102 protein-coding genes and 2 pseudogenes (1 of these 104 running past the window's edge) are annotated in these 115,343 nt (G+C 65.1%); 62 read left to right on the top strand and 42 right to left on the bottom strand.

Annotated elements, in window-relative coordinates; all coding sequences use genetic code 11:
- Positions 1–113: 113 nt before the first annotated feature.
- The gene (locus DN388_RS01710; RefSeq protein WP_043862619.1) at positions 114–350 is read left to right on the top strand and encodes a hypothetical protein; all 237 of its coding nucleotides are present in this window, start codon (positions 114–116) and stop codon (positions 348–350) included.
- Here DN388_RS01710 and pdxH read toward each other — a convergent pair.
- The 5 genes from pdxH to dinG form a co-directional block, all read right to left on the bottom strand.
- Positions 347–994 (bottom strand): pyridoxamine 5'-phosphate oxidase, encoded by a 648-nt coding sequence (gene pdxH / locus DN388_RS01715; RefSeq protein WP_254996552.1) that lies wholly within the window; start codon positions 992–994, stop codon positions 347–349. The two genes, DN388_RS01710 and pdxH, sit on opposite strands and share 4 nt — an antisense overlap.
- 18 nt (positions 995–1,012) lie before the next feature.
- Positions 1,013–1,990, bottom strand: coding sequence for an OmpA family protein (locus DN388_RS01720; RefSeq protein ID WP_054914729.1), 978 nt, complete (start codon positions 1,988–1,990; stop codon positions 1,013–1,015).
- Between the two features lie 98 nt (positions 1,991–2,088).
- On the bottom strand, positions 2,089–3,234 hold the full coding sequence (locus DN388_RS01725; RefSeq protein ID WP_054914730.1) for a serine hydrolase domain-containing protein: 1,146 nt from the start codon (positions 3,232–3,234) through the stop codon (positions 2,089–2,091).
- 108 nt (positions 3,235–3,342) lie between these two features.
- A complete protein-coding gene (locus DN388_RS01730; protein WP_254996553.1) occupies positions 3,343–5,529 on the bottom strand; it encodes a beta-galactosidase in 2,187 nt (728 codons plus the stop codon).
- An 81-nt stretch (positions 5,530–5,610) separates the two neighbouring features.
- On the bottom strand, positions 5,611–7,755 hold the full coding sequence (gene dinG, locus DN388_RS01735; protein WP_043862624.1) for an ATP-dependent DNA helicase DinG: 2,145 nt from the start codon (positions 7,753–7,755) through the stop codon (positions 5,611–5,613).
- 97 nt (positions 7,756–7,852) lie between these two features.
- Between dinG and DN388_RS01740 the strand changes: the two genes are divergently transcribed.
- Positions 7,853–8,317, top strand: a complete 465-nt coding sequence (locus tag DN388_RS01740) for a CopD family protein (RefSeq protein ID WP_043862625.1) — start codon at positions 7,853–7,855, stop codon at positions 8,315–8,317.
- 87 nt (positions 8,318–8,404) lie between these two features.
- On the opposite strand, the gene DN388_RS01745 is transcribed toward DN388_RS01740, so the two are convergent.
- The 4 genes from DN388_RS01745 to DN388_RS01760 all read right to left on the bottom strand — a co-directional run bounded on the left by DN388_RS01745 (position 8,405) and on the right by DN388_RS01760 (position 11,039).
- Positions 8,405–9,163, bottom strand: a complete 759-nt coding sequence (locus DN388_RS01745) for a collagen-like protein (protein WP_123752787.1) — start codon at positions 9,161–9,163, stop codon at positions 8,405–8,407.
- The gene (locus DN388_RS01750; RefSeq protein WP_043862627.1) at positions 9,156–9,431 is read right to left on the bottom strand and encodes a DUF1145 domain-containing protein; all 276 of its coding nucleotides are present in this window, start codon (positions 9,429–9,431) and stop codon (positions 9,156–9,158) included. Before DN388_RS01750 ends, DN388_RS01745 begins: the two co-directional genes overlap by 8 nt.
- A gap of 111 nt (positions 9,432–9,542) precedes the next feature.
- Positions 9,543–10,256, bottom strand: a complete 714-nt coding sequence (locus DN388_RS01755; RefSeq protein WP_043862628.1) for an OmpA family protein — start codon at positions 10,254–10,256, stop codon at positions 9,543–9,545.
- Positions 10,257–10,346: 90 nt separating this feature from the next.
- Positions 10,347–11,039, bottom strand: coding sequence for an OmpA family protein (locus DN388_RS01760; protein WP_043862629.1), 693 nt, complete (start codon positions 11,037–11,039; stop codon positions 10,347–10,349).
- Positions 11,040–11,198: 159 nt separating this feature from the next.
- On the opposite strand from DN388_RS01760, the gene DN388_RS01765 reads away from it, so the two are divergent.
- The 17 genes and pseudogenes from DN388_RS01765 (at position 11,199) to pdeM (ending at position 29,848) form a co-directional block, all read left to right on the top strand.
- Positions 11,199–11,693, top strand: coding sequence for a DUF6231 family protein (locus DN388_RS01765; protein ID WP_043862630.1), 495 nt, complete (start codon positions 11,199–11,201; stop codon positions 11,691–11,693).
- Between the two features lie 4 nt (positions 11,694–11,697).
- The gene (locus DN388_RS01770) at positions 11,698–12,168 is read left to right on the top strand and encodes a YchJ family protein (RefSeq protein WP_054914735.1); all 471 of its coding nucleotides are present in this window, start codon (positions 11,698–11,700) and stop codon (positions 12,166–12,168) included.
- Positions 12,120–13,274, top strand: a complete 1,155-nt coding sequence (locus tag DN388_RS01775; RefSeq protein WP_082405708.1) for a GTP pyrophosphokinase family protein — start codon at positions 12,120–12,122, stop codon at positions 13,272–13,274. The genes DN388_RS01770 and DN388_RS01775 overlap by 49 nt, the downstream gene beginning before the upstream one ends.
- Positions 13,275–13,360: 86 nt before the next feature.
- Complete coding sequence (locus DN388_RS01780; protein ID WP_123752788.1) at positions 13,361–13,843, top strand: LEA type 2 family protein; 483 nt, start codon at positions 13,361–13,363, stop codon at positions 13,841–13,843.
- Positions 13,844–13,849: 6 nt separating this feature from the next.
- A complete protein-coding gene (locus DN388_RS01785; RefSeq protein WP_078480560.1) occupies positions 13,850–14,056 on the top strand; it encodes an SEC-C metal-binding domain-containing protein in 207 nt (68 codons plus the stop codon).
- 98 nt (positions 14,057–14,154) lie between these two features.
- A pseudogene (locus tag DN388_RS01790) lies at positions 14,155–14,795 on the top strand (glutathione binding-like protein).
- Between the two features lie 116 nt (positions 14,796–14,911).
- A complete protein-coding gene (locus DN388_RS01795; protein ID WP_254996554.1) occupies positions 14,912–17,350 on the top strand; it encodes a penicillin acylase family protein in 2,439 nt (812 codons plus the stop codon).
- A gap of 176 nt (positions 17,351–17,526) precedes the next feature.
- Positions 17,527–19,554, top strand: a complete 2,028-nt coding sequence (locus DN388_RS01800) for a c-type cytochrome (RefSeq protein WP_253086738.1) — start codon at positions 17,527–17,529, stop codon at positions 19,552–19,554.
- 108 nt (positions 19,555–19,662) lie between these two features.
- A complete protein-coding gene (locus DN388_RS01805) occupies positions 19,663–20,679 on the top strand; it encodes a ligase-associated DNA damage response exonuclease (protein WP_078480563.1) in 1,017 nt (338 codons plus the stop codon).
- Positions 20,676–22,313: an ATP-dependent DNA ligase gene (locus tag DN388_RS01810; protein WP_254996555.1), complete on the top strand. Its 1,638-nt coding sequence runs from the start codon at positions 20,676–20,678 to the stop codon at positions 22,311–22,313. Before DN388_RS01805 ends, DN388_RS01810 begins: the two co-directional genes overlap by 4 nt.
- Positions 22,314–22,424: 111 nt before the next feature.
- The gene (locus DN388_RS01815; RefSeq protein ID WP_043861953.1) at positions 22,425–23,207 is read left to right on the top strand and encodes a transporter substrate-binding domain-containing protein; all 783 of its coding nucleotides are present in this window, start codon (positions 22,425–22,427) and stop codon (positions 23,205–23,207) included.
- 103 nt (positions 23,208–23,310) lie between these two features.
- Positions 23,311–24,039 (top strand): ABC transporter permease, encoded by a 729-nt coding sequence (locus DN388_RS01820; protein WP_043861954.1) that lies wholly within the window; start codon positions 23,311–23,313, stop codon positions 24,037–24,039.
- Positions 24,036–24,746 (top strand): ABC transporter permease, encoded by a 711-nt coding sequence (locus DN388_RS01825; protein ID WP_043861955.1) that lies wholly within the window; start codon positions 24,036–24,038, stop codon positions 24,744–24,746. The genes DN388_RS01820 and DN388_RS01825 overlap by 4 nt, the downstream gene beginning before the upstream one ends.
- An 8-nt stretch (positions 24,747–24,754) precedes the next feature.
- On the top strand, positions 24,755–25,870 hold the full coding sequence (locus tag DN388_RS01830) for a succinylglutamate desuccinylase/aspartoacylase family protein (RefSeq protein WP_254996556.1): 1,116 nt from the start codon (positions 24,755–24,757) through the stop codon (positions 25,868–25,870).
- Between the two features lie 10 nt (positions 25,871–25,880).
- Positions 25,881–26,645, top strand: a complete 765-nt coding sequence (locus DN388_RS01835; protein ID WP_254996557.1) for an ABC transporter ATP-binding protein — start codon at positions 25,881–25,883, stop codon at positions 26,643–26,645.
- 83 nt (positions 26,646–26,728) lie between these two features.
- Complete coding sequence (locus tag DN388_RS01840) at positions 26,729–29,188, top strand: ligase-associated DNA damage response DEXH box helicase (RefSeq protein WP_254996558.1); 2,460 nt, start codon at positions 26,729–26,731, stop codon at positions 29,186–29,188.
- Positions 29,189–29,848 (top strand): ligase-associated DNA damage response endonuclease PdeM, encoded by a 660-nt coding sequence (pdeM, locus tag DN388_RS01845; protein ID WP_254996559.1) that lies wholly within the window; start codon positions 29,189–29,191, stop codon positions 29,846–29,848.
- A 2-nt stretch (positions 29,849–29,850) separates the two neighbouring features.
- On the opposite strand, the gene DN388_RS01850 is transcribed toward pdeM, so the two are convergent.
- Together DN388_RS01850 and dcd are read right to left on the bottom strand one after the other, a co-directional pair.
- Entirely contained in the window at positions 29,851–30,078 is a 228-nt protein-coding gene (locus DN388_RS01850) for a hypothetical protein (RefSeq protein ID WP_058540970.1), read from the bottom strand.
- Between the two features lie 100 nt (positions 30,079–30,178).
- A complete protein-coding gene (dcd, locus tag DN388_RS01855; protein ID WP_028943496.1) occupies positions 30,179–30,745 on the bottom strand; it encodes a dCTP deaminase in 567 nt (188 codons plus the stop codon).
- Positions 30,746–31,095: 350 nt separating this feature from the next.
- Here dcd and DN388_RS01860 point away from each other — a divergent pair, with 350 nt between their 5' ends.
- Complete coding sequence (locus tag DN388_RS01860) at positions 31,096–31,305, top strand: cold-shock protein (protein WP_008365925.1); 210 nt, start codon at positions 31,096–31,098, stop codon at positions 31,303–31,305.
- Positions 31,306–31,485: 180 nt separating this feature from the next.
- Here DN388_RS01860 and apbC read toward each other — a convergent pair whose 3' ends face one another.
- Complete coding sequence (gene apbC, locus DN388_RS01865; protein ID WP_058540969.1) at positions 31,486–32,580, bottom strand: iron-sulfur cluster carrier protein ApbC; 1,095 nt, start codon at positions 32,578–32,580, stop codon at positions 31,486–31,488.
- Between the two features lie 151 nt (positions 32,581–32,731).
- Here apbC and metG point away from each other — a divergent pair, with 151 nt between their 5' ends.
- From metG to DN388_RS01905, 8 genes and pseudogenes are all read left to right on the top strand, one after another.
- The gene (metG, locus tag DN388_RS01870) at positions 32,732–34,771 is read left to right on the top strand and encodes a methionine--tRNA ligase (protein ID WP_043861961.1); all 2,040 of its coding nucleotides are present in this window, start codon (positions 32,732–32,734) and stop codon (positions 34,769–34,771) included.
- 91 nt (positions 34,772–34,862) lie between these two features.
- Positions 34,863–35,438, top strand: coding sequence for an Rnf-Nqr domain containing protein (locus DN388_RS01875; RefSeq protein WP_043861962.1), 576 nt, complete (start codon positions 34,863–34,865; stop codon positions 35,436–35,438).
- Positions 35,435–36,250 (top strand): annotated as a pseudogene (locus DN388_RS01880) (RnfABCDGE type electron transport complex subunit B); the annotation flags it as partial. The gene DN388_RS01875 and the pseudogene DN388_RS01880, both read left to right, overlap by 4 nt.
- A 16-nt stretch (positions 36,251–36,266) precedes the next feature.
- Positions 36,267–37,250, top strand: coding sequence for an RnfABCDGE type electron transport complex subunit D (locus DN388_RS01885; RefSeq protein WP_043861964.1), 984 nt, complete (start codon positions 36,267–36,269; stop codon positions 37,248–37,250).
- On the top strand, positions 37,247–37,861 hold the full coding sequence (locus DN388_RS01890; RefSeq protein WP_058540966.1) for an RnfABCDGE type electron transport complex subunit G: 615 nt from the start codon (positions 37,247–37,249) through the stop codon (positions 37,859–37,861). Before DN388_RS01885 ends, DN388_RS01890 begins: the two co-directional genes overlap by 4 nt.
- Positions 37,854–38,375 carry an Rnf-Nqr domain containing protein gene (locus tag DN388_RS01895; RefSeq protein ID WP_063612003.1) on the top strand — a complete coding sequence of 174 codons (522 nt, stop codon included), beginning with the start codon at positions 37,854–37,856 and terminating at the stop codon, positions 38,373–38,375. The genes DN388_RS01890 and DN388_RS01895 overlap by 8 nt, the downstream gene beginning before the upstream one ends.
- 4 nt (positions 38,376–38,379) lie before the next feature.
- Positions 38,380–39,018 (top strand): endonuclease III, encoded by a 639-nt coding sequence (nth, locus tag DN388_RS01900; protein ID WP_254996560.1) that lies wholly within the window; start codon positions 38,380–38,382, stop codon positions 39,016–39,018.
- 104 nt (positions 39,019–39,122) lie between these two features.
- Complete coding sequence (locus tag DN388_RS01905; RefSeq protein ID WP_043861968.1) at positions 39,123–39,302, top strand: PA3496 family putative envelope integrity protein; 180 nt, start codon at positions 39,123–39,125, stop codon at positions 39,300–39,302.
- Between the two features lie 75 nt (positions 39,303–39,377).
- On the opposite strand, the gene DN388_RS01910 is transcribed toward DN388_RS01905, so the two are convergent.
- Positions 39,378–40,004: a response regulator transcription factor gene (locus DN388_RS01910; RefSeq protein ID WP_043861969.1), complete on the bottom strand. Its 627-nt coding sequence runs from the start codon at positions 40,002–40,004 to the stop codon at positions 39,378–39,380.
- Between the two features lie 467 nt (positions 40,005–40,471).
- Here DN388_RS01910 and DN388_RS01915 point away from each other — a divergent pair, with 467 nt between their 5' ends.
- Positions 40,472–40,999 (top strand): hypothetical protein, encoded by a 528-nt coding sequence (locus DN388_RS01915; protein ID WP_043861970.1) that lies wholly within the window; start codon positions 40,472–40,474, stop codon positions 40,997–40,999.
- A 51-nt stretch (positions 41,000–41,050) separates the two neighbouring features.
- Here DN388_RS01915 and DN388_RS01920 read toward each other — a convergent pair whose 3' ends face one another.
- Both DN388_RS01920 and DN388_RS01925 read right to left on the bottom strand, forming a co-directional pair.
- Positions 41,051–42,268, bottom strand: coding sequence for an argininosuccinate synthase (locus DN388_RS01920; RefSeq protein ID WP_043861971.1), 1,218 nt, complete (start codon positions 42,266–42,268; stop codon positions 41,051–41,053).
- A 134-nt stretch (positions 42,269–42,402) separates the two neighbouring features.
- A complete protein-coding gene (locus DN388_RS01925; RefSeq protein WP_043861972.1) occupies positions 42,403–43,371 on the bottom strand; it encodes an OmpA family protein in 969 nt (322 codons plus the stop codon).
- Positions 43,372–43,502: 131 nt separating this feature from the next.
- Between DN388_RS01925 and pyrC the strand changes: the two genes are divergently transcribed.
- Both pyrC and rnt read left to right on the top strand, forming a co-directional pair.
- A complete protein-coding gene (pyrC, locus tag DN388_RS01930; RefSeq protein ID WP_043861973.1) occupies positions 43,503–44,549 on the top strand; it encodes a dihydroorotase in 1,047 nt (348 codons plus the stop codon).
- 53 nt (positions 44,550–44,602) lie between these two features.
- Positions 44,603–45,214, top strand: a complete 612-nt coding sequence (rnt, locus tag DN388_RS01935; protein WP_173925077.1) for a ribonuclease T — start codon at positions 44,603–44,605, stop codon at positions 45,212–45,214.
- 110 nt (positions 45,215–45,324) lie between these two features.
- Here rnt and DN388_RS01940 read toward each other — a convergent pair whose 3' ends face one another.
- Positions 45,325–45,927, bottom strand: coding sequence for a peroxiredoxin (locus DN388_RS01940; RefSeq protein ID WP_043861975.1), 603 nt, complete (start codon positions 45,925–45,927; stop codon positions 45,325–45,327).
- Between the two features lie 236 nt (positions 45,928–46,163).
- Here DN388_RS01940 and DN388_RS01945 point away from each other — a divergent pair, with 236 nt between their 5' ends.
- Entirely contained in the window at positions 46,164–46,382 is a 219-nt protein-coding gene (locus tag DN388_RS01945) for a bacterioferritin-associated ferredoxin (protein WP_043861976.1), read from the top strand.
- Between the two features lie 201 nt (positions 46,383–46,583).
- Positions 46,584–47,054, top strand: coding sequence for a bacterioferritin (bfr, locus tag DN388_RS01950; protein WP_043861977.1), 471 nt, complete (start codon positions 46,584–46,586; stop codon positions 47,052–47,054).
- A 140-nt stretch (positions 47,055–47,194) separates the two neighbouring features.
- Here the strand turns inward: bfr and grxD are convergent, their stop codons facing one another.
- Both grxD and DN388_RS01960 read right to left on the bottom strand, forming a co-directional pair.
- On the bottom strand, positions 47,195–47,530 hold the full coding sequence (grxD, locus tag DN388_RS01955; RefSeq protein ID WP_038999109.1) for a Grx4 family monothiol glutaredoxin: 336 nt from the start codon (positions 47,528–47,530) through the stop codon (positions 47,195–47,197).
- Positions 47,531–47,622: 92 nt separating this feature from the next.
- Positions 47,623–49,731: a molybdopterin oxidoreductase family protein gene (locus DN388_RS01960; protein ID WP_254996561.1), complete on the bottom strand. Its 2,109-nt coding sequence runs from the start codon at positions 49,729–49,731 to the stop codon at positions 47,623–47,625.
- Positions 49,732–50,121: 390 nt separating this feature from the next.
- On the opposite strand from DN388_RS01960, the gene argF reads away from it, so the two are divergent.
- Both argF and DN388_RS01970 read left to right on the top strand, forming a co-directional pair.
- Positions 50,122–51,042 carry an ornithine carbamoyltransferase gene (gene argF, locus DN388_RS01965; RefSeq protein ID WP_254996562.1) on the top strand — a complete coding sequence of 307 codons (921 nt, stop codon included), beginning with the start codon at positions 50,122–50,124 and terminating at the stop codon, positions 51,040–51,042.
- On the top strand, positions 51,039–52,148 hold the full coding sequence (locus DN388_RS01970; RefSeq protein WP_043861980.1) for an ABC transporter ATP-binding protein: 1,110 nt from the start codon (positions 51,039–51,041) through the stop codon (positions 52,146–52,148). Before argF ends, DN388_RS01970 begins: the two co-directional genes overlap by 4 nt.
- Before the next feature lie 82 nt (positions 52,149–52,230).
- On the opposite strand, the gene DN388_RS01975 is transcribed toward DN388_RS01970, so the two are convergent.
- A complete protein-coding gene (locus DN388_RS01975) occupies positions 52,231–53,010 on the bottom strand; it encodes a PhzF family phenazine biosynthesis protein (RefSeq protein ID WP_058540964.1) in 780 nt (259 codons plus the stop codon).
- Between the two features lie 92 nt (positions 53,011–53,102).
- Positions 53,103–53,573, bottom strand: a complete 471-nt coding sequence (gene ybaK, locus DN388_RS01980; protein ID WP_043861982.1) for a Cys-tRNA(Pro) deacylase — start codon at positions 53,571–53,573, stop codon at positions 53,103–53,105.
- A 302-nt stretch (positions 53,574–53,875) separates the two neighbouring features.
- Here ybaK and DN388_RS01985 point away from each other — a divergent pair, with 302 nt between their 5' ends.
- From DN388_RS01985 to DN388_RS02035, 11 genes are all read left to right on the top strand, one after another.
- Positions 53,876–54,727: an MIP/aquaporin family protein gene (locus DN388_RS01985; RefSeq protein ID WP_043861983.1), complete on the top strand. Its 852-nt coding sequence runs from the start codon at positions 53,876–53,878 to the stop codon at positions 54,725–54,727.
- A 66-nt stretch (positions 54,728–54,793) separates the two neighbouring features.
- On the top strand, positions 54,794–56,293 hold the full coding sequence (gene glpK, locus DN388_RS01990; protein WP_043861984.1) for a glycerol kinase GlpK: 1,500 nt from the start codon (positions 54,794–54,796) through the stop codon (positions 56,291–56,293).
- Between the two features lie 162 nt (positions 56,294–56,455).
- Positions 56,456–57,211, top strand: coding sequence for a DeoR/GlpR family transcriptional regulator (locus tag DN388_RS01995; RefSeq protein ID WP_043861985.1), 756 nt, complete (start codon positions 56,456–56,458; stop codon positions 57,209–57,211).
- Positions 57,212–57,383: 172 nt separating this feature from the next.
- Positions 57,384–58,922, top strand: coding sequence for a glycerol-3-phosphate dehydrogenase (gene glpD, locus DN388_RS02000; RefSeq protein ID WP_196933034.1), 1,539 nt, complete (start codon positions 57,384–57,386; stop codon positions 58,920–58,922).
- A gap of 339 nt (positions 58,923–59,261) precedes the next feature.
- Positions 59,262–60,176, top strand: a complete 915-nt coding sequence (locus tag DN388_RS02005; RefSeq protein ID WP_043861987.1) for a glutamate/aspartate ABC transporter substrate-binding protein — start codon at positions 59,262–59,264, stop codon at positions 60,174–60,176.
- Positions 60,177–60,275: 99 nt separating this feature from the next.
- A complete protein-coding gene (locus DN388_RS02010; RefSeq protein WP_043861988.1) occupies positions 60,276–61,022 on the top strand; it encodes an amino acid ABC transporter permease in 747 nt (248 codons plus the stop codon).
- Positions 61,022–61,693 carry an ABC transporter permease subunit gene (locus DN388_RS02015; RefSeq protein ID WP_043861989.1) on the top strand — a complete coding sequence of 224 codons (672 nt, stop codon included), beginning with the start codon at positions 61,022–61,024 and terminating at the stop codon, positions 61,691–61,693. The genes DN388_RS02010 and DN388_RS02015 overlap by 1 nt, the downstream gene beginning before the upstream one ends.
- Positions 61,690–62,424, top strand: a complete 735-nt coding sequence (locus DN388_RS02020; RefSeq protein ID WP_043861990.1) for an amino acid ABC transporter ATP-binding protein — start codon at positions 61,690–61,692, stop codon at positions 62,422–62,424. Before DN388_RS02015 ends, DN388_RS02020 begins: the two co-directional genes overlap by 4 nt.
- Before the next feature lie 66 nt (positions 62,425–62,490).
- A complete protein-coding gene (locus tag DN388_RS02025) occupies positions 62,491–64,398 on the top strand; it encodes an ATP-binding protein (RefSeq protein ID WP_254996563.1) in 1,908 nt (635 codons plus the stop codon).
- Positions 64,395–65,720 carry a sigma-54 dependent transcriptional regulator gene (locus tag DN388_RS02030; RefSeq protein WP_043861992.1) on the top strand — a complete coding sequence of 442 codons (1,326 nt, stop codon included), beginning with the start codon at positions 64,395–64,397 and terminating at the stop codon, positions 65,718–65,720. The genes DN388_RS02025 and DN388_RS02030 overlap by 4 nt, the downstream gene beginning before the upstream one ends.
- 21 nt (positions 65,721–65,741) lie before the next feature.
- Entirely contained in the window at positions 65,742–66,068 is a 327-nt protein-coding gene (locus DN388_RS02035) for a GlpM family protein (RefSeq protein WP_173925076.1), read from the top strand.
- Here DN388_RS02035 and DN388_RS02040 read toward each other — a convergent pair.
- Positions 66,065–67,057, bottom strand: coding sequence for an alpha/beta fold hydrolase (locus tag DN388_RS02040; protein ID WP_254996564.1), 993 nt, complete (start codon positions 67,055–67,057; stop codon positions 66,065–66,067). The genes DN388_RS02035 and DN388_RS02040 overlap by 4 nt on opposite strands.
- Positions 67,058–67,237: 180 nt before the next feature.
- On the opposite strand from DN388_RS02040, the gene metR reads away from it, so the two are divergent.
- Positions 67,238–68,155 carry a transcriptional regulator MetR gene (gene metR, locus DN388_RS02045; RefSeq protein ID WP_043861995.1) on the top strand — a complete coding sequence of 306 codons (918 nt, stop codon included), beginning with the start codon at positions 67,238–67,240 and terminating at the stop codon, positions 68,153–68,155.
- 18 nt (positions 68,156–68,173) lie between these two features.
- Here the strand turns inward: metR and DN388_RS02050 are convergent, their stop codons facing one another.
- Positions 68,174–68,812, bottom strand: a complete 639-nt coding sequence (locus DN388_RS02050; RefSeq protein ID WP_054914755.1) for a LysE family translocator — start codon at positions 68,810–68,812, stop codon at positions 68,174–68,176.
- Positions 68,809–69,216 carry an NUDIX domain-containing protein gene (locus DN388_RS02055; RefSeq protein WP_043861997.1) on the bottom strand — a complete coding sequence of 136 codons (408 nt, stop codon included), beginning with the start codon at positions 69,214–69,216 and terminating at the stop codon, positions 68,809–68,811. The genes DN388_RS02050 and DN388_RS02055 overlap by 4 nt, the downstream gene beginning before the upstream one ends.
- A gap of 202 nt (positions 69,217–69,418) precedes the next feature.
- Between DN388_RS02055 and DN388_RS02060 the strand changes: the two genes are divergently transcribed.
- Positions 69,419–73,687, top strand: a complete 4,269-nt coding sequence (locus tag DN388_RS02060; protein WP_254996565.1) for a DEAD/DEAH box helicase — start codon at positions 69,419–69,421, stop codon at positions 73,685–73,687.
- Between the two features lie 130 nt (positions 73,688–73,817).
- Positions 73,818–75,434, top strand: a complete 1,617-nt coding sequence (locus tag DN388_RS02065; RefSeq protein ID WP_054914757.1) for an FMN-binding glutamate synthase family protein — start codon at positions 73,818–73,820, stop codon at positions 75,432–75,434.
- Between the two features lie 96 nt (positions 75,435–75,530).
- Here DN388_RS02065 and DN388_RS02070 read toward each other — a convergent pair whose 3' ends face one another.
- On the bottom strand, positions 75,531–76,955 hold the full coding sequence (locus DN388_RS02070) for an amino acid permease (RefSeq protein ID WP_043862000.1): 1,425 nt from the start codon (positions 76,953–76,955) through the stop codon (positions 75,531–75,533).
- 439 nt (positions 76,956–77,394) lie between these two features.
- Between DN388_RS02070 and DN388_RS02075 the strand changes: the two genes are divergently transcribed.
- The 3 genes from DN388_RS02075 (at position 77,395) to DN388_RS02085 (ending at position 82,041) form a co-directional block, all read left to right on the top strand.
- Complete coding sequence (locus tag DN388_RS02075) at positions 77,395–80,541, top strand: transglycosylase domain-containing protein (protein WP_254996566.1); 3,147 nt, start codon at positions 77,395–77,397, stop codon at positions 80,539–80,541.
- Positions 80,542–80,707: 166 nt separating this feature from the next.
- Positions 80,708–81,280: a PadR family transcriptional regulator gene (locus DN388_RS02080; RefSeq protein WP_054914759.1), complete on the top strand. Its 573-nt coding sequence runs from the start codon at positions 80,708–80,710 to the stop codon at positions 81,278–81,280.
- On the top strand, positions 81,277–82,041 hold the full coding sequence (locus DN388_RS02085; RefSeq protein ID WP_043862003.1) for a siderophore-interacting protein: 765 nt from the start codon (positions 81,277–81,279) through the stop codon (positions 82,039–82,041). The genes DN388_RS02080 and DN388_RS02085 overlap by 4 nt, the downstream gene beginning before the upstream one ends.
- Before the next feature lie 10 nt (positions 82,042–82,051).
- Here DN388_RS02085 and DN388_RS02090 read toward each other — a convergent pair whose 3' ends face one another.
- Complete coding sequence (locus tag DN388_RS02090) at positions 82,052–82,711, bottom strand: Pr6Pr family membrane protein (protein WP_213606183.1); 660 nt, start codon at positions 82,709–82,711, stop codon at positions 82,052–82,054.
- Between the two features lie 4 nt (positions 82,712–82,715).
- A complete protein-coding gene (locus DN388_RS02095; protein ID WP_043862005.1) occupies positions 82,716–82,937 on the bottom strand; it encodes a VF530 family DNA-binding protein in 222 nt (73 codons plus the stop codon).
- Between the two features lie 197 nt (positions 82,938–83,134).
- On the opposite strand from DN388_RS02095, the gene DN388_RS02100 reads away from it, so the two are divergent.
- From DN388_RS02100 to DN388_RS02120, 5 genes are all read left to right on the top strand, one after another.
- Positions 83,135–85,183 (top strand): TonB-dependent receptor, encoded by a 2,049-nt coding sequence (locus tag DN388_RS02100; RefSeq protein ID WP_058540956.1) that lies wholly within the window; start codon positions 83,135–83,137, stop codon positions 85,181–85,183.
- Positions 85,184–85,383: 200 nt separating this feature from the next.
- Positions 85,384–86,736: a carbohydrate porin gene (locus DN388_RS02105; RefSeq protein ID WP_054914764.1), complete on the top strand. Its 1,353-nt coding sequence runs from the start codon at positions 85,384–85,386 to the stop codon at positions 86,734–86,736.
- A gap of 46 nt (positions 86,737–86,782) precedes the next feature.
- Positions 86,783–89,191: a glucose/quinate/shikimate family membrane-bound PQQ-dependent dehydrogenase gene (locus DN388_RS02110; protein WP_043862008.1), complete on the top strand. Its 2,409-nt coding sequence runs from the start codon at positions 86,783–86,785 to the stop codon at positions 89,189–89,191.
- Between the two features lie 197 nt (positions 89,192–89,388).
- Entirely contained in the window at positions 89,389–91,809 is a 2,421-nt protein-coding gene (gene lon / locus DN388_RS02115) for an endopeptidase La (RefSeq protein ID WP_043862009.1), read from the top strand.
- A 135-nt stretch (positions 91,810–91,944) separates the two neighbouring features.
- A complete protein-coding gene (locus tag DN388_RS02120) occupies positions 91,945–92,343 on the top strand; it encodes a protease inhibitor I42 family protein (RefSeq protein ID WP_043862010.1) in 399 nt (132 codons plus the stop codon).
- A gap of 18 nt (positions 92,344–92,361) precedes the next feature.
- On the opposite strand, the gene DN388_RS02125 is transcribed toward DN388_RS02120, so the two are convergent.
- The 3 genes from DN388_RS02125 to DN388_RS02135 form a co-directional block, all read right to left on the bottom strand.
- Positions 92,362–93,276: a hypothetical protein gene (locus DN388_RS02125; protein WP_254996567.1), complete on the bottom strand. Its 915-nt coding sequence runs from the start codon at positions 93,274–93,276 to the stop codon at positions 92,362–92,364.
- 79 nt (positions 93,277–93,355) lie between these two features.
- A complete protein-coding gene (locus DN388_RS02130; protein WP_254996568.1) occupies positions 93,356–94,360 on the bottom strand; it encodes an alpha-xenorhabdolysin family binary toxin subunit B in 1,005 nt (334 codons plus the stop codon).
- 10 nt (positions 94,361–94,370) lie between these two features.
- Positions 94,371–95,546, bottom strand: coding sequence for an alpha-xenorhabdolysin family binary toxin subunit A (locus DN388_RS02135; protein WP_054914767.1), 1,176 nt, complete (start codon positions 95,544–95,546; stop codon positions 94,371–94,373).
- Between the two features lie 162 nt (positions 95,547–95,708).
- On the opposite strand from DN388_RS02135, the gene cmoA reads away from it, so the two are divergent.
- Positions 95,709–96,488, top strand: coding sequence for a carboxy-S-adenosyl-L-methionine synthase CmoA (cmoA, locus tag DN388_RS02140; protein ID WP_173925038.1), 780 nt, complete (start codon positions 95,709–95,711; stop codon positions 96,486–96,488).
- Positions 96,485–97,441 (top strand): tRNA 5-methoxyuridine(34)/uridine 5-oxyacetic acid(34) synthase CmoB, encoded by a 957-nt coding sequence (cmoB, locus tag DN388_RS02145; protein WP_043862015.1) that lies wholly within the window; start codon positions 96,485–96,487, stop codon positions 97,439–97,441. Before cmoA ends, cmoB begins: the two co-directional genes overlap by 4 nt.
- Positions 97,442–97,512: 71 nt before the next feature.
- Here cmoB and DN388_RS02150 read toward each other — a convergent pair whose 3' ends face one another.
- The 4 genes from DN388_RS02150 to DN388_RS02165 form a co-directional block, all read right to left on the bottom strand.
- The gene (locus DN388_RS02150; RefSeq protein ID WP_058540951.1) at positions 97,513–97,707 is read right to left on the bottom strand and encodes a co-regulatory protein PtrA N-terminal domain-containing protein; all 195 of its coding nucleotides are present in this window, start codon (positions 97,705–97,707) and stop codon (positions 97,513–97,515) included.
- A 70-nt stretch (positions 97,708–97,777) separates the two neighbouring features.
- Positions 97,778–100,930: a CusA/CzcA family heavy metal efflux RND transporter gene (locus DN388_RS02155; RefSeq protein WP_043862017.1), complete on the bottom strand. Its 3,153-nt coding sequence runs from the start codon at positions 100,928–100,930 to the stop codon at positions 97,778–97,780.
- A gap of 19 nt (positions 100,931–100,949) precedes the next feature.
- Entirely contained in the window at positions 100,950–102,170 is a 1,221-nt protein-coding gene (locus tag DN388_RS02160; protein ID WP_043862018.1) for an efflux RND transporter periplasmic adaptor subunit, read from the bottom strand.
- A gap of 27 nt (positions 102,171–102,197) precedes the next feature.
- A complete protein-coding gene (locus DN388_RS02165) occupies positions 102,198–103,448 on the bottom strand; it encodes a TolC family protein (RefSeq protein WP_054914770.1) in 1,251 nt (416 codons plus the stop codon).
- A gap of 191 nt (positions 103,449–103,639) precedes the next feature.
- Between DN388_RS02165 and DN388_RS02170 the strand changes: the two genes are divergently transcribed.
- Together DN388_RS02170 and DN388_RS02175 are read left to right on the top strand one after the other, a co-directional pair.
- The gene (locus DN388_RS02170; RefSeq protein ID WP_043862020.1) at positions 103,640–104,314 is read left to right on the top strand and encodes a heavy metal response regulator transcription factor; all 675 of its coding nucleotides are present in this window, start codon (positions 103,640–103,642) and stop codon (positions 104,312–104,314) included.
- Positions 104,311–105,690, top strand: coding sequence for a heavy metal sensor histidine kinase (locus DN388_RS02175; RefSeq protein WP_043862021.1), 1,380 nt, complete (start codon positions 104,311–104,313; stop codon positions 105,688–105,690). The genes DN388_RS02170 and DN388_RS02175 overlap by 4 nt, the downstream gene beginning before the upstream one ends.
- Before the next feature lie 82 nt (positions 105,691–105,772).
- Here the strand turns inward: DN388_RS02175 and pdxJ are convergent, their stop codons facing one another.
- The 7 genes from pdxJ to lepA form a co-directional block, all read right to left on the bottom strand.
- Positions 105,773–106,516 (bottom strand): pyridoxine 5'-phosphate synthase, encoded by a 744-nt coding sequence (gene pdxJ / locus DN388_RS02180; protein WP_054914771.1) that lies wholly within the window; start codon positions 106,514–106,516, stop codon positions 105,773–105,775.
- 44 nt (positions 106,517–106,560) lie between these two features.
- Positions 106,561–107,244, bottom strand: coding sequence for a DNA repair protein RecO (gene recO / locus DN388_RS02185; protein WP_043862023.1), 684 nt, complete (start codon positions 107,242–107,244; stop codon positions 106,561–106,563).
- A gap of 57 nt (positions 107,245–107,301) precedes the next feature.
- Positions 107,302–108,204, bottom strand: a complete 903-nt coding sequence (gene era / locus DN388_RS02190) for a GTPase Era (RefSeq protein ID WP_043862024.1) — start codon at positions 108,202–108,204, stop codon at positions 107,302–107,304.
- Positions 108,197–108,886 carry a ribonuclease III gene (gene rnc, locus DN388_RS02195; protein ID WP_043862025.1) on the bottom strand — a complete coding sequence of 230 codons (690 nt, stop codon included), beginning with the start codon at positions 108,884–108,886 and terminating at the stop codon, positions 108,197–108,199. Before rnc ends, era begins: the two co-directional genes overlap by 8 nt.
- Positions 108,883–109,023 (bottom strand): hypothetical protein, encoded by a 141-nt coding sequence (locus DN388_RS02200; protein ID WP_156326207.1) that lies wholly within the window; start codon positions 109,021–109,023, stop codon positions 108,883–108,885. Before DN388_RS02200 ends, rnc begins: the two co-directional genes overlap by 4 nt.
- A gap of 96 nt (positions 109,024–109,119) precedes the next feature.
- On the bottom strand, positions 109,120–109,974 hold the full coding sequence (lepB, locus tag DN388_RS02205) for a signal peptidase I (RefSeq protein ID WP_043862027.1): 855 nt from the start codon (positions 109,972–109,974) through the stop codon (positions 109,120–109,122).
- 5 nt (positions 109,975–109,979) lie between these two features.
- On the bottom strand, positions 109,980–111,779 hold the full coding sequence (gene lepA / locus DN388_RS02210) for a translation elongation factor 4 (protein ID WP_043862028.1): 1,800 nt from the start codon (positions 111,777–111,779) through the stop codon (positions 109,980–109,982).
- Between the two features lie 178 nt (positions 111,780–111,957).
- Between lepA and DN388_RS02215 the strand changes: the two genes are divergently transcribed.
- The gene (locus tag DN388_RS02215) at positions 111,958–113,241 is read left to right on the top strand and encodes a hypothetical protein (RefSeq protein ID WP_254996569.1); all 1,284 of its coding nucleotides are present in this window, start codon (positions 111,958–111,960) and stop codon (positions 113,239–113,241) included.
- Between the two features lie 71 nt (positions 113,242–113,312).
- Here DN388_RS02215 and DN388_RS02220 read toward each other — a convergent pair whose 3' ends face one another.
- A complete protein-coding gene (locus DN388_RS02220) occupies positions 113,313–114,743 on the bottom strand; it encodes a DegQ family serine endoprotease (RefSeq protein WP_043862030.1) in 1,431 nt (476 codons plus the stop codon).
- A gap of 249 nt (positions 114,744–114,992) precedes the next feature.
- On the bottom strand, positions 114,993–115,343 hold the 3' end of the coding sequence (locus DN388_RS02225; RefSeq protein WP_100633577.1) for a MucB/RseB C-terminal domain-containing protein. The gene runs 615 nt beyond the window's last position; 351 of the gene's 966 nt are visible here — the last part of the coding sequence; its start codon lies beyond the right edge, outside the window; its stop codon occupies positions 114,993–114,995.

Below are 115,343 nucleotides of genomic sequence, written 5' to 3' on the forward strand. Positions count from 1 at the left end.
TCCGCGCGTTGACCACTGTCACGACACACGGTGTATAAAATTGCTTCCATTCAGCGTCGGTACAGGCACTTGATCCCCGCCATGACCCCAACACTCAACAGGCAAGGATAGACATGGATTACTTCATCATCGCCGTAACCACCCTGGCGGGTCTGTATTTTCACGGGTGGCTGTATGTACGCATCAAGCGCTGGATGGACCGCGACCTGGCCCTGTCGCTGGCCGGGGACGACGAGCACAAACGCGTCTTCATGCTACAACGTCTGGACAGCGCCAGGGCGCAAAAGGTCAAACGCAAGGAATTGGCGGCCTGGCTGGAACGCGCGGCCGCCGAATACCGCGCCGGTTAAGGGGCCAGGCGCTCGCGCAGCCACAGCCCCTGTTTGAGCCGGTAGTTGAGACGATCATGCAGGCGGCTCGGGCGGCCCTGCCAGAACTCGATGCGTTCCGGCAGCAGGCGGTAGCCACCCCAGTGCTCGGGGCAGTGTGGCTGGGTATCGCTGAAGCGCTGCTCGGTGGTCTTGACCAGATCCTGCAGCTCTTCACGGTTGGCGATCACCCGGCTCTGCGGCGATGCCCAGGCGCCCAGGCGGCTACCCAGCGGGCGTACCTGGTAATACGCATCGGATTCCTGCGCCGTGACCTTCACCACCTTGCCTTCGATGCGCACCTGGCGTTCCAGGGTGGGCCAGAAGAAGGTCATGGCGGCGAACGGGTTGGCGCGCAGGTGATGGCCCTTGGCACTTTCGTAGTTGGTGAAGAAGGTGAAGCCCTGCTCATCCAGCCCCTTGAGCAGCAGGATACGGCAATGCGGACGCCCCTCGCCGTCCACCGTTGCCAACGTCATGGCGTTGGCTTCGACGGGCGGCTGCTCGGTCTTGACGGCATCCTCGAACCATTGGTGAAACAACGCGAACGGCTCTGCCGGCGCCTGGGTTTCGGTCAGGCCGTCGCGAGTGTAGTCGCGGCGCATATCGGCCAGGGTCTGGGTCATGCTGCGTTTCCTTGACGATCAGTTGGTCTTCGCAGGGCTGGTGCTGCTGGCAACGACTTTCTTCGCGGCCGGGGCGGCTTTCTTGGCGGCCGGCTTGGCAGCGGCTGCAGCCGGCTTCTTCTTGGCCACTGGCTTGGCGGCCGGGGCTTTTTTCGCAGTGGCTTTCGCCGCTGGTTTGGTGGCGGGCTTGGCAGCGGCCTTGACCGGCGCCTTGACGTCCTGCACGGCAACCAGTTCGGCCGGGCTAGGGGTCGGCTGCTGGTACTTGGCCACCAGCGCCAGCATGGTGTTCTGTGGCGTCAACAGCAGCTCGACGCGGCGGTTCAGGGCGCGGCCCTGCACACTGTCGTTGGCGGCGCGCGGCGCCACCGACCCCATGCCACGCAGCATCAGGCGATCACGCTGCAGGCCGCTGAGGCGGAAAATCGCCGATACCGACTGGGCGCGCTCCTGGCTCAGCTTCTGGTTTGCAGCAGCTGCGCCGCTGCTGTCGGCATGGCCGAGTACCAGCACGGCGGTCTTGGAGTCGGTCTCGATCACCTTGGCCACGCGCGTGATCGGGCCGAGGGTGGCCGGCAACAGCATGGCGGGGCGGTCAGGGTTGTACGAAGAGTCGACCGGCACGGTCACCACCAGCACGTCTTCGCGGCGCTCGAGCTCGAACTTGCTGTCCTTGATCGCTTCGCGCAGCTTGGGCTCGTAGTCGTCGAGCCAGGCCTGGGTGGCCTTGACGTCGATCTTGGGTACCGCCTGGGCCTGGCTCTGGGCCTTGTCGCTGTTTCCGAACGGCCACCACCAGCGGCTGCTGCTTTCGGACTTGGCATCAGCCTGGGCGACCTTCTCGGTGACCACATCCTTCACGTCCTTTTCGGCCACCTTGTCGGAGCCGAAGGGCCACCAGCCATGGCCGCCATCGGCCGAGCCGTTCTGAGGGTGCTGTGCGCAACCGGTCACGGCCAGGCACAGGGCGAGAGCTAAGGTTTTATGTGAAGACATCAGCGATACACCATGAAAATGAAAGAAATTTGACCCGACAGCGCAGGCTGTTGGAATCCAGAATAGACAATGGGTTCCGGTTGCAGGGACTTACCCGATCAAAGGCAGCCGGCCAGCACCCGAACCAGTTTCTGTGCCCGCGGGTCCATCAGGACATACGGGCCCAGGGTATTGGTGACAAAGCCAAAGGCCACGTCGTGTTCCGGATCGGCAAAACCGACCGAGCCGCCGGCCCCCGGGTGTCCGAAAGCCTTGGCGCCCAGCCCGAACGTGGCGTTGGGCACCTGTGGCTGATCAAGCATGCAGCCCAGGCCGAAGCGGGTCTGGGTCAGCAGGGTCATGTCCTGGCCCAGGCTGTGTTCGCGGGTCAGTTCGTCGAGCAGTTCCGATTCCAGCAGGCTGCCGTCCAGCAGCCCGGCATAGAACCCGGCCAGGCTGCGTGCGTTGCCGTGGCCGTTGGCCGCCGGTTGCTGCATGCGTCGCCACTCAGGCTTGTTGGTACTGGTCAGGATGGCTGGCGGGTTGGTGAAGGCGCGGGTGGACAACGCCTCGGGCTCACGCATCGTCACCTGCAGCAGCCGCTTGGCTGCCTCGTCACCCGGGTTGCCTTTGCCCCGGGCGATGTGCGCGACACGGTAGAACTCTTCATCGTCCAGTCCCACATGGAAATCCAGCCCCAGGGGCCTGGCGGTGCGCGCCACGATCGACTCGCCCGGGCCGCGGCCGTCGGCGCGGCGAATCAGCTCGCCCAGCAGCCAGCCGTAGGTGATCGCGGCGTAGCCGTGGGCGGTGCCGGGGGTCCACCAGGGGGCTTCGGCGGCCAGGGTGTCGACCATGGTCTGCCAGTCGTACAGGGCTTCGGCGGGCAGCAACTGGCGGATCGCCGGCAGGCCGGCCTGGTGGCACAGCAGTTGGCGCAGGGTTACCGAGCTCTTGCCGGCCTGGGCAAATTCTGGCCAGTAGCGAGCGACCGGTGCATCCAGCGCCAGCTTGCCTTCGGCCACCAGTTGCAGGGCGGTGACGGCGGTGAAGGTTTTTGTGCAGGAGAACAGGTTGGCGATGGTATCGCTGTGCCAGGCTTGCTGGCCGTCCTTGTCGGCGGTGCCGGCCCACAGGTCGAGGACCGTTTCGCCACCGACCTGGATGCACAGTGCGGCGCCGCGTTCCTGGGGATCATCGAAAAGTGCTGCGAAGGCTTCGCGTACCGCCTCGAACTGGAGTTCGTAATGACCTTGAATCTGCACCCGTAATTACCCCGCCGTACTGCGCCACAAAATGGCTGGCATTGTTCCAGCACTGGAGGTTTTTGGGAACACCGCAAAGCCAGGCGGTCCCCTTGCGCTCTCAGGCGCCTACCGTGCCGGCATCACCAGCGGCTTGTTCAGTTGCTCCACCACCCCAAGATTGCTCTTGCGCACACTCTCCACAAACCCCTGAAACGGCACGTCGGTAATCCCCACCAAGCCGAAATGCCCATTCTCGCCATCGAGCAAACGCCCGCTGGCCGGCTGATCCAGGTACTGGAACCAGTGCACTCCCACAATCGAAGGCTCCTTCAAGGCCGCCTTGACGAAGTTCGCATAGGCCGGCCCACGGTCCTCCTCACGCGCCACTTCCATCGGCCCCGGCCCGAACGGCCCACGATCACGCGAGCCAAACTGGAACTCCGACACCAGCACCGGCTTGTCCAGCGCATTGAGCTGGGCAAAGTCGTAGCCATCCTGCGGCGTGGGTGCATACACATTGAAGCTCACCACATCACAGTACTTGGCACACGCCGCCACCGCTTCAGGCGTACTGACCGCAAACCGCCCACCCAGCAGCAGGTGATTGGGCGCATGCCATTTCAGCGAGTCGGAGATGGTCTTGAAGTAGGTCTCGGCAAACACCCGCTGGAAATACTTGAAGTCGGCCTCGATTTCCGGGTGCGCGGGGTCGGGCAGCGGCGGCTCGAAACCCGGGTCCTCCATCAGTTCCCATGCCGTCAGTTCGATGCCCCACGCCTTGGACAGGCCTTCCTGGTTGCGGTACTTGTCGCGCAGCTGCTTGAGAAAGGCACGCTTGGCCGGCGAGTCGGTGGTCAGGCGCAAGGTGCCGTAGGCCAGCGCATAACGCTGCTTCGGTTCATTACCCGGCACCGCCCAGGCCAGCTCGTTGTCGGCAAAATAGCCAATCAGCCACGGATCGTCGCGATGGTCGCGCGCGGCAATCGCCACAGCACGTTCGGTGGCCATGGCAAAGCGCGGGTCGAACGGGTCGGGCATCGCACCCCACCAGTCCACCCCCGTGCTGATGCTGGTGTAGTCGCCGCCGATGGACAACGGCAGGGTGTAGGCCAGGCGTTGGCTCTGCAGGCCGTTGTCGCTCCAGTTGCCCAGGGTGTTGAAACCCCAGGCCTGCAGGCGATCCAGGCTCTGGCCCTGCCAGCGCGCCTGGTCGAACGTCAGCGTGGCGTGGCCACGGCCCAGGTTGGCGGCGTAGAAGTCGAACCAGCGCCCCTTGCCGAAACCGCGCCCCTGGGAAGAACCGTTGCCGTCCAGGTTGTCGCCCTGGCCGTAGTACTGCGCCAGCGGGGTCTGCGCCTCGGGCAAGGCGGTGAACATCGACTCGCGCCCTTCCACGTAGGTGCGCCCGCCATCGGCCGCCACGGCATTGACCCCCAGCGAGTAGAACGGATGCCCCAGCGGCGTGACCAGAAACCAGCGACCCTCACGCTTTTCGGTGCGAAAGAACCCCTTGGCCTCGAATGCCTCAGCGCCAAGCAGGCCGCCGAACGTGTCCAGCTTGAGCTTGCTGCGCTCGTCCAGCCAGCCCTTGAGCTGCTGCTGCTCGCGCTGGGCAGCCGCCTTGAGCTGGTCGTCACTGCTGATCTTTTCGGGCCAGCGACCACGGGTGGACTGCCCATAACCGTCGATGAGGCCGGCATAGGCGGCCTTTTGCAGCACGTCGTCGTCCTGCACGCCAAAGCGCTCGATCAGCAGGCTCTGCGCCACCTTGGGCCTGGGCATCGACAGCGTGACCGATACCACCTGCTTGAGGTCGGCCTTGCCCTCGCTGCTGGTCAGCAGCACCCGCTGGCCCTGATGACGGAACGGCATCGGCGGGCCGACACGCATGCCCTGGGTCAGCGGCGAGCTGGCGGTCAGCGGTACCATCACGGTCTGTGCCGGGCCGGCCGGCAGGTCGATGCGGCTGGTGAGGGTGCTGCCGTCGCTGCTGAGCACCGTCACGTCGACGCTCAGCGCCCAGTCCATGGCGCTCTGCATGCGCAAGGTCAGCGCGGTAGCGCCCGTCCAGTCCCACACCCCGGTCTGCGGGCTAAGGCGCAGGCTCGGGCGCTCCACGGGGTTGAACACCACGCGCCGCAGTACCTCGCCCTCGGCTGTCTGCTCCGCGTTGTACTGCGGCAGGCTGGCATCTTCGGTCACCACATTGACCACCGCGGCCGGGCGAACGAAGTTGAACAGCGTCTGTTGCCCGGCCAGCAGCGGCGAGCTGAACAACAGTGCAATCACGGCAGGCAGGGTACGGCGCAACATAGGGCTGGAGTTCTCCTTGATGGCCCTTGCGGGCCTTGATCTGTGCAATAGACAACGGGGCACTGCAAAGCGCTGTGCCGCTCAGGAAATTTCCCGGCGAAACGGCGGCAGCGCATTGAGGATAGCCTTGCCGTAGCGCTGGGTGACCACGCGCCGGTCAAGCAGGGTGATGGTGCCGCGGTCCTGTTCGGTACGCAGCAGGCGCCCGCAGGCCTGGATCAGGCGCAGCGAGGCATCCGGCACGGCGATCTCCATGAACGGGTTGCCGCCACGGGCCTCGATCCACTCGGCCAGGGCCGCCTCGACCGGGTCGTCCGGCACCGCGAAGGGAATCTTGGCAATGACCACGTGCTCGCAATACGCACCCGGCAGGTCGACCCCTTCGGCAAAGCTGGCCAGGCCGAACAGCACGCTGGAGTCACCGCCGTCGACGCGCGCCTTGTGCTTGTTGAGGGTTTCCTGCTTGGACAGGTTGCCCTGGATGAACACCTGCTTGCGCCAGTCGCGATCCAGGCCGTCGAACACGTCCTGCATCTGCTTGCGCGACGAGAACAGCACCAGCGAGCCACGCGAGCCTTCCACCAGCTCGGGCAGGTCGCGGATGATCGCGGCGGTATGCGCCGGAGCATCGCGCGGGTCGGCGCGCAGGTCCGGCACGCGCAGCACGCCCGCATCCACGTGGTGGAACGGGCTGGGCACCACCGCCGTGACGGCCAGCTTGGGCAGCCCGGCGCGCATGCGAAAGCGATCGAACTTGCCCAGCGCGGTCAGGGTGGCCGAGGTCACCAGGGCGCCATGGGCGACGTTCCACAGGTTGCGGCGCAGCATCTCGGCCGCCAGGATCGGGCTGGCGTTGACCTCGATATCGAACAGCGCACCGCTTTCGGCCAGGGTCAGCCAGCGCGCCATCGGCGGGCTGTCTTCCGGGTCTTCGGCGGTAAAGGCGGTCCACAGCTCCCAATTGCCCTGGGCACGGGTCTGCAGGCTGCCGAACAACGGGTACCACTCCTCGGCCTGGTGGCTGGGGATGCCGATGCTGACTTCGGCGTCCATGCCTTCCTTGAGCAGGTCGGTGAGTCGGGTGAACAGGTCGGTCAGACGCGAAAAGCCCTTTTTCAGTTCGATGCCCATCTCGCGCATGTGCTCGGGCACCACGCCGCCGACGAAGCGATAGCGCGGGCGTTCGCGGCCTTCCATGTCTTCGCCGGGGCGAAACTCCGCCACCTGCTCGCAGGCGCTGAACATGAACTGCTGCTGGGCCTTGATCTCGCGGGCCAGTTCCGGCACCTGCTCGATGTACTTGCCCAGGTCGCCCGGCAGCGGGTTCTGCGCCAGCAGCTTGGCCAGGTTCTTGGCGGTCTGCTCGAGCCAGTCGGCGGTCGAGCGCAGGCGGGTGTAATGGGCAAAATGGCCGATGGCCTTGTCGGGCAGGTGATGGCCTTCGTCGAACACGTAGATGGTGTCGCGCGGGTCGGGCAGCACGGCGCCGCCGCCCAGGGCCAGGTCGGCCAGCACCATGTCGTGGTTGGTGACGATCACGTCGACCTTGCCCATGCCCTCGCGGGCCTTGTAGAAGGTGCACTGCCCGAAGTTGGGGCAGTGGCGGCCGGTGCACTGGCTGTGGTCGGTGGTCAGGCGCGACCAGTCCTGGTCTTCCAGGGCCTGTGGCCAGCTGTCGCGGTCGCCGTCCCATTTGTTGCCGGCCAGCTTCTCGATCATGCTGGTGAACAGCTTCTGACTGGCCTCGTCCACCTCGATGCGAAAGCCCTCCTCCTCGAACAGCTGCGCGGTGGCGGTCTGGGCGTGGCCTTCCTGCAGCAGCAGGTCGAGCTTGGACAGGCACAGATAGCGCCCACGCCCCTTGGCCAGGGCGAAGCTGAAGTTCAGGCCGCTGTTGCGCATCAGGTCCGGCAGGTCCTTGAACACGATCTGTTCCTGCAGAGCCACGGTGGCGGTGGCGATCACCAGGCGCTTGCCAGCAGCCTTGGCCGCGGGAATCGAGGCCAGGCTGTAGGCCACCGTCTTGCCGGTACCGGTGCCGGCCTCGACCGCGACCACGGCGGGCTCGCCGCTGCGGCGGCCTTCGTCGTCCACGGCGATGTCGCCCAGCACCTTGGCCACTTCGGCGATCATCAGACGCTGGCCGTAGCGGGGCTTGAGGCTCTTGGCTTCGAGAAAACGCGAATAGGCGCCCTGAATCTGGGATTTGAGTTCGTTGCTGATCATGGTGTCGGGGCGCCCGGAGGGCTGGATAAATTTTCAGTGTTTCGAATGGGTCGCTATCATACCCCGCTATTGCCCCTTGCGCCGAATGGAGTTCCCGATGACCGCCTTTGCCATCCCCTACAGCCTGCATTTGCTGGCCGCCCTGATCTGGGTGGGCGGCATGTTCTTCGCCTGGCTGATCCTGCGCCCGGCCATGGTGGCCGCGCTTGACGGCCCTTCACGGCTGACGCTGTGGGTAGAAGTGTTTCAACGTTTTTTCGTGTGGGTCTGGGTGGCGGTCGCGGTGCTGGCGATCACCGGCGTGGGCATGATGCACATGCGCTTCTCGGGGTTCGAGACTGCGCCACGCTATGTGCAGGTGATGATTGGCGCAGGGATTGCGATGTTTGCGCTGTTTCTGAGAATCCAGGCGCTGCTGCTGCCAGAGTTGCGCAAGGCGGTGAAGGCGCAGGACTGGCCCGCCGGGGCCGCAGTGCTCGGGCGCATTCGGCGCCTGGTGGGGATCAACCTGCTGCTGGGTATTGCGGTGGTGCTGGTGGCGTCGAGCCGGCTGCTGGTGTGAGGTGATCGCTTCGCCAGCAAGGCGGGCTCCTGCAAAGGCCACGTTTGCCTGCAGGAGCCGACCTGGCCGGCGAAGCGGCCCTGAAGATCAGAGGCGCTGAAGAATCAGCTCCCCGTCAGCCCCGGCCGCCCCCGGTTGCCCGGGCTGCCCGGGTCTTCCCGTCGCCCCTGCATCGGTGCGGTACACCAGGCAACCCTTGCTGGCCCCGCCTGCGCCCGGCTTGCCCGGCGCACCTGCCAGCCCTGGCGCACCGCCGTCGAGCCTGACCTTGATCTGCTCGGCCGGGAAACTGGCCGGCAGTGCCAGGCGCACCCGGCCTCCGGACGCCCCGTCATGGCCATCGCCACCATTGTCGCCATTGGCGCCACGGCTGGCCTGGCCCCAGGTGCAACCACCCGCCTTGCCGTTGCCGCCATCGAGCCCCACATACCCCGGTGCCCCCGCGCCGCCACGGGCGTCGATGGCCAGTTCTGAAGCCTCCAGCGCCTGAATGCGCAAGCTCAGGTCACGTCCGGGCCTGGCGACCCGCTCATAGGTACCCGGCGCACCGTGGGCAGCAATCTCACTGCCCTGGCCCAACTGCGCCTGGGCCACTTCCATGCTCAGCGCATGCTCGGCCGGCACGATGGCAATGCGCGCCTGGTTGCCCAGGTGCAGCTCATCCACCTTCAATTCCACCAGGCTCGCCGGCAGCACCAGGGTGGCCGAATCCGCCACCTCCAGGCGCTGCAGGTGCACCACGCTGGCCTTGTTCGGCAGGCGCAGCACCGAGTGCGCCGCCACGCTGATTGCATCGGCCAGGGCCAACGGGCTGAACAGTGCTGCCAACAACACGATCTTACGCATGACCAGCCTCCTGGCGCGGGGCCGGTATCGATTGGATATGAAAGATGCCGACCAGCAGAATCTGCAAACGGTCGAACCAGCGATGGCTGCGCTCACGCAACCGTCCGTTGAACATCAGCACCTCGAGCACGTGCAGCACCAGCAGCATGGCCCCCGCGAGGTTGATCAGCTGGTGGAACGGCTTGTCTGCCGGCATCAGCAGATTCACCAGTACCACCCACCAGAACACTACCGTCAGGGCCTTGCCCAGCCCCCACAACGCCTTCATACCCGCGCCCCTTGTTGTTGCGTTTTCTTGTTTGGCGGCCCGCTTACGCGACACAGGCACTGCACGCCACATTACCGGCTGGCACCCTCCGGATGCCAGCCCCGCTGTCGATCAATTGAGGTGCAATTCGACCCGGCGATTCTGCGCGCGGCCCGCATCGGTTTCGTTGTCGGCAATCGGCTCGCGCTCGCCACGCCCCTGGCTGGTGATTTTCTGCGGTGCCAGGCCCTGGCTGATCAGGTACTCGGCCACGCTGCTGGCACGCCGCTCGGACAACGCCTGGTTGTAGGCATCGCTGCCACGGCTGTCGGTGTGTCCGATCACCTTGATGCTGGCCACGCTCGGGTCATTGAGCTTGCCGGTCAGGGTACGCAACTGCTGCTGGGCGGCCGGGGTGAGTTCGGCCGAGTCGTAGGCGAACATCACGCTGCCCTGGTCGTTGAGGGTGATCACCTCGGGCTCAGGCGCCGGGGCCTTCTCGCTCGGAGGGTATTGGGGCAACGGGCAACCGTTGTGGCTCACCGGGGTGTTGGGCGGGGTATCGGGGCACCGGTCGCGGCGGTCGAACACGCCATCGCCGTCTTCGTCACCGTCCTGGGCAAAGCAGATCAGGCCACCGGCGATGGCACCCAGCACCGCGCCGCCACCGGCCCAGGCAGAGCTTTCGATGGCGCCCAGGCCGCCACCCACGGCGCCGCCCAGCAGGCTGCATAGGGGCCAGGTTCGTTGGTTCAACGGGGCGCTGCCATCGCTGTGGGTGGCGCAACCGGACAGCAGGCTGGCGACCACGAGCACGGGCAGCGCAGCCTTGGTGATTACATTCATGGGGAATGCTCCTGTGTCACCGGCCAGTACCGGTCACACAGGAGTAAAGACGCGCCCGCGACACTTCACAAGCCGCGGGGCGCAAGGGCTTCAGCGATCGATGCGAATTTCCACGCGGCGGTTCATCGCGCGTCCGTCGGCGGTGTTGTTGTCTGCCACCGGCTGGGTTTCACCGGCGCCCTGCACCGAAACGAAACTGCTGCGCGCAATGCCGCTCTCGACCAGGTAGTCGGTCACCGAATGGGCGCGGCGCTCCGAGAGTTTCTGGTTGTAGGCATCGCTGCCGCGGCTGTCGGTGTGCCCGGTGACGCTCAGGCGTGCGCTCGGGGCTTCGGCCTTGAGGCGCGTGGCGATCTTGTCCAGGCGCAGTTTGTCGGCCGTGGTGAGCCTGGCCGAGTCGAACTCGAACAGCACATCGCGGATCACGATGACCTCTTCCTTGACCACCACGACTTCCTCGACCACCGCGACCGGCTCCGGCGGGCAGCCGTTGGCATCGACCTGAACGCCACGCGGGGTGCCCGGGCACTTGTCGCGGCTGTCCGGTACGCCATCACCGTCTTCGTCGCCGTCGCCATGGGCCCAACAGTAACCGGCCGCCAGACCGCCGCCGAGCAGCGCGCCCCAGCCGGCCCAGCTGGAGCTTTCGATGGCGCCCAGGGCGGCACCGCCAACGCCCCCGACGGCGGCACACTTCGGCCAGTCGGTTTTTTGCAAACCTGCACAACCAGTCAATACGCTGGTTAGCAGAACCAGAGGCAATGCTGTGCGAACTATGCTCATTTTGTCGCGTCTCCTAGGGGGAATCGGTGCAAAACCGATGCTCTGGGAGTAAAGACCGGTGATTCCATCTGCGCCAGCAATAAGCCATGGCGCTTTGCGCGTGCCTCTATGCCTTGCGTCCCGGGCCGGCTAGTCTTGACGCATTACCGAGGAGCTTCGATGACTGACCGTTTTTCTTCGCGCACGCCCCAGCAGGCCCTCGCCGCCCTGCTGGAGCACCATGCCCCGCAACGCCTGTTGCTGGTGGGCACGTCGTTTCCGGCACTGGAGGCCTTCGCCGCCGCGCACCCGCAGGCGCAGATCGCCGTGGCCCGCCCCGGCGCGCTGCCGGCCGAGCTTGCCGCGCAGCGTTTCGACCTGGCGGTGCTGGTGGACTGCCTGGAACACCTGAGCAACCAGCAGGGCCTGCAACTGCTCGGCGGCATTCGCAACCTCAACGCCAGCCGCGTGGCGGTGCTGGTCGACCTTGCGGCCAGCGGCTGGCGCGACACCGACTTCTACGCACTGGCGCTGCAGGACAGCGAGCGTTTTCAACGTGACGAGCAGGTATTGAACCTGTTCACCTATGATCTACGTGACTACAAACAGGTACCCGACTGGCTCAACGCCAAGTTCTGGGCCAACCCGCAAAATTTTGGAAAGTACTGGTGGTGATGCAATGAGTGTCTCGGTTTGCCCGTGCGGCAGCGGTAACCTGCTCGATGCCTGCTGCGGGCATTATCATGCCGGCCACCCGGCGCCCGATGCACAGACGCTGATGCGCTCGCGCTACAGCGCCTATGTGCTGGGGCTGGTGGATTACCTGATCAAGACCACCCTGCCGGTGCAGCAGGCCGGGCTGGATCGCGCCGGCATTGCCGCCTGGAGCGCGCAAAGCACCTGGCTGGGCCTGGAGGTCGAGAGCGCCGAGGTGTTCGGCGGCCAGCCCGATCACGCGTTCGTCACCTTCACAGCGCGCTGGCACGACAACGACGGCGAGCACAGCCACCGCGAGCGCTCGGCCTTCGTGCACAACGGCGGGCACTGGTACTTCATCGACCCCACGGTGGGCCTCAAGGCCGGGCGCAACGACGCCTGCCCATGCGCCAGCGGGCAGAAGTTCAAGAAGTGCTGCGCCAGCTATGTTTGAACCACAACGAAGAGAGCTTGACGATGCCGCCTATGGACGAGCGTGAAAGAATACTGCGGGAAAGGTATCGACAACAGTTCGATCAGTACAGGCGCTGTGCCGAGCACTTGCGCGAGGAGCTCACCAAGACGCTGCAGGACAATAAAATCAGCGTTCATCTGGTGGAAGCACGGGCCAAGGACGAAAAAAGCTTTATCACAAAAGCCCTGAAACCTGAAAAAGACTACTCGAACCCTTTCCTCGATATCACTGACTTGGTCGGCCTCAGAGTCATTGCCTACTACGAGACCGATCTGGATAACATCGGCGATGCCTTGCTGGCTCGCTTTGGCAAACCGCAGGAACAGCAGAACAAGAAGCCGGAAAACGAGGCGCACTTCGGCTACCGCTCGCAACACTACATCATACCCTTCACTAGCGACCTGGCAGACGCTGCCCAGGTGAGTGGTGTTGAAGGGCTGAGCTTCGAGATCCAGGTGCGGACCGTGTTGCAGCACGCGTGGGCAGCCGTTTCCCACAAACTCGACTACAAGGGCGAAGGCACCGCACACGAGCAACTGAAACGAAAACTGTGCCGACTCTCGGCCCTGTTCGAAATAGCCGACGATGAGTTCGTTTCGCTAAGAAATGCGTACCAGAGCTTGAGCGCCGATATTGCCGACAAACTGAAGGAAAGCGCACAAGGCATTCCGTTGGATGAGCTGTCACTGAGCCAGTTTCTCGAGGCGTCGCCGCTTGTAAGGAGTCTGGATGAAAGGGCTCGCGCCGCACACTTCATATTCAACGACCCCTTCAGGACCGAACGGGACGAGCGTGATGCGCTTGCCAAGCTGATTCAACTCTGCGCCCGTGCGGGGCTCAGGACCATCGATGAACTGGCCGAAGTACTCAAAAAAAACGATTTGGATCCTCGTGATTACCTGGGTAGGCAATACCGCGAGAATCAGAAAAAGGGCAGAGCCTACTGGTACGCAACCAGTGCGTTCATCTGCCAGTTGCTGATCATCAAGGAGCACACGCATTCGCTGGACGAAGATGACTTGATAGATCTTGGCTGGGACCAAGCAATGGCCATGCAAGTTCTGGGGGTCGCCAAGAACTGTTGATGCTCGTCTGCCGCGCCGATGCCGGATCTCGTGATCATCGCTGCCTTCTTTCGATAGCTAGACTAATGTGTCAAAAGGAGACCAGCATGATTAGTCGAGGGTGGATGAGAGCAGCGTTGCTGCTCGCCCTGCTTGGGCTGAGTAGTTGTGCGTCTTGGTTCAGTACCGACACGGCCGCCCCTCTAGTGCATCTGCAGAAGGTCGAAGTGGTGCGTGCCAAACTGATGCAGCAGGAGTTCATCCTGCACTTTCGCATCGAAAATCCCAACGACAGCACCCTGCAGGTGCGCAACCTGCATTACGCGGTGTACCTGGCCGACCTGTTGCTGGTCGAAGGCGACCACGGCCAGTGGTTTCGGGTGGACGCGCACAGTCGGCGCACCATCCAGGTACCGGTGCGTACCAACCTGTGGCGCCAGCTCAAGCCCATCGCCAAGCTGCTCAAGCGCCCCGATCAGGCCATCCCCTATCGCCTGGAAGGTGAGCTGAGCACCGGATTATTCTTTGCCCACGACCTGCACTTGTTGCGCAAGGGTGAGATAATTCCCGCCGATCTCATTCCGGAGTAACCCTCGATGACCCAGCAACCCCACGTTCATGGCCCCGACTGCAATCACGATCATGACCATCACGCGCATGATCATGACCACGGCCATGTGCATGGCCCGCACTGCAACCATGCCCCTCAGGAACCTGCGCGCAATGCCCTGAAGGACGTTGGCCGCAACGACCCTTGCCCATGCGGCAACGGCAAGAAGTTCAAGAAGTGCCACGGGGCCTGATGCCTCCCCTGTTGGAGCGGGCCTGACCCGCTCCAACACACGCTGCGCCTCGACATCAAGCACAGTTCCAGCAGACGACCATCAAACGGAGCGTGACCATGATCGACCTGTATTACTGGACCACCCCCAACGGCCACAAGATCACCCTGTTTCTCGAAGAGACCGGCCTGCCCTACACCCTTCACCCGATCAACATCGGCAAGGGCGAGCAATTTGCCGAAGACTTTCTGAAAATCGCCCCCAACAACCGCATCCCGGCCATCGTCGACCACGACACCGCCGACGGCCAGCCGCTGTCGCTGTTCGAGTCCGGGGCCATCCTGCTCTACCTCGCCGAAAAACCGGGCAGTTCATTCCCAAGGACCTGCGCGGCCGCCAGGAGGCCCTGCAATGGCTGTTCTGGCAAATGGGCGGCCTGGGCCCGATGGCCGGGCAGAACCACCACTTCAACCGCTTCGCCCCCGAGAAGATCCCCTACGCCATCAAGCGCTACGTGGACGAAACCGCGCGCCTGTACGGGGTACTGAACAAGCGCCTGGCCGACCGACCATTCGTCGCCGGCAACGACTACAGCATCGCCGACATGGCGATCTACCCGTGGATCGTTTCGCACACCTGGCAGCAGCAGAACCTGGAGGACTTCCCGGCCCTCAAAGGCTGGTTCCAGCGCATCCAGGCACGCCCCGCCACACAGCGCGCCTACGCCCTGGTCGAGCAGATCAACCCGCCGCCAGCCTGAACCACGACAAGGCCGCGCGGTACTTTGAAAATAAAGCCCGCGCCCCCGCTTGCATGGCGTGATCGCGCTCACTAACGTAGCGCCTTTTAGCGCCATCCCCTGCAGGAGCCTTGCCCATGGCCTCGCCAGCCCTTTCCCCCGTTCTACCCCGGTTCGGCGTAGCCGCGACCCTGCTCGGGCTGCTCAGCCTGGGCGGTTGCCAACTGGGCAACCATCAGGACAGCGTCCTCCCCACCAGCGGCGTGCAACCGCTCAAGGGGCTGGCACAGAACGTCTCGGTGCGGCGCAACGCCCTGGGCATGCCGCTGATCGAGAGCAGCAGCTTCCACGATGCGCTGTTCACCCTGGGCTATGTGCACGCGGGCGATCGCATCGGGCAGATGGTCGGCATGCGTCTGCTGGCCCAGGGGCGCCTGGCCGAGATGGCTGGCCCGGATGCGCTGGAGGTCGACCGCTTCATGCGCGCGGTCAACCTGAAAAAGAACGCCAGCGACCTCTACGCCGACGCCTCGCCGCGCCTCAAGCGCTTCTTCGAGGTGTACGCACGCGGGGTCAACGCCTACCTGTTCCGCTACCGCGACCGCCTGCCGGCCCCGCTGGCCCAGAGCGGCTACCGCCCCGAGTACTGGAAGCCTGAAGATTCGGCGCTGATCTTCAGCCTGTACAGCTTCAGCCAGTCGGTGAACCTGCAGGAAGAAATCGCCGCACTGACCCTGGCGCAGAAAGTCGGTGCCGACACACTGCCGTGGCTGCTGCCCAGCTACCCGGACGAACCGCTGGCCATGGCCGAAGCCGACAAGCTCAAGGGTTTGAACCCGGGCAGCCAGCTGCCGGGCCTGGCCACACTGAACAAGGTCAGCGAGCAACTGGCCGCGCTCAACCTGCTGGGCACCCCGGCGTCGAGCAACTGGGCCATCGCCCCGCAGCGCAGCCGCAGCGGCCGCAGCCTGCTGGCCAGCGACAGCCAGGGCGCCTGGGCCTTGAGCCCGGTGCAGGTACGTACCACCAAATACCAGGCCGCCGGCTTCAGCCTGGCCGGCCTGCCGTTCGTGCTGTCCGGCTTCAACGGCAAGCTGGCCTGGAGCAGCAGCGCGGCAATGGGCGACAACCAGGACCTGTACCTGGAAAAACTCAAGCGCGAAGGCAACCGCGTGCTCTATGAAGTCGACGGCCGCTGGCAGCCGGTGCAGGCGCGCAACGAGACCTACTTCGTCAAGGGCCAGCGCCCGCAACGCGAAACCCTGTACGAAACCCGCCACGGCGCCCTGCTGACCGGCACCCAGGGCAGCCTCGGCCTGGCCCTGAAGATGCCCGAACTCAAGGGCGACAAGAGCCTTGATGCGTTCTTCGACCTGTCGCGGGCACAGAGCGTCGAACGTGCCTTCGACGCCAGCCGCGAAATCGGCGCCGCCGCGCTGAACCTGGTGTTCGCCGACGCCGCCAACGTGGGCTGGCAGGTTACCGGCCGCTACCCCAACCGCCGCGAAGGCCAGGGCCTGCTGCCCTCCCCAGGTGCCGACGGGCGCTATGACTGGGATGGCTACGCCGACGCCATGCTCCACCCCTACGACCAGGACCCGCCGCAAGGCTGGCTGGGCAATGCCAACCAGCGCAGCATTCCCAAGGGCTATGGCCTGCAACTGTCCAACAGCTGGTACTACCCCGAGCGTGCCGAACGCCTGGCGCAGCTGGCCGGCAACGGCAAGCACGACAGCCGCAGCCTGATCGCCATGCAGTACGACCAGACCACCCTGTTCGCCGCCAAGCTCAAGGCCATGTTCGAAGCACCCGGCATGGCCCAGCCGCTCAAGCAGGCCATCGACGCCCTGCCCGCCGAGCAGAAGGCCCGCGCCCGCGAGGCCTACACCCGGCTGATGGCGTTCGACGGGCGCCTGAGCCCGCAATCGGCGGATGCCGCGGTGTACGAGCTGTTCCTGCAGCAAAGCGCCCGGCAGATCTTCCTCGATGAACTGGGGCCTGAAACCAGCCCGAGCTGGCAAGCCTTCGTCGCCAATGCGCGGCTGTCGTACTCGGCCCAGGCCGATCACCTGCTGGGCCGCGACGACAGCCCGTTCTGGGATGACCGCAACAGCCCGGGCAAGCAGGACAAGCCGACGATCCTGGCCCGCAGCCTGGCCGCGGCCATCAGCGCCGGCGAAGCGCAGATGGGCACCGACCGCCGGGCCTGGCAATGGGGCAAGCTGCACCAGTACCACTGGCCCGTCAGCGCACCCTATGGCCTGGGCGACACGCTCAAGCGCGGCCCGCTGGCCACCGGCGGCGACCACACCACACTCAACGCCTCGGCCTATGCCTGGGGCCAGGACTTCAACGCCCGCCTGATGCCGTCGATGCGCATGGTGGTCGACTTCGGCCTGGCCGAGCCGCTGCAGGGGGTGAGCAGCAGCGGGCAGTCGGGCAACCCGGCCAGCGCGCATTTCGCCGACGGCCTGGATGCCTGGTTCAAGGGCAGCTACGTGACCTTCCCGATGCAGCCGCAGAACTTCGAACGCGCCTACGGCAGCAAGCGCCTGACCCTGGTGCCCGGCAAGTAACCCCTTCGGCTCGCCGTCGCCCTGGCGGCGAGCCCCCTTCTCGCCCCGCGCTGATCCATATCAAAGTGCCACCCTCGTCCATCGGCTATAACCGGGTTTGTCTGATGACCCTATAAAAACGATTGCGGATACGTGCCTACAGGACCACCTGCGGCCGCATCCAAAGGACGATTGCGATGGCTTCTCTTGTATCGCGTCTGGCCATGCTTGGCTCGACGCTGCTGTTTGCGTACCCCGCCTCTGCCAGTGAGCCGCCCCCGGCAACGGCAGTCGAACGCGGCGCCTACATTGCCCGCCTGGGCGACTGCGTGGCCTGCCACACCGCCAAGGGCGGCGAGTTGATGGCCGGCGGCCTCGAACTGACCACGCCGATGGGCACCATCTACTCCAGCAACATCACCCCCGACAAGGTCACCGGCATCGGCCGCTACACCTTCGAGCAGTTCGACCGCGCCATGCGCGAAGGGGTGAACGCGGCCGGCACCAACCTGTACCCGGCCATGCCCTACCCCTCCTACGCGAAAATGACCGAAGGCGACATGCGCGACCTGTACGCCTACCTGATGGAGGACGTGAAGCCGGTCAACCAGCCCAACCTGGAAGCGGACATGAAGTTTCCGTTCAGCCAGCGCTGGGGCCTGTCGCTGTGGAACCTGGTGTTTCTCGACAAGCAGCCCTTCGTGGCCGACCCGGCCCGCAGCGACGAGCTCAACCGCGGCGCCTACCTGGTACAGGGCCTGGGCCACTGCGGCGCCTGCCATACCCCGCGCGGCGTGGCCTTCCAGGAAAAGGCCATGGACGACGCCGGCAGCGCCGGCCAGCACTTCCTGGCAGGCGAGACCGTGGAGCACTGGCGCGCCCTGAGCCTGCGCAACCTGTGGACGGTGGACGACACCGTGCAGTTGCTCAAGACCGGGCAGAACCGCTTTGCCACGGTGTCGGGCAACATGGCCGAGGTGATCTCCCACAGTACCCAGCACTTCACCGACGCCGACCTCACCGCCATCGCGCGCTACCTCAAGTCGTTGCCGCCGGGCAAGGACGACCTGCCGATGCCGATGGTGGAACGAACCCCTGCCCCAGCGCCGGACAACCTGTTCACCACCCGCGGCGGGCTGGGCTACACGCAGTTCTGCAGCGACTGCCACCGCCCGGACGGCGCCGGCGTGGCGGGCATGTTCCCGCCACTGGCGCACAACCCCAGCGTGGCCTCGGCCAACCCGACCTCGCTGCTGCACATCACGCTGACCGGCTGGCAGACCGCCGAAACCGTCGCCCACCCGCGGGTGTACACCATGCCCGGGTTCTCGCGCCTGACCGACACCGAGATCGCCGAGATCCTCACGTTCGTGCGCAGCAGCTGGGGCAACGACGGCTCGGCGATCAGCGCAGCGCAGGTGGCCAAGTTGCGCCAGCAGCTCAAGCCCCAGGATCGCGACGCCTCGACCTTCGAGACCCCGCGCCTGGCCGACCTGCTGGCGGCCAGCAATGCCGATGAGGTGGTGCGCGGCATGCGCCTGCACCTGCAGACCCGTGACCTGCTGCCCGACAACGTCGGCAACGCGCTCAACTGCACCAGTTGCCACCTGAACGCCGGCACCGTGGCCGACGGTTCGCCGTTCGTCGGGGTATCGGCCTTCTTCCCCGGCTATGCGCCACGGGCGGGCAAGGTGATCACCCTGGAGGAGCGCATCAACGGCTGCTTCCGGCGCTCGATGAGCGGCTCGCCGCTGCCACCGCAAGGGGCCGACATGCAGGCGATGGTGGCGTACTTCGAGTGGATGAAGAACAACACCAAGCCCGAGGACAAGGTGCCAGGGCGCGGTGTAGGCAAGGTCGACCCGTCGATCAAGCCCGACCTGGACAACGGCAAGCAGGTGTATGCCCAGCAGTGCGCGGTGTGCCATGGCAACGACGGCGAAGGCCTGACCCGTGCCGACGGCACCTGGATCTTCCCGCCGCTGTGGGGCGAGCAGTCGTTCAACATCGGTGCCGGCATGGCGCGCACCTACACCGCGGCCGCCTTCGTCAAACGCAACATGCCGATCGGCATGCACGAGAAGTTCCCGCTCGGCCAGGGCGGCCTGTCCGACCAGGACGCGGTGGACGTGGCGGCCTGGTTCTCCAGCCAACCACGCCCGGACTTCCCCGACAAGGTCAAGGACTGGCCCAACGGCGGGCGCCCGGTAGACGCGCGCTACTGAAGCAGCCCCCCTGCAGCGTCGCCGGCAGCACGCCGGCGACGCTTTCGGATCGAACTTCACCGGCCCGGCCGCGCTCCTAGGTTAAACCCCCAGCGCAGCGGCCTTGGCATGGACCTGGTGATTGCACGACCCGAAGGATTGTATTGCCCACCCGGGGATTTCTATATCGACCCGTGGCGCCCCGTTGAACGTGCGGTGATCACCCACGGCCATGGCGACCACGCCCGCAACGGCAACCGCCACTACCTCACCGCCAGCCCCGGCGCGGGCATCCTGCGCAGCCGCCTGGGCGCCGACATCAACCTGCAGACCCTCGACTACGGCCAGCGCCTGGACCACGGCGGGGTGGCCCTGAGCTTGCACCCGGCCGGCCATGTGCTGGGCTCGGCCCAGGTGCGCCTGGAGTATCGCGGCGAGGTGTGGGTGGCGTCCGGCGACTACAAGGTCGAACCCGATGGCACCTGCGCACCGTTCGAACCGGTGCGCTGCCACACCTTCATCACCGAGTCGACCTTCGGCCTGCCGATCTACCGCTGGGAGCCCCAGCAGCAGATCTTCGACCAGATCAATGCGTGGTGGCGCGAGAACATCACACTGGGCAAGGCCAGCGTGCTGTTCTGCTATTCGTTCGGCAAGGCGCAGCGCATCCTGCATGGCCTGGACCCGAGCCTGGGGCCGATCCTGGTGCATGGCGCGGTCGAGCCGCTGAACCGGGTATACCGCGAAGCGGGTGTCGCCCTGCCCGCCACGCTGCATGCCAGCGAGATGGACAAGCACGACCCACGCATGCGCCAGGCGCTGATCCTGGCCCCGCCCTCGGCGGCCGGCAGCAGCTGGATGCGCCGCTTCGGCGACTACAGCGACGCCTTCGCCAGCGGCTGGATGCGCCTGCGCGGCACCCGGCGCCGGCGCGGGGTGGACCGCGGCTTCGTGCTCTCCGACCACGCCGACTGGCCCGGCCTGCTATGGGCCATCGAACAGACCGGGGCGCAGCGGGTGATGGTGACCCACGGCTCGGTGGCCGTGCTGGTGCGCTACCTGTGCGAGCGCGGGCTGGATGCCCAGGCGTTCGTCACCGAATACGGTGACGAGGATGAAGGCGCCCCGACCGAGGCCAGCGCATGAAGGCCTTCGCCGAACTCTACGGCCAGCTCGACGCCACCACCTCGAGCAACGCCAAGCGCGATGCACTGGTGCGCTACTTCGCCAGCGCCAGCCCCGAGGACGCCGCCTGGGCGGTGTACTTCCTGGCCGGCGGGCGGCCGCGCCAGCTGGTGCCCACACGGCTGCTGCGCGAACTGGCAATCAGCCTGTCGGGTTTGCCCGACTGGTTGTTCGAGGAGAGCTACCAGGCCGTGGGCGACCTGGCCGAGACCTTTTCGCTGCTGCTGCCCGAAGCCGCCCACAGCAGCGACGCGGGCCTGGCCTACTGGGTCGAGGATTGCCTGCTGCCGCTGCGCGGACTGCCGCCCGAAACCCTGGCGCAGCGCCTGCCGCCCCTGTGGGCACAGCTCGACCGGCAGAGCCTGCTGGTGTGCCTGAAGCTGGTCACCGGCAGCTTTCGCGTCGGCGTGTCGAAGCTGCTGGTCACCCGCGCCCTGGCGCAACTGGCCGACATAGACAGCAAGCGCGTGGCCCAGCGCCTGGTGGGCTACACCGACCTGTCGCACCGCCCCACGGCCCAGGGCTACCTCAAGCTGATCGCGGCCGAGTCTGAAGACGAACATGCCCAGCGCGGCGGCCAGCCGTACCCGTTCTTTCTGGCCCATGCGCTGCAACAGCCGGTGGACCAGTTCGACGCCCTGCTCGGCCCGCCCCAGGCCTGGCAGGCGGAATGGAAGTGGGACGGCATCCGTGCGCAGGTGGTCAAGCGCGAGGGCCAGCTGTGGGTCTGGTCACGCGGCGAGGAACTGCTGACCGAGCGCTTCCCCGAACTGCAGGCGCTGGCCGCCGTGCTGCCCGATGGCTGCGTGGTGGACGGCGAGATCGTGGTGTGGCGCGACGGCGTGCAGCCCTTCGCCCTGCTGCAGCAGCGCATCGGGCGCAAGACCCTGGGCAAGAAGATCCTGGCCGATGCGCCAGTGGTGCTGTTGGGCTACGACCTGCTCGAATGGCAGGGCGCCGACTGGCGCAGCCGCCCGCAGGCCGAGCGCCGGGCGCAGCTGGAAGCGCTGGTTCAGACCACTGCGCACCCGGCGCTGCGCCTGTCGCCGGTGCTGCAGGGCGACACCTGGGCCGAGCTTGCCGCCCAGCGCGAGGCATCGCGCAGCCTGGGGGTCGAGGGCCTGATGCTCAAGGCCCGCGACGCCCTGTACGGGGTGGGCCGCACCAAGGACATGGGGGTGTGGTGGAAGTGGAAAATCGACCCGTTCAGCGTGGACGCGGTGCTGATCTATGCCCAGCGCGGACATGGCCGGCGCGCCAGCCTGTACAGCGACTACACCTTTGCGGTGTGGGACGCCCCCGCCGGCAGCCCGCAGCGTAGCCTTGTGCCCTTTGCCAAGGCGTATTCAGGGCTCAGCGACGAAGAGATGCGCAAGGTTGATGCAATCATCCGCAAGACCACAGTGGAAACCTTCGGTCCGGTACGCAGCGTGACCCCGACGCTGGTGTTCGAACTTGGCTTCGAAGGCATCGCACTGTCCAAGCGCCACAAGAGCGGGATTGCGGTGCGCTTCCCGCGGATGCTGCGCTGGCGCCTGGACAAACCGGTGGACGAAGCGGACGACCTGGCCACGTTGCAGTCGCTGCTGGGGTAAGCGAAACGCAGCAATTGGGACTATGGTGCGGAAATTGCTGTGAGCTTGATGTCGAGCGGCCAGCGGTAACGCTGCGCAGCCACCCATCACTTGCGCTTGAAGGACCACACCATGAAAAAAGCTCTGCTGACGCTGTCTGCTCTGGCGCTGTGCCTGGCTGCGGGCAACACCCTGGCCAAGGACTACAAGGAACTGCGCTTCGGCGTCGATCCCTCCTACGCCCCTTTCGAGTCCAAGGCCGCCGACGGCAGCCTGGTGGGCTTCGACATCGACCTGGGCAACGCGATCTGCGCCGAGCTCAAGGTCAAGTGCAGGTGGGTCGAGAGCGACTTCGACGGCATGGTTCCGGGCCTCAAGGCCAACAAGTTCGACGGCGTGATCTCGTCCATGACGGTGACCCCGGCGCGGGAGAAGGTCATCGACTTCTCTGACGAGCTGTTCTCCGGGCCTACCGCACTGGTGTTCAAAAAAGGTGCAGGCATGAGCGCCGACCCGGCCTCGCTCAAGGGCAAGACCGTCGGCTATGAGCAGGGCACCATCCAGGAAGCCTATGCCAAGGCCGTGCTGGACAAGGCCGGGGTCAAGACCCAGGCCTACCAGAACCAGGACCAGGTGTATGCCGACCTGATTTCGGGACGCCTGGACGCCTCGATCCAGGACATGCTGCAGGCCGAACTGGGCTTTCTGAAATCGCCACAGGGCGCGGGCTACGAAGTGAGCCAACCGGTGGACAGCGAATTGCTGCCGTCGAAGACGGCGGTGGGCATTAAGAAAGGTAACAGCGAGCTGAAGGCCCTGCTGAACAAAGGTATCAAAGCGTTACACGATGATGGCACCTATGCCGACATCCAGAAGAAGCACTTTGGTGATCTGAACCTGTACAGCGGCAAGTAGGGCCGGCCTCTTCGCCGGCAAGGCCGGCTCCTACACGGGTTCGCGGTGCGTGCAAGAGCTGACGCACCGCGTACCCAAGGTCCCACCCGCACAGGCTCGCCCCATGCTTGACGACCTCCTGCAACACCTGGGCCTTGGCGCCTTCAGCCTCAGGGGTTTCGGCCCGCTGCTGCTGCAAGGCACCTGGATGACCCTGCAACTGTCCTTCATGTCGCTGCTGGTCAGCGTCGGCCTGGGCCTGCTCGGCGCCAGCGCCAAGCTCTCCGCGCTGCCGCTGCTACGCATCCCCGCGCAGCTCTACACCACGCTGATCCGCGGGGTGCCCGACCTGGTGCTGATGCTGTTGATCTTCTACAGCCTGCAGACCGGGCTCACCAGCCTGACCGACGCCATGGAGTGGGACTACATCGAGATCAACCCCTTCGCTGCCGGGGTCATCACCCTGGGCTTCATCTACGGTGCCTATTTCACCGAGACCTTTCGCGGCGCGATCCTCGCGGTGCCGCGCGGCCAGGTCGAAGCGGCCACCGCCTATGGCCTCAAGCGCTTTCAGCGGTTTCGCTTCGTGGTGTTCCCGCAGATGATGCGCTTCGCCCTACCGGGCATCGGCAACAACTGGATGGTGATGCTCAAGGCCACCGCGCTGGTGTCGATCATCGGCCTGGCCGACCTGGTCAAGGCCGCCCAGGATGCCGGCAAGAGCAGCTACCAGCTGTTCTACTTCCTGGTGGTGGCGGCCTTCATCTACCTGCTGATCACCAGCGCCTCGAACGTGGCCCTGCGCTGGCTCGAACGGCGCTACAACGTCGGCACCCGGGAGGCACTGCGATGATCGAGCTGCTGCAGGAATACTGGCGCGCGTTCCTCTATACCGACGGCACCCACATCACCGGGCTGGCGATGACGATGTGGCTGCTCAGCGCCTCGCTGCTGATCGGCTTCGTGGTATCGATCCCGCTGTCGATCGCACGGGTGTCACGGCGCCTGTGGGTGCGCTGGCCAGTGCAGTTCTACACCTACCTGTTTCGCGGCACGCCGCTGTATATCCAGTTGCTGATCTGCTACACCGGCATCTACAGCCTGGAGGTGGTGCGCGGGCAACCGCTGCTCGACAGCTTCTTTCGCGACGCCATGAACTGCACCATCCTGGCCTTTGCCCTGAACACCTGCGCCTACACCACCGAGATCTTCGCCGGCGCCATCCGCAGCATGCACCACGGTGAAGTCGAGGCAGCCAGGGCCTACGGCCTGCGCGGCTGGAAACTTTATGCTTATATCATCATGCCGTCCGCGTTGCGCCGCTCGCTGCCGTACTACAGCAATGAGGTGATCCTGATGCTGCACTCGACCACCGTGGCCTTCACCGCCACCGTGCCGGACATCCTCAAGGTCGCCCGCGACGCCAACTCGGCCACCTTTCTGACCTTTCAGTCGTTCGGTACGGCCGCCATCATCTACCTGTGCGTGACCTTCGCACTGGTGGGCCTGTTCCGCCTGGCCGAACGACGCTGGCTGGCCTTCCTCGGCCCCGCACACTAGGACCGTTCATGCACCACAAGACCCACGACATCCTGGCCCCGGTGCCGGGGATTTGCCGCCAGATCCACAGCTTCCACTTCGGCCCGCGCGGTGCCGGCAAGGTCTATATCCAGGCTTCGCTGCATGCCGACGAGCTGCCCGGCATGCTGGTGGCCTGGCACCTCAAGCAACGCCTGGGCGAATTGCAGAGCCAGGGCCGCCTGCGCCACGAGATCGTGCTGGTGCCCATCGCCAACCCGGTGGGCCTGGAACAGGTGCTGATGGACGTGCCCCTGGGGCGTTTCGAGCTGCAGAGCGGCGAGAACTTCAACCGCCACTTCGTCGACCTGAGCGACACCATCGGTGACCAGATCGAGGCGCACCTGACCCAGGACCCGCGGCACAACGTCGAGCTGATTCGCGAGTGCATGCGCCGGGCGCTGGACGCGCAGCCCGCCGCCACCCCGCTGCAATCCCAGCGCCTGGTACTGCAACGCCTGGCCTGCGATGCCGACATGGTGCTGGACCTGCACTGCGACTTCGAAGCCGTCGCGCACCTGTACACCACCCCGGAAGCCTGGCCCCGGGTCGAGGCGCTGTCGCGCTACCTCGGGGCCCAGGCCAGCCTGCTGGCCACCGATTCGGGCGGGCAGTCGTTCGATGAGTGTTTCACCCTGGTGTGGTGGCAGCTGCAGCAACGCTTTGCCAAGCAGTTCCCCATCCCCCAGGGCAGCTTTTCGGTGACGGTGGAGCTGCGCGGTCAGGGCGATGTGAGCCACCCGCTGGCCTGCACCGACTGCGAGGCGATCCTGAACTACCTGACCCGTTTCGGTGCCATCGAGGGCGAAGCCGCCCCCTTGCCGCCCCTGCCCTACCCGGCCACGCCGCTGGCGGCGGTCGAACCGGTGGCCACGCCGCTGGGCGGCCTGCTGGTGTTTCATGTCACCCCGGGCCAGCCGGTGCAGGCCGGGCAACTGATCGCCGAGGTGATCGACCCGCTCAGCGACCGCGTGACCCCGGTATACAACCAGCAGGCCGGGCTGCTGTATGCCCGCTCGCTGCGACGCATGGCCACCGCTGGCATGGTGATTGCGCATGTGGCGGGCAACCAGCCGTACCGCAGCGGCTATCTGTTATCGCCATGAGGGGCCGTGCATGTACAAACTGACCATCGAAGGCCTGCACAAGCGCTACGGCGAGCACCATGTGCTCAGGGGCGTTTCACTGCAGGCCAGCACCGGCGACGTGATCAGCCTGATCGGCGCCAGTGGCTCGGGCAAGAGCACCTTTCTGCGCTGCATCAATTTTCTCGAACAGCCCGACGAGGGCAGCATGACCCTGGACGGCCAGCCGGTGCGCATGGTGCACGACCGCCACGGCCTGCGCGTGGCCGATGCCGACGAGCTGCAGCGTATCCGCACGCGCCTGGCCATGGTGTTCCAGCATTTCAACCTGTGGAGCCACCTGAGCGTGCTGGAGAACATCAGCATGGCGCCGCGCCGGGTGCTGGGGGTAAGCCGGCACGAGGCCGAGGAACGGGCACGTGCCTACCTGGACAAGGTAGGCCTGGCGCCCCGGGTGGCAGACCAGTACCCGGCGTTCCTGTCCGGTGGCCAGCAGCAGCGGGTGGCGATCGCGCGGGCGCTGGCAATGGAGCCGGAGGTGATGCTGTTCGACGAGCCGACTTCGGCGCTGGACCCGGAGCTGGTGGGGGAAGTGCTGCGGGTGATCCAGGGGCTGGCCGAGGAAGGCCGCACCATGATCATGGTGACCCACGAAATGAGCTTTGCACGGCAGGTATCGAGCCAGGTGCTGTTCCTGCATCAGGGGCTGGTGGAGGAACAGGGCGCACCGGCCGATGTGCTGGGCAACCCCAGGAGCGAGCGGCTGCGCCAGTTCCTGAGTGGCAACCTCAAATAACCCGACGATTGTCACCCGCTAAAACTAATGCTGGGCATTGATGGTCTGTGAAGACACACCCACTGCCCACAAGCGGCCCCGGCATGCGTAAACCGTCCGACCTTGCTGGCCCCTGGTTTGCCACCCGTGGCTGGAAGCCCTTCGCCTTTCAGAAGCGCGTGTGGGCCGCCGTCGCCCGCGGCGAATCCGGGTTGCTGCATGCCAGCACCGGCGCCGGCAAAACCTACGCCCTGTGGCTGGCCGCGCTGCAACACCTCCATGCCCAGGACACGCCACGCGCCAAGCACCCGGCACCGCTGCAAGTGCTGTGGATCACCCCCATGCGCGCCCTGGCCGCCGATACCGCGCGGGCCTTGCAGGCGCCACTGGACGCGTTGCAGATTCACTGGAGCCTGGGCGTGCGCAGCGGCGACACCTCCAGCGCCGAGCGTGCCCGCCAGAGCCGGCGCCTGCCCAGTGCCCTGATCACCACCCCCGAAAGCCTGACCCTGCTGCTGACCCGCGATGCGGCGCAGAGCGAGTTCGCCAGCCTGCGCCTGGTGGTGGTGGACGAATGGCACGAACTGCTCGGCAACAAGCGCGGTGTACAACTGCAGTTGGCCCTGGCGCGCCTGCGCCGCTGGCACCCGGGCCTGATCGTATGGGGCATCTCGGCCACCCTGGGCAACCTGGAGCATGCCCGCGACGTGCTGCTGCCCGAGGGCGGTTGCCTGGTGCAAGGCCGCCAGGACAAGCGCATCGAGGTCGATACCCTGCTGCCCGAAGCCATCGAGCGCTTCCCCTGGGCCGGGCACATGGGGCTCAAGATGCTCGCGCAGGTGCGCGATGAGGTGGCGCGCAGCAGCAGTTGTCTGGTGTTCACCAACACCCGCGCCCAGGCCGAGCTGTGGTATCAGGCGCTGCTGGAGGCGCGCCCCGACTGGGCCGGCATCATTGCCCTGCATCACGCCTCGCTGGCCCGCGAAACCCGCAACTGGGTCGAGCAGAGCCTGAAACAGGGCCAGCTCAAGGCAGTGGTATGTACCTCAAGCCTCGACCTGGGGGTGGATTTTCTGCCCGTCGAACGGGTGTTGCAGATCGGCTCGGCCAAGGGCGTGGCGCGTCTGATGCAGCGCGCCGGGCGCTCGGGGCACGCGCCGGGCCGCCCTTCGCGGGTGACCCTGGTACCGACCCACAGCCTGGAGCTGGTGGAGGCCGCCGCCGCCCGCGAGGCCGTGGCAGCACGCCAGATAGAGGCAAGGCGCTCTCCGGCGCTGTGCATGGATGTGCTGGTGCAGCACCTGGTGAGCATGGCCCTGGGGGCCGGGTTTCGCCCCCCGCAACTGCTCGAGGAAGTGCGCAGCACCTGGGCCTATCGGCACCTGCGCGACGAACAGTGGCAATGGGCGCTGGAATTCGTGCGCAACGGCGGTGCCTCGCTGGGCGCCTACCCTGACTATCACCGGGTCATCGAAGCGCCGGACGGGGTATGGCGGGTGGCCAACGCGCGCCTGGCGCGCCGCCACCGCATGGGCATCGGCACCATCGTCAGCGATGCGAGCATCCAGCTGAAGTTCTGGAGCAAGGGAGGCGGCGGGCGCAACCTGGGCAGTGTCGAGGAAGCCTTCGTTGCCCGCCTGCGCCCGGGCGATGCCTTCCTGTTCGCCGGGCGCACGCTGGAGCTGGTGCGCATCGACAACATGACCGCCTATGTGCGTCGCAGCACCGCACGCAAACCTGCCGTACCACGCTGGAACGGCGGGCGCATGCCGCTTTCCAGCGAGCTGGCCAGGGCCGTGGTCGAGCAGCTCGACAGCGCCGCGCACGGTCGCTACCACGGGCCGGCCATGCAGGCGGTCAAGCCATTGCTGGAGCTGCAGCGGCGCTGGTCGGTGATCCCCACCCACGACATGCTGCTGGCCGAGACCTGGACCTCGCGTCAGGGCTGCCATCTGTTTCTCTATCCATTTGCCGGGCGCACCACCCACCTTGGGCTGGCCAGCCTGCTGGCGTGGCGCTACAGCCGCCGCCAGCCGGCGAGTTTCTCGATTGCGGTGAACGACTACGGCCTGGAACTGCTGTGCCCTGGCGAAGTGCCGTGGGCGGCCATGCTGCCGGACCTGCTGAGCCCCGATGAACTGCTCGAGGACGTGCTGGCCAGCCTGAATGCCGGCGAAATGGCCATGCGCCGTTTTCGCGAAATCGCGCAGATCTCCGGGCTGGTGTTCGGCGGCTATCCCGGCTCGCACAAGAGCACCCGGCAGATCCAGGCGTCCAGCGGCCTGTTCTTCGAGGTGTTCCGCCAGCACGACGCGGGCAACCTGCTGCTGGGCCAGGCCCGTGACGAGGTGCTGAACGCAGAGCTTGAGATCGACCGGCTGGCGCAGGTACTGGGCCGGCTGGGCGGTTTGCGCCTGCATCTGCAGCCGCTTGCGCGCCCGGGCCCGCTGGCCTTTCCGCTGCTGGTGGAAGGCATGCGCGAAACCCTGAGCACGGAAAAGCTCGCCGACCGCATCGCCCGCATGGTCGCCGACCTGGAAAAGGCCGCGAGCCGGGAGCGCTGAATGAGTCACTGCCTGAACATCGACGTACAGGGCGAGCAGCTCTGGCTGCTGGGGGACAAGGCGCTGTACTGGCCGGCGCGCAGGGTGATGCTGGTGGCCGATGTGCATATCGGCAAGGCGGCGGCATTTCGCGCCCAGCACCTGCCCGTGCCCCGCGGCACCACGCAATCGACCCTGCAACGCCTGGACCGGCTGCTGACCAGCTACCCGTGCGAAGAGCTGATCGTGCTGGGCGACTTTCTGCACGCACGCACCGGCCGCGCCGCGGCCACGCTGGAACGCGTGCGGCAATGGCGGGAACGGCACGCCCGGCTGAAGATCACGCTGATACGCGGCAACCACGACCTGCATGCCGGCGACCCGCCCGAGGGGCTGCGCATCGATGTGCTTGACGGCCCGCTGCTGCTGGGGCCGTTCGCCTTGCAGCACGAGCCCGAGCCCCATGCCACGCACCTGGTGCTGGCCGGCCACGTACACCCGGTGTATGTGCTGCGGGGGCGCGCGCGGCAACGCCTGCGCCTGCCCTGCTTCGTGATCGGCGAACGGCTCGGCCTGCTGCCGGCCTTCGGGGACTTCACCGGCGGCTGGGCAGTGCAGCCTCAGCCGGGTGAGCGCGTGTACCTGACGGCAGACGCGCAGGTATGGCCGGTCAAGCCCTAGGCTCAGGCAACCGGTGCCGGTGGCGGTTCATCAGGGAGTGTGGGTTCACCCGGTTCCATCGGCGGGTTATCGCCTGGCTGCGGCGGCGACGGGGTGTCCGGGCCAGGCTGGCCGGGGACGCCACCGGCCTGCATCAGTGGCGGCTGCGCGAGCAATGACCAGGCCACCAGCCCAATCTGATTGGGCTGCAGCACGGCAAGTTTGGCGCTGATTGAGGGGTCGAGTTTCATAGGCGGCTCCTGAGCGAAGTCCGACACGCCTCCTGGCGTGCCGGGACGGTTCATCTGCTTGGAGTGCCTTGCCGGCGAGTAATTCCCTCGCTTCGTCGGCTCAGGTGCGCGGCAGGGTCACACCGCGCTGGCCCTGGTACTTGCCGCCGCGGTCCTTATAGGACACTTCGCACTCTTCGTCGGACTCCAGGAACAGCATCTGCGCCACGCCTTCGTTGGCGTAGATCTTGGCCGGCAGGGTGGTGGTGTTGGAGAACTCCAGGGTCACGTGGCCTTCCCACTCCGGCTCGAGCGGGGTGACGTTGACGATGATGCCGCAACGGGCATAGGTGCTCTTGCCCAGGCAGATGGTCAGCACGTTGCGCGGGATGCGGAAGTACTCGACGGTGCGCGCCAGGGCGAAAGAGTTGGGCGGGATGATGCACACGTCGCTCTTGACGTCGACGAAGCTGCCGGCGTCGAAGTTTTTCGGATCGACGGTGGCCGAATTGATGTTGGTGAACACCTTGAACTCGTCGGCGCAGCGCACGTCGTAGCCGTAGCTGGAAACGCCGAAGGAGATCAGCCGGTTGTCGCTTTCGCCGCGTACCTGACGCTCGACGAAGGGCTCGATCATGCCGTGTTCCTGCGCCATGCGGCGAATCCACTTGTCCGATTTGATGCTCATGGCGGGTGTCCTGAAATAGCGTGGTGAAGAAATTCTGTGGGGCATCTTACCGGGCCCGGCGCCGGGTTCAAAGTTCCGTGCGGTGTTGGCGGCAAGATCCGCGTCATACGGGGCCTGCGCGGGGTATCGCGGCGCCGTCAGTCTTGAATTGCACGAAAGCTGAACAAGACCATTGGCACGTTCTGGAAAAAGGGTTATGGTGACGCCACTGTGCTGCACGTGTCACTGAGAATCTCTACCTGATGCAAGATCTCGATCAACCCATCTTCATGAATTTTCTGCCTCTTTGCACTCAGTCTCGGCCAGGGCGTTTCCTGAGCCGTAATTAACTTTGTCCAAGGAGACAGACCATGTCCAATCGCCAAACCGGTACCGTTAAGTGGTTCAACGATGAAAAAGGCTTCGGCTTCATCACCCCACAATCCGGTGACGACCTGTTCGTACACTTCAAAGCCATTCAAGCTGACGGCTTCAAAAGCCTGAAAGAAGGCCAGCAGGTCTCTTTCGTCGCTACCCGCGGCCAGAAAGGCATGCAAGCTGAAGAAGTACAAGTTATCTAACTTGCGCTTCACTGCTTGAAAAAAGCCCTGCCCTCACCGGCGGGGCTTTTTTTTGCCTTGCCGGTGGGCCTGCCCGTAGGAGCCGGCGTTGCCGGCGAAGGCAACACCGCAGTACCTGCCTGGTGAAGCAGTGGGCCCTTCGCCGGCAACGCCGGCTCCTACACAGGCGAGGGTATCGACTCAGTCTTCGCTGATGGTGATATTGGGCATCGCCGGCGCCGCCGCTTCCTGCAGCACGATGCGCGCCCCCACCTGCCGTGCCAGTTCCTGGTACACCATGGCAATCTGACTTTCAGGCTCGGCAATCGCAGTCGGCTTGCCGCTGTCGGCCTGCTCGCGAATCAGCATCGACAGGGGCAGCGAAGCCAGCAGCTCCACACCGTACTGCGCCGCCAGCTTCTCGCCACCACCTTCACCGAACAGGTGCTCGGCATGCCCGCAGTTCGAGCAGATATGCACGGCCATGTTCTCGACCACGCCCAGCACCGGGATATTCACCTTGCGGAACATCTCCACACCCTTTTTCGCGTCCAGCAGCGCAAGGTCCTGCGGCGTGGTCACGATCACCGAACCGGCCACCGGCACCTTCTGCGCCAGGGTCAGCTGGATGTCGCCGGTGCCCGGCGGCATGTCGATCACCAGGTAGTCGAGGTTGTCCCAGGCGGTCTGGGTCACCAGTTGCAGCAACGCACCGGAGACCATCGGGCCACGCCATACCATCGGCGTGTTGTCGTCGGTAAGAAACGCCATCGACATGACTTCCACGCCATGCGCACGCAACGGCACGAACCACTTCTGGTCGCGGATCTGCGGCCGGGTCCCTTCGGCGATACCGAACATCACGCCCTGGCTGGGGCCATAGATGTCGGCATCCAGGATACCCACCCGCGCCCCTTCACGGGCCAGGGCCAGGGCCAGGTTGGCGGCGGTGGTGGACTTGCCCACACCGCCCTTGCCCGAGGCAACGGCCACGATGTTCTTGACGTTGGCCAGGCCCGGAATCTGCGCCTGGGCCTTGTGTGCGGCGATCACACAGGTGATCTCGACCTGTGCCGAGGCCACGCCCTCGATCCCCTCGACGGCGGTCTGCAGCACCTGGGCCCAGCCGTTCTTGAACAGGCCGGCGGCATAGCCCAGCTCCAGGGCCACGCTGACCCGGTCGCCCTGGATATCGATGCTGCGCACACACCCGGCGCTGACCGGGTCCTGGTTCAGGTAAGGGTCGGTGTATTGGCGAAGGACGGTTTCAACCGCTGCGCGAGTGACGGCGCTCATGGAGACTCCCGATAAAAGACTGAATGAAACAGGTCGCTATGCTAACCCGTGAAACAACGGCAGATACGTCCATGGGGTGAAATATATTTCCCATCGTTTTATAGTGGCCGATCACCGTTCATACCCTGTAGCCGAAAGTAGCCGAGCCCCCATGTCCGAGCCACGCCAGATTCTCGTCACCAGCGCCCTGCCCTATGCCAACGGGTCGATCCACCTTGGCCACATGCTCGAGTACGTTCAGACAGACATGTGGGTGCGCTTCCAGAAGTACCGCGGCAACCAGTGCACCTACGTGTGCGCCGACGACGCGCACGGTTCGGCGATCATGCTGCGCGCCGAGAAAGAAGGCATTACCCCCGAACAACTGATCGCGAACGTGCAGGCCGAGCACTGCGGCGACTTTGCCGACTTTCTGGTGGAGTTCGACAACTACCATTCGACCCACGCCGACGAAAACCGCGAGCTGTCGAGCCAGATCTACCTGAAACTGCGTGACGCCGGGCATATCGCCACGCGCTCGGTCACCCAGTATTTCGACCCCGACAAGCAGATGTTCCTGGCCGACCGCTTCATCAAGGGCACCTGCCCCAAATGCGCGGCCGACGACCAGTATGGCGACAACTGCGAAAAATGCGGCGCCACCTACGCGCCGACCGAACTGAAGAACCCCAAGTCGGCCATCTCCGGCGCCACCCCGGTGCTCAGGGACTCCCAGCACTTCTTCTTCAAGCTGCCCGACTTCCAGGCCATGCTGCAGCAGTGGACCCGCAGCGGCACACTGCAGGACGCCGTGGCCAACAAGTTGGCCGAATGGCTGGATTCCGGCCTGCAGGAATGGGACATCTCCCGTGATGCGCCGTACTTCGGCTTCGAGATCCCGGGCGAGCCGGGCAAGTACTTCTATGTGTGGCTGGACGCGCCGATCGGCTACATGGCCAGCTTCAAGAACCTGTGCGACCGCACGCCGGAACTGGACTTCGACGCCTACTGGAAAAAAGACTCCAGCGCCGAGCTGTACCACTTCATCGGCAAGGACATCGTCAACTTCCACGCGCTGTTCTGGCCGGCCATGCTCGAAGGCGCCGGCTACCGCAAGCCGACCGCAATCAACGTGCACGGCTACCTGACGGTCAACGGCCAGAAGATGTCCAAGTCCCGTGGCACCTTCATCAAGGCGCGCACCTACCTCGACCACCTGTCGCCGGAATACCTGCGCTACTACTACGCGGCAAAGCTGGGCCGTGGCGTGGATGACCTGGACCTGAACCTGGAAGACTTCGTGCAGAAGGTCAACTCGGACCTGATCGGCAAGGTGGTCAACATCGCCAGCCGCTGCGCAGGGTTCATCCACAAGGGCAACGGCGGCGTGATGGTGGCCGGCGACGCCGCACCGGAGCTGACCGAGGCCTTCCTGGCTGCGGCACCGGGTATCGCCGACGCCTACGAAGGCCGCGACTTCGCCCGTGCGATGCGCGAAATCATGGGCCTGGCCGACCGCGCCAACGCCTGGATCGCCGACAAGGCCCCGTGGTCGCTGGCCAAGCAGGAAGGCAAGCAGGACGAAGTGCAGGCCGTGTGCGCCCAGGGCATCAACCTGTTCCGCCAGCTGGTGATCTTCCTCAAGCCGGTGCTGCCGCAACTGGCCAGCGATGCCGAGGCGTTCCTGAACGTCGCGCCGCTGACCTGGAACGACCACCAGAGCCGTCTCGAGAACCACCAGCTGAACCCGTTCAAGGCATTGATGACCCGCATCGACCCGGTCAAGGTGCAAGCCATGGTCGACGCTTCCAAGCAGGACCTGGCCGCCAGCCAGACCAGCGTGGTCACCGGCAACGGCGAACTGACCAAGGACCCGCTGTCGGCCGAGATCGACTTCGACACCTTTGCCGCCGTCGACCTGCGGGTAGCGCTGATTCTCAAGGCCGAAGCCGTGGAAGGGGCCGACAAGCTGCTGCGACTGACCCTGGACATCGGTGACGAGCAGCGCAACGTGTTCTCCGGCATCAAGTCCGCCTACCCGGACCCGAGCAAGCTGGAAGGTCGTCTGACCATGATGATCGCCAACCTCAAGCCACGCAAAATGCGCTTTGGCGTGAGCGAGGGGATGGTCATGGCCGCAGGCCCTGGCGGCGAGGAGATCTACCTGCTCAGCCCTGACAGCGGCGCCAAGCCGGGTCAGCGCATCAAGTAAGTGCCACGCCCCGACCCTGACCGGCCGGGGCGTTCTCATTGCACCGTGATTGCCGGATAATGGCGCACAGCCTCTTGCCTGTGGCGCGCCCATGACCGAACTGCTCCTTACCCTTATCAGCGCTGCGCTGGTCAACAACCTCGTGTTGCACCAGGCCCTCGCGCTCGACCCGCTGCTGCAGCCCGTCGAGCCGGCGTCACGTCGCCGGGTGCACGCACTGGGGTTGGCGACGCTGGTGCTGATGGTGCTGGCGGTCGTACCGGGGCAGTTGCTTTACCGCTACGGGTTGCGCCCGCTGCAACTGGAGTACCTGCGCCTGTTCGTGTTCCTGCCGCTGTGCGTTCTGCTGGCAGCGCCGGTGCTGAACCGGTTGCAACGCCAACTGCCACACTGGCCGTTCACCGGCCTCAAACCCTTGCTGCTGGGCAATGCCGCCGTCCTGGGCCTTGCCCTGCAAGCCAGCGATGCCACGCTCGACCCGTTCGCCACCCTGGCCCTGAGCCTGGGCGGCGGCCTGGGCTTCTGGCTGGCGCTGTGCCTGTTCGACGACCTGCGCCAACGCAGCGACGCGGCCCCCGTGGCCTTGCGCGGCCTGCCCATCGAGCTGATCGGCGCAGGGATCATGGCCCTGGCCTTTCTCGGTTTCAACGGACTGTTCACCTCATGAGCCTGATTCAACGCATCGACGCCCTGCTGCCCCAGACCCAATGCGGCAAGTGCGGTCATGCCGGCTGCCAGCCTTACGCCCAGGGGCTGGCGGCGGGCGAGGCGATCAACAAGTGCCCACCCGGCGGCAGCGAGACCATTGCCGCACTGGCAGCACTGCTGCAGGTGCCGGTGATTGCCCTGGATACCGACCGCGGCAGTGCGCCCGCCCAGGTCGCCTTCATTCGCGAGGCCGAATGTATCGGTTGCACCAAATGCATCCAGGCCTGCCCGGTGGACGCCATCGTCGGCGCCGCCAAGCTGATGCACACAGTCATCAGCGCCGAATGCACCGGCTGCGACCTGTGCGTGGCGCCTTGCCCGGTCGACTGCATCGACCTGCTGCCACTGCCTGCCGACAGCCCTATCGTGCCGATCGTCGGCGGCCTGGCGCACACCCGGCCACAGCAGCTCGCCCGCGCCGCCCGGCGCAGCCATGCACGCCACCGCTTCGAGCAGCGTGCTCAGCGCCTGCAACGCGAAGAGGCGCGCAAGCAGGCCGAACGCATCGCGCGCAGCCAGCGGCCCGCCCCGAACGCGGCGGCTGCGGTGCCGGCCGACGACCCGATCAAGGCCGCGATTGCGCGGGTGCAGGCGCAAAAGGCTGCAGCCGCCGATGCGGCGCTGAAAAAGGCCAAGATTGCCGCGGCCATGAGTCGCGCCCAGCTGACCAAGGCGCGCACAGCCTTTGGCGACTCGCCAAGCCCGGCGCAGCAAGCGCAACTGGCTGAGCTGCAGCAAGCGCAGCAACAGGCCCAGGCTCACCTGGAATCACTGCTGGCGGTAAGCGATGCTGCCCGCGCCTGACCCGGGCGAACGCCTGCGCGCCAGCCTGCGCCTGGTGCTGCTGGCGTGCCTGCCCGGCTTGCTGGCACTGACCTGGCTGCACGGTTGGGGCACCCTGCTCAACCTGCTGCTGACCACCACCGCGGCGCTGGCGACCGAAGCGGTGCTGCTGCGCGCCCAGCGCCGCCCGGTGCGTGCTGCACTGGGCGATGGCAGCGCCCTAGTCAGCGCCACGCTGCTGGCCATCGCCCTGCCCGCCTACCTCGCCTGGTGGGTGCCGGTGATTGCCAGCGCAAGCGCCCTGGCCCTGGGCAAGCATGTGTACGGCGGGCTTGGCAAGAATCCGTTCAACCCGGCCATGCTCGGCTATGCCGTGGCCCTGGTCAGCTTTCCGGCCCAGATGACCCAGTGGCCCGGGCCGCAACCGCTGGACCTGGGCACCAGCCTCGAAGCGGTGTTCGGCTTGGCCGTCCGACCCGACGCCTGGGCCCAGGCGACGGTGCTGGATGTGGTGCGCCACAACCAGAGCCTGACCATCGACGAACTGTTCGGCCAGCACCCTGCCTTCGGCCGATTCGCCGGCGCAGGCAGCGAGTGGGTCGCCCTGGCCTTCCTGGCCGGTGGCCTGTTGTTGCTGCAGCGCAAGGTGTTCAGCTGGCATGCCCCGGTGGCCATGCTGGGCAGCCTGTTCATCATGAGCCTGCTGGGCTGGAACGGCTCGGGCTCCGACTCCAATGGCTCGCCGCTGTTTCACCTGCTGGCCGGCTCCAGCCTGTTCGTCGCGTTCTTCATCGTCACCGAACCGGTCAGCGGCCCCAGGGCGGCCAGCGCACGCCTGCTGTTCGGCGCCGGGGTGGGCGTGCTGGTCTATCTGATCCGTACCTGGGGTAGCTACCCCGACGGCAGTGCGTTCGCCGTGCTGCTGATGAACCTGTGCGTGCCGGCGCTCGAACGCTGGGCCGCGCGGCGCCAAGGGCAGCCGGCATGACCCCCCGGGCGCGTGCAGTGCTGCTGGTGGCGGCTGTGGCGTGCCTGGCCATCGGCTGCGCCATTGGCTGGGCGCAGTTGAACGCCGCGCGTATCAGCCAGGCTGAACTGCAGCTCAAGGCCAGGAGCCTGCTGAGCGTGCTGCCGGCAGAGCGCTACGACAACCAGCCGCTGCAACGCCCCCTCGCACTGCCCGCACCGACCCTGGCCCATAGCACCCTGCTGGCCGGCTACCGCGCGACCCTGCTCGGCCAGCCCAGCGCCGTGGTGCTGCACAGCCGGGTACAGGGCTATGCGGGGCCACTGGACCTGCTGATCGCCATCGACAGCCACGGCCGCCTGCTGGCCACCCGGGTGCTGCAGCACCAGGAAACGCCAGGGCTTGGCGGCAAGTTGAGTGAACCGGGCAACACCTGGCTACGCGGGTTCGAGGGCCGCACGCTGGCGGACACCCCCGATCCGGCCTGGGCCCTCAAGCGCGATGCCGGCCAGTTCGACCAGCTGGCCGGCGCCAGCGTGACCTCCCGCGCTGTGATCCGGGCGGTGCACGATGCCCTGCGCTACTTCGACGAACACTCCCTCTATCTGCTGGGTACCGGTGAACATGAATAGCCGCAGCCTGCTCATCCTCAGCCTGGCCCCGATGCTGGGCGCCAGCCAGACCCTGGCCCAGGCCGCAGCGCTGGCGTTGTTCAGCCTGTTGAGCCTGTGCCTGCACCGGTTGTGCATGACGCCCTTGCGCCCGCTGCTGCAAGGGCTGCAGACCACGCTGGTCAGCGTGCTGCTGGCGGCGATGCTGGTGACCTGCCTGGAGCTGAGCCTGCGCGCCTGGGCCCTGGAGGTTCACGCGCAACTGGGCATCTACCCGGCGCTGATCGCACTGCAATGCGTGCTGCTGGAACAGAGCTTCGAGCGCCATCGCGGCGTCGCGCAAGGCCTGCTGGTGGTCATCGGCTTGTGTACAGTGCACCTGCTGCTGGGCCTGTGCCGCGAACTGCTGGGCTCTGCCGGGCTGCGCCTGGCCCAACTGACCCCGGGCGCACTGATCCTGCTGGGCCTGCTACTGGCCATTTTCAACCGGGTGCGGCGCAAGCCGGCCCCCTCTAGCCGTCAAGGAAGCCTCTGAGCCCATGAATGCTGCCAAACGCCTGGAAATCTTTCGCAGGCTGCACGAAGACAACCCGGACCCGAAGACCGAGCTGGTCTACACCACCCCCTTCGAACTGCTGATCGCGGTCATCCTCTCGGCGCAATCCACCGACGTGGGGGTCAACAAGGCCACCGCACGCCTGTACCCGGTGGCCAACACGCCCCAGGCCATCTACGACCTGGGCGTTGAAGGGTTGTCCAGCTACATCAAGACCATCGGCCTGTACAACAGCAAGGCCAAGAACGTCATCGAAACCTGTCGCCTGCTGATCGAGCGCCACGGCGGCGAAGTGCCGCAAACCCGCGAAGCCCTCGAAGCATTGCCCGGGGTGGGCAGAAAGACGGCCAACGTGGTGCTCAACACCGCATTTCGCCAGCCGACCATGGCGGTGGACACGCATATCTTCCGGGTCAGCAACCGCACCCGTATCGCCCCCGGCAAGACGGTGCTGGAGGTGGAAAAGGCATTGATGAAGTTTGTGCCCAAGGACTATCTGCTGGATGCGCACCACTGGCTGATACTGCATGGGCGCTATGTATGCCAGGCGCGCAAGCCACGCTGTGGAAGCTGCCGTATCGAGGACCTTTGCGAGTACCCGCAAAAAACCTCCGACGATTGAACAAATAGTTGAATCGGTTGCGCACGATTGAAAAAATCTTTTTTACCGGCTCTGAAAATATCGCTATAAGGTGCGCCAATAGCCCTCTTGGCATGGAGTGACTTATGAGCACCGATAACGAAGAGCTGGATATCGACGTCGAGCCGGACACGGCAGACGAACAGGAAACGGAAAGCCCGCCCGAAACGGCGAAGACCAACCTCAGCAAGCGTCGCACCATCGACAACATGCTGGAAGAACGCCGCCTGCAAAAGCAGTTGGCCGATTACGACTTCGATCTTTGACGGCCCACTTCAGGTCGCGGGCGGGCCGTCTCTAGCGCATGCAGGGGCCAGGCAGTCGCCCTGTCAAGGTCTGGTTCACACCAGGCCGTTACGCTGGGCCAGTTCGATAAGGTCCACCAGGGAGCGCGCATTGAGCTTGAGCAACAGGCGCGTCTTGTAGGTACTCACCGTCTTGTTGCTCAGAAACATGCCGTCGGCAATCTCCTTGTTGGTCTTGCCACGTGCCAGTTGCTGCAGCACCATCATCTCCCGCCCCGACAGACGTTCGACCATATCCGCTTCGCTGGAACCGCCAAGATTCGAACGCACCGAGTGCAGGGCCTGGTTGGGGAAGTAGCTGTAACCGGAGAGGACCGCCTTGATGGCGCTGAGCAGCTCGGTAAGGTCCTGCTGCTTGCAGACATAACCCGCGGCGCCCGCCTGCATGCACCGCATCGAAAAATGCCCAGGTGCCTGTGAGGTCAGCACCAGTACCTTTATGTTCACGTCATTGGAGGTCAACCTTGCGATGACCTCCAGCCCATCGAGCTTGGGCATGCCGATATCCAGTATCACGATATCGGGCAGGTGTTTCTTGACCAGCTGCAGCGCGTCCACTCCGTTGTCGGTCTCTGCGACAACTTCATAGCCATGCCGCTCCATCAGCATGCGTACAGCCAGGCGAATGACCGGATGATCATCCACGATCAGCACTTTATTCATGGGCAAAATCCAATTTTCGCTGTTCGATTTTTTGAGCCCGCACAATAGCCTAGTCAACCGGCATAGTGCATTGCAGCTTCCTTGACAGTTGCACGACAAGACCAGACCTACCTAAATAGAAGATTATTCCTACAAAACTTCCTGATAGCAGGCGTTAAGCAGAAACAATCATTGCGTCGTTCGAGGCGTGCATGCAGTGCGAACAAACACTAACACCGCACTCTCGCCACGTTCCATATGACAACGCTCGCCCGCACGCAGGAAATATCCGTGATATTTGACTAACCCGGGTATCAATCCTGTCACGGCGTTTTATCGCGTCGAAGTTGCACCGAAGTATTTCCTGAGGACGATCCATAACCCCCTGAACACCGAAGTACCCAGGCCGCATAGTGGTTCCAAAAACAATGCGAACCCTGACCCTTGCGCCCACGAAACAGCGCTCACGCCGAGCAGCAGGCACGTACATGAGCAACGTCGAACCGAAAAGCCCACTGACGATCATTGCTATTTTCGCGGGTATCATCGAAGCCTCTGCGTTGGCCTCACTGCCCTTTCTTGGCGAAGACAGCCAGGGTATCTACACGTGGTTTCTGGTGGGCTTTCCACCCTTTCTGACAATCCTGTTTTTCCTGACGCTCAACTTCAACAGCAAGACGCTGTATTGCCCGGAGTACAACGAGGACACGCCTGAAGTTCAGGATGAACCCAAAGACTGGCCAACTTCAGAACAACGTGAAAGTCACCTGCCGCCTGCCCGTTCTGCCTTTGCACAATTGACCACACAAGCCCCACCCCTGGGTTGCGACGCCATGGCACCCGCTATCTCGACCATCGTCATTTCCGGTGCACACAGCACATCGCTGATCGAATACCTTGTCACTCAGGCCATCACGCAACAGCCCAGGCTGGGCACGCTGGTCATCCACAACCTTGAAACCGGCACGCAGACCACACTGACCACCCATGCCCTGGGCGCCGAGCCACCGCAATGAAGGCATAAAAAAACCCGGCCTCAGGCCGGGTTCCTTTCGTTCAAGCGCCCCTCACACCAGTGAGCGGCCCTTGTTCGCGGCAATGCGCAGGCGAAGTGCGTTGAGCTTGATGAAGCCCGCCGCGTCGGCCTGGTTGTAGGCGCCGCCGTCTTCTTCGAAGGTGGCGATGTTGGCATCGAACAGCGAATCGTCAGACTTGCGACCGGTGACGATCACGTTGCCCTTGTACAGCTTCAGGCGAACCACACCGTTCACGTTCAACTGCGAAGCATCGATCATCTGTTGCAGCATCAGACGCTCAGGGCTCCACCAGTAGCCGGTGTAGATCAGGCTGGCGTACTTGGCCATCAGCTCATCCTTGAGGTGAGCCACTTCGCGGTCCAGGGTGATGGACTCGATCGCACGGTGCGCGCGCAGCATGATGGTGCCGCCCGGGGTTTCGTAGCAGCCACGGGACTTCATGCCCACATAGCGGTTCTCGACGATGTCCAGGCGACCGATGCCGTTCTCGCCGCCGATGCGGTTCAGGGTGGCCAGGACGGTGGCCGGAGTCATCTCGACGCCGTCCAGCGCCACGACGTCGCCGTTGCGGTAGGTCAGTTCCAGGTAGGTCGGAACGTCAGGGGCGTTTTCTGGCGACTTGGTCCAGCGCCACATGTCTTCTTCGTGCTCGGTCCAGGTATCCTCCAGCACGCCGCCCTCGTAGGAGATGTGCAGCAGGTTGGCGTCCATCGAGTACGGCGACTTCTTCTTGCCGTGACGCTCGATCGGGATACCGTGCTTCTCGGCGTAGTCCATCAGCTTCTCGCGCGAGAGCAGGTCCCACTCGCGCCATGGGGCGATGACCTTGACGCCTGGCTTGAGCGCGTAGGCACCCAGCTCGAAACGTACCTGGTCGTTGCCCTTGCCGGTGGCGCCATGGGAAATGGCGTCGGCGCCGGTTTCGTTGGCGATCTCGATCAGACGCTTGGCGATCAGCGGACGTGCGATGGAAGTACCCAGCAGGTACTCGCCTTCGTAGACGGTGTTGGCGCGGAACATCGGGAACACGAAATCGCGGACGAATTCTTCTCGCAGGTCATCGATGTAGATCTCTTTGACACCCATGGCCTGAGCCTTGGCGCGGGCCGGTTCGACCTCCTCGCCCTGCCCCAGATCGGCGGTGAACGTCACCACTTCACAGTTGTAGGTATCTTGCAGCCACTTGAGAATCACCGAAGTATCAAGGCCGCCGGAATACGCCAGTACGACCTTTTTTACGTCCGCCATGCCATCACTCCACGGGTTGTACGGAAAGCCGGTGATTCTACCGGCCTTACCGCAGAATTTACAGTGGGGCGACAGCTTGTGACGACAAAGCGACAGAAATTGTCGTCGGCGCGACCGGCGGTCGCACCGTCGAATCAGGCGGCGGGTTTGCCTGCCTGGGCGGCCGGCGTCTGTGTGGGTGCCGGCGCAGGCGGGGTCGCTGCCGGTTCGGCAGGCTTGTGCGGGGCAACCTCTGCGGGCTTCTCGACCGGGGTGACGCGGTCGAGCTGGATGTTCACCCGGCGGTTGCGTGCCCGATTGGCGGCATTGGTATTGGCCGCCAGCGGATAGCGCTCGCCATGAAAGCGCACGGTGATCTGCTCTTCGGGGATGCCATGGGCCTTGAGGTAGTCCTGCACCGCCAGGGCGCGGCGACGCGAGAGGTCACGGTTGGTCAGGCGGTTGCCGCTGTTGTCGGAGTGGCCATCGAGCTCGATGTGGTTGACCGTGGGGTCGGCCTTGAGGAAGTCGATGATCACGTCCAGGCGGGCACGTGCATCGGCATCCAGATCGATACCTCCGCCCGGAAAGCCCACGCGTGCCTGGCGCACCTGGTCATAGTTCATCGGCAGCAGCTTGGCCGCACAGGCCTGGTAGTCACCGTAGGCACGGTTGAACTTCACCGGCAGCACGCGCACTTCCATGCTGCGCCCGGCTTCGCCGGTGTAGTTGCGCACCACGGTGCTGCGCCCGTCCAGCAGGCCATTGATGAGCCGGCTGGCCTGGCCCTGGGAGCTGTTGAACAGCACGCCGCTGCGCGCCATGCGCACCGCGCCCAGGTTGATGTCGCCACGCCCGGGCTGCCACGGTGCGGCGGCGGCCAGCAGGGTCGCGGAGCCGGCGCCCAGCACATTGCTGGTGGAGCGCAGCTGGAAGGTGGCCTGCTCGCCCGCGCGGCGCACGAACTCGCCGCTGCCGAAATCGGCGATCGGCTGGATCAGCCGGCATTCGAACTGATCGCCCTCGACCTTCCACTCGACGTTCTCCACGCGAGTCTGGAAGGTGAGTGCCACGGCCGGCAGGCTGGCAAACATACTGAGCAGGGCTAGGTAACGCTGGCGCACGGGCGGCTCCACAAATTTCTTACGGCATACCTGCAAGCTATCGGACGCCCTGCGCAAAACTTGATAGCGAGTGCTCGGATCGGGCTTTTCCGGTAGCATTCACCGGGAGTTCGAACCGCCTGGAATCCCCAATGTCCGACCGCCTGACCCTCCTGCGTCCCGACGACTGGCACATCCATCTTCGCGATGGCGCTGTATTGCCCCATACCGTCGGCGACGTGGCGCGCACCTTTGCCCGCGCCATCATCATGCCCAACCTGGTACCGCCGGTACGCAACACTGCCGAAGCCGACGCCTATCGCCAGCGCATCCTGGCCGCCCGCCCTGCCGGCAGCCGCTTCGAACCGCTGATGGTGCTGTACCTCACCGACCGCACCCAGCCCGAGGACATTCGCGCGGCCAAGGCCAGCGGATTCGTGCATGCCGCCAAGATGTACCCGGCCGGCGCGACCACCAACTCGGACTCCGGCGTGACCAGCGTCGACAAGATTTTCCCGGTGCTCGAAGCCATGGCCGAGGTGGGCATGCCGCTTCTGGTGCACGGCGAAGTGACGCGCCCCGAGATCGACGTGTTCGATCGCGAGAAGCTGTTCATCGACGAGCATCTGCGCCGTGTGGTCGAACGCTTCCCCACGCTCAAAGTGGTGTTCGAGCACATCACCACTGCCGAAGCCGTGCAGTTCGTCAACGAGGCCCCGGCCAACGTCGGCGCGACCATCACCGCCCAGCACCTGCTGTACAACCGCAACCACATGCTGGTGGGCGGTATTCGCCCGCACTTCTACTGCCTGCCGATCCTCAAGCGCAACACCCACCAGGTGGCTCTGCTCGACGCAGCCACCAGCGGCAGCAGCAAGTTCTTCCTCGGCACCGATTCGGCGCCCCACGCCCAGCATGCCAAGGAAGCCGCCTGCGGCTGTGCCGGCTGCTACACCGCGTTCGCCGCCATCGAGCTGTACGCCGAGGCGTTCGAACAGCGCAACGCGCTGGACAAGCTGGAAGGTTTCGCCAGCCTGCATGGCCCGGCGTTCTACGGCCTGCCGGCGAACACCGACCACATTACCCTGGTCCGCGAAAGCTGGACCGCCCCAGGCAGCCTGCCGTTCGGCGAGCAGACTGTCATCCCGCTGCGCGCCGGTGAGCAACTGCGCTGGCGCCTGCTGGAGGAGACTGTGTGAGCGACGATTACGAAGACGACCAGGAAGGTCAAGGCGGCGGTTCGCGCCATCCGATGGCAGAGCGCTTTCGCGGCTACCTGCCGGTGGTGGTGGATGTTGAAACCGGTGGTTTCAACTGCGCCACCGATGCACTGCTGGAAATAGCCGCAGTCACCATCGGCATGGACGAAAAGGGCTTCCTGTTCCCGGAGCACACCTATTTCTTCCGCGTCGAACCCTTCGAGGGCGCCAATATCGAACAGGCGGCCCTGGACTTCACCGGCATCAAGCTCGATCACCCGCTGCGCATGGCGGTCAGCGAAGAGTCGGCGCTGACCGACATCTTCCGCGGCGTGCGCAAGGCCCTCAAGGCCAATGGCTGCAAGCGCGCGATCCTGGTGGGGCACAACAGCAGTTTCGACCTGGGCTTCCTCAACGCGGCCGTGGCGCGCCACGACATGAAGCGCAACCCCTTCCACCCATTCTCCAGCTTCGACACCGCCACCCTGGCTGGCCTGGCCTATGGTCAGACCGTGCTGGCGCGGGCCTGCCAGAGCGCCGACATTGACTTTGACGGGCGTGAAGCACACTCGGCGCGCTACGACACCGAGAAGACGGCCGAGCTGTTCTGCGGCATCGTCAATCGCTGGAAGGAAATGGGCGGCTGGCAGGACTTTCGCGACTGACCGCTTCGCCGGCCGGCGCCTGCAGACGCTACGCGACGCAGGAGCCAGCCTTGCTGGCGAACAGGCATAAAAAAACCGGCCACCAGGGCCGGTTTTTTCATGCGTGGCGCTTACAGCTTGCCAGCATTCTCGCTCAGGTAGGCAGCAACGCCTTCTGGCGAAGCGGTCATGCCCTTGTCGCCTTTTTTCCAGTTGGCAGGGCAGACTTCGCCGTGCTCTTCGTGGAATTGCAGCGCGTCGACCAGACGGATCAGCTCTTCCATGTTGCGGCCCAGCGGCAGGTCGTTGACGATCTGCGAACGGACAACACCCTTGTCGTCGATCAGGAACGCGCCACGGAAGGCCACGCCGCCTTCGGACTCGACGTCGTAGGCCTGGGCGATTTCGTGCTTGAGGTCGGCAGCCATGATGTATTTGACCGGGCCAATACCGCCGGCGTTGATCGGGGTGTTGCGCCAGGCGTTGTGGGTGAAGTGCGAGTCGATCGAAACGGCGATCACTTCAACGTTGCGCGCCTTGAAGTCGTCCATGCGGTGATCCAGGGCGATCAGCTCGGACGGGCAGACGAAGGTGAAGTCCAGTGGGTAGAAGAACACCAGGCCGTACTTGCCCTTGATAGCCGAAGCCAGGTTGAAGCTGTCGACGATCTCGCCGTTGCCCAGTACTGCAGGTACGGTGAAGTCCGGGGCGTTTTTGCCTACGAGCACGCTCATTCGATATCTCCTGATGGTATTGAATGGTTTGCGCAGCCGACCCGCAGGTCCGCTGGCATGACACAAGAACTGCCCATCATACACCGACCGACGCCGTGCGCCGAGCGAATGCCAGCCCACTGCCAGACTGACCGCCGGTCGCTCTGGAACGGGCCTCTGCACAAGGTACTTTGACAAGCATTCTCATTAGCATTAAGCTCCCCGACATCAAGCCTTTACCAGCGATGGTCTCCCTTATGTATGTGTGTCTTTGTGTTGGTGTTACCGACGGACAGATCCGCGATGCGATTTACGAAGGATGCTGCAGCTACAAGGAAGTCCGTGCCGCCACCAACGTGGGCACCCAGTGCGGCAAATGTGCCTGCCTGGCCAAGGAAGTGGTACGTGAAACCCTGACCAAACTGCAGGTCAGCCAGGCCGCCCTGCCTTATCCGGTAGAATTTACCGCAGCCTGAAAACAGCGAATTTGAAGAACCGGACCTCGTGTCCGGTTTTTTTATGCCTGCAATTCAAGTAGTTAGGCTTAAAACGCGGAACACAAACATTCTTATTCCGATTAATTTTCATTTATTATTCAATAACTTAGGTTTGACACTGGAAGTTGTCGGGCTCAGACTCGTGCTTATCGACACACTTACGCAGGGCAGGACCCCATCATGAAAGGCGACGTTAGCGTCATCCAGCATCTCAACAAGATCCTCGGAAACGAGCTGGTCGCAATCAACCAATACTTCCTGCATGCGCGCATGTACGAAGACTGGGGTCTGGAAAAGCTCGGCAAGCACGAATACAAAGAATCCATCGACGAGATGAAACACGCTGACAAACTGATCAAGCGCATCCTGTTTCTCGAAGGTATTCCCAACGTCCAGGACCTGGGCAAGCTGCTGATTGGCGAACACACCAAGGAAATGCTCGAGTGCGACCTGCGCCTGGAGCAGAAAGGCCTGATCGACCTGAAGGCGGCGATTGCGCATTGCGAGACCGTGGGCGACTTCGGCAGCCGCGAACTGCTCGAAGACATCCTCGAGGCCGAGGAAGAGCATATCGACTGGCTGGAAACCCAGTTGAGCCTGATCGACAAGGTCAGCCTGGAAAACTACCTGCAGTCGCAGATGGGCGAGTAATCACGCCCAACCGGCTGTAACCAAAGCCCCGCCTGTGCGGGGCTTTTTTTCGCCTGGGGTAACCGGCCTTGCCGGCCACCGGGCCCAGGCAGGCACAAAAAAGCCCCGCAGATGCGGGGCTCTTCAGTGCAGAACCGGATTCAGGCCTTGGCCGCCTCGGCCTTGGCAGCGGCGTCCTTGATCAGGGTCTGCAGCTCGCCGTTGGCAAACATCTCGGCCATGATATCGCTGCCGCCGACCAGCTCACCGCCCACCCACAGTTGCGGGAAGGTCGGCCAGTTGGCGTACTTGGGCAGGTTGGCGCGGATTTCCGGGTTCTGCAGGATATCCACGTAAGCGAACTTCTCGCCACAACCCATCACGGCTTGCGCCGCCTTGGCCGAAAAGCCGCACTGCGGGGCATTCGGCGAGCCTTTCATGTAAAGCAGAATGGTGTTGTTGGCAATCTGCTCTTTGATTGTTTCGATAATATCCATGAAGCACCTCGCGGCTGAACTTTCCGACCTGGTTGTCGGCACGGTGACGCATTGTATCGGAAAGCCGAGCGTGACGCTCGGCCTTGCCGATATCAGGCCGCAACCACCTCTACCACCACCCCGTTGAGCGCCGCATTGCCCGATACCGCGTCGCGCTGACGCTCGTCGGTCAGATCGTTGGCACTGGCCCCTGCTTGCGCCTGAGCGATGCCCAGGCGCATGCCTGGCCGCCCATGGCCGAAGCCGTGTGGCAGGCTGACCACGCCGGGCATCATATCGGTGCTGGCGAGCACCTCCACCTCGATGCTGCCCACGCGCGAGCTGACGCGCACTCGCTGGCCGTCCTGCAACTGCCGGCCGGCCAGGTCGTCGGGATGCATCAGCAACTGGTGGCGCGGCTTGCCCTTCACCAGGCGATGGTAGTTGTGCATCCAGGAGTTGTTGCTGCGCACATGCCGACGCCCGATCAGCACCAGTTGCGTGGCGTGAGGCAAAGCTTGCGCGGCGAAGCGCTGAAGGTCGGTCAGGATCACCGCGGGCGCGGCCTCGACACACTGGCTGGCAGTTTTCAGCCGCGCACCGAGGTTGGGCTGCAACGGCCCCAGGTCGATACCGTGGGGATAGCGCTCGAGGGTGTGCAGCGACAGGTCGAACACGCTGCCCTGGCCATGGGGCCCGCCGCGCAAGCCCAGGTCGATCATCTGCGCGGGTGTCAGGGTCGGTTTGAGCGGCTTGTCGGCCAGTGCCGCGAAGGCCTTGGCCAGGCCGACGAAGATCTCCCAGTCGTGCAGCGCGCCTTCGGGCTTGGGCAGGATCGCCCGGTTGAAGCGGCTGACGTTGCGCACCGCCAGCAGGTTGAAGGTGGTGTCATAGTGATCGTTCTCCAGCGCCGAGGTGGACGGCAGGATCAGGTCGGCATGGCGCGTGGTCTCGTTGATGTACAGGTCGATGCTGAGCATGAACTCCAGCCCTTGCAGCGCCCGCTCCAGCTGCCGTCCATTGGGCGTGGAGAGCACCGGGTTGCCGGCCACGGTGACGAGTGCACGCACCTGCCCTTCGCCCTCGCACAGCATCTCTTCGGCCAGTGCCGCCACCGGCAGCTCGCCTGCGTACTCGGGCAGGCCCGACACACGGCTCTGCCAGGCGTTGAAATGCCCGCCGCTGGTACTGGCCACCAGGTCCACTGCCGGCTGGGTGCACAAGGCGCCGCCGACCCGATCCAGATTGCCACTGACCAGGTTGATCATCTGCACCAGCCAATGGCACAGGGTGCCGAAAGCCTGGGTCGAGATGCCCATGCGCCCATAGCACACGGCCTTGTCGGCGGCGGCGAAGTCACGGGCCAACTGGCGGATCTGCTCGGCCTCGATGCCACAGCGCGGGCCCATGGCTTCGGCTGTGAACGGCGCGATTGCCTCGCGCACCGCGTCCAGCCCGGCCACCGGCAGGTGCGTGGTACGGCTCAGGCCTTCCTCGAACAGGGTGTTGAGCAGCCCGCACAGCAGCGCCGCATCAGTGCCTGGGCGCACGAACAGGTGTCGGTCGGCCATGGCCGCGGTCTCGCTGCGCCGCGGGTCGACCACCACCAGCTTGCCGCCCCGTGCCTGCAGGGCCTTGAGGCGCTTTTCGACATCGGGCACAGTCATGATGCTGCCGTTGGAAGCCAAGGGGTTGCCGCCCAGAATCAGCATGAAGTCGGTATGGTCGATGTCCGCAATCGGCAACAGCAGGCCATGGCCGTACATCAGGTAGCTGGTCAGGTGCTGCGGCAACTGGTCGACCGAGGTCGCGGAAAAGCGGTTGCGCGTCTTGAGCAGGCCCAGGAAATAGTTGCTGTGGGTCATCAGGCCGTAGTTGTGCACGCTGGGGTTGCCCTGGTACACCGCCACCGCGTTCTGACCATGGCGCTGCTGCAGGGCCCAGAGCTTCCGGGCGGCCAGCGCGAACGCCTCGTCCCAGCCGATGGCCTGCCATTGCTCGCCGATGCGGCGCATGGGAGTACGCAGGCGGTCCGGATCGTTCTGGATGTCCTGCAACGCAACGGCCTTGGGACAAATATGGCCACGGCTGAAAGTGTCCAGCGCATCGCCCTTGATCGACGTGATGCGCGGCGCCTGCCCAGGCTCATGGGCCACTTCCAGGGTCAGGCCGCAGATGGCTTCGCACAGATGACAGGCACGGTGATGCACGCTTTTGCTCATGGCCGCCTCTTGTTGTAGGTCTGATTAGCGACCTCGACTATGGCCCTGCCCCGCCCCCCTCGCCAGTGACGTTCGTGGCGTGAATCGCCCGGCATCAGGCAAGGCGATGGTCGCGGCGCGCTGGCACCTGTACCGCGCATGCGTTGCAAAGGCCTCGGCGGGCAGTGTACAAAGCCTGTCCGGCCCAATAAAAAGCGTCACCCAACGGCTTGCAACACATTCGGCAACGTCGAGTTCGCAGCCCCCACTTGGTAAGACGCGACATTTAATTATAGTATTGCGCCTTTCCCTATTTCGTCGCCCCGTGCGGCTTTCGCCGCAGGTCACTTCCGTTGTTTTCGAAAACCGGCTTTTGATGATCTGCGGTCTGTTGCAAAAAGGTAGTCAATGATGAGCGCTAGGCACTTTCTCTCCCTGATGGATTTCACCGCCGAAGAACTGGTCAGTGTGATCCGCCGAGGGATCGAGCTGAAGGACCTGCGTAACCGCGGCGTACTCTTCGAACCCCTGAAAAACCGCGTGCTGGGCATGATTTTCGAAAAGTCGTCCACGCGTACCCGGCTGTCGTTCGAAGCCGGCATGATCCAGCTCGGTGGCCAGGCCATCTTCCTGTCGCCACGCGATACCCAGCTGGGCCGTGGCGAGCCGATCGGTGACTGCGCCATCGTCATGTCGCGCATGCTCGACGCGGTGATGATCCGTACATTTGCCCACAGCACGCTCACCGAGTTCGCCGCCAATTCGCGGGTACCGGTGATCAACGGCCTGTCCGACGACCTGCACCCGTGCCAGCTGCTGGCCGACATGCAGACTTTCCTCGAACACCGCGGCTCGATCCAGGGCAAGACCGTGGCCTGGGTGGGCGATGGCAACAACATGTGCAACAGCTATATAGAAGCGGCCATCCAGTTCGACTTCCAGCTGCGCATCGCCTGCCCCGAGGGCTATGAGCCCAACCCGGCGTTCGTGGCCCAGGCCGGCGAGCGCGTGCAGATCCTGCGCGACCCCAAGGACGCCGTGCGCGGTGCACACCTGGTGAGCACCGATGTCTGGACTTCCATGGGCCAGGAGGAGGAAACTGCACGGCGCCTGGCGCTGTTTGCGCCTTACCAGGTCAACCGCGAACTGCTCGACCTGGCGGCTGCGGATGCCCTGTTCATGCACTGCCTGCCCGCCCACCGTGGCGAGGAAATCAGCCTGGACCTGCTCGACGACCCCCGTTCGGTCGCCTGGGACCAGGCCGAAAACCGCTTGCATGCACAGAAGGCGCTTCTCGAATATCTTGTCGAACCGGCCTATCACCACGCATGAGTCAACCTCTACTGCTTAACCTGCGCGACCTCGCCTGCGGCTATGGCGAGCAGCGCATCGTCCAGAACCTCAACCTGCACCTCAACGCCGGCGACATCGGTTGCCTGCTGGGTTCCTCGGGGTGCGGCAAGACCACCACGCTGCGCGCCATCGCCGGTTTCGAGCCGGTGCACGAGGGCGAGATCAGCCTGGCGGGCGAAGTCATCTCCAAGGCCGGCTTCACCCTGGCCCCGGAGAAGCGCCGCATCGGCATGGTGTTTCAGGACTACGCGCTGTTCCCGCACCTGACCGTGGCCGAGAACATCGCGTTCGGCATCGGCAAGCACCCGCGCCAGCGCCAGGTGGTCGATGAAATGCTCGAGCTGGTGAAGCTGGACAAGCTTGGCGGGCGCTACCCGCACGAGCTGTCCGGCGGCCAGCAACAGCGTGTGGCCCTGGCCCGTGCCCTGGCACCCGAGCCGCAACTGCTGCTGCTGGACGAGCCGTTCTCCAACCTCGACGTGGAACTGCGCCGACGCCTCAGTCATGAGGTGCGTGACATCCTCAAGAGTCGCGGCACGAGCGCGATCCTGGTCACCCATGACCAGGAAGAGGCCTTTGCCGTCAGCGACCATGTGGGCGTGTTCAAGGAAGGCCGCCTGGAGCAGTGGGACACCCCGTACAACCTCTACCACGAACCGTTCACACCGTTCGTGGCCAGCTTTATCGGCCAGGGCTATTTCATCCGTGGCCAGCTGACCAGCCCCGAATCGGTGCAGACCGAACTGGGCGAGCTGCGCGGCAATCGGGCCTACACCCTGCCCCAGGGCAGCGCGGTGGATGTGCTGCTGCGCCCGGACGACATCGTGCATGCGCCCCACAGTGCCTTGAAGGCAAGCATCGTCGGCAAGAGCTTCCTCGGTGCGTCCACCCTGTACCGCCTGCAACTGGGTACCGGCAGCCAGCTCGAAGCGATCTTCCCGAGCCATATCGACCATCAGGTCGGTGGCGAGGTGGGCATTGAAGTGGCGGCGGACCACCTGGTGCTGTTCCCGGTGGCCGGCACGGTGCCGGCACAACTGCCGGTGGCGGAGAACGGCGTGCGACGCTACAGCGCGGCGCTCTGATAAGGCTTCGCCAGCAAGGCTGGCTCCTACAGGAAATTGCCTGGCCTACTGTAGGAGCCAGCCTTGCTGGCGAAAAAGGCCGCTAGAGGAACAACGTCCCGCTCGCCACCCGCGTCGCATACCCGCCAATCTTCACCCGCGCCCCTTCCAGGCGGCAGAACAGCTCCCCACCCCGCGCGGAACACTGCACCGCGTGCAGCTCATCCTTGCCCAGGCGCTGCGCCCAGTAAGGGATCAGCGAGCAGTGCGTGGAGCCGGTCACCGGGTCTTCAGGGATACCGATCCCCGGCGCAAAATAGCGCGACACAAAATCATGCTCGCGCCCTGGCGCCGTGACAATCACGCCCAGCCCCGGCAACGGCACCAGCGCCGCCATGTCAGGGCGACAATCCCGCACCGCCTGTTCGCTTTCGAGCACCACGAACAGTTCATTGGTCTGCCACACCTCGACCACCGGGCACCCCAGCGCCTGCGCCACCGGCGGCAGCTCGGCCAGCGGCTGCGGGTCGTAGCGCGGGAAGTCCAGCACCAGGCGCCCCGCCTCGCGGCTCACGGTCAGCGGCCCCGAACGGCTGTCGAACGCCAGGCACTCGGCATCTTCCCCATACACCTCGAACAGCACATGCGCGCTGGCCAGGGTCGCATGCCCGCACAGCGGCACTTCGGTGGAGGGCGTGAACCAGCGGATGCGCCAGCGCTGCGCCTCGCGCACGACGAATGCGGTTTCGGCCAGGTTGTGCTCGGCCGCAATTTTTTGCATCAGTTCATCGGGCAGCCATTGCTCCAGGCGATACACCATCGCCGGGTTGCCGCTGAAGGGTTGGGAACTGAAGGCATCGACCTGGTGAAATTCAAGCTGCATGGGTTGGCTCCTGCATGGGAAGGCAGCGAGCATGCCTGCCCGGGCGCTCGCGCTTCCATATACAGAATGGCCGGATTTGGAGGATACAGATGCTACTCGCGGCCGATCGCCGCAAAGCTGCCCCGGGTGTGCTCGGCCAGCACCGCCGCCGCCAGTTCCACCTCCAGCCCGCGCCGCCCGGCGCTGACATGAATGGTTTCGAACTGCTGCGCCGAAGCATCGATGAAGGTGCGCAGGCGCTTCTTCTGCCCCAGCGGGCTGATCCCGCCCACCAGATACCCGGTGGAACGCTGTGCGGCCATCGGGTCGGCCATTTCGCACTTCTTTGCACCCGCCGCATGGGCCAGGGCCTTGAGGTCCAGGCTGCCCACCACCGGCACCACCGCCACCAGCAACTCGCCCTTCTCGGTGCTGGCCAGCAGCGTCTTGAACACCCGCGCTGGCTCCAGGTTGAGCTTCTCGGCGGCTTCCAGGCCGTAGGAAGCCGCCTTGGGGTCGTGTTCATAACTGTGGATGCGGTGTTCGGCGCGGGCTTTCTTGAGCAAATCCAGGGCGGGGGTCATGCAGGGCTCCAGGCAGGGTGATCGGTCTCCAGTCGCTGGCTACTTTAGGGCAAAACGCCGGAGCCAACCATTACCCGCCCGGTTGCCACCGACACCACCTGAGCCACCGGCAGTCAGAATATGAATGGCAGTTCACTTTCGACCTTTGACATCAGCGTTTCTTGTCTATATTTTTTCGATTCTGAATATCGAACTGCCCCAATACCGTGCAGTTCTGCCGTCAACCCGACCAGAATGGGGATTCTGCTCGGGTTTTTGTCGAGCGCACACGCGCCTCACAACAACAAGAACCGAGGTCACGAATGACGACTGCTCTACGACAACCAACGCTGTCTGCCCAATGCATGGCCGAATTCCTCGGCACCGCATTGCTCATCTTTTTCGGTACCGGCTGCGTCGCGGCACTCAAGGTCGCGGGCGCCAGCTTCGGCCTGTGGGAAATCAGCATCATCTGGGGCGTGGGGGTCAGCATGGCGATCTACTTCACCGCCGGGGTGTCGGGTGCGCACCTGAACCCGGCCGTGAGCATCGCCCTGAGCCTGTTCAGCGGCTTCGAAAAGCGCAAGCTGCCGTTCTACATCGTCGCCCAGGTGGCCGGTGCCTTCTGCGGCGCGGCGCTGGTGTACACCCTGTACAGCAACCTGTTCTTCGATTACGAACAGACCCACGCCATGGTGCGCGGCAGCACCGCCAGCCTGGAGCTGGCCTCGGTGTTCTCCACCTATCCGCACCCGTTGCTGTCCACCGGCCAGGCATTTCTGGTGGAGGCCGTGATCACGGCCATCCTGATGGCGGTGATCATGGCCCTTGCCGACGACAGCAACGGCCTGCCCCGCGGCGCACTGGCACCACTGCTGATCGGCCTGCTGATCGCGGTGATCGGCAGTGCCATGGGCCCGCTGACCGGCTTTGCGATGAACCCGGCGCGCGACTTCGGCCCCAAGCTCATGACCTTCCTGGCCGGCTGGGGCAACGTGGCCTTTACTGGCGCACGTGACATTCCCTATTTCCTGGTTCCCATCATTGCGCCGATCATAGGTGCAAGCGTGGGTGCCGCCCTGTATCGCGGCGTGATCGCGCGCAACCTGCCCACGGCAGACGGCGCGAACGCCCAGACCGACGACAACGCTCGGGGCAAGACCCAGGCCTCCTGATGCCGAACCGGCGAGCCAGGCTCGCCCTGCCCCGACTTCCACCTTTTCGAGTGCAAGGCCCACACCATGACCGACACCCCGAACAAGCACTACATCATTGCCCTGGACCAGGGCACGACCAGTTCACGCGCGATCATCTTCGACCGTGACGCCAACGTGGTCGGCACCTCGCAGCGCGAGTTCGCCCAGCATTACCCCCAGGCCGGCTGGGTCGAGCACGACCCGATGGAGATCTTCGCCACCCAGAGCGCGACCATGGTCGAAGCACTGGCCCAGGCGGGCCTGAGCCACGACCAGGTGGCGGCCATCGGCATCACCAACCAGCGCGAGACCACCGTGGTGTGGGACCGCGAAACCGGTCGCCCGGTGTACAACGCCATCGTCTGGCAGTGCCGACGCAGCACCGAGATCTGCGAGCAGCTCAAGCGTGACGGCCACGCGGACTACATTCGCGAAACCACCGGCCTGGTCACCGACCCGTACTTCTCGGGCACCAAGCTCAAGTGGATCCTGGACAACGTCGACGGCGTGCGTGAGCGCGCCGAACGCGGCGAGCTGCTGTTCGGCACCGTGGATACGTGGCTGATCTGGAAGTTCTCCGGCGGCAAGGTGCATGTCACCGACTACACCAACGCCTCGCGCACCCTGATGTTCAACATCCACACCCTGGAATGGGACGAGAAGATGCTGCAGGTGCTGGGCATCCCGAAGCAGATGCTGCCCCAGGTACGCTCGTCGTCAGAGGTGTACGGCCACACCAAGAGCGGCATCGCCATTGCCGGCATCGCCGGCGACCAGCAGGCTGCGCTGTTCGGCCAGATGTGCGTGGAGCCGGGCCAGGCCAAGAACACCTATGGCACCGGCTGCTTCCTGCTGATGAACACCGGCGACAAGGCCGTGCAGTCGTCCCATGGCCTGCTGACCACCATTGCCTGCGGCCCCCGCGGCGAAGTGGCCTATGCCCTGGAAGGCGCGGTGTTCAACGGCGGTTCAACCGTGCAGTGGCTGCGTGACGAGCTGAAGATCGTCAACGACGCCCACGACACCGAGTACTTCGCCAGCAAGGTCAAGGACAGCAACGGCGTGTACCTGGTGCCGGCATTCACCGGCCTGGGTGCGCCGTACTGGGACCCGTACGCGCGTGGCGCCCTGTTCGGCCTGACCCGCGGGGTCAAGGTCGACCACATCATCCGCGCCGCGCTGGAGTCGATCGCCTATCAGACCCGCGACGTGCTCGACGCCATGCAGCAGGATTGCGGCGAGCGCCTGAGCGCACTGCGGGTGGACGGTGGCGCGGTGGCCAACAACTTCCTGATGCAGTTCCAGGCCGACATTCTCGGCACCTGCGTGGAACGCCCGCAGATGCGCGAAACCACTGCGCTCGGCGCTGCCTACCTGGCCGGCCTGGCATGTGGCTTCTGGAGCGGGCTGGACGAGCTGCGCGGCAAGGCCATCATCGAGCGCGAGTTCACCCCGCAGTTGGAGGAGGCGCAGAAAGAGAAGCTGTACGCCGGCTGGCTGAAGGCGGTGGACCGTACCCGCGACTGGGAACCGCACGAGGAGTAAAACCTGCGCAGGCTTCTTCGCCAGCAAGGCTGACTCCTACACTGTAGGCGCCAGCCTTGCTGGCGAGGCGCCCACAGGATCGTTTCAGCCAGCCCCGCGCTGGCCCCCGCCCCCATCCTGCGGCATCATGCAGATTTGCCCGGCAGCCCAAAAGGACCGCCCATGAATCTGCCCCCTCGCCAACAACAAATTCTCGAGCTGGTCCGCGAACGCGGCTATGTCAGTATCGAGGAAATGGCGCAGCTGTTCGTTGTAACCCCGCAAACCATCCGCCGTGACATCAACCAGCTGGCCGAAGTGAACCTGCTGCGCCGCTATCACGGTGGCGCGGCCTATGACTCGAGCATCGAGAACACCGCCTACGCCATGCGTGCCGACCAGATGCGCGACGAAAAGCAGCGTATCGCCGAAGCCATCGCCGCGCAGATCCCCGATCACGCCTCGCTGTTCATCAACATCGGCACCACCACCGAGTCCATCGCCCGCGCCCTGCTCAACCACAACCACCTGAAGATCATCACCAACAACCTGCATGTGGCCTCCATCCTCAGCGCCAAGGACGATTTCGAAGTACTGCTGGCCGGCGGCAACGTGCGCCGCGATGGCGGTGTGGTCGGCCAGGCCAGCGTCGACTTCATCAACCAGTTCAAGGTCGACTTCGCCCTGGTCGGCATCAGCGGCATCGATGAGGACGGCAGCCTGCTCGACTTCGATTACCAGGAAGTGCGCGTGTCCCAGGCCATCATCGCCAATGCGCGCCAGGTGATCCTCGCCGCCGACTCCAGCAAGTTCGGGCGCAACGCCATGGTGCGCCTGGGCTCGATCAGCCTGATCGACTGCCTGGTGACCGACCAGCCCCCCGTCGCCGCCCTCGCCCAGTTGCTCAACCAGCACAAGATCCGCCTGGACGTGGTGTAGCGCCATCGCGGCCCTCGCAACGGGGGCCGCTCGAATGTTCATAATTTTTCATTTATTTGTCATCCGATCAGTATTTTCTATTGAAAGCGACTGGCGGGCGCCATTTTGTTGCGCTACCATTTTCGCAAACGAACATTAATGTTCATATTCGATAGAAACCAGAGGCCGCCTCGTGTCCCAGTCCAGCTCGCCATCGCCCGCTCTTGCCGAAATCTACGACGTTGCCGTGATCGGTGGCGGCATCAACGGCGTCGGTATCGCCACCGATGCGGCCGGGCGCGGCCTGTCGGTACTGCTCTGCGAGAAGGACGACCTGGCCAGCCATACGTCCTCGGCCAGCAGCAAGCTGATCCACGGTGGCCTGCGCTATCTGGAGCACTACGAGTTCCGCCTGGTGCGCGAAGCGCTGGCAGAACGCGAAGTGCTGCTGGCCAAGGCGCCGCATATCGTCAAGCCGATGCGCTTCGTGCTGCCGCACCAGCCGCACCTGCGTCCAGCCTGGATGATCCGCGCCGGCCTGTTCCTGTATGACCATCTGGGCAAGCGCAAGCAGCTGGGCGCCTCGCGCAGCCTGCGCTTCGGCCCGGGCAACCCGCTCAAGCCGGCCATCACCCGCGGTTTCGAATACGCCGACTGCGCAGTGGACGACGCCCGTCTGGTGGTGCTCAACGCCATGGCCGCGCGTGAGCTGGGTGCGCACATCCTCACCCGTACCCGCTGCGTCAGCGCACGGCGCGTGGGCAAGCTGTGGAACGTGCAGCTCGAACGCCCCGACGGCAGCCAGCAGACCATCCAGGCCCGCGCCCTGGTGAACGCGGCCGGCCCGTGGGTGGCCAGGTTCATCAAGGACGACCTCAAGCTGGAGGCGCCCTACGGCATTCGCCTGATTCAGGGCAGCCACCTGATCGTGCCCCGGCTGTACGAGGGCGAGCATGCCTACATCCTGCAGAACGAAGACCAGCGCATCGTGTTCGCCATCCCGTACCTGGAGCGCTTCACCCTGATCGGCACCACCGACCGCGAGTACAGCGGCGACCCGGCCCAGGTGAGCATCACCGAGGCCGAGACCGACTACCTGCTCAAGGTTGTGAACGCGCACTTCAACCACCAGCTGGGCCGCGCCGACATCCTCAGCACCTATTCCGGTGTGCGCCCGTTGTGCAACGACGAGTCGGACAACCCCTCGGCGGTCACCCGCGACTACACCCTGGCCCTGTCGGCGTCTGCCGGCGAGGCGCCGCTGCTGTCGGTGTTCGGCGGCAAGCTGACCACCTACCGCAAGCTGGCCGAATCGGCCATGGCCGAGCTGGCGCCGTACTTCACCCAGATGACCGGTAGCTGGACCGCCACCTCCAGCCTGCCGGGCGGTGAACAGATGACCACGCCGCAGGCGCTGTGCGACGAGATTCTCGCGCGCTTCGGCTGGCTACCAGCGGATATCGCCAAGCGCTGGGCGCTGACCTACGGCAGCCGCGTATGGCGCCTGCTCGAGGGCGTCCAGGGCCCGGACGACCTGGGCGATGCGATTGGTGGCGGGTTGTTCACCCGCGAGGTGGATTACCTGTGCAGCGAGGAATGGGCGGTCAGCGCCGACGATATCCTGCTGCGGCGCACCAAGCTGGGGCTTTTCACCAGCCCGGCCGAACAACAGGCTCTGCGGGTTTACCTGCAACGGGTAGAACTGAGCCGCGGGCGTATTCAGGCGGCCTGACACCGCCAAATCGCATCGCGGGTCAAGCCCGCTCCCACAAGGTCACCAAACCAGTGGGAGCGGGTTTGACCCGCGATGAGGCCAACAAAGCACTATCTGTTCGGTTTCCCGAACGAGCCATTGGCCCTTAATCGGAAACCCGGACATCCCTCCCCCGCCATACCCCGGCAAAAAATGCCCGCCGCCGCTATTTGCATGGGGTTATGATCAAAATCAGAGTTTGGCATGAGTCATGCTCTACACTCAGTACCCGAATGCGCAACCGCTTCATTGCTGTGTTCGCTGAACGAAAGAGCCCGCCAACGGCTCAATAAGAAAAACAACGTCGAGGAAAATTTGATGCGTATCGTTCCCCATCTGTTGGGCGCCGCCATGGCGACCGCTTTGATCAGCACGCCGGCCCTTGCCGCCGAACTGACCGGCACCCTGAAGAAAATCAACGACTCGGGCACCATTACCCTGGGGCACCGCGACGCTTCCATCCCGTTCTCCTACATCGCCGACGCTTCGGGCAAACCCGTCGGTTACTCCCACGACATCCAGCTGGCTATCGTCGAGGCCCTGAAAAAGGACCTGAACAAGCCGGACCTGAAGGTCAAATACAACCTGGTCACCTCGCAGACCCGCATCCCGCTGGTGCAGAACGGCACCGTTGACGTCGAGTGCGGTTCCACCACCAACAACCTCGAGCGCCAGCAACAGGTCGACTTCTCGGTCGGCATCTTCGAGATCGGTACCCGCCTGCTGTCCAAAAAGGATTCCTCCTACAAGGACTTCCCGGACCTGGCCGGCAAGAACGTGGTGACCACCGCCGGTACCACATCCGAGCGCATCCTCAAGTCGATGAACGCCGACAAGCAGATGAAGATGAACGTCATCTCCGCCAAGGACCACGGCGAGTCGTTCCAGATGCTCGAGTCCGGCCGCGCCGTGGCCTTCATGATGGACGACGCCCTGCTCGCCGGCGAAATGGCCAAGGCCAAGAAGCCGACCGACTGGGCCGTGACCGGTACCCCGCAGTCCTATGAAATCTACGGCTGCATGGTGCGCAAGGGCGACGCCCCGTTCAAGAAAGCGGTCGATGACGCCATCGTCGCCCTGTACAAGTCGGGTGAGATCAACAAGATCTACGACAAGTGGTTCAACCAGCCAATCCCGCCTAAAGGCCTGAACCTGATGTTCCCCATGAGCGACGAGCTCAAGGCGCTGATCGCCAATCCTACCGACAAAGCTGCAGACGAAAAGAAGTCCTGACCCCCAGCTAGTTAGTGTCTAACCTTTCATCCGAGGGCGCCCAGCGCCCCCGGATGCTCGAAGGTGCCCGTGAAACAACCGATCTGAGGGGAGACCCCGATGAATTACAACTGGGACTGGGGCGTTTTTTTCAAGTCCACCGGCGTTGGCAGCGAGACCTACCTGGACTGGTATATCACCGGCCTGGGCTGGACCATCCTGATCGCCGTTGCCGCCTGGATCATTGCGCTGCTGCTGGGCTCGGTGCTCGGCGTCATGCGTACCGTACCGAACCGTCTGGTGTCGGGTATCGCCACGTGCTACGTGGAACTGTTTCGCAATGTGCCGCTGCTGGTGCAGCTGTTCATCTGGTACTTCCTGGTACCCGACCTGCTGCCCGAAGGCCTGCAGGAGTGGTACAAGCAGGACCTCAACCCGACCACCTCGGCGCTGATCAGCGTGGTCATCTGCCTGGGGCTGTTCACCGCTGCACGGGTGTGCGAGCAGGTGCGCACCGGCATCCAGGCACTGCCCCGTGGCCAGGAAGCCGCTGCCCGCGCCATGGGCTTCAGCCTGCCGCAGATCTACAACAACGTGCTGCTGCCCCAAGCCTACCGGATCATCATTCCGCCGCTTACCTCCGAATTCCTGAACGTGTTCAAGAACTCCTCGGTGGCGTCGCTGATCGGCCTGATGGAGCTGCTGGCACAGACCAAGCAGACCGCCGAGTTCTCGGCCAACCTGTTCGAGGCCTTCACCCTGGCCACGCTGATCTACTTCACCCTGAACATGGGGCTGATGCTGCTGATGCGCCTGGTCGAGAAGAAAGTCGCGGTGCCGGGCCTGATCTCCGTGGGGGGTAAATAATGGACATGGATTTCAGTGGAATCGTGCCAGCCCTGCCGGGCCTGTGGAACGGCATGAAGATGACCCTGCAACTGATGCTCATGGGCATCATTGGCGGCATCGCGCTGGGTACCGTGCTGGCACTGATGCGGTTGTCGTCGAGCAAGCTGCTGTCGCGCCTGGCCGGCGCCTACGTGAACTACTTTCGCTCCATCCCGCTGCTGCTGGTGATCACCTGGTTCTACCTGGCGGTACCGTTCGTGCTGCGCTGGATCACCGGCGAAGACACCCCGGTGGGTGCGTTCACCTCCTGCGTCGTGGCATTCATGATGTTCGAGGCGGCGTACTTCTGCGAAATCGTGCGGGCCGGCGTGCAGTCGATCTCCAAGGGCCAGATGGCGGCTGCCCAGGCACTGGGCATGAACTACGCGCAGACCATGCGCCTGATCATCCTGCCCCAGGCATTTCGCAAGATGACCCCGCTGCTGCTGCAGCAGAGCATCATCCTGTTCCAGGACACCTCGCTGGTCTACACCGTGGGCCTGGTGGACTTCCTCAACTCGGCACGGGCCAGTGGCGACATCATCGGGCGCTCCAACGAGTTCCTGCTGTTTGCCGGCGCCGTGTACTTTGTCATCAGCTTCTCCGCTTCCTTCCTGGTCAAGCGTCTGCAGAAAAGGATAACCGTATGATTTCCATCAAGAACGTCAACAAGTGGTACGGCGATTTCCAGGTTCTGACCGACTGCAGCACCGAGGTCAAGAAAGGCGAAGTGGTGGTGGTGTGCGGGCCGTCTGGCTCGGGCAAGTCCACCCTGATCAAGTGCGTCAACGCGCTGGAACCGTTCCAGAAGGGCGACATCGTGGTCGACGGCACCTCGATCGCCGACCCCAAGACCAACCTACCCAAGCTGCGCTCGCGGGTCGGCATGGTGTTCCAGCACTTCGAACTGTTCCCGCACCTGACCATCACCGAGAACCTGACCATCGCGCAGATCAAGGTGCTGGGCCGCAGCAAGGAAGAAGCCACCAAGAAGGGCCTGCAACTGCTTGAGCGCGTCGGCCTGTCGGCCCATGCGCACAAGCACCCCGGCCAGCTCTCCGGCGGCCAGCAGCAGCGCGTGGCCATCGCCCGCGCCCTGGCCATGGATCCGATCGTGATGCTGTTCGACGAACCCACCTCGGCCCTGGACCCGGAAATGGTCAGCGAGGTACTCGACGTGATGGTGCAACTGGCCCACGAAGGCATGACCATGATGTGCGTGACCCACGAAATGGGCTTTGCGCGCAAAGTGGCCAACCGGGTGATCTTCATGGACAAGGGCAACATCATCGAAGACTGCACCAAGGAAGAGTTCTTCGGTGACCAGAGCGTGCGCGACGAGCGTACCCAGCACTTCCTCAGCAAGATCCTGCAGCACTGATGCCGCCCGGTGCCCCTGCCCGGCCCACGCCGGGCAGAGGGCGCTGGTCGTGACAAGGCCACTGTGATGAAATGCGATCCCACGCTCTTTCGCCCAGCCAAGCCTGACCTTGCCGTGAAACCTCGCCTGATCCGCCACCTGTTCCTGCCCCCACTGGTCCTGCTGCTGATGATCGGCCTGGGTGTGGTCGGCTACCTGATCAGCGAGCACAACGGCATCCGCACCCTCAGCGAGACCGGCGAGCGTCAGCTTGAACTGCATGCCCGCGCGGTCGAGAGCGAGATCAGCAAGTACACCTACCTGCCCAGCCTGCTGGAACTCGAAGACAGCGTCTCCAGCCTGCTGAACTCCACCGATGGCGACCAGCGCCAGGCGGTCAACGAATACCTCGAAGGGCTCAACCGGCGCAGCCGCAGCCGCGCCATCTATGTGCTCGACACCACCGGCCGGGTGCAGGCCACCAGCAACTGGCGCGACGTCGACAGTTACCTGGGCGAAGACCTCTCGTTCCGTGCCTATTTCCAGAATGCCGTGCGCGGCCAACCCGGGCGCTTCTACGGCATCGGCAGCACCACCGGCGAACCTGGCTACTACCTGGCCCATGGCCTGGAAGAACACGGCAAGATCATCGGCGTGGCGGTGATCAAGGTGCGCCTGGAAGCGCTCGAAGAGCGCTGGCAGCGAGCCCGCCTGGAAGCCTTCGTCAGCGACGAGAACGGCATCATCATCCTCTCCAGCGACCCGGCGCGGCGCCTGAAGTCGGTGCGCCCGCTGACCCCGGAAATCAAGGAGCGCCTGGCGCGCAGCCTGCAGTACTACTGGTTCCCGCTCAACGAACTGCAGCCGCTGGCGCGCGAGAAGCTCGCCGACGGGGTCGAGAAGCTGACCTTTCCGGCCAATGCCGAACTGGGCGACAGCAACCGCAAGGTCACCTACCTGGCCCAGACCCGGCGCCTGAGCGACACGCCCTGGCACTTCACCCTGCTGACCCCGCTGCAGGACCTGCGCCACGAATCGATGATCCAGGGCGTGCTGGTGGCCGTGGCCTTCGCCCTGCTGGCGATCCTGCTGATAGCCTGGAACGAGCGGCGCAAGGTGATCGCCACCCGCCTGGCCGCCCGCGAGGCGCTGGAAGAAGCCAACAACCAGCTCGAACGCAAGATTGCCGAGCGCACCGCCGACCTGCGTGCCAGCAACGAACGCCTCAAGGGCCAGATCCGCGAACGCCGGCACGCCGAGCAGACCCTGCGCCATGCCCAGGACGAACTGGTGCAGGCCGGCAAGCTGGCGGCCATCGGGCAGATGTCGACCAGCATCGCCCATGAGCTGAACCAGCCGCTGGCGGCGCTGCGCACCCTGTCGGGCAACACCGTGCGCTTTCTGCAGCGCGGTGCGCTGGAAACCGCCAGCGCCAACCTGCTGACCATGAACGAACTGATCGACCGCATGGGCCGTATCACCGCCAGCCTGCGCTCGTTCGCCCGGCGCGGCGACGACCGTGGCCAGGCCTCGCTGGAAAAGGCCGTGACCGCCGCCCTGCAACTGCTCAATGCGCGAATCGAGGGCTGCCACCTGAAACTGCACCTCGAGTACGCCGACCAGCAACTGACCATCGACCAGACCCGCCTGGAGCAGATCCTGGTCAACCTGATCGGCAACGCCCTGGATGCCATGGCCGCGGTGCCGCTGCCGCAACTCTGGCTCGAAGGCGAGCTGGTGGGCGACAAGTACCGCCTGCGCGTGCGCGACAACGGCCATGGCATCGACGATGAAGCGCGCAAGCACCTGTTCGAACCGTTTTTCACCACCAAACCGGGCGAGCACGGCCTGGGCCTGGGCCTGACCCTGTCGGCCAGCCTCGCCGCTGCAGCCGGCGGTACCCTGAACGTCGAACACCCCGCCAGCGGCGGTACCGCGTTCGTGCTCAGCCTGCCGCTGGTCGATGCCCCCACTGAACCTGCCGAGTCCCTATGACCCCATCGCCCCTTACCGTCCTGATCGTCGAAGACGATCCGCATGTGTTGCTCGGGTGCCAGCAGGCGCTGGCCCTGGAAGATATCGCCTGCGAAGGCGTCGGCAGTGCCGAACAGGCACTGGAGCGCATCGGCGATGATTTCGCCGGCATCGTGGTCAGCGATATCCGCCTGCCGGGCATCGATGGCCTGGAACTGCTCAGCCGCCTCAAGGCCCGCGACAAGAGCCTGCCGGTGGTGCTGATCACCGGCCACGGCGACATCGACATGGCCGTGGGCGCCATGCGCAACGGCGCCTACGACTTCATGGAAAAGCCCTTCTCGCCGGAGCGCCTGGTGGATGTGGTGCGCCGGGCGCTGGAACAGCGCGGCCTGGCCCGCGAAGTGTTCTCGCTGCGCCGCCAGCTGGCCGAGCGCAGCACCCTGGAGGGGCGCATCATCGGCCGCTCGCCGGCCATGCAGAACCTGCGCGAGCTGATCGCCAACGTCGCCGATACCTCGGCCAACGTGCTGATCGAGGGCGAGACCGGCACCGGCAAGGAGCTGGTCGCGCGCTGCCTGCACGACTTCAGCCGGCGCCAGAGCCAGCCCTTCGTGGCGTTGAACTGCGGCGGCCTGCCGGAGAACCTGTTCGAGACCGAGATCTTCGGCCACGAGGCCAACGCCTTCACGGGTGCCGGCAAGCGCCGCATCGGCAAGATCGAGCACGCCAACGGCGGCACGCTGTTTCTCGACGAAGTCGAGAGCATGCCGCTCAACCTGCAGATCAAGCTGCTGCGCGTGTTGCAGGAGCGCACCCTGGAACGCCTGGGTTCGAACCAGAGCATTGCGGTGGATTGCCGGGTGATCGCCGCCACCAAATCGGACCTGGATGCCCTCGGCCAGACCGGCCAGTTTCGCAGCGACCTGTACTACCGCCTCAACGTGGTGACCCTGGAACTGCCGCCGCTGCGCGAGCGCCGCGAAGACATCCTGCAACTGTTCGAGCACTTCCTGCAGCAGTCGGCCCTGCGCTTCGACCGCGAGGCACCGCCGCTGGACAGCCAGACCCTGTCGCGCCTGATGGCCCATGACTGGCCGGGCAACGTGCGCGAGCTGCGCAACGTGGCCGAGCGCCACGCCCTGGGCCTGCCGGCGTTCAAGAAGGCCGGCGCCAATGTGGCGCAGAGCCTGGGCTTTGCCGAGGCGGTCGAGGCCTTCGAGCGCAACCTGCTCAGCGACGCCCTGCAGCGCACCGGCGGCAACCTCAGCCAGGCCAGCCAGGAGCTGGGCATGGCCAAGACCACACTGTTCGACAAAGTCAAAAAATACGGCCTGGCCTGAGCGAGCGTTTCGATGGACATGATTCTCAAGGCCTGCCTGGGCGCCGTGGTGGTGCTGATCATCGCGGCCCTGGCCAAGACCCGCAATTACTACGTGGCCGGGCTGGTGCCGCTGTTTCCCACATTTGCCCTGATTGCCCACTACATCATCGGCAAGGGCCGCTCGCTGGAGGACCTGAAGGCCACCATCGTGTTCGGCATGTGGTCGATCATCCCCTACTTCGTGTACCTGGCCGCGCTGTACGTGCTGGTCGACCGCCTGCGCCTGGAGCTGTCACTGGCGCTGGCGGCGGTGGCCTGGCTGATCGCCGCCACCGTGCTGGTCAGCGTATGGGTGCGCCTGCACTAGCGTTGGGCCAGATGGCCCAGCTCTTCGCGGTGCGCCTTCAGGTAAGGCAGTACCGCCGCCAGCAGCGGGGCCTTGAACGGCTCCTGGAAGCGGTGCGCCAGGCCCGGTATCAGGCGTAGCTGGCTGCCCTGGATGTGCGCGGCCAGGTGCACGCCGTGCATCACCGGCAACAGCGGGTCGGCCGTGCCGTGCACCACCAGGGCCGGGACTCGCAGGTTGTCGAGCAGCTCGACACGGCTGGGCTCGGCAAGTATGGCCATGACCTGGCGCTGCACGCCTTCGGGGTTGAAGGCCCGGTCGTAGGCGGTGGCGGCCTGCTGCAACAGGGCCTGGCGATCATCCTGCACCTGCGGGCTGCCCAGCGCGGCCAGCAGGTCGGCCTGCTGCTCCAGGGCCACCTGGCGATTCGGCGCACCGCGCCGGGCCAACTGCCGAATCAGCGCCGGCGCAGGCGCCGGCAGCCCCTGCGCCCCCGAACTGGACATGATCAGGGTCAGGCTCTCGACCCGCTCGGGCGCCATCGCCGCCAGGTGCTGGGCAATCATTCCACCCATGCTCACCCCCAGCACATGAAAGCGCTGCGCGTGCAGCGCATCCATCAGCGCCAGGCCATCAGCGGCCATGTCGCTCAGGCTGTAGGGCGCCGCCACAGGCAGGCCGAGCCGGTAGCGCAGCGCCTCGACCGTCAGATTGGCCTGGGCGGGGGGCTGGTTCCAGCGCGACAGGCCGACGTCGCGGTTGTCGTAGCGGATCACCCTGAAGCCCTGCTGGCACAGCGCAAGTACCACCTCGTCGGGCCAGTGGATCAACTGGCCGCCCAGGCCCATGACCAGCAGCAGGGCCGGGTCGCTGTCACGCCCGATGCTCTGATAGGCCAGGCTGACCGGCCCCGCCTCGGCGTATCGGATACCTGAAGTGATGTCGCAGCGAGGCGCCGCGAACGAAGAAAAGGCGCTGCACAGCGCCACCAGAAACAGGATTGCCCGCATGAAAGAAACACCAGAGTGCAGTTCGCCAGTAAAGCGCGAGTCTGATGAAGTTCATGCCGGCGCGCTGCCACAGATCGGTGACCGTTTGATGACAACTGCCGGGCGGTCGACAGCATCGTCAACATGAGACAAACTCAACGAATTGTCTCATCCATCAAATTCTGTTCATGGAGCACCCTGGTGCTGGAAATTCGCCACCTCAAGACCCTGCACGCCCTGCGCGAAGCCGACAGCCTGGTGGAGGCCGCCGAGCGCCTGCACCTGACCCAGTCGGCGTTGTCCCACCAGTTCAAGGAACTCGAAGAACGCCTGGGCATGCAGCTGTTCACCCGCAAGACCAAGCCGATCCGCTTCACCAGCGCCGGCCTGCGCCTGCTGCAACTGGCCGATGCCACCCTGCCGCTGCTGCGCGGCGCCGAACGGGACATTGCGCGCCTGGCCGGCGGCACCGCCGGGCGCCTGCACATGGCCATCGAGTGCCACAGCTGCTTCCAGTGGCTGATGCCCACCATCGACCAGTTCCGCGATGCCTGGCCAGAGGTGGAGCTGGACCTGGCCTCGGGCTTCGCCTTCGCCCCGCTGCCGGCCCTGGCCCGCGGCGACCTGGACCTGGTGGTGACCTCCGACCCGCTGGAGCTGACCGGTATCACCTACGTGCCGCTGTTCACCTACGAGGCGATGCTGGCGGTGGCCAACCAGCACGTACTGGCCTCCAGGCCCTACGTGGTGCCGCAGGACCTGGCCACGGAAACCCTGATCACCTACCCGGTGGAACGCGACCGCCTGGACATCTTCACGCGCTTTCTGGAGCCGGCCGACATCGAGCCCGGGCAGGTGCGCACCGCCGAGCTGACGGTGATGATGATGCAGTTGGTGGCCAGCGGACGCGGGGTATGCGGCATGCCGCACTGGGCCCTGCACGAGTACAGCTCGCGCGGCTACGTGAAGGGCAAGCGCCTGGGTGAAAAGGGCCTGTTCGCCACGCTGTACGCCGCAGTGCGCAGCGACATGCTCGATGCACCGTATATGCGCGACTTTCTGCTGACCGCCAAGGACACCTCGTTCTCGACCCTGGATGGGGTCAGTGCGGTGCGCTGAAGGTTCAAGCGGCAAGCATCAAGCCAGTTTGCGTTGTTCCTGCACCAGGCGCAGCGCAAGGGCCGCCAGCACAAAGCCCATCACGTAGCGCTGCAACATCAGCCACAGCGGGTAGCGCGCGAACCAGGCCGACAGGCCGGCGGCGAACAGTGCGATCAGCAGGTTCACGGTGAAGCTCACGCCGATCTGGGTCAGGCCCAGGGTCAGGCTCTGCGCCAGCACCGAGCCGTGCTCGGGCGAAATGAACTGCGGCAGCACCGACAGGTAGAACACCGCCACCTTGGGGTTCAGCACGCTGGTCAGAAACCCCATCGTCACCAGTCGCGCCGGTGAATCCGGGGCCAGCTCACGGGGCTCGAACGGCGAGCGCGCACCCGGCTTGACCGCCTGCCAGGCCATCCACAGCAAGTAGCCGGCACCGGCCCAGCGCAGCAGGTCGTAACCCAGCGGCACGGCCATGAACAACGCGGTGAGGCCCACAGCTGCGGCCGTCATGTGCACCAGAAACCCGCCCACCACACCGATCAGCGACGTCACGCCGGCCATGCGGCCCTGGCAGATCGAGCGCGAGATCAGGTAGATCATGTTCGGCCCGGGGGTCAGTACCATCAGCAGCGCGGCGCCACTGAACAGCAGCCATTCGTGCAGCGGGATCATTGCGCGGCTCGTTGCAGGTGCAGCGGCAGGATCAGGTCGCGGGTCAGCGGCGCCAGTTCGAGGTGATCCACCTGGTGGGCGTCGACCCAGCAGGCTTCCTCGATTTCCGCTGCGGGTTCAAGCGTCAGGTCGGTGTGCAACTGAAACAGCTCGGCCTGCACTTCGAAACCCGGCTCGTTGGCCGCCGGTGCGCTGAACTGGCCCAGGTACTGCGCCTGCTGCGGGTCGATGCGCAGGCCCAGCTCTTCGAACAGCTCGCGGGCCAGGGCATCGACGGGTTGCTCGTGGGGTTCGATCTTGCCGCCAGGCTGCATGAAGGCCAGGGTGCCGCGCTTGCGTACCAACAGGGTACGGCCCTGAGCATCGAGCAACAGGGCAGCGGCGATACGGATGGTTTTGCTCATGGTAGGCGGCTCGTGGCGGGGAAGGCGCGCTAGGATCACATGCTGGCGCAGGGCTTTCAATCTTGCTGAGCGCTTCGCCGGCAAGGCCGGCTCCCACAGGTTCGGCGCATTCCCTGTAGGAGCCGGCCTTGCCGGCGAAGCGGCCGCAGCAGCCTGACGAAAGCCCCTTGCAACCAGGGCGCAACGGCCGCATAAACAGCTGATGAACCTGCCCGCCCGCAATCACCCGGTACTCGACGCCTTCCACCCCGCCGTCCGTGCCTGGTTCCAGCACCGTTTCGCCACGGTGACCGCCGCCCAGGCCCAGGCGTGGCCGCTGATCCGCAGCGGGCAATCGCTGCTGGTGGCGGCCCCCACCGGCTCCGGCAAGACCCTCACCGCGTTCCTCGCGGTCCTCGACGAACTCTTCACCCAGGCCCTGCACGCCGGCGGCGAGCTGCCCGAACAGACGCTGGTGGTGTACGTCTCGCCGCTCAAGGCGCTGTCCAACGACATCCAGCTCAACCTGCAGGCCCCCCTGGCCGGTATCAGCGCCGAACTGGCCGCCCTAGGGCTGCCCACGCCGACCCTGCGCACCGCAGTGCGCAGCGGCGATACCCCGCAGAAGGAACGCGCGGCCATGCGTCGCCAGCCCCCGCATATCCTGGTGACCACCCCCGAGTCGCTGTACGTGCTGCTCGGCTCGACGTCCGGGCGCCAGGGCCTGGCCTCGGTGCACACGGTAATCGTCGACGAGATCCACGCCGTGGCCGGCAACAAGCGCGGCAGCCACCTGGCGTTGAGCCTGGAACGCCTGCAGGCGCTGTGTCAGCGCCCGCTGCGGCGCATCGGCCTGTCGGCCACCCAGCGTCCGATCGAGCGGGTGGCGCAGTACCTGGTGGGCCATCAGCGCCCCTGCGCCCTGGTGGATATCGGCCATGCGCGCCAGCGCGACCTGGCCATCGAGGTACCGCGCGCGCCACTGGGCGCGGTGATGGCCAACGATGTGTGGGAGCTGGTCTACGATCGCCTCGCGCAACTGGCCCGCGAGCATCGCACCACCCTGGTGTTCGTCAACACCCGGCGCCTGGCCGAGCGCCTGGCGCGCCACCTGAGCGAGCGCCTGGGGCGCGAGGCGGTGGCCGCGCACCATGGCAGCCTGGCCAAGGAATTTCGCCTCGACGCCGAGCAGCGTCTCAAGCGCGGCGAGCTGCAGGTGCTGGTGGCCACCGCCTCGCTGGAGCTGGGCATCGACATCGGCGAGGTCGACCTGGTGTGCCAGATCGGCTCGCCTGGCTCGATTGCCGCGCTGCTGCAGAGGGTTGGCCGCTCCGGCCACCAGGTGGACGGCACCCCCAAGGGTCGTGTGTTCGCCACCACCCGCGACGAGCTGATCGAGTGCGTGGCCCTGCTCGACTGCGTGCGCCGTGGCGAGCTGGACGAGCTGCATATCCCCAACGCACCGCTGGACGTGCTGGCCCAGCAGATCGTCGCCGAGGTCAGTTGCCAGCCCTGGGACGAACAGGCGCTGTTTGCGTGCCTCACCCGCGCGATGCCCTACGCCAATCTCGACCAGGTGCATTACCAGGCCCTGCTGCGCATGCTCGCCGAAGGCTACAGCGGGCGCCAGGGCGTGCGCGGCGCGTACCTGCACCGCGATGCGGTCAGTGCCCAGTTGCGTGGAAGGCGCGGCAGCCAGCTGGCTGCCCTGACCAGTGGCGGGGCGATACCGGACAACGCCGACTACCGCGTGCTGCTCGAACCCCAGGCCTTGAACATCGGCAGCGTGAACGAAGACTTCGCGGTGGAGAGCATCGCCGGCGACATCTTCCAGCTGGGCAACGCGTCGTACCGCATCCTGCGCGTGGAGGCCGGCAAGGTACGGGTAGAGGATGCCCACGGGCAACCGCCGACCATCCCCTTCTGGCTGGGCGAGGCGCCGGGGCGCAGCGACGAGCTGTCCTTCGCGGTGGCACGCCTGCAAGCCGAAATCGACCAGCGCCTGGATGCCAGTGGCGGCCAGCTGCAACCGCTGCTGACCTGGCTGCACGCCACGCTCGGGCTGAACGCGGACAGCGCCGAGCAACTGCTCGACTACCTGGCCCGCACCCGCCAGGCCCTCGGCGCCCTGCCCTCGCAGGACACGCTGATCATGGAGCGCTTTTTCGATGAGTCCGGCGGTACCCAGCTGATCATCCACTCGCCCTTCGGCAGCCGCATCAACCGCGCCTGGGGGCTGGCACTGCGCAAGCGCTTCTGTCGCACCTTCAACTTCGAGTTGCAGGCGGCAGCCAGCGAGGATGCGCTGATCCTGTCGCTGTCGGCCGGCCACAGTTTTGCCCTGGAAGAGGTGTGGCGCTACATTTCCAGCGCCAGTGCCGAGCACCTGCTGACCCAGGCCGTGCTCGATGCTCCGCTGTTCGGCGTGCGCTGGCGCTGGAACGCCGGGGTGTCGCTGGCACTGCCGCGCTATGCCGGCGGGCGCAAGGTCGCCCCGCAGATCCAGCGCATGAAAAGCGAAGACCTCACCGCTGCCGTGTTCCCCGACCAGCTGGCGTGCCTGGAAAACATCGTCGGCGAGCGCGAGATTCCCGACCACCCGCTGGTGGAGCAGACCCTCGACGACTGCCTGCACGAGGCGATGGATTGCGAGGGCTGGCTGAATCTGCTGCGGCGCATCGAAGACAAGCGCATCCGCCTGATCTGCCGCGACCTGCCGGCGCCTTCGCCCCTGGCGGCGGCGATCCTGAATGCACGTCCATACGCCTTTCTCGATGACGCACCGCTGGAAGAGCGGCGCACCCAGGCCGTGCTCAACCGGCGCTGGAGCGACCCGCAAAGTGCCGACGACCTGGGCGCACTGGATCCGCAGGCGATTGCCGCAGTGCGTGCCGAGGCCTGGCCGTTGCCAGGCGGCACCGACGAAATGCACGAGGCACTGATGAGCCTGGCGGCCGTGTGCGATGCCGAGGTGCAGGCCAACCCGGGCTGGCTGGCATGGCTGCAGCAACTGGCCGCCGGCGCACGCGCCTGCCACCTGAAGTTGCCGCAGGGTGGCGGCCTGTGGCTGGCCCGCGAACGCCTGCCGTGGCTGCTGGCGCTGTACCCGCAAGCGGCGCCCACCCCATTGCCCGGGTTCGATCAGCCCATCGATGCCGACAGTGCTGCCGTGGAACTGCTGCGCGCGCGCCTGAGCGGCTTCGGCCCGCTGACCAGCAGCGAGATCGGCGCGCCGCTGTGCCTGAGCCCCTCACAGGTCGAGCAGGCCATGCTGCGCCTGGAAGCGGAGGGCTATGTGATGCGCGGGCACTTCAGCCCGGGCCACACCCCTGAACAATGGTGCGAACGCCACCTGCTGGCGCGCATCCACCGCTACACGCTCAAGCGCCTGCGCCGCGAAATCGAGCCGGTCAGCCTGCAGGACTTCATGCGCTTTCTGTTCGACTGGCAGCACCTTTCGCCCGGCACCCGGCTGGAGGGCCCGGCGGCGCTGGGCGAGGCGCTGACCCAACTGGAAGGCTTCGCCGCAGCGGCCTCGGCCTGGGAAAGCGACCTGCTGCCGAGCCGGCTGCGCGACTACAGCGGGCAGTGGCTGGACGATGCCTGCCGGGCCGGCAAGTTCGTGTGGGCTCGCCTGGCCCCTTCGGGCAAGGCTGCGGCCAGTACCCTGCGCAGCACCCCTGTCGTGCTGCTACCACGGGCGCGGCTGGGGTTGTGGCGAGCACTGGCCGCCACCGACGACGCCCCGGCACCGTCGCCCCGCGCGCAACGTGTACTGGCCGCGCTCAGCGAGCACGGCGCACTGTTTTTCGATGAACTGCGCGACGAGGCACGCCTGTTGCCCAGCGAGCTGGAGACAGCCCTGCAGGAACTGGTGGCGGCCGGGCAGATCAGTGCCGACAGCTTTGCCGGCCTGCGTGCACTGATCACCCCGACCAGCAAGCGCCAGGCACGCAGCCATCGGCGCGGTCGCGGGGCATTCAGTGGCGGCATGGAGGACGCCGGGCGCTGGGCATTGCTGCGCCGCGCCGGCACGCCGGCCGAGGACGCCCTGGAACAGGTGGCCCTGACCCTGCTGCGCCGCTATGGCGTGGTGTGCTGGCGGCTGCTCGAACGCGAGGCCGACTGGCTGCCGAGCTGGCGGGACCTGCTGCGCACGTTGCACCGCCTGGAGGCGCGTGGCGAGATCCGTGGCGGTCGCTTCATCAGCGGGCTGGCCGGCGAACAGTTCGCCTTGCCCGAGGCCATCGGCGTATTGCGCGAAGTACGCAGGCGCCCGCTGGATGGCAGCCTGGTGGCGGTGAGTGCCAGCGACCCGCTGAACCTGGTGGGCACCTTGCTGCCCGGCAGCAAGGTGGCAGCGGTGAGCGGCAACCGGGTGGTGTACCGCGACGGCGTGGCGGTGGCGGCGCGGGTGGCGGGCAAGGCGCAGTACTGGGTGCAGGAGGATGCGGCGCTGCGTGAGCGGGTGGTGCGCGATGTCCATCACTGATCCCGAAGCTTTGCAGTGTGTGCAGGAGCCGGCATTGCCGGCGAAGGCCGCAACGCTGTCTTGATGGGTTCACTGGCATCCAATCCCCCATTCGATATAAGGTCTTGGATTGCCTGCAAAAGGAACCCGCATGAGCCTCTCCCTCCTCAGCCGTTATGCCTTCTTCGCCGCGTGTGTCGTGTTCACCCTCGCCAGCCTGCCGTTCCTGCACCACGACTGGCTGTGGCCCTTCACCCTGGTCACCGGCCTGCTCAGCCTGCTGGGCCTGTTCGACCTGCTGCAGAGCCGCCATGCGGTGCGGCGCAACTACCCGATCCTGGGCAATATCCGCTACCTGGTGGAGGGCATCCGCCCGGAAATCCGCCAGTACCTGCTCGAATCCGACAGCGATGCGCTGCCCTTCTCCCGCGCCCAGCGCTCGCTGGTGTACTCGCGGGCCAAGAACGAAACCGCCGACAAGCCGTTCGGCACCCTGATCGACGTCTACCAGTCGGGCTTCGAGTTCATCGGCCACTCCATGCGCCCGGCACCGCTCAGCGACCCCGAGAGCTTTCGGGTGATCGTCGGCGGCCCGCAGTGCACCCAGCCCTATTCGGCCTCGGTGTTCAACATCTCGGCCATGAGCTTCGGCTCGCTCAGCGCCAACGCCATTCGCGCCCTCAACCAGGGTGCCAAGCTCGGCAACTTCGCGCATGACACCGGCGAGGGCAGCATCAGCCCCTACCACCGCGAACATGGCGGCGACCTGACCTGGGAACTGGGCAGCGGCTACTTCGGCTGCCGCACCTCGGACGGTCGCTTCGACCCCGAGCGCTTCGCGCAGCAGGCCAGCAGCCCGCAGGTGCGCATGATCGAAATCAAGATGAGCCAGGGCGCCAAGCCCGGCCACGGCGGCATCCTGCCCAAGCACAAGGTGACCCAGGAAATCGCCGACACCCGCGGCATCATGATGGGCGAAGACTGCATCTCGCCGTCGCGCCACAGCGCGTTCTCCACCCCCATCGAGCTGATGCAGTTCATTGCCCAGCTGCGCGAGCTGTCCGGCGGCAAGCCGGTCGGCTTCAAGTTCTGCCTGGGCCACCCGTGGGAGTTCATGGGCATTGCCAAGGCCATGCTCGAGACCGGCATCCTGCCCGACTTCATCGTGGTCGACGGCAAGGAAGGCGGCACCGGCGCCGCGCCGGTGGAGTTCACCGACCACATCGGCGTGCCGCTGCGCGAAGGGCTGCTGTTCGTGCACAACACCCTGGTGGGGCTGAACCTGCGCGACAAGATCAAGCTGGGCGCCAGCGGCAAGATCGTCAGTGCGTTCGATATCGCCAGCGTGCTGGCCATCGGTGCCGACTGGGCCAACTCGGCGCGCGGCTTCATGTTCGCCATCGGCTGCATCCAGTCGCAAAGCTGCCATACCAACAAGTGCCCGACCGGCGTGGCCACCCAGGACGGCCTGCGCCAGCGGGCGCTGGTGGTGCCGGACAAGGCGCAGCGGGTGTTCAGCTTCCACCGCAACACGCTCAAGGCGCTGGCCGAGATGCTCGCCGCCGCCGGGCTGGATCACCCCTCGCAGCTGGAGGCCAAGCACCTGGTGCGGCGCATGTCGGCCACCGAGATCAAGCTGTTCTCGCAGCTGCACGTGTTCCTCAAGCCGGGTGAACTGCTTACCGGCGAGGTGAACGGCGAGTTCTACTCGCGGATGTGGCAAATGGCGCGGGCAGACAGTTTCGAGCCCAACGCCGAAGCGGCGTAACGACGTCGCCGACTCCTCACCTGCAGGAGCCGGCATTGCCGGCGAAGGGGCAGTACAGCCACATAAAAACCCCGGCCTGGGCCGGGGTTGTGTACATCAGGATGCGCTGGATGCCGCCACTGCTTCACTGTCGCCCTTGGGCGCCAGCTTGAACACGTGGTACAGCACCGTCAGCATTACCAGGAACGCCGGGCCGATGAACAGCGCCACGCGGGTTTCCTCGAAGTAGGCCATCAGGCCGACCACCAGGATCAGGAACGCCAGGGCCAGGTAGGAACTCAGCGGCCACAGCCACATGCGGTACTTGAGCGCGGCCCGTTCGGCCTGGCTCAGCCCGGCGCGAAAGCGCAGTTGCGCCAGCAGGATCATCACCCAGGTCCAGATCGCGCCGAAGGTAGCGATCGAGGTCACCCACACGAAGACCTTTTCAGGTACCAGGTAGTTGGCCAGCACGCCCAGCAGCAGCGCGCCGATCGACAGCAGCAGTGCATTGCGCGGCACGCCGTTGCGCGAGGTGCGCGCAAAGCTGGCCGGGGCCTGGCCGTTCTGCGCCAGGCTGTAGAGCATGCGCCCGGTACTGAAGATACCGCCGTTGCACGACGACAGCGCCGCGGTGATCACCACGAAGTTGATGATGCCGGCTGCGGTCTTGATGCCCAGGCGCTCGAAGGTCATCACGAACGGGCTACCCTGGCTGCCGATCTCGTTCCACGGGTACAGCGACAGGATCACGAACAGCGCGCCGACGTAGAACAGCAGGATGCGCCAGAACACCGAGCCGATGGCCTGCGGGATGGTCTTTTGCGGGTTGCGCGCTTCACCGGCGGTAAGGCCGATCATCTCCACGCCCAGGTAGGCGAACATCACCATCTGCAGCGACATCAGCACGCCGGTCACGCCGTTGGGCATGAAGCCGCCGTGACTCCACAGGTTGGAGATGCCCAGCGCCACACCGTCGTTGCCGAAGCCGAAGGCGATCACGCCGATGCCGCCCAGCACCATGGCGATGATGGTCACGATCTTGATCAGGGCGAACCAGAACTCGAACTCGCCGAAGGCCTTCACCGCCACCAGGTTGATCGCGCCCATGCTGCCCAGCGCCGCCAGGGCCCAGATCCAGCGCGGTACGTCCGGAAACCAGATGCCCATGTAGATGGCCACCGCGGTGATCTCGGCGACACAGGTCACCAGCCACAGGAACCAGTAGTTCCAGCCGGTCAGAAAGCCCGCCAGCGGGCCCAGGTAGTCTTGTGCGTAGCGGCTGAAGGACCCGGCCACCGGGTTGTGCACGGCCATCTCGCCCAGCGCGCGCATGATCACCAGGATCGCCAGGCCGCCGATGATGTAGGACAGCATGATCGCCGGCCCGGCCATTTCGATGGCCTTGGCCGAACCGAGGAACAGCCCGACACCGATACAGGCGCCCAGCGCCATCAGGCGAATGTGACGTTCGCCGAGTTCCCGCTTGAGTGGGCCGCCCTGGGCGGTCTCACCATGAGAAGGGTGGTTGCCGACTGGCATAGGAATACAACCTCATTTTGTTATTGGATATAACCCTTCGTGCAGGCTGTACAGCGCCGATAGGCTGCTGTTTCGCCGCGCCGGGCTCACCTTGTGGGCAAGCACGTCGACCGGTGCGCGGAGCACCGGCCGAGCGAAAGGGGCGAGCAGTATAGGAAGGCCGCTACAGGGCTTTTCACTATATAAACCCCGATATTTGGCGAGAACTCTCGGCAATTACCGCTTATTCGGAGTGGCATTACCCGCGCTTGGCCGTGCGGGTGTCAACCGGGCGGCTAACATAGCACCAAAACGGGGCAACACAACCTTGCACCAAAGGCGCATGTTCGCGCCGTGATTGGCGAACCTGCCGCTGGCAACCCACAAATTTTTCATCAATTGCGACCAGCGTCTAAGCTTCAGGCAAGCGAGACGAACATACGCAGCCGGGCTGAACACTATGGGCGCACAGTGGCAAACGGAACCAGACAAGACGCAGGCTGCCGCAGAACAACCGGATACTCCCGCATTGCCCAAACGTCCCCGCCGGCGCTATGGCTGGTGGCTGTTCGGCCTGCTGGTGCTGGGGGCCCTGGTACTGCTGGGCCTGGCGATCGCCCGTGAAATGCACACCTCGCGCCTGCAGGCGCGCGAGTTCAGCCAGTTCGCCGCCACCCTGAGCTATTCGATGCACCAGGGCCCCAGCGATGCCGTCATCTACCCGGGCGAAGGCCCGTTCGACAAGCGCCTGGGCTACAGCGCGCTGGGCGAGTTTCTGCCGCGGCTGTTCAAGCGCGATTACGTGATCGTCGAGCAGGCGCGTTTTTCGCCGGCGCTGATGAACTATGTGCAGCACGGGTTCTTCGTGCCCTATGCCGAGAAGATCCAGGCCGGCCTGTCGATCACCGACTGCAAGGGCGACGCGCTGTACCAGTTCCATTACCCGCAGCACCTGTACCCGGATTTCGCCTCGATCCCGCCGGTGATCGTGCACAGCCTGCTGTTCATCGAGAACCGCGACCTGCTCGACCCCGCCGATCCGCGCAGCAACCCGGCGGTGGACTGGCCGCGCTTCGCCATGGCCGCCTACAGTCAGGTCGCCAAGCACCTGGCCCTGCCCGGCCAGTCGGCCGGCGGCAGCACGCTGGCCACGCAGCTGGAAAAATACCGCCACTCCCCCGATGGCCTCACGGTGTCGGGCAGCGAGAAACTGCGCCAGATGATTTCGGCCAGCGTGCGCGCCTACCAGGACGGGCCGCAGACCCTGGGCGCACGCCAGCGCATCGTGCGCGACTACCTCAACAGCGTGCCGCTGTCGGCGGTGCCCGGCCACGGCGAAGTGCACGGCATGGCCGAGGGCCTGCGGGTGTGGTACGGCGCCGACTTTGCCGAGGTCAACAAGACCCTGGCCAGTACCGACAGCGACCCGGCCAGCCTGGCCGCGCGTGGCTTGGCACTGCGCCAGGTGCTGTCGCTGATGATCGCCCAGCGTCGCCCGTCGCACTTTCTGTCCAAGGGTCGCAACGAACTGGCCACCCTCACCGACAGCCACGTGCGCCTGCTGGCCGCCAACAACATCATCGACCGCCCGCTGGCCGATGCCGCGCTGGCAAGCAAGGTGGTGTTTCGCGACTGGGTGGCGCAGCCGACCATCGTGCCCATCGTCACCAACAAGGGCATCAGCGTGGCCCGCAACCGCTTGTCGTCGGCGCTGGGGCGCCCGCTGTACGACCTGGACCGCCTCGACCTGTCGGCCACCAGCACGCTGCAGGCCGACCTGCAGGGGCAGGTCAGCGAGTACCTCAAGAGCCTCGCCGACCCGGCCTTTGCGGCGCAGATGGGGCTGATTGGCGAACGCCTGCTGACCCCCACCAGCACCACCCAGGTGCGCTACAGCTTCACCCTGCTGGAACGCACCGCCGACGGCTCGCGGGTACGGGTACAGACCGACAGCACCGACCAGCCGTTCGACATCAACGAGGGCAGCAAGCTTGAGCTGGGCTCCACCGCCAAGTTGCGGGTGCTGACCCAGTACCTGGAAATCATCGCCGAGCTGCACGACAAGTACGTCGACATGACCCCGGCCCAGTTGAGCAAGGTGGAGGTGGCCGACACCGACTTCATCAGCCGCTGGGCCCTGGATTACCTGGCCCGCAACAAGGACCGCAACATCACCGCGATGCTCGACGCGGCGCTGGAGCGCAAGTATTCGGCCAGCCCCGGCGAAGCCTTTTTCACCGGCGGCGGCATGCACGTGTTCAACAACTTTCGCCGCGAGGACAACGGCCGCATGCCGACCCTCAAGGATGCCCTGCGCGAGTCGATCAACCTGCCCTTCATTCGCCTGATGCGCGACCTGGTGCGCTACAGCACCTATTCGGCACCGGGCAACAGCGGCAAGTTGCTCAAGGACGATGCCGAGCCGCGGCGCCAGGAATACCTTGCCCGCTTCGCCGACCGCGAGGGCACCGACTTCATGCGCCGGTTCTGGAAGAAGTACCAGCGCAAGACCTCCCAGGAACGCCTGGACACCTTTCTCGACAGCCTGCGGGTCACGCCGATCCGCCTGGCCGCCGTGCACCGCTACCTGTTCCCCGAGGCCGACCAGGCCACCTTCAACGCCTTCGTGCGCGCGCACATGAAGGCCGAGCCAGGGGCGGCCAAGCGGCCACCGCTGAAAAAGGACCAACTGACCGACCAGCGTCTGGAAGGCCTGTATGCCGCCTACGGCCCGGGCACCTACGACCTGCCCGACCAGGGCTACATCGCCCGGGTGCACCCGCTGGACCTGTGGCTGCTGGGCTACCTGCTGAAGAACCCCACCGCAAGCTTTCAGGACGCGGTGCTGGCCAGCCATTTCGAACGCCAGGAAGTCTACAGCTGGCTGTTCAAGAGCCGGCACAAGGGCGCCCGTGACAGCCGTATCCGTACCATGGTCGAGATCGAGGCGTTCCTCGACATTCACCAGCGCTGGAAGCGCGTGGGCTACCCGTTCGATCACCTGGTGCCATCGCTGGCCACCGCCATCGGCAGCTCGGGCGACCGCCCGGCGGCGCTGGCCGAGCTGGTGGGCATCATCCAGAACGACGGCGTGCGCCTGCCGGTGCTGCGTATCGACACCCTGCACTTTGCCGCCGACACGCCCTATGAACTGCGCCTGGCCGGTGACCCGGACCGGGGCCAGCGGGTGCTGTCGGTGGAAGTGGCGCGGGCCCTGCGCGGGGCCATGTCGCAGGTGGTGGACGCCGGTACGGCACGACGGGTGTCGGGGAGCTTCAAGCTGCCCGATGGCACCCTGCTGACCATGGGCGGCAAGACCGGCACCGGGGACAACCGCATCGAGAGCTTCGGTGCTGGTGGGCGGCTGATCGGTTCGCGTTCGTTGAACCGCACCGCGACGTTCGTGTTCTTTCTGGGCGACAACCATTTCGGCACCTTGACGGCGTTCGTGCCGGGGCGCGCGGCCGAGGCATTCAAGTTCACCTCGGCGTTGCCGGTGCAGGTGCTCAAGGGCATGGCGCCGATACTGCTGCCATACCTGCAGCCGGGGGGCAACACGTTGTGCACGCCGCCGCTGGTGGCAACGCAAGACCTTTCGAAGCCCTGAAGCCATTCGCTCGCCTGCACCAACCACACGCTTGCGTGCAGGAGCCGGCCTTGCCGGTGAAACAGATCAGCGCCAAATGCGAAAAATAATCATCTCCACGTCTTGCGTTAAGATATATCTTGAGTAATATCTTTAGATACATCGAAACGCAGACAGGAGACAGTCCATGCGTGACCATCACCCACCCCACCGCGACAGCGGCGAGCGCCATGACGGCTTCGAGCGCCGGCACGGCCGTGAACGCGGCGACCGTGGCCCCCGCGTGTTCGCCCCCGGCGATCTCAAGTTGCTGCTGCTGGCCATGCTTTCGGAAAAGCCCGGGCACGGCTACGACCTGATCCGCCAGATCGAGGCCGAGTTCGACGGCGGCTACAGCCCCAGCCCCGGCGTGATCTACCCGACCCTGACCTTTCTCGAAGAGAGCGAGCTGATCAGCGGCGAAGTCCACGGCAGCAAGAAGCTCTACAGCGTCACCGACGCCGGGCGCCAGTCGCTGGTCGACCAGGCCATCGCCCTGGACGGCGTGCGCACGCGCATCGAGGTGAGCAAGCGCTCGATGCGCGTGCACGACCGTCCGCCGGAAATCCACGAAGCCGTACACAACCTGCGCCATGCCTTGCAGATCCACGCCGGGCGCTGGAACCCCGCAGAGATCGAGCGGGTACGCACCCTGCTCAACGACACCGCAAAAGCCATCGTTGCCGGCCCGGCAACCCCCACCCAGGAGACTTCCGAATGACGGACAGCCCCAACCTTTCGATCCATCGCGTCAACCACGAGATCAAGCGCCGCCGCCTCGAGGTACTGCGCGTGACCGAGCTGACCCCGCGCATGCGCCGCATCACCCTCGGCGGCGCCGAGCTGCAGGGCTTTCTCAGCGTCGGCAGCGACGACCACGTCAAACTCATGTTCGCCTGCTCCCCCGAAGAACAGGTGGCCCTGGACAACCCCGGCGCCACCGACGTGCGACCGACCATGCGCGAGTACACCCCGCGGCGCATCGACCTGGCCGCCGGCGAGCTGGACCTGGACTTCGTGCTGCACGGCGACGGCCCCGCCTCCACCTGGGCGGCCCAGGCCGAACCCGGCCATTACCTGCATATCGCCGGGCCACGCGCCTCGCTGGTGGTACCGGACATCTTCGACAGCTACCTGCTGGTGGGCGATGAAACCGCCATCCCGGCCATCGGCCGCCGGCTCGAAGAGTTGCCAGCCGGACGCAAGGTGCTGGCGGTGATCGAAATCGAGGACGACCAGGAACGCCAGCCACTGCCCAGCGCGGCGCAGGTCGAGGTGATCTGGGTACGGCGCCACCAGCAGGACGTGCTGCAGGTGTTGCGCGACCTGAGCCTGCCGTCGGGCACGCTGTATGCCTGGGTTGCCCTGGAAAAGGCGCTGACGCGCAAGGCCAAGAGCCTGCTGCTGGAAGAGAAAGGCGTGAACGAGGCGTACCTCAAGGCGGCCGCCTACTGGCGACTGGACCCCAACGACGAGGAATAAGCGTCGACCTTCAGGGTTGCGCCTGGGCCCGTGCCAGGCGCCTGCCCTGCCAGCGGTCGAGGACGATCAGCAGCACGCCGACCAGAATGAAGCCCCCCAGCATGGCCAGCGCATTGATCAGCACCTGCGCATAGCCCAGGCTCGCCACATCGACGAACGGGTACGGATAGAAACCGATACCGTGACCGCGCGCCAGCACATACGCAAAGTACCCCAGCGGGTATACCAGCCAGCCCAGCAGGTGCGTGAAACGCAACTGCCCCTTGGGCACGCACCACCACCAGTACAGCGCATAGGCCGCCGGCATCACGTCGTGCAGCAGCTCATCGGCCAGCCATTGCCAGCCCTGCGGTTGCCACAGGTGACGCAGCAACAGGCTGTAGGCCAGCGCCACGAACACGATGCTCACCGCCACCCCGGAACTCACCCAGGGCGACAGCCACCAGCGCCGCGCCGCCGATTCACGGCCAAAGGCCGCCTGGGTCAGCACCGTGGCCACCAGGGTATTGCTCAACACCGTGAAATAACCGAACAGATTCACCAGCCCGCCCAGCAGGCTGGCCTGATCCTGCCAGCGCGCCAGCAGCACCAGATACAGCTGGATGGTCAACGCCGCCCAGCCAAGGCCCGCCAGCAGGCCGATGCCCATGCGACGGTCAGCCACCGGCATCGGCTCAGCGACCGCGTTGCAGCTTCAGGTACAGGCGCTCGACCTTCTCCCGCGCCCAGGGCGTCTTGCGCAGGAAGGTCAGGCTCGACTTGATGCTCGGGTCACTCTTGAAGCAGCGGATATCGATGCGCTGCGCCAGCCCTTCCCATTGGTAGTGCGCCACCAGCGCGGTGAGGATCTGTTCCAGTGTCACGCCATGCAGCGGGTTGTTGTCAGCGGCAGTCATGCCTGTGCTCCAGCCAAACGAAGGTGCGCACCTTAGCCCAGGTGCGGCGGCGCGTCAGCACCTGGTGCGGCCTTTCTCGATCAAGGGCACCTGAGGTGATTCTAGTGACCGCGAAGGCTCTGGACAGCACCTTGGCATTTATTGTTTTACGGTAATGTTATATTGTAACCAAAACGATAACTGCCAAGGACCCCACCATGCGTCACCTGCCGCTCCACCTCTCCCCCCTTGCCGCCGCACTGTGGCTGGCCTCGCTGCCCAGCCACGCGGTTGAACTGCAACCCCAGGTCATCACCGCCAACCCGTTGGGCACCCCGCTGGCAGCCCCCAGCAGCGTGCTCGAAGGCGACACATTGACCCTGCAGCAAAAGGGCAGCCTGGGCGAAACCCTGAACACCCAGCCCGGCGTCGCCTCCACCTGGTTCGGCCCGGGCGCCAGCCGCCCGGTGATCCGCGGCCTGGACGGCGACCGGATCCGTATCCTGCGCAACGGCGTGGGTGCACTGGATGCCTCTTCGCTGTCGTACGACCACGCCGTGCCACTGGACCCGGTGAACGTCGAGCGCGTCGAGATCGTGCGCGGCCCGGCCGCCCTGCTCTACGGTGGCAATGCCATCGGCGGGGTGGTCAACACCTTCGACAACCGCATCCCCGACGCGCCGGTGCAAGGCATTCATGGTGCCGGCGAGCTGCGCTACGGGGGCGCCGACACCACCCGCAGCAGTGCGGGCAAGCTGGAAGCCGGCGATGGCCGCTTCGCCCTGCACCTGGACGCCAACAGCCGCCAGTTCAACGATTTGCGCATCCCCGGCTACGCCCGCAGTTCGAAGGTGCGCGATGCCGACGAACCCGGCGGCAAGCATCGCCTGGAAAACAGCGACGGGCGCCAGGACGGTGGTGCCGTCGGCGGTTCGTACAACTGGGAACACGGTTACGCGGGCCTGTCCTACAGCCGCTACGATGCCAACTACGGTTCGGTGGCCGAGCCCGGCGTTCGTCTGGCCATGGAACAGGACCACTACGCCTTTGCCTCCGAACTGCGCGACCTCGACGGCCCGTTCAGCTCGCTCAAGTTCGACGCCGGCTACACCGACTACAAGCATCAGGAGCTGGAAGGCGGCGAGGTGCATACCACCTTCAAGAACAAGGGCTACGAGGCCCGCGTCGAGGCTCGGCACCAGCCGCTGGGGCCGGTGGAAGGCGTGATCGGCGCCCAGGTCACCCGCAACGAGTTCTCGGCGCTGGGCGAAGAAGCCTTCGTGCCGCAGACCGATACCGACAGCCTGGCGCTGTTCGTGCTCGAACAGTGGAAGGCCACCGACCGCCTCGACCTGAGCCTGGGCGCACGCCTGGAGCACACCCGGGTCGACCCCGACAGCCAGGGCAGCGAACGTTTCGCCCAGGCCGACAGCGCCAGCAGCTTCACCGCCGCCAGCCTGTCCTCGGGTGCGGTGTACCAGTTGACCCCGGTGTGGTCGCTGGCCGCCAGCCTGGGCTACACCGAACGTGCACCGACCTTCTACGAGCTATATGCCAATGGCGCTCACGTCGCCACCGGCACCTACGAGGTGGGCGACCCGGGGCTTTCGAAGGAGAAGGCGATCTCCAGCGACCTGGCCCTGCGCTTCGACAACGGCACGCACAAGGGCAGCGTGGGCGTGTTCTACAGCCATTTCCGCAACTACATCGGCCTGCTGGCCAGCGGCAACCTGCGCGAAGGGCATGATCACGATCACGGGGATGACGATCACGATCACGACCATGATCACGAGCATGGCGACGTGCCCGAATACCTCTATCACGGCGTGCGCGCCCGCTTCTACGGCATCGAAGCCCAGGACCGCTGGCAACTGCTGGAAAACGCCTACGGCAGCTTCGCCCTGGAACTGTCTGGCGACTACACCCGCGCCAAGAACCTGGATACCGGCGAAGACCTGCCACGCATTGCCCCGCTGCGCCTGAACAGCGGCCTGACCTGGAACCTTGAACGCTGGCAGGCACGGGTCGACGTGCAGCATGCCAGCAGCCAGCATCGCAAGCCGGCCAATGAAACCAGCACCGACGGCTACACCACCCTGGGGGCCAGCGTGGGCTATCGCTTCGAGATCGGCCAGAGTGAATGGCTGGCCTTCGTGCGCGGCGAAAACCTCACCGACCAGACCGTACGCTATGCCAGTTCGATCCTGCGCGACATCGCCCCAGCGCCGGGTCGCAGCGTCCAGGTAGGCCTGCGAACCACCTTCTGAACTCACACCGTTGCCGGATTGTTACCCATCCGGCAACGGTCACTCTTGCTGATCCGGCTTTTTTTCCGGCACGTTCGCCTATATCCTCCCCGCCTCAAGCTGAACCGCTTCACCTATTCCTGATACTGCCTTGCCCTCGACGATGCCTGCATCTCGGGCAATTTGCCGTTCTTCCAACAATCAAAAGACAGCGCTATCTCATGCATCAGTTCCATCATTTGCCCCCCGCCGCCGCGACCTTGCTGGCAGGCCTGGCCGCCAGCACGCTGGCCTGCAGCCTGCAGGCCGCCCCCCTCTTGGACGGCGACTCGCCCTGGATGCTCGGCGACTGGGGCGGCACACGCTCGGCGCTGGCCGAGCGCGGCTACGACTTCACTCTGGGCTACACCGGGGAGATGGGCAGCAACCTGCACGGTGGCCACGACCACAGCAACACCGCCCGCTACAGCGACCAGTTCAGCCTGGGCAGCCACCTGGACCTGCAGAAGATCCTCGGCTGGCAGGGCGCCGAATTCCAGTTGACCGTGACCGAGCGCCACGGCAACAACATCAGCAACGACCGCATCAACGATCCGCGGGTGGGCGGCTTCACCTCGGCCCAGGAAGTCTGGGGCCGTGGCCAGACCTGGCGGCTGACCCAGATGTGGTTCAAGCAGACGTACCTGGACGGCGACCTTGACGTGAAGGTCGGGCGCTTCGGCCAGGGCGAGGACTTCAACAGCTTCCCCTGCGACTTCCAGAACCTGGCCTTCTGCGGCTCGCAGGTGGGCAACTGGGCCGGCAGCATCTGGTACAACTGGCCGGTGAGCCAGTGGGCCCTGCGCGTCAAGTACCACCTTACGCCGGAACTCTACGCCCAGGTCGGTGCCTACGAACAGAACCCCTCCAACCTCGAGCGCCAGAACGGCTTCAAGCTCAGCGGCAGCGGCACCCAGGGCGCGGTACTGCCGGTGGAACTGGTGTGGACGCCGGCCATCGACGGCCTCAAAGGGGAATATCGCGCCGGTTACTACTACAGTAGTGCCAAGGCACAAGATGTTTACAAGGACGGCAACGGCCAACCGGCAGCCCTCAGTGGCCAGGACTATCGCAGCAGCTCGAGCAAGCACGGGTTCTGGCTGGGGGCACAGCAGCAGGTGACGTCGTTGGCCAGCGATCACTCACGTGGCCTGAGCGTTTTTGCCAATGCCACGCTGCACGACAAGAAGACCAATGCCATCGACAACTATGTTCAGGCAGGTGTGGTTTACAAAGGGCTGTTCGACGCCCGCGCCAAGGACGACATCGGCTTCGCCCTCGCTCGCGTGCACGTCAACCCGGCCTATCGCAGGAACGCCGAGGCCCGCAACCGCGCCAATGCCCTCTTCGACTACGACAACCCCGCCTTCCTGCCCGTCCAGGACACCGAGTACAGCGCCGAGCTGTATTACGGCATCCACCTGGCCCAGTGGCTGACCGTGCGCCCGAACCTGCAGTACATCCGCCACCCGGGCGGGGTCGGGCACGTGGACGACGCGCTGATCGGCGGCCTCAAGATCCAGAGCAGCTTCTGAACGGGCCCTGCGGCTCGAACCTTTTCACCTTGATGGAGAACACACGATGAGCACTGATGGTGCCTTGAGTAGAACCCGCTGGCTGCCGAGACTGCTCGGCGTGCTGCTGTTGCTGATGGGGCTGGCGCTGCTGGCCGGCGGTATCAAGCTGAGCCAGCTCGGCGGCTCGCTGTATTACCTGATCGCCGGTATCGGCTTTGCCCTGTCGGGCGTGCTGCTGCTGGCACTGCGCCGCACCGCGCTGGGCCTGTACGGCCTGGTGCTGCTGGGTAGCACCCTGTGGGCATTGTGGGAGGTCGGCCTGGACTGGTGGCAACTGGTACCGCGCCTGTCGCTGTGGTTCGCCCTGGGCGTGGTGTTGCTGCTGCCGTGGGCACGCCGCCCGCTGCTGGGCCAGCCCGGCAAGCTCAACACCGGGCTGCTGAGCCTGGCGGTGGTGCTGTCGGGCGCCACCGCAGTGGCAAGCCAATTCACCTTCCCGGGTGAAATCAAGGGCGAGCTGGGCCGCGACAGCACCGAGCTGAGCAGCACCGCGCCGGCCATGCCCGATGGCGACTGGCAGGCCTACGGGCGCACCGAATTCGGTGACCGCTACTCGCCGCTGCGCCAGATCACCCCGAACAACGTGCACAAGCTCGAAGAGGCCTGGCGCATTCGCACCGGCGACCTGCCGACCAGCGATGACCCGGTCGAGCTGACCAACGAGAACACCCCGCTCAAGGTCAATGGCAAGCTGTATGCCTGCACCGCGCACAGCAAGGTGCTGGCCCTGGACCCGGATACCGGTGCCGAGATCTGGCGCTTCGACCCGCAGATCAAGAGCCCGGTGGGCTTCAAGGGCTTTGCCCACATGACCTGCCGTGGCGTGTCGTACTACGACGAAAACAACTACGTGAACATGGACGGCGCCCCTGCGCCGAAAATCTCCGAAGCCGGCCAGGCCGTGGTGCGCAGCTGCCCGCGTCGCCTGTACCTGCCCACCGCCGATGCGCGCCTGATCGCGATCAACGCCGACACCGGCAAGGTCTGCGAAGGCTTCGGCAACCAGGGCGTGGTCGACCTGACCCAGGGCATCGGCCCGTTCACCGCCGGTGGCTACTACTCCACCTCGCCTGCCGCGATCACTCGCGAGCTGGTGATCATCGGTGGCCACGTCACCGACAACGAGTCCACCAACGAGCCCTCGGGCGTGATCCGTGCCTACGACGTGCATGACGGTCGTCTGGTATGGAACTGGGACAGCGACAACCCGGACGAGACCGCACCGCTGGCACCGGGCAAGACCTACAGCCGCAACTCGGCCAACATGTGGTCGCTGGCCAGCGTCGACGAGAAGCTGGGCATGGTGTACCTGCCACTGGGCAACCAGACCCCTGACCAGTGGGGCGCCGACCGCACCCCAGGTGCCGAGAAGTTCAGTGCCGGCATCGTCGCCCTGGACCTGGCCACCGGCAAGGTACGCTGGAACTACCAGTTCACCCACCACGACCTGTGGGACATGGACGTCGGCAGCCAGCCGACCCTGCTCGACCTGAAGACCGCCGACGGCGTCAAACCTGCGCTGATCGCACCGACCAAGCAGGGCAGCCTGTACGTGCTCGACCGTCGTGACGGCAGCGCCATCGTGCCGATCCGCGAGATCCCGGCGCCCCAGGGCGCGGTCAAGGGCGACCACACCGCACCGACCCAGGCCCGCTCGGACCTGAACCTGCTGGGCCCGGACCTGACCGAGGCGGCCATGTGGGGCGCCAGCCCGTTCGATCAGATGCTGTGCCGTATCCAGTTCCGCGAACTGCGCTACGAGGGCCAGTACACCCCACCGTCGGAGCAGGGCAGCCTGATCTACCCGGGCAACGTGGGCGTGTTCAACTGGGGCGGCGTGTCGGTCGACCCCGTGCGTCAGCTGCTGTTCACCAGCCCCAACTACATGGCCTTCGTGTCGAAGATGGTGCCGCGTGCCGAAGTGGCCGAGGGCAGCAAGCGCGAAAGCGAGACCAGCGGCGTGCAGCCCAACACCGGCGCACCTTACGCGGTGATCATGCACCCGTTCATGTCGCCCCTGGGCGTACCGTGCCAGGCCCCGGCCTGGGGCTATGTGGCCGGTATCGACCTGACCACCAACAAGGTGGTGTGGAAGCACAAGAACGGCACCAGCCGCGACAGCTCGCCGATTCCGATCGGCCTGCCGGTGGGTGTACCGAGCATGGGCGGCTCGATGGTGACGGCCGGCGGCCTAGGCTTTTTGAGCGGCACCCTGGACCAGTACCTGCGTGCGTATGACGTGAACACCGGCAAGGAGCTGTGGAAATCGCGCCTGCCGGCTGGCGGCCAGGCCACGCCGATGACCTACACCGGCAAGGATGGCCAGCAGTACGTGCTGGTGATGGCTGGCGGGCACGGTTCGCTGGGCACAAAGATGGGCGATTACGTGATCGCCTACAAACTGGCGCAGTGATCGACCGCTGAACCTGGGCTGCCGTGCAGCCCTTCGCCGGCAAGGCCGGCGCCTGCAGGACCATGTGACAGCATGGCCCGGCAGGCGCCGGCCTTGTCGCTGAAGGGGCCGCCCGGCACTGCACATACCTGTCCGCCCATTGAAACCTCCCCCCTCCCGCCCCATCTAAGCACCATAGTCATTCACGCAGGTGCCCCATGAGCGACCAGCAGGATCTCCCCGAACATCCCGACCAAGACGCTGAAGTCGAGCATCTCGACGCCTCCGACCACACCGGTCGCACCCTCGCCATCCCCGGCCAGCAACTGCCGGACAAGGTCTACGTGATCCCGATCCACAACCGCCCGTTCTTCCCCGCGCAGGTACTGCCGGTGATCGTCAACGAAGAACCCTGGGCCGAGACCCTGGACCTGGTGGCCAAGACCCCGCATCACAACCTGGCGCTGTTCTTCATGGACACCCCGCCCGAAGACCATCGCCACTTCGATACCTCGGCCCTGCCGCTGTACGGCACCCTGGTCAAGGTGCACCACGCCAGCCGCGAGAACGGCAAGCTGCAGTTCGTCGCCCAGGGCCTGACCCGCGTGCGGATCCGCACCTGGCTCAAGCACCACCGCCCGCCCTACCTGGTGGAAGTCGAATACCCGCACCAGCCCAGCCAGCCGACCGACGAGGTCAAGGCCTACGGCATGGCCCTGATCAACGCGATCAAGGAGCTGCTGCCGCTCAATCCGCTGTACAGCGAAGAGCTGAAAAACTACCTCAACCGCTTCAGCCCCAACGACCCTTCGCCGCTCACCGACTTTGCCGCCGCCCTGACCTCCGCCACCGGCAACCAGCTGCAGGAAGTGCTCGACTGCGTGCCCATGCTCAAGCGCATGGAAAAGGTGCTGCCGATGCTGCGCAAGGAAGTCGAGGTGGCACGCCTGCAGAACGAGATCTCTGCCGAGGTGAACCGCCAGATCGGCGAGCACCAGCGCGAGTTCTTCCTCAAGGAACAGCTCAAGGTCATCCAGCAGGAGCTGGGCCTGACCAAGGACGACCGCAGCGCCGACCTGGAGCAGTTCCAGCAGCGCCTGGCAGGCAAGACCCTGCCCGCTGCGGCGCAAAAGCGCATCGACGAAGAAATGGGCAAGCTGTCGATCCTGGAGACCGGCTCGCCCGAGTACGCCGTCACCCGCAACTACCTGGAATGGGCCACCGCCCTGCCCTGGGGCGTGTACGGCAAGGACAAGCTCGACCTCAGGCATGCACGCAAGGTGCTCGACCAGCACCACGCCGGCCTGGATGACATCAAGGATCGCATCATCGAGTTCCTTGCCGTGGGCGCCTACAAGGGCGAGATCAGCGGTTCGATCGTGCTGCTGGTGGGCCCGCCGGGCGTGGGCAAGACCAGCATCGGCAAGTCCATCGCCGAGTCCCTGGGGCGACCGTTCTACCGCTTCAGCGTCGGCGGCATGCGCGATGAGGCCGAGATCAAGGGCCACCGGCGCACCTACATCGGTGCCCAGCCGGGCAAGCTGGTGCAGGCGCTCAAGGACGTCGAGGTGATGAACCCGGTGATCATGCTCGACGAGATCGACAAGATGGGCCAGAGCTACCAGGGCGACCCGGCCTCGGCCCTGCTCGAAACCCTGGACCCGGAACAGAACGTCGACTTCCTCGACCATTACCTGGACCTGCGCCTGGACCTGTCCAAGGTGCTGTTCGTGTGCACCGCCAACACCCTCGATGCCATCCCCGGGCCGCTGCTCGACCGCATGGAGGTGATCCGCCTGTCCGGTTACATCACCGAGGAAAAGGTCGCCATCGCCAAGCGTCACCTGTGGCCCAAGCAACTGGCCAAGGCCGGCGTGGCCAAGGCCAGCCTGGGTATCAGCGACAGCGCATTGCGCACGGTTATCGAAGGCTATGCCCGTGAAGCCGGGGTGCGCCAGCTGGAGAAGCAACTGGGCAAGCTGGTGCGCAAGGCCGTGGTGCAGTTGATCGACACACCCGATGCAGTGATAAAGATCGGCCCCAAGGACCTCGAAGCTTCACTCGGCATGCCGGTGTTTCGCAGCGAGCAGGTGCTGTCGGGCAAGGGCGTGATCACCGGCCTGGCCTGGACCAGCATGGGCGGCGCCACGCTGCCGATCGAGGCGACCCGCATCCACACCCTCAACCGTGGCTTCAAGCTCACCGGCCAGCTGGGCGAGGTGATGAAGGAATCCGCCGAGATCGCCTACAGCTACGTCAGCGCCAACCTCAAGCAGTACGGTGGTGAGGTGGGCTACTTCAATGAGTCGTTCATTCACCTGCACGTGCCCGAAGGGGCCACGCCCAAGGACGGCCCGAGTGCCGGGGTGACCATGGCCAGCGCCCTGCTGTCCCTGGCACGCGACCAGGCACCGAAAAAAGGCGTTGCCATGACCGGCGAGCTGACCCTGACCGGGCAGGTACTGCCGATTGGCGGGGTACGCGAGAAGGTGATTGCGGCGCGCCGGCAGAAGATCCACGAGCTGATTCTGCCGGAAGCCAACCGCGGCGACTTCGAAGAACTGCCCGGCTACCTGAAGGCCGGCCTGCAGGTGCATTTTGCCAGGCGCTTCAGCGACGTGGCCAAGGTGCTGTTCTGAAACAGCGGTAACAGAAACAGCGCGGGCTGCAGGCAGCCCGCGCGGGCACCCGGCAGCGAAGCGTGAGAATCTTCCCAAGGCAGCACACTTTCCCTATTATCGGCTGCCCGGACCCTCCGCGAGCCAGGAGTCATGATGACCGCATCCCGTGTGTTACTGAGTTCGAGCCTGATACTCCTGGCCAGCTGTGCCAGCCAGCCCACACCTCCACAGCCGCTGCTGGTGGAAAAACAGAGCCAGTGCCCGGTCACGCTCGATGTCGGCCAGGCCATCACCCTGGCGTTGCCCAGCAACCCCAGTACCGGTTATCGCTGGCTGCTGCAGAATCCGGCCAACGGCGTACTTGCGGCGCTGGGCCCCGAGGTCTACAGCAACCCCGAAGACACCGGCCTGGTGGGCAGTGCCGGCCGATCGCTGTGGCGCTTCAAGGCCAGCGCCAGCGGCAGCGGCCACCTGCTGCTGGTGTATCAGCAACCCTGGGCACCGGAGGTCAAGCCGGCGATGAGCTTCGACTGCGACATCCAGGTACGCTGAGGCTGCGCCGCGGAGCATTTACTCGAGGCGTTTCTGAAGACGCCTGGCGCACTCTTCGATGAATGACCACTGCGCCAGGAAATTCTTGAAGTGAATGACGAATCTGGCCAGTTGCTGACTGTCCTGCATGCTGTGCAACTTGCCGATCGAGGCGTCCAGATAGGTCTCGATGAACTGCCAGGCGGTCTGCAGGTGCGACGCAGCAGTGGTGACGTCTTCCAGGCGTACCACCAGATTTCGCATGCGCTGCGCCAGTAGCCCCAGGTTCCCTTCCTTTGTGCCGGATGCCACCAGGCGCTCGATCTTGCGCCCCAGTGCCGGCCTCAATTCGAACCGGGCGTCATCACGAAACCTGTCGGTCTCCTTGCGTACTTCACCGACCTGGAACTGGAAGACGCCCGCCGAGTTCTTGAGGTTGGCCACCCACCGTGCCATCTCCAGCACAAGGGTTCGGTCTGGTGCATCCAGTTGCACGGGCACCTCGAACTGCACGCCTTGCCAAGCCTCCCTGCGCCCGCCCAACGCCTTGGTACGCTCACAGGCCAGCAGCGCACGCTCGCCTGACAGGCTGATGGAGCTGGCGCAGTTGATCAGCGCGATGGGCAACTGAATGCTTTTCTGCTTCAACCGCCCCCATGAGTCGGCGTGGAGGTTGATGCGATGGAACAACACCTGCATCGGGTAGAAGTCGAGCTCGGGGTCCGGGTGACGGTAGTATCCCAACCACTGCAGAAAGGCCTCCCGCCGGGTCGGTATCGCCATCACATGGTCCATGTAGGCATCCAGCACGGCAACGTGTTCGCGGGTGAACGTCAGGTCGATTCGCCCCTCCTCCTCCAGATCCTGCACCAATTGCAGCGGAATCAGGGCTATCTGGGTATCCAGCTCATCCTGAGGCAGTGGATCCCTCAGTCTTTGAATAATGTTGTTCATTGTGGGTCATCACCAGAGCAATCCAGAAGCCGCAAGGCGCTGCTGGCCAGCACAGCCTGCAGCGCCTTGCGCCCTTCACTCAAAGGCCGGCAACATACTCGGCCTTGATCTTTTTCTTGTAGGCTTTCAACGCCTCGACCAGCTCGCTGACCGCTCTCAACGCCTGCACATCGTCGATGCTGCAGGCGATGAGCCGATCCCAAACCGGCTTCAGTTGCACGGCGATGCGCCTGATGCCGGCCAGCCATTGCTCGCGTGACGTGACCAGCTCGGCATAAGCCTCAAGGTGCTGGCACTGGGCCTGGAGGCGCGTCTTGTCCCGTGCCATCGCGGTCAGTTGCAGTTGCAGTTCATCGTGCTGCTTCTGCATCCCTCGGCGCTGCTCGAGCATCGTTGCATAGCGCATGCCTTCCATTGCCGCACCGATGATTTCGCCAATTTTCTTCAACGCGCCTTGCACTGCCTCGACCGACAGTACGCCCGTGGCGATGACATCCGCCGCCGCCTTGAGCTGCTCGGTGGTCGGCAACAGGCCGCCGAAGGTGGATTCCACCTTGGCCGCCTCAAGTACCTTGATCGCCTCGTCAAGACTGGCCAGGGCCTCGCGCCGCACGGCCAGTTCGTCTTCGCAGGCCTTGCGATTGGCCGCCAGCCTGTCGAGCTCGCCCTGATAGCGAGCCTTGTCGGCACTGGAGTCATAGACCGGGATGGCCGTGATCTGAGCCGTGGCCGTGCGCAACTGCCCCAACTGATCGTTGAGCTTGACGGCAATCTCGCCGATGGCGTCCTGTGCCACCTCCAGATACTGCGCAATGTCCTCGGGATCATCGTTCGGGTCGATGTCCTTTTCGAGGCCGCCCAGGTCATTGCTCTTGATCGCGACGATGATGCGATCGGCATGGCGCATCAGTTGCTGGAGGTTGTCGTCAAGACAGCGTGCATTGCGCTCCACACGCTCGTGCAACAGGGGCAGGAAGGCATAGCGGCTGTCCTGGGCGGCCTTCAGGTATGCGGCACCGGCACGCAGGACCCTGTCGAACTGCGGATCATCCCAGCCCAGCGGAAATTGAAGAATGTTGCTCATGGGTAGCTCCTTATTGGGCCCACAGCGTGTCGTCGAAGACCCGGCTCATGGTGATGGAGCAGGCTTCGATAAACGCCCACTGCGAAAGAAAGTTTCTGAAATGGATGATGAAAATGCCCAGCTGCCGGCTGTCGTTCATCTTTTCGAGCTTTTCGATGGACGCTTCGATGTAGGTGCCGATGGTCTGCCAGGCCGTCTGCAGGTGCGAGGAAGCGGTCACCACCTCCTGCAGGCGGGTGGCCAGTTCATCCATATGGGTCGTGAGTACCTGCAGGCGCCCCTCCAGGTTGACCGCCGCCGTCAGGCGCGCCCCGACAGCCTTGCGTTCCTTCTGCACCCGGTTGCGGGTCTTGCGCACCTTTTCGGCCTTGGAGCCGTAGATCGAGCCTGAGATGACCGCCCCCAGCGGGCCGGCCGCCAGCCCGGACAGGGCCGCCTTGACGTACTCGTCGTACTGCTTGTTGAGGTTGTCGATTTCCTTGTCCAGCGCCGCCAACTCATCGCGCAGGGCCTGGGTGGCACCGCTGGCCTGGTGACGCTCGATGGCGTCGGTCTTGAGGGCGACCTCGTTCATCAGCTCGAAACGCGCGGTGTCGCGAAAGGTTTCGGTGTGGCTGCGCACACTGCTTACGCGCGCGTGAAAATGCTCGACTTCATCCTTGAGCACCTCCATGTAGTCCACCAGCGACGAGACGATCTCCCGGTCGCCGAAGCTCAACGCAACCGGCGCTGCGAACTGCACGGACTCCCACGTATCACGCCGCCCGCCAAGGGCCTTGGTCTTCTCGCATTCCTGCATCACCCCCTCGCCGGTGGTGTTGATGCCACGGGCACACACCCCCAGCTCGGCGGACAGCTTCTTGCACTCGTCGGACAGCGTGCCCCAGGCGCGGGCATGCTTGTGCAGGTTGAGAAAGGTCGTGCGCATGGCACTGACCGACAGTACCGGCTCCTTGATGTCGGTGTAGCCAAGCCAGGGCACCAGCGACGCGGTTTCGGTCGGCAGGCCGGTGACATACTTCACATACTGATTGAGCGTGACGATATGTTCGCGGGAAAGCGTCAGCCCTCCCTCGTTTTCGCCATCACGCTGGTTCATGCCTTCGATCAGGTTTCTGGGCAGCAGGGCCGCTTCCTTTTCCAGTTCACCGGTATCGTACGAGCGCGCGCCAGGTTCGAGTTTCATTTCACATTCCTTGTGAGTGAGCCAATAGGGTCAAGCCACTTCACTCTAAGGACCCGCCGGCAAGACAAATAGCCGGCAGGCTTTCCTCGAAGCCGGCATTGGAATGCAGCGGCCAGCCGCGCCGGTCAGTCGGCCATGCATCCTGTTGCAACATTGGCTAAAATGCCGGCCCTTTACCGCCGAACGCCTGGATTGCCCGTGAGCAAAGAGCCCGATCGCCTGTTCGCCACCCCGCTGGCGCAGGTCCCCGATTTCACCTTCAACGAAGATGTCGTGCGGGTTTTCCCCGACATGATCAAGCGCTCGGTGCCCGGCTACCCGACGATCGTCGAGAACATCGGCGTGCTGGCTGCCCAGTTCGCCCAGCCCGATACCCTGCTGTACGACCTGGGCAGCTCGCTCGGTGCGGTGACCCAGGCGATGCGCCGACATGTACGCAGCGAGGGCTGCAAGGTGCTGGCGGTAGACAACTCCCCGGCCATGGTCGAGCGCTGCCGCGAATACCTCAGCCACCAGGACGCGATGCACCAGGAGTTGCTGCCGGTGCAGGTGATCGAGGCCGACATCACCGCGCTGGACCTGCAGCCGGCGTCGGTGGTGGCGCTGAACTTCACCCTGCAGTTCATCGAGCCGCAGGCACGCCTGGCCCTGCTTGGCCGCATTCGCCAGTGCCTGGTGCCTGGCGGCGCACTGATCCTGTCGGAGAAGCTGCGCTTTGCCGACCCGCAGCAGCAGGCCCTGCTCACCGATCTGCACGTGGCCTTCAAACGCGCCAACGGCTACAGCGAACTGGAAATTGCCCAGAAGCGCAGTGCCATCGAAAACGTGATGAAACCCGACAGCCTCGAGGAACACCGTCAGCGCCTGCTGGCAGCCGGTTTCTCGCAAGTGGTGCCGTGGTTCCAGTGCCTGAACTTCGCCTCGCTGATTGCCCTGCCATGATCGATCTGACTCCCCTGGTCCGCCGCATGGCGGGCACCCCATTGGCGCACTGGGCCCAAGGCCTGCAGGCGCAACTCGATGCCAAGCTGGAAAAGGGCCATGGCGACCTGGAGCGCTGGCAAAGCGCGCTGGATGCGCTGCCGGCCCTGGAGCCCAGCCAGGTCGACCTGCTGCACGGCCTGCGCCTGGACAGCGATTGCGACGACGCCACCCGCGCACAGGTGCGCACCGCGCTGATGGGCCTGTCGCCCTGGCGCAAGGGCCCGTTCGACCTGTTCGGCGTGCACGTGGACACCGAATGGCGTTCGGACTGGAAGTGGTCACGGGTCGCGCCGCACCTGGACCTGCGCGGCAAACGCGTGCTGGATGTGGGCTGTGGCAACGGCTACTACCAATGGCGCATGCTCGGCGCCGGCGCCGACAGCGTGATCGGCGTAGACCCCAACTGGTTGTTCTTCTGCCAGTTCCAGGCCGTGCAGCGTTACCTGCCGGACCTTCCCGCCTGGCACTTGCCGTTCGCCCTGGAAGACCTGCCGGCCAACCTGGAAGGTTTCGACACGGTGTTCTCGATGGGGGTGTTCTACCACCGCCGCTCGCCGATCGAGCATTTGCTGGCGCTCAAGGACTGCCTGGTCAAGGGGGGCGAACTGGTGTTGGAAACCCTGGTGGTCGAGGGTGACGAGCATCAGGTGCTGGTGCCTGAAGACCGCTATGCGCAGATGCGCAATGTATGGTTTCTGCCCTCGGTGCCGGCACTGGAGCGCTGGTTGCGTCGCGCCGGCTTCAGCGATGTGCGCTGCGTGGATGTGAGCGTGACCAGCGTCGAGGAACAACGCAGCACCGACTGGATGCGCTACCAGTCGCTGAGCGACTTCCTCGACCCTACCGACCCGACCCGAACCGTCGAAGGCCTGCCGGCACCCAGGCGGGCGGTGCTGGTGGCGCGCAAGTAATCAGAAGGGGGCCTCTTCGCCTGCAGGAGCCGGCCTTGCCGGCGCAGAGGCCCTTGCGAACACGGCGTGCGTCAGTCCTTCACCACCTGCTGCTGCACCTGCTCCTTCTTCTGCGCTACCTCCTTCCTGCCCTCCCCATGCACCCGCTCCTGGCTCTTGCGAAACTCGGCCCAGAACGCCTTGGTGCGCTCGGCGCCGCCTTCGGCCATTGCCGCGCTGCTGCCCAGCAGCAACGCGGCGATCAGTGCGTACTTGCTCAGGTTCATCGACCTTCCCTCATGATTGGATTCGAACCGATCATAAGCAGCCCAAGCTAACGCCAAGGTGAGCCGCACATTACAGTGCTGCAAGATTGTGCTCCTCCTCCTTGCGGTGCGCCCAGTGGTACAGCGCCGGCAGCACCAGCAGGGTCAACGCGGTGGACGAGAGGATGCCGCCGATCACCACGGTGGCCAGTGGGCGCTGCACCTCGGCACCGGTGCCAGTGGCCAGGGCCATCGGAATGAACCCCAGCGACGCCACCAACGCGGTCATCAGCACCGGCCGCAGACGCGTCAGCGCACCTTCGTCGATGGCCACGCGCAGCGGCCGACCCTGCTCGCGCAAGCTGCGGATGAAGGCGATCATCACCAGCCCGTTGAGCACCGCCACCCCCGACAGGGCGATGAAGCCCACCCCCGCCGAAATCGACAATGGAATGTCGCGCAGCCACAGCGCCACCACCCCGCCGGTCAGCGCGAACGGGATGCCGGTGAACACCAGCAGGCCGTCCCTGACGCTGTTGAACATCATGAACAGCAACCCGAACACCAGCAGCAATGCCACCGGCACCACCACCTGCAGGCGCTTGGCCGCCGATTGCAGCTGCTCGAACTGACCGCCCCAACGCGTCCAGTAGCCAGGCGGCACTTCCACCTGCGTATCGATGCGCTCGCCGGCCTCGGCCACGAACGAACCAATGTCGCGGCCACGCACGTTGGCGCTGACCACCACCAGGCGCTTGCCGTCTTCGCGGCTCACCTGGTTGGGCCCCTGCACCAGCGCCAGGCTGGCCACCTCGGCCAGGCTGATGAAGCCGATACCGCCGTCGCTGCCCGCACTGGCCGGTACCGGAATCAGCAGCTGCGACAAGCCTTCGATATCGGTACGCACGTCGTCCGAGAGGCGCACCACCATGTCGAAACGCCGGTCGCCCTCGTACAGCGTGCCGGCCTGGCGGCCGCCCACGGCCACGGCGATGGTGTCCTGCACATCGCCGACGTTGAGCCCGTAGCGTGCAGCCTTGTCGCGGTCGACCTCGATGGTCAGCACCGGCAGGCCCGAGGTCTGCTCGACCTTGACCTCCGATGCCCCCGGCACCGCCTGCAAGGTTGCGGCAATCTGTGCTGCCGTGCGGTTGAGCACCGTCATGTCGTCGCCGAAGACCTTGACCGCCACATCGCTGCGCACCCCGGAAATCAGTTCGTTGAAGCGCAGTTGAATCGGCTGCGACAGCTCGTAGTTGCTACCCGGCACCCGCGCCGCCGCGCGCTGGATATCGGCGATCAGTTGCTCGCGCGACTTGCCGGGGTCGGGCCACTGCGCCTGCGGCTTGAGCATCACGTAACTGTCGGAGATGTTCGGCGGCATCGGGTCGGCGGCGATCTCGGCGGTGCCGGTGCGCGCAAATACGCGCTGCACCTCCGGCACCTGGCTGACCACACTCTCCTCCAGGCGCTGCTGCAATTGCACCGACTGGCTCAGGCTGGTGCCCGGCACCCGCAGCGCCTGCAGGGCGAAATCGCCTTCGCTGAGGCTGGGCACGAACTCGCTGCCCATGCGCCCGGCCAGCACCGCGCACAGCAGCACCGACGCCCCGGCCAGGGAAAACGCCAGCCCACGGTGCCCCATCACCCAGCGCAATAGCGGCGCATAGCCGGCCTTGGCGCTGCGCATCAGCAGGTTTTCCTCTTCCTTGACCTTGCCGGTGACGAACAGCGCGATGGCCGCCGGCACGAAGGTCACCGAGAGCAGCATCGCTCCCAGCAGAGCGATCACCACGGTGAAGGCCATGGGGTGGAACATCTTGCCCTCCACCCCGCTCAGGGCAAAGATCGGCAGGTACACCACCATGATGATCAACTGGCCGAAGATCAGCGGGCGGCGCGCCTCGCGGGCGGCATTGAACACTTCGTGCAGGCGCTCGGAGCGGGTCAGCAGGCGGCCATGGTGCTGCTGGGCGTGGGCCAGACGGCGGATCGCGTTCTCCACGATCACCACCGCGCCATCGACGATGATGCCGAAGTCCAGCGCACCCAGGCTCATCAGGTTGGCACTGACCTTGTTGCCGAACATGCCGGTGAAGGTGAACAGCATCGACAGCGGAATCACCATGGCGGTGATCAGCGCGGCGCGGATGTTGCCCAGAAACAGGAACAGCACCGCGATCACCAGGATTGCACCTTCCACCAGGTTCTTCTTCACCGTGGCGATGGCCTTGTCGACCAGGTCGGTGCGGTCATACACCGTGACCGCGCTGACACCCGCCGGCAGCGTGCGGTTGATCTGCGCCAGCTTGTCGGCCACTGCCCGCGACACGGTGCGGCTGTTCTCGCCGACCAGCATGAACACGGTGCCCAGCACCACCTCACGGCCATTTTCGGTAGCCGCGCCGCTGCGCAGTTCGCGGCCGATGCCCACCTGGGCGACATCGCGCACGCGAATCGAGGTGCCGTCGACAGTGGCCAGCACGATGTTGGCAATGTCGTCGATGCCTGCCAGTTGCCCCGGCGCACGAATCAGCAGTTGCTCGCCACGGCGCTCGATGTAGCCGGCACCGACGTTGGCGTTGTTGCGCTCCAGGGCCGTCAGCAGGTCGCCCAGGGTCAGCTTGTAGGCGGCCAGGCGCCTGAGGTCGGGGGCAATCTGGTACTCCTTGGCGTAGCCGCCGATGCTGTTGATCTCAGCCACGCCGCGCACGTTGCGCAACTGCGGCTTGATGATCCAGTCCTGGATCTCGCGCAGGTCGGTGGGCGTGTACTCGCTGCCGTCGGCCTTGCGCGCATCCGGCGCGGCTTCCACGGTCCACAGGAAGATCTCGCCCAGGCCGGTGGAGATCGGCCCCATGGCCGCCTCGACGCCGTCGGGCAACTGCCCGCGCGCCTGTTGCAGGCGCTCGTTGACAAGTTGCCGGGCGAAGAACAGGTCGGTGCCCTCGTCGAAGATCACCGTCACCTGCGACAGCCCCGAGCGCGACAGCGAACGGGTCTGCTCCAGGCCCGGCAGGCCGGCCATGGCGGTCTCGATGGCGAAAGTGATGCGCTGTTCGGTTTCCAGCGGTGAAAAGCCCGCCGCCGAGGTGTTGATCTGCACCTGCACGTTGGTGATGTCGGGCACCGCATCGATCGGCAGCTTCTGGTAGCTGGCCAGCCCCAGCCCGGCCATCAGCAGCACCGCGAGCATCACGATCAGGCGCTGCTCGATGGCAAATTGAATGATCCGTTCGAACATGAGGAGTACTCGTGGGGGCTCAGTGGGAATGCTCGGCGCTGGCTTTGCCCAGCTCCGACTTGAGGATGAAGCTGCCCTGTGCCGCCACCTGCTGGCCGGCCTGCAGGCCCGCCTTGATCTGCACGAAGCCGTCGGCCACCACACCCGGGGTCACCGCCTGGGCGGTGAAGCCCTCTGCACTGCGCACGAACACGGTGGGCTGCTCTTCGAGGGTCTGCAGCGCGGCCTCCGGTACCGCCAGCGCCTCGTCCAGGCGTTCGGTAGGCACCCGCACCGCCACGAACAGGCCGGGGCGCCAGGCGCCGCGAGGGTTGTCCAGGGTGACCCGCACGGTGGCGGTGCGGGTCTGCTCGCCGAGCAGGCTGCCCACATGGCTGACCGTGCCGCTGGCCTGCTCGCCCAGTTCACTGGCCAGCACCGTCACCGGCATGCCGACGCGCAGCCTGGCCAGGTCACGCGGGGCCACGCCAAAGGTTGCCCACACCCGCGACAGGTCGGACAAGGTGAAGGCCGCACTGCTCTCGCTGACCACTTCGCCCGGCACCAGGTGCTTTTCCACCACCTGCCCGTCAAACGGTGCACGCAGCTCATAGCGGTTGCCGCCCGCCAGCACCACGCTGCCACTCAGCGCGCTGATCTTCTGCCGGGCATTGGTGGCGGCGATCTCGGCTTCCTGCAGGGCCTGGCGCGCCTGCAGGTAGTCCTGTTCGGCAGAGATGCCCTCCTGCCACAGGTCTTTCTCGCGGGCGAAGGTGCCGCGCGCCAGTTCCAGTCGCCGCTGGCTGGCCGCCAGCTCGCTGCGCTGCTCGGAGATCTGCGGGCTGGCGATCACCGCCAGCAGTTGCCCGGCCTTGACCTGCTGGCCGAGCACCACGGCCACCGATTCCACCACCCCGGCCGCACGCGGCACCAGGTGCGCGGTACGGTCCTCGTCGAAGCGGATCTCGCCCGGCAGGCCGAGGCTGCGGCTCAAGGTGCGCGGGGCCACGGTGGCCAGCTCGATACCGGCCACCTGGATCTGCTCGTCGCTCAGGGTCAGGTGGCCCTCCTGCTGTTCTTCGCCATGGCCTTCCTCGCCATGGGCGTCGTCGCCATGGCCCTTTTCCTCATCGCCATGGCCCGCCTCGGCATGCGCCGCGTGGGAGGCCTGCGGCGCATTCATCTGGTGACCCAGCACAACCCCCAGGCCAACGCCCAGGGTCAGGGTGACGGCCACCAGCGTGATGGTTTTGCTGTTCATGCACATTCCTCGGCAAATCGTCGGGGGTCAGCGGCTGGCGGTGGCCAGGTCGCCGAAAAGTCGTTCCAGGCGGACTCGCGCATCGCTGCCCTGGGCCTGCGCCGCCAGGTATTGGGTGCGCGCCGCCACCAGCGTGCGCTGGGCGTCGAGCACCTCGAGAAAGCTGAACTTGCCGCGCTCGAAACCCCGCGTGGCGGCGTCCACCGCCTGCTGCGCCGCCGGCAGTATCGAGCGGTCGAAGGCCTGTACCTCGCCCGCAGCCACCTGCCACTGCGCCAGCGCCTGCACCACTTCGCTGCGCACCCGCAGTTCGGCGCCGTTGCGCAGGTCGCGGGCCTGATCGGCACGCCGCGCCGCCGCCAGCACATTGCCCTGGTTGCGATCGAACAAGGGCAGCGGTATCGACACCCCGACCACATTGATGCGCTCGCGGTCGGCCTCGCTGTACTGGCTACCCAGGCTGACGGTGAGGTCGGGGATGCGCTGGCTGCGAGCCAGCCCCAGGTCAGCCTCGCGCTGCTCGATCTGCAGGCGGGCCAGGCGCAGCTCGGCCGTGCGCTCGAGGCGGGCAAGCAGCGTGTCGCCCTCGGCTGGGGTCAGGGCGTCGGACGGCATGCCTGCCACCCGCTCGAACCCCGCCTGCGGCGCCCCCGTCACGCTGGCCAGTTGCTGATAGGCCACGGCCACGGCCTGCTGGGCACGGCCTCGTTCCAGGCGCATCTCGGACACCTGCACCTGCGCGCGGGTGGTTTCGATGGGGGAAGCGCTGCCGGCCCGCACCCGCCCCTGCACCACCTGCAGGCCACGCTCAGTCAGGCGCAGCGACTGCTCGGCCAGTTGCAGCCGTTCCTGGGCCTGCACGGCGGCATGAAACGCAGCCAGCACCTCGGCGCGCAAGGCATTGCCCTGGCGTTCCAGTTCCAGCGCCGCCAGGGCCTGCTCCCGCTGGGCCACCTCCACCCGCGCACCGCGCTTGCCGCCCAGTTCCAGGCGCTGGCTGAGGCTGACGGTGGTGGTCTGCGAGCCGCGGCGGGTATCTTCCTGCTCCCAGCTCAACTCCGGGTTGGGCAGCAGGCCGGCCTGGTTGCGTTCGCCCAGGGCGATCTCGGTGCCCCAGCGCGCCGCGGCAAGCTCGGGGTTGTTGTCCTGCGCGGTGCGCAAGGCGGCATCAAGCGTCAGCACGCTCGCCTGCAGCGCTGTCGAAAGCCCCAGCAGCACCCCGGCCAGCGCCGCCAGCCGCGCCACGCGCTGTGGATGAAGCCTGTGCCTGCACGTCATGCGTGAATCCCCCGCGCCCATTTCGAAGCGGGCACTTTAGGGAGCGGGCTTTATCGTCAACATGACCCCAGGATTACAAATCTGTTATCCAGCGCCGCTCAGGACCGGCTTGGCTTACCATGCGCGACACGCCTTGACCCTGAAGTGACTCAAGGGTTGAGAATTGCCGTTTTGCACGCCGCGAGTACCCCATGCGCCTATTGATCATCGAAGACGAAGTCCGTACCGCCGAGTACCTGCAGCAGGGCCTGAGCGAGAACGGCTACATCGTCGACTGCGCCGCCACCGGCATTGACGGCCTGCACCTGGCCCGCCAGCACGCCTACGACCTGGTCATCCTCGACGTCAACCTGCCGCAGCTCGACGGCTGGAGCGTGCTGCAACGCCTGCGGGCGGAGTCCTCGACCCGTATCATGATGCTGACCGCCCACGGCCGGCTCTCGGATCGGGTCAAGGGCCTGGACCTGGGCGCCGACGATTACCTGCTCAAGCCGTTCGAGTTTCCCGAACTGCTGGCACGCATTCGCAGCCTGTTGCGGCGCAGCGAGCAGAACCTGGCGCCGGCCACGCTCAGGGTCGCCGACCTTGAGCTGGACCCCAGCCGCCACCGCGCCTACCGGCGCAACCAGCGTATCGACCTGACGGCCAAGGAGTTCGCCCTGCTGCACCTGCTGATGCGCCAGAGCGGCGAGGTGCTGTCGCGCACGCAGATCATCTCGCTGGTGTGGGACATGAACTTCGATTGCGACACCAACGTGGTGGAGGTGTCGATCCGGCGCCTGCGGGCCAAGATCGACGACCCCTTCGAGGACAAGCTGATCCACACCCTGCGCGGCGTGGGCTATGTGCTGGAAGCGCGCGAATGAAACCGGCACGACTGTCGTTGCGCCTGGGCCTGAGCGTCAGCCTGATGGGCGCGGCGCTGGTGCTGCTGCTGGCGAGCCTGGCGGTACTGGCGCTGGACCACGAACTGGACAACCGCGCCCGCAAGGTGCTGGCACGCAAGATGGAGCAGATCGAGCACAGCCTGGGGGTGGACCTGAAGGCCAGCGACCTGGGCTCGCGCGCCCACCCCCTGCTCGACCTGGTGATGGGCCACGACGATCTGAGCCTGAACATCATCGCCCAGACCGGACGCCACCCGGCCCTGTTGAGCCTGGGGCCTGCAGTGGAGGCCGAGCCGCTGCGGCGTATCGCGGCCGGGACAGCGCTGGGCTACAGCGAATGGCAGGACAGCGCCGAGGCCCGCCTGATGACCGCCGCGCGCCTGATGACCCTGCGTGACGGCACCCCGGTGCGGGTACTGCTGACGCTGAACCGGGCCGACGACCTCGGCCTGCTGCAGGCCTACCTGCGTTCGACGTTGCTGGCGTTGCCACTGCTGTTGCTGCTGATCGGCATTGCCGCCTGGAAGCTGGTGCAGCGTGGTCTGCTGCCGCTGCGCAGGTTTCGGCGGATTGCCGCCCAGGTGTCGGCGCAGGAGCTGAGCCACCGCCTGCCCGAGGACAAGCTGCCCCAGGAACTGAGTGCCCTGGCGCGCGGCATCAACGTGATGCTCGACCGGCTGGATGGCGGCGTGCAGCGTCTGTCGCAGTTTTCCGATGACCTGGCGCACGAACTGCGCACGCCGATCAGCAACCTGATGGGCAGGGCCCAGGTGACCTTGTCACGGGTGCGCTCGGCGCAGGATTACCGGGTGGCGCTGGAGGACAGCATCGAGGAGCTGACGCGCCTGAACCGGATCATCACCGACATGCTGTTCCTGGCCCAGGTGGACGCGCCGCGTCAGCAACTGGCGTTGAAGCCGGTGGCGCTGGCCGACGAGGCGCAACGGGTGGTGGAGCTGTTCGCGCTGAGCGCCGAATGCAAGGCGATCACCCTGAAGGTCAGCGGCTGGGGCACGGTGCAGGGCGACCGGCTGATGCTGCAGCGGGCGCTGTCGAACCTGTTGAGCAATGCAATTCGCCACAGCCCCGAGGGCCGCCTGGTGGAAATCGGCATCGAGCAGAGCGCACGGGGCGTGCAATGCTGGGTGCGCAACGAGGGGCCGGGGATCGAGGCGGTGCACTGGCCGCACCTGTTCGAGCGGTTCTACCGGGTGGGCTGCGGGCGCTCGCGGGTAGAGGGCGGCACGGGGCTGGGGCTGGCCATCGTGCAGTCGATCATGCAGGTACATGGTGGGCAGGTGGAGGTGACCAGCGCGGCGCAGGGGCCTACGCGCTTCAGTCTGATATTTGGCTAGGCGGCTTCGCCGGCAAGGCCGGCTCCTACAGGAATCGCAGCGCCTGTTGGAGCCGGCCTTGCCGGCGAAGGTCACGACGCATTCAGCGGTTGCTGGCTGCCAGAATCAGCTGTTTCATCTCGCTGACCGCACCCTTGAAGCCCACGAACAACGCATGGGCCACCAGTGCATGGCCGATGTTCAGTTCGTTGATGCCCTTGATCGCCGCCACCGGCTCGACGTTGTGGTAGTGCAGGCCATGCCCGGCATTCACGATCAGCCCCTGGGCCAGGCCGAAGGCCACGCCATCGGCCACGCGCTGGAGCTCTTCGGCCACCTCGGCCGGGGTCTGCGCATCGGCGTAACGCCCGGTGTGCAGTTCGATCGCCGGCGCGCCAACACGGCGCGAGGCCTCGATCTGGCGTTCGTCGGCATCGATGAACAGCGACACCTCCGACCCCAGGCGCGACAGGCGCTCCACCGCAGCCTTGATCCGCGCCTCCTGCCCCGCCACGTCCAGGCCACCTTCGGTGGTCAGTTCCTGGCGTGTCTCGGGCACCAGGCAGATGTGCGCCGGGCGAATGCGCTCGGCAAACTGCATCATCTCTTCGGTGACGCCCATCTCGAAGTTCATGCGCGTCTGCAGCACCTCGCTCAGTACCAGCACGTCACGGTCCTGGATATGCCGACGGTCTTCGCGCAAGTGCACGGTGATGCCGTCGGCACCCGCCTCTTCGGCGTCCAGCGCGGCCTTGACCGGGTCCGGATATCGCGTGCCACGGGCCTGGCGCAGGGTCGCCACGTGGTCGATGTTCACGCCAAGGAGGATGCGGTTGCTGGTGGTCACGAAGAGACTCTCCTGAAAATTGAGCCTCACAGCATACGTCGTGATCAAGGCTTGCGAAACAGTTCCCGGCTGACCAGCGGACGCCCGCCCAGGTGCACCGCCAGCGCCTGGCGCATCAGGCGCTTGGCCGCGCCCAGCGCGCCCGGCATCGACCACTCGGCCTCGGCCATGGCCAGCAGGTGCGCGCCACTGAACAAGCCTGGCTGCACCAGGTACACCCGCTCCAGGCCCGCGTCCACCTGCAGGCGGTACAGGCCATCGGCCACCAGCGGATCGCCATTGATGTCGTGCTCAAGCGCAAAGCCATACCCCAGCTCGTCCAGCAGGCGCCATTCGAAGGCACGCAGCAACGGCTCCAGCGGGCGCCCCGCGCCCAGTGCCTGCAAGGTGGCAGCGTACTGCTCGAACATCACCGGGTGCGGGTCTTCGGCCTGAAGCAGGCGAATCAGCAGCTCATTGAGGTACAGCCCGCTGAACAGCGCGTCGCCGTTGAGCCAGACCGCCACGCCTGCGCTGTCCATGCGACCGACATTCTTGAGCTCGCCGCGCCCATGGAACTGCACCTCCAGCGGCACGAACGGACGCGCCAGGCTGCCGGCCTTGCCGCGCGCACGACGCAGCACGGCGCGCAGGCGCCCCTGGGGGGTAAGGAAGTCGACCAGCGCACTGGTTTCACGGTACGCCCGGCTGTGCAGCACGAAGGCCGGTTGGCCGTCTGGCATGTCCATGATTCAGCGCTTCACGAAGAGGTGGGCCCGACACCGGCCGGTGTCGGGCCAGGGCATTCAGAGGTCGCCGTAGCCCAGCGAACGCAGGGCGCGCTCGTCGTCGGACCAGCCACCCTTGACCTTGACCCACAGGTTCAGCATGACCTTGGCGTCGAACAGCAGCTCCATGTCCTTGCGCGCCTCGGTGCCGATACGCTTGATGCGCTCGCCCTTGTCGCCAATGATGATCTTCTTCTGGCCGTCACGCTCGACCAGGATCAGTGCATGGATATGCAGCACGTTGCCCTGCTGCTTGAATTCCTCGATCTCGACGGTGATCTGGTACGGCAGCTCGGCGCCAAGCTGGCGCATGATCTTCTCGCGTACCAGTTCGGCAGCCAGGAAGCGGCTGCTGCGGTCGGTGATCTGGTCTTCGGGGAAGAAGTGCTCGTTTTCCGGCAGGTGCTTGGCAATCAGCGCTTCGAGGGCATCGAGGTTGTGCCCGTGCTGCGCCGAGACCGGCACGATCTCGGCGTTGGGCAGTTGCTCCTGCAGCCATTGCAGGTGCGGCATCAGCTCGGCCTTGTCCTCGATGCGGTCGGTCTTGTTGATGGCCAGGATCACCGGGCCCTGCACGTACTGCACGCGCTCGAGCACCAGTTGGTCCTCGTCGGTCCACTTGGTGCGATCGACCACGAAGATCACCACGTCGACGTCTTTCAACGCCGCCGAGGCGGTACGGTTCATGTAGCGGTTGAGCGCCTTCTCGTTGCCCTTGTGCATGCCGGGGGTATCGACGTACACCGCCTGCACATCACCTTCGGTCTTGATACCGAGCATGTTGTGGCGGGTGGTCTGCGGCTTGCGCGAGGTGATCGCGAGCTTCTGCCCGAGGATGTGGTTGAGCAGCGTCGACTTGCCCACGTTGGGACGGCCGACGATGGCGACGTAGCCGCAACGGGTAGTGTTCTGTTCAGTCATTGCCATTCTCCACGCCCAGGGCGATCAGTGCTGCGGCGGCCGCGACCTGCTCGGCGATACGCCGGCTCACGCCCTGCCCTCGGCTTTTTTCAGTCAACAGGGTCACTTCGCATTCGACGAAAAACGTCCGGCAATGGGGTTCACCCTGGATATCCACCACTTCGTAGCGGGGCAGTTCGCAGGCCCGCGACTGCAGAAACTCCTGCAGGCGGGTTTTCGGGTCCTTGTTGGTGTCGACCAGGGTCAGGCTCTCGAACTCACCGGCCAGCCATGCCAGCACGCGATCGCGAGCGGTGTGCATGTCCGAGTCCAGGTAGATCGCACCGATCAGCGCCTCGAGGGCATCGGCCAGGATCGACTCGCGCCGGAACCCGCCGCTTTTCAGCTCGCCCGAGCCCAGACGCAGGTACTCGCCCAGGTCGAAACCGCGGGCCAGCACGGCCAGGGTTTCACCCTTGACCAGGCGGGCGCGCAGGCGCGACAGCTGGCCCTCGCGGGCCTGGGGGAAGCGCTCGAACAGGGCCTCGCCGGCGACGAAGTTGAGGATCGCATCACCAAGGAACTCCAGCCGTTCGTTGTTGCGGCCGGCAAAGCTGCGATGCGTGAGGGCCAGCAGCATCAGCTCCTGGTTCTTGAAGGTGTAGCCGAGCTGGCGCTCGAGGCGGCTCAAGGAAACGCTCACAGTGTACCCACGCGCTGTTCGTGGTCGATTTTCAGCAGCGGCGCCAGGGCGCCGGGCTCACACAGTTCTGTCCGGCTCGAAGCCGACGGGGTTAACGCGTTGTTCAAATGCAAATCCTGAAAGACGGTTTTGTTCATGCCTGACGTCCGGCCGGGGCGCGTCTTGTGGACGCCCTTGTACAGCCTATGCCAGAAAAGCATTCGGCGCTGTCGAAGGACAGCGCCGTTAGGGTGTTACTTGATCAGGCCAACCCGCGAAAGGCTCGGGAAGTGGCTGAGCTTGGGCTCTGGCCAGCTCATCCAGATGGCGAAGGCCTTGCCGACGATGTTCTTGTCGGGAACCATGCCCAGCAGTTCCTTGGGAATGTTGGGGTCATCCCAGTAGCGACTGTCGTTGGAGTTGTCGCGGTTGTCGCCCATCATGAAGTAGTGCCCGGCAGGCACCACCCACTGCTGGTCCGGCGGCATGCGATAGCGGCTCATCTCCTTGCGGATCAGGTGCTCGGCCTCGCCCAGCTTCTCCTTGTACAGCTCGGCGCTGCCCAGGGTGCCCGGCTCGCTGCCGACCAGTTGCTCGGCAATCGGCTGGCCGTTGACGAACAGACGCTTGTCGCTGGTGTAGCGCACCTGGTCGCCCGGCAGGCCGACCACACGCTTGATGTAGTTGACGTTCGGGTCGCTCGGGTAGCGGAATACCATCACATCGCCACGCTGCGGGTCACCGACCTCGATGACCTTCTTGTCGATCACCGGCAGGCGGATGCCGTAGGAGAACTTGTTCACCAGGATGAAGTCGCCCACTTCCAGGGTCGGCTTCATCGACCCCGAAGGGATCTGGAACGGCTCGACCAGAAACGAGCGCAGCACCAGCACGATGAACAGCACCGGGAAGAACGATTTGCCGTACTCGACCAGCAACGGCTCCTTGTTCAACTGCTCGACCACCGCCATCTCGGGCTGGCTGACGCTGCCCTGATAGGTGTTGATCGCCGTGCGCCGGCGCGGGGCCAGGAACAGCAGATCGATCAGGGCCAGCAGTCCACACACGGCAACGGCGATGACTAGCAACAGCGGGAAATTTAGTGACATAGGACCTAGCTATCCAACCTGAGCACGGCGAGGAAGGCTTCCTGTGGAATTTCCACGTTGCCCACCTGTTTCATGCGTTTCTTACCGGCTTTCTGCTTTTCCAACAGCTTGCGCTTACGGCTAACGTCGCCACCGTAGCATTTGGCCAGTACGTTCTTTCTGAGCGCCTTGACAGTGGTACGCGCCACAATCTGCCCGCCAATGGCGGCCTGGATTGCCACATCGAACATCTGCCGCGGGATCAGTTCCTTCATCTTCTCGGTCAACGCGCGGCCTTTGTAGTGCGCATTGTCACGGTGCACGATCAATGCCAGGGCATCGACCTTGTCGCCGTTGATCAGTACATCGAGCTTGACCAGGTTGGCCGACTGATACCGGTCGAAATGGTAGTCCAGCGAAGCATAGCCGCGGCTGGTGGATTTGAGGCGGTCGAAGAAGTCCAGTACCACTTCGTTCATCGGCAGGTCGTAGCGCACCTGCACCTGGGAACCGAGGAACTGCATGTCGCGCTGTACGCCACGCTTCTCGATGCACAGGGTGATGACGTTGCCCAGGTGCTCCTGCGGCACGAGGATGGTGGCGGCCACGATCGGCTCGCGGAAGTCTTCCACCGACGACACGTCTGGCAGCTTGGACGGGTTGTCGACGTAGATGGTTTCACCGGTCTTGAGCTTGACCTCGAAGATCACGCTCGGCGCGGTGGTGATCAGGTCCAGGTCGTACTCGCGCTCCAGGCGCTCCTGGATGATCTCCATGTGCAGCATGCCGAGGAAGCCGCAACGGAAGCCGAAGCCCAGTGCGTCGGAGCTTTCGGGCAGGTACTGCAGCGACGAGTCGTTCAGGGTCAGCTTTTGCAGCGCGTCACGAAAATCTTCGAAATCTTCGGAACTGACCGGGAACAGGCCGGCATATACCTGGGGCTGGATACGTTTGAAGCCTGGCAGCACTTCCACGTCGGGCGTGGAGCTGAGGGTCAGGGTGTCACCGACCGGTGCACCGTGAATGTCCTTGATGCTGGCGATGATGAAGCCCACTTCGCCGGCCTTGAGGTCGGCGGTGGCGGTGTGCTTGGGGTTGAACACGCCCACGCTGTCGACCAGGTGCACCTTGCCGGTGGACTTGACCAGAATCTTGTCGCCCTTCTTGACCCGGCCATGGCGCACGCGCACCAGGGACACGACGCCCAGGTAGTTGTCGAACCAGGAGTCGATGATCAGCGCCTGCAGCGGTGCATCGATGTCGCCGGTAGGGGCCGGAATGGTCTGCACCAGGCGCTCGAGCACCTCGTCCACGCCCATGCCGCTCTTGGCACTGCAGGCCACGGCGTCGGTGGCGTCGATGCCGATGATCTTCTCGATCTCGTCCTTGACGCGGTCCGGATCGGCCTGGGGCAGGTCCATCTTGTTCAGTACCGGCATGACCTCCAGGCCCTGCTCGATGGCGGTGTAGCAGTTGGCGACCGACTGGGCCTCCACGCCCTGGCCGGCATCGACCACCAGCAGCGCGCCTTCGCAGGCGGCCAGCGAACGGCTGACTTCATAGGTGAAGTCGACGTGGCCGGGGGTGTCGATGAAGTTCAGCTGGTAGGTGATGCCGTCGTTCGCCTTGTAATACAGGGTAACGCTATGGGCTTTGATGGTGATCCCGCGCTCGCGCTCGAGGTCCATGGAGTCAAGTACCTGCGCTTCCATCTCGCGCGCGGTGAGGCCACCGCACATCTGGATGAAACGGTCGGCCAGGGTCGACTTGCCATGGTCAATGTGGGCGATGATGGAGAAATTGCGGATATGACTCAAATCACTCACGGGTCAACACTCAAAAAGGCTGCGGGGCGAACGCCCGCCGAAAAATAGCCGGGAATTGTACCTTATGAAGGGGCCAGCCGCCACGCCCGCCCCTCCAGTTTCATGGTGCCTGATATTTCTGTCAGTAGATGGCCGCTCGCGCAGACCCGAATATAGGGCACCAGACGGAGAAATGGCCATGGCACATGTTCAACCAGCAGTCCCCGGAAGCCCCGATACGAGCTTTGGTGACAACGGCGAGCGCTCCCTACCGCAAATTGCGGACACCGATCGGTTCATCACTGATGTGGCAATACACGATGACACAATCACCGTGTGTGGCCTGACCGGGGACCACGAGCAGTCCCGCTATACCTTGCTTCGCTTCGATGATAAAGGTGATCTGGACCCGACGTTCGGCAACAAAGGGATAGTGTTCGGAACATTCGACCCGGTGGCCGAATCGGGCGCGGAAGCCATCGTCGTCGATGCCAACGCGAAGATATGGATGCTGGGATGGGTGAACAGCGCCGGCAAGCCCCACAGACTGGTGGTGGCACGTTTCGACGCGCAGGGCGCGCTGGACACCAGCTATGCCTCCCCCCACGGTTACCTTGCCCTGGATCAGGACAACAGCCTTCATCTGAAGCTGCATTCCACGTCACTCCAGCTGCGGGCCGGACACCTGCTCGCCAGTGCTACGCTGGAGTCGGATTGGCTGGCTACCCATGCTTGCGTCTATCGACTGGATCTTGCCGGCAATGCCGGTTTCCCGAGCGGTCAGTTCATCGAGATCACGCACCCTTCCGGGACGGTGCAGATTGCCAATGTCATTGCGCAGGAAAGTACATTTCTCGTTGCCGGAACCTTGCGCAACGGGCCTGAGACCCGAGGCTTCATCGCACGCTTCAGAAACGACGGCACACCCGACCCGTCCTTTGGCGACCGATACGGTTTCAAGCTGTATGAATCCCCGCTGTCGCGCTGGCTGCGCTGGTTGCCGCGCTGGCTCCGCTGGCTTGCTCCGCGTCGAAACGCCAACATCCGCTTCAACACGCTGATTCAACGCCCCGATGGCCAACTGATCGTCGCGGGGAACCTGCCCGGCGAGCGCCCCGAAGACACGAACGCCATGACCTGGCAATTCGATGCCGAAGGTGTGAGGGACGCGACCTATAACCACGGCAACCCGACGGTGCTGACCTTCAACACGCACACCGAAGACGAATGGGAAGCCGCAGCGCTGCACCAGGACGGCAAGCTGGTGGTGTTTGGCCTGGGCGGTCAGCGCATCTACCGTGCCCGCTATACAGTCCATGGCCGACTGGATACTGCCTTTGGCAACCAAGGTATCGCCTTCCAGGACTACCCCAAGGACAGAAAGATGATCGCCGTCGCAATGACGCCCGCCGCCACACTGATTGGCTTGAACAGCCAGCACGCATGGGGTTTCTCCGGTCTTCTGGCACGCTTTCGCAATTGACTGCGCGCCCATGAAAAAGCCCGACGCATCGGCGTCGGGCTTTTTCTTACCGCGACCTTCTCGGTCAGGCCTTACTCGGCCAGCTTGAAGGTGATGAAACTGGCACGGCCCTGACGCAGCACGCGCATCGACACCGAACGGTTCTTCGGCAGTTCCTTGGCGATTTCGGTGAAGTTCTTCGCCGAAAGGATGGCCTGGTTGTTCAAGTGGCTGATGACGTCACCGGGACGCAGGCCGATCATCGCGGCCGGACCATCCTGCACTTCCTTGATGACCACGCCGCCCTTGAGCTCCAGAGTCTTTTTCTGCTCTGCGGTCAGGTCGGCTACCGATACGCCTAGGCGGTTGCTGCTGCGCTCGACGCCGCCATTGGCACCGGTGGTCACGTCCTGATCTTCATCGGGCAGTGCACCGATGGTCACGTCCAGGTTCTGGCGCTTGCCGTTGCGGATGATCTCCAGCTTGGCCTTGGCGCCATCTTTCAGGCCACCGACCAGGTGCGGCAGGTCAGCCGACATGACGATCGGCTGACCGTTCATGCTCAGGATCACGTCGCCCACCTGCAGGCCACCCTTGGCTGCCGGACCATCTTCCAGCACCTGGGCCACCAGCGCGCCGGCCGGTTTGTCCAGGCCGAAGGATTCGGCCAGGTCCTTGTTGACCTCCTGGATCACCACGCCCAGCCAGCCACGGCTGACCTTGCCGTCCTTTTTCAGCTGGTTGGAAACATCCAGTGCAACATCGATCGGGATAGCGAACGACAGGCCCATGAAGCCACCCGAGCGGGTGAAGATCTGCGAGTTGATGCCGACCACTTCGCCATTCATGTTGAACAGCGGGCCACCGGAGTTACCCGGGTTGATCGCAACGTCGGTCTGGATGAACGGCACGTAGGTGTCGTTGGGCAGGGTGCGGCCCTTGGCGCTGACGATACCCTTGGTCACCGAGTGATCGAAGCCGAACGGCGAACCGATGGCCAGTACCCACTCGCCCACCTTGAGTTTCTCGGAGTCGCCCAGCTTGACCGTGGGCAGGTTCTTGCCATCGACCTTCAGCAATGCCACGTCGGTACGCGGGTCGGTGCCGACCAGCTTGGCCTGCAGTTCGCTGCGGTCGGACAGGCGCACGATGATTTCATCGGCATCGGCCACCACGTGGTTGTTGGTGAGGATGTAGCCGTCGGCCGAAATGATGAAGCCCGAACCCAGCGACTGGGCCTCGCGCTGACGATCGCCACGGGGTGAGCGCGGGGCTTGCGGCATGTTGCGCTCGAAGAACTCGCGGAACATCGGCGGCAGGCCTTCGAGGTCTGGCATCTGACCCGCGGCATACTTGCGATCAGGCAGCTTCTGCTTGGTACTGATGTTGACCACCGCCGGCGAGGCCTGCTCGACCAGGGTGGTGAAATCAGGCAGGGCTTCGGCCTGGGCGTTGAGCACCTGCCCGAGCATGAGCACGGCGGCGAACAGCGACAGATAGGATTTCAAGCGAGGTATTGACATACGGCTCCCGTCACAACGAGCGTGGTTAAGCAGTAGGGACCAGCCAACGCACAAAGCCCGGCAACATCCTCGAAAGGCTGCGACCAGGCTCGGTGGATCGGCATTGTTGATGCTGCAACAGCAGTAAAGGCCAGCCCCCGAAAGAACTGACCTATAGATAAATCTGGAGAATTTTGCAAATTCGAAGGCTTACGAATCATGTCAACGCCTTGGCGGCCCATCGATCATCAACGCATTACCTGTGGCTCGTCATTGGCTGGCGTGGGCGTCTTGGGCACGCATCGACAAGGCGACCCGCTCGGCAGTACCGATGGGGATCTCACCTACCACAGTGACCACCACATCCCCCTTGGGCGTGGTCAGCCGGCGCGAAACCGCGACCGTCGGGCCAAGCTGGGTACGGGCGTCGATGCCCGAATTGCCTGCAACCGGCTCCAGGAACACCGAGAAGCGTGCCAGGCCATCATCGTACATCAGGCTGCTGACGGTGCTCTTGTGCTCCGGATCCTTGCGTACCGCGCTGTTGACCAGCTCGAAGCCGGGTGGCAACCAGTCGGAACGCCATCCCGATGCGGCCTCGGCAACCTGCTGAGTGGCCTG

The organism is Pseudomonas sp. S12(2018), from assembly GCF_024355235.1.
GTDB classification, from domain to species: domain Bacteria; phylum Pseudomonadota; class Gammaproteobacteria; order Pseudomonadales; family Pseudomonadaceae; genus Aquipseudomonas; species Aquipseudomonas palmensis.

Bases quoted from the DNA above. Each gene is read 5' to 3' on its own strand.
- DN388_RS01960 (WP_254996561.1), bottom strand. From the start codon at position 49,731: ATGAGCAAAAGCGTGCATCACCGTGCCTGTCATCTGTGCGAAGCCATC.
- DN388_RS02010 (WP_043861988.1), top strand. From the start codon at position 60,276: ATGAATTACAACTGGGACTGGGGCGTTTTTTTCAAGTCCACCGGCGTT.
- DN388_RS01885 (WP_043861964.1), top strand. From the start codon at position 36,267: ATGCTGCCCGCGCCTGACCCGGGCGAACGCCTGCGCGCCAGCCTGCGC.
- DN388_RS02015 (WP_043861989.1), top strand. From the start codon at position 61,022: ATGGACATGGATTTCAGTGGAATCGTGCCAGCCCTGCCGGGCCTGTGG.
- DN388_RS01730 (WP_254996553.1), bottom strand. From the start codon at position 5,529: ATGTTGCGCCGTACCCTGCCTGCCGTGATTGCACTGTTGTTCAGCTCG.
- DN388_RS01775 (WP_082405708.1), top strand. From the start codon at position 12,120: ATGCGCCAGCGGGCAGAAGTTCAAGAAGTGCTGCGCCAGCTATGTTTG.
- bfr (WP_043861977.1), top strand. From the start codon at position 46,584: ATGAAAGGCGACGTTAGCGTCATCCAGCATCTCAACAAGATCCTCGGA.
- DN388_RS01995 (WP_043861985.1), top strand. From the start codon at position 56,456: ATGAATCTGCCCCCTCGCCAACAACAAATTCTCGAGCTGGTCCGCGAA.
- DN388_RS02040 (WP_254996564.1), bottom strand. From the start codon at position 67,057: ATGCGGGCAATCCTGTTTCTGGTGGCGCTGTGCAGCGCCTTTTCTTCG.
- lon (WP_043862009.1), top strand. From the start codon at position 89,389: ATGAGCGACCAGCAGGATCTCCCCGAACATCCCGACCAAGACGCTGAA.
- DN388_RS01860 (WP_008365925.1), top strand. From the start codon at position 31,096: ATGTCCAATCGCCAAACCGGTACCGTTAAGTGGTTCAACGATGAAAAA.
- DN388_RS02125 (WP_254996567.1), bottom strand. From the start codon at position 93,276: ATGAACAACATTATTCAAAGACTGAGGGATCCACTGCCTCAGGATGAG.
- DN388_RS02080 (WP_054914759.1), top strand. From the start codon at position 80,708: ATGCGTGACCATCACCCACCCCACCGCGACAGCGGCGAGCGCCATGAC.
- era (WP_043862024.1), bottom strand. From the start codon at position 108,204: ATGACTGAACAGAACACTACCCGTTGCGGCTACGTCGCCATCGTCGGC.
- recO (WP_043862023.1), bottom strand. From the start codon at position 107,244: ATGGACATGCCAGACGGCCAACCGGCCTTCGTGCTGCACAGCCGGGCG.
- DN388_RS02085 (WP_043862003.1), top strand. From the start codon at position 81,277: ATGACGGACAGCCCCAACCTTTCGATCCATCGCGTCAACCACGAGATC.
- metG (WP_043861961.1), top strand. From the start codon at position 32,732: ATGTCCGAGCCACGCCAGATTCTCGTCACCAGCGCCCTGCCCTATGCC.
- DN388_RS02175 (WP_043862021.1), top strand. From the start codon at position 104,311: ATGAAACCGGCACGACTGTCGTTGCGCCTGGGCCTGAGCGTCAGCCTG.
- DN388_RS02165 (WP_054914770.1), bottom strand. From the start codon at position 103,448: ATGACGTGCAGGCACAGGCTTCATCCACAGCGCGTGGCGCGGCTGGCG.
- DN388_RS01760 (WP_043862629.1), bottom strand. From the start codon at position 11,039: ATGAGCATAGTTCGCACAGCATTGCCTCTGGTTCTGCTAACCAGCGTA.
- DN388_RS01795 (WP_254996554.1), top strand. From the start codon at position 14,912: ATGGCCTCGCCAGCCCTTTCCCCCGTTCTACCCCGGTTCGGCGTAGCC.
- DN388_RS01710 (WP_043862619.1), top strand. From the start codon at position 114: ATGGATTACTTCATCATCGCCGTAACCACCCTGGCGGGTCTGTATTTT.
- glpK (WP_043861984.1), top strand. From the start codon at position 54,794: ATGACCGACACCCCGAACAAGCACTACATCATTGCCCTGGACCAGGGC.
- DN388_RS02095 (WP_043862005.1), bottom strand. From the start codon at position 82,937: ATGACTGCCGCTGACAACAACCCGCTGCATGGCGTGACACTGGAACAG.
- DN388_RS02150 (WP_058540951.1), bottom strand. From the start codon at position 97,707: ATGAACCTGAGCAAGTACGCACTGATCGCCGCGTTGCTGCTGGGCAGC.
- DN388_RS01945 (WP_043861976.1), top strand. From the start codon at position 46,164: ATGTATGTGTGTCTTTGTGTTGGTGTTACCGACGGACAGATCCGCGAT.
- pdeM (WP_254996559.1), top strand. From the start codon at position 29,189: ATGAGTCACTGCCTGAACATCGACGTACAGGGCGAGCAGCTCTGGCTG.
- DN388_RS02070 (WP_043862000.1), bottom strand. From the start codon at position 76,955: ATGCCAGTCGGCAACCACCCTTCTCATGGTGAGACCGCCCAGGGCGGC.
- DN388_RS01840 (WP_254996558.1), top strand. From the start codon at position 26,729: ATGCGTAAACCGTCCGACCTTGCTGGCCCCTGGTTTGCCACCCGTGGC.
- DN388_RS01820 (WP_043861954.1), top strand. From the start codon at position 23,311: ATGCTTGACGACCTCCTGCAACACCTGGGCCTTGGCGCCTTCAGCCTC.
- DN388_RS01745 (WP_123752787.1), bottom strand. From the start codon at position 9,163: ATGCGTAAGATCGTGTTGTTGGCAGCACTGTTCAGCCCGTTGGCCCTG.
- DN388_RS01800 (WP_253086738.1), top strand. From the start codon at position 17,527: ATGGCTTCTCTTGTATCGCGTCTGGCCATGCTTGGCTCGACGCTGCTG.
- apbC (WP_058540969.1), bottom strand. From the start codon at position 32,580: ATGAGCGCCGTCACTCGCGCAGCGGTTGAAACCGTCCTTCGCCAATAC.
- DN388_RS01785 (WP_078480560.1), top strand. From the start codon at position 13,850: ATGACCCAGCAACCCCACGTTCATGGCCCCGACTGCAATCACGATCAT.
- DN388_RS01920 (WP_043861971.1), bottom strand. From the start codon at position 42,268: ATGGCGGACGTAAAAAAGGTCGTACTGGCGTATTCCGGCGGCCTTGAT.
- DN388_RS02120 (WP_043862010.1), top strand. From the start codon at position 91,945: ATGACCGCATCCCGTGTGTTACTGAGTTCGAGCCTGATACTCCTGGCC.
- DN388_RS01975 (WP_058540964.1), bottom strand. From the start codon at position 53,010: ATGCAGCTTGAATTTCACCAGGTCGATGCCTTCAGTTCCCAACCCTTC.
- DN388_RS02215 (WP_254996569.1), top strand. From the start codon at position 111,958: ATGGCACATGTTCAACCAGCAGTCCCCGGAAGCCCCGATACGAGCTTT.
- DN388_RS02100 (WP_058540956.1), top strand. From the start codon at position 83,135: ATGCGTCACCTGCCGCTCCACCTCTCCCCCCTTGCCGCCGCACTGTGG.
- DN388_RS01875 (WP_043861962.1), top strand. From the start codon at position 34,863: ATGACCGAACTGCTCCTTACCCTTATCAGCGCTGCGCTGGTCAACAAC.
- DN388_RS01750 (WP_043862627.1), bottom strand. From the start codon at position 9,431: ATGAAGGCGTTGTGGGGGCTGGGCAAGGCCCTGACGGTAGTGTTCTGG.
- pdxH (WP_254996552.1), bottom strand. From the start codon at position 994: ATGACCCAGACCCTGGCCGATATGCGCCGCGACTACACTCGCGACGGC.
- ybaK (WP_043861982.1), bottom strand. From the start codon at position 53,573: ATGACCCCCGCCCTGGATTTGCTCAAGAAAGCCCGCGCCGAACACCGC.
- nth (WP_254996560.1), top strand. From the start codon at position 38,380: ATGAATGCTGCCAAACGCCTGGAAATCTTTCGCAGGCTGCACGAAGAC.
- DN388_RS02025 (WP_254996563.1), top strand. From the start codon at position 62,491: ATGAAATGCGATCCCACGCTCTTTCGCCCAGCCAAGCCTGACCTTGCC.
- DN388_RS02220 (WP_043862030.1), bottom strand. From the start codon at position 114,743: ATGTCAATACCTCGCTTGAAATCCTATCTGTCGCTGTTCGCCGCCGTG.
- DN388_RS02005 (WP_043861987.1), top strand. From the start codon at position 59,262: ATGCGTATCGTTCCCCATCTGTTGGGCGCCGCCATGGCGACCGCTTTG.
- DN388_RS01940 (WP_043861975.1), bottom strand. From the start codon at position 45,927: ATGAGCGTGCTCGTAGGCAAAAACGCCCCGGACTTCACCGTACCTGCA.
- dcd (WP_028943496.1), bottom strand. From the start codon at position 30,745: ATGAGCATCAAATCGGACAAGTGGATTCGCCGCATGGCGCAGGAACAC.
- DN388_RS01780 (WP_123752788.1), top strand. From the start codon at position 13,361: ATGATTAGTCGAGGGTGGATGAGAGCAGCGTTGCTGCTCGCCCTGCTT.
- pyrC (WP_043861973.1), top strand. From the start codon at position 43,503: ATGTCCGACCGCCTGACCCTCCTGCGTCCCGACGACTGGCACATCCAT.
- DN388_RS02090 (WP_213606183.1), bottom strand. From the start codon at position 82,711: ATGCCGGTGGCTGACCGTCGCATGGGCATCGGCCTGCTGGCGGGCCTT.
- DN388_RS02110 (WP_043862008.1), top strand. From the start codon at position 86,783: ATGAGCACTGATGGTGCCTTGAGTAGAACCCGCTGGCTGCCGAGACTG.
- DN388_RS02065 (WP_054914757.1), top strand. From the start codon at position 73,818: ATGAGCCTCTCCCTCCTCAGCCGTTATGCCTTCTTCGCCGCGTGTGTC.
- DN388_RS02020 (WP_043861990.1), top strand. From the start codon at position 61,690: ATGATTTCCATCAAGAACGTCAACAAGTGGTACGGCGATTTCCAGGTT.
- lepB (WP_043862027.1), bottom strand. From the start codon at position 109,974: ATGTCACTAAATTTCCCGCTGTTGCTAGTCATCGCCGTTGCCGTGTGT.
- cmoB (WP_043862015.1), top strand. From the start codon at position 96,485: ATGATCGATCTGACTCCCCTGGTCCGCCGCATGGCGGGCACCCCATTG.
- DN388_RS02135 (WP_054914767.1), bottom strand. From the start codon at position 95,546: ATGAAACTCGAACCTGGCGCGCGCTCGTACGATACCGGTGAACTGGAA.
- DN388_RS02160 (WP_043862018.1), bottom strand. From the start codon at position 102,170: ATGAACAGCAAAACCATCACGCTGGTGGCCGTCACCCTGACCCTGGGC.
- DN388_RS01765 (WP_043862630.1), top strand. From the start codon at position 11,199: ATGACTGACCGTTTTTCTTCGCGCACGCCCCAGCAGGCCCTCGCCGCC.
- dinG (WP_043862624.1), bottom strand. From the start codon at position 7,755: ATGATCAGCAACGAACTCAAATCCCAGATTCAGGGCGCCTATTCGCGT.
- DN388_RS02075 (WP_254996566.1), top strand. From the start codon at position 77,395: ATGGGCGCACAGTGGCAAACGGAACCAGACAAGACGCAGGCTGCCGCA.
- DN388_RS01910 (WP_043861969.1), bottom strand. From the start codon at position 40,004: ATGAATAAAGTGCTGATCGTGGATGATCATCCGGTCATTCGCCTGGCT.
- DN388_RS01805 (WP_078480563.1), top strand. From the start codon at position 19,663: ATGGACCTGGTGATTGCACGACCCGAAGGATTGTATTGCCCACCCGGG.
- DN388_RS02055 (WP_043861997.1), bottom strand. From the start codon at position 69,216: ATGAGCAAAACCATCCGTATCGCCGCTGCCCTGTTGCTCGATGCTCAG.
- DN388_RS01815 (WP_043861953.1), top strand. From the start codon at position 22,425: ATGAAAAAAGCTCTGCTGACGCTGTCTGCTCTGGCGCTGTGCCTGGCT.
- cmoA (WP_173925038.1), top strand. From the start codon at position 95,709: ATGCCGGCCCTTTACCGCCGAACGCCTGGATTGCCCGTGAGCAAAGAG.
- DN388_RS01755 (WP_043862628.1), bottom strand. From the start codon at position 10,256: ATGAATGTAATCACCAAGGCTGCGCTGCCCGTGCTCGTGGTCGCCAGC.
- DN388_RS01830 (WP_254996556.1), top strand. From the start codon at position 24,755: ATGCACCACAAGACCCACGACATCCTGGCCCCGGTGCCGGGGATTTGC.
- DN388_RS02050 (WP_054914755.1), bottom strand. From the start codon at position 68,812: ATGATCCCGCTGCACGAATGGCTGCTGTTCAGTGGCGCCGCGCTGCTG.
- DN388_RS01825 (WP_043861955.1), top strand. From the start codon at position 24,036: ATGATCGAGCTGCTGCAGGAATACTGGCGCGCGTTCCTCTATACCGAC.
- DN388_RS01905 (WP_043861968.1), top strand. From the start codon at position 39,123: ATGAGCACCGATAACGAAGAGCTGGATATCGACGTCGAGCCGGACACG.
- DN388_RS01890 (WP_058540966.1), top strand. From the start codon at position 37,247: ATGACCCCCCGGGCGCGTGCAGTGCTGCTGGTGGCGGCTGTGGCGTGC.
- grxD (WP_038999109.1), bottom strand. From the start codon at position 47,530: ATGGATATTATCGAAACAATCAAAGAGCAGATTGCCAACAACACCATT.
- DN388_RS02030 (WP_043861992.1), top strand. From the start codon at position 64,395: ATGACCCCATCGCCCCTTACCGTCCTGATCGTCGAAGACGATCCGCAT.
- DN388_RS02155 (WP_043862017.1), bottom strand. From the start codon at position 100,930: ATGTTCGAACGGATCATTCAATTTGCCATCGAGCAGCGCCTGATCGTG.
- DN388_RS01835 (WP_254996557.1), top strand. From the start codon at position 25,881: ATGTACAAACTGACCATCGAAGGCCTGCACAAGCGCTACGGCGAGCAC.
- DN388_RS01895 (WP_063612003.1), top strand. From the start codon at position 37,854: ATGAATAGCCGCAGCCTGCTCATCCTCAGCCTGGCCCCGATGCTGGGC.
- DN388_RS01915 (WP_043861970.1), top strand. From the start codon at position 40,472: ATGAGCAACGTCGAACCGAAAAGCCCACTGACGATCATTGCTATTTTC.
- DN388_RS01770 (WP_054914735.1), top strand. From the start codon at position 11,698: ATGAGTGTCTCGGTTTGCCCGTGCGGCAGCGGTAACCTGCTCGATGCC.
- DN388_RS02170 (WP_043862020.1), top strand. From the start codon at position 103,640: ATGCGCCTATTGATCATCGAAGACGAAGTCCGTACCGCCGAGTACCTG.
- DN388_RS02060 (WP_254996565.1), top strand. From the start codon at position 69,419: ATGAACCTGCCCGCCCGCAATCACCCGGTACTCGACGCCTTCCACCCC.
- DN388_RS01740 (WP_043862625.1), top strand. From the start codon at position 7,853: ATGACCGCCTTTGCCATCCCCTACAGCCTGCATTTGCTGGCCGCCCTG.
- DN388_RS02105 (WP_054914764.1), top strand. From the start codon at position 85,384: ATGCATCAGTTCCATCATTTGCCCCCCGCCGCCGCGACCTTGCTGGCA.
- DN388_RS02200 (WP_156326207.1), bottom strand. From the start codon at position 109,023: ATGAACAAAACCGTCTTTCAGGATTTGCATTTGAACAACGCGTTAACC.
- DN388_RS01810 (WP_254996555.1), top strand. From the start codon at position 20,676: ATGAAGGCCTTCGCCGAACTCTACGGCCAGCTCGACGCCACCACCTCG.
- DN388_RS01850 (WP_058540970.1), bottom strand. From the start codon at position 30,078: ATGAAACTCGACCCCTCAATCAGCGCCAAACTTGCCGTGCTGCAGCCC.
- DN388_RS01720 (WP_054914729.1), bottom strand. From the start codon at position 1,990: ATGTCTTCACATAAAACCTTAGCTCTCGCCCTGTGCCTGGCCGTGACC.
- DN388_RS01970 (WP_043861980.1), top strand. From the start codon at position 51,039: ATGAGTCAACCTCTACTGCTTAACCTGCGCGACCTCGCCTGCGGCTAT.
- argF (WP_254996562.1), top strand. From the start codon at position 50,122: ATGAGCGCTAGGCACTTTCTCTCCCTGATGGATTTCACCGCCGAAGAA.
- DN388_RS02130 (WP_254996568.1), bottom strand. From the start codon at position 94,360: ATGAGCAACATTCTTCAATTTCCGCTGGGCTGGGATGATCCGCAGTTC.
- DN388_RS01985 (WP_043861983.1), top strand. From the start codon at position 53,876: ATGACGACTGCTCTACGACAACCAACGCTGTCTGCCCAATGCATGGCC.
- rnt (WP_173925077.1), top strand. From the start codon at position 44,603: ATGGCAGAGCGCTTTCGCGGCTACCTGCCGGTGGTGGTGGATGTTGAA.